Genomic DNA, 114641 nt, shown 5'->3' on the forward strand with positions numbered 1-114641 from the left:
CGCTGCTCGACCTGATCCAGGAGGGCAACGCCGGTCTGGTGCGGGCGGTCGAGAAGTTCGACTACCGCAAGGGCTTCAAGTTCTCCACGTACGCGACGTGGTGGATCCGTCAGGCCATCACCCGGTCGATAGCCGACCAGTCGCGCACCATCCGCCTGCCCGTCCACCTGGTGGAGGAGCTGGGCCGGATACGGCGCGTGCAGCGCGAGTACAACCGTGAGCACGGGCGGGACCCGGAGCCCGCGGAGATCGCGGCCGAGCTCGGCTCCACGCCGGAGCGCGTCACCGATGTGCTCGACTGGGCCCGTGACCCGGTCTCGCTGAACATGTCGGTGGACGACGAGGGCGAGACGCAGTTCGGGGACCTCCTGGAGGACACCTCGGCGGTGTCGCCGGAGCAGTCGGTGCTGACGCTGCTGCGCAGCGAGGAGCTGGACGACCTGATCGGCCGCCTCGACCAGCGCACGGCCTCCATCATCAAGATGCGCTACGGCATCGAGGACGGCCGTGAGCGCACGCTGACCGAGGTCGGAAAGGAGCACGGTCTGACGCGCGAGCGCATCCGCCAGATCGAGAAGCACGCGCTGCTCCAGCTGAAGAAGCTGGCGCGCGACACCGGTTTCGACGCGGCCGCGTGACGGCCGGCGGCGTCGCGCCGGGGTGGCGAGCGCGTCGGGCGCGTCGGCGTGTCCGACGCGGTGGCGTGAAGCCCCGGGTGCGTACGCCGGGTGGCGAAAGACCGCGCAGAATATGGCCGTTCCCCGCCGCTTCAACCCGCCGAGCCAGGGAACAAGCATTCAAGACCCAGGAGTTCGAGCCGCAGAGGCTTGATCCCTCGCCCCGTGAAAGCCACGTCCCGACGCACCACCCCCCCGGCGCCGGGACTTCCCAAGGCCGGGTTCGGCGCCCCTCCCCCCGGGCGCCGGGCCCGGCTCTCTCTTGCCCGTGCGGCGGAACCCGCATACCCGCGGGACGAGTTGCCGGCCCGGAACCGGTTGGCGGGTCACCCCGAACCTGAACCCCGGGGTGACCCGCCAGACGGCAGATTCTGCCACAGGGCCGGTGCCGTCCCCCGGGAGCGGGCCCGGCGCGGTGTCACGGCTCGGAACCCGCCGTTCCGCCCTCCGCCGCCCTGCTCATCCGGTCGCCCAACTCCCGCACCGCATCCACCAGTTCCCGCGGCGACCGCACGGTGAAGTCGTATCCCAGCATGGCCAGGCGCACCGCCATCCACTCCTTGCCGTCGCTCACCGTCGTCCGCAGCCGGCAGGACCCCTCGTCGAGCGGCTCGGGCGCGCCCATCCAGCCGGGCAGGCGGGCGGCGACGGTGGCGGCCGGTGCGGCGAAGGTGACGTCCAGTTCGTAGGACTGCTGCGCCCGGTGCATCGACCGGCGCAGGTACTCGGCCGCGCTCCCCGTCGGCAGCTCCCGAGGGGTGAACCGCGCCCCCGTGGCGAAGGGGTCGCTCACCCGGTCGACGCGGAACGTACGCCAGTCAGCGCGGTCGAGGTCGTATGCCACGAGGTACCAGCGCCGCCCGGTCGAGACCAGCCGGTACGGTTCCGTCACGCGCCGGGACTCGGTGCCGTCGGCCGCGCGGTAGGCGAACCGCAGCCGCTCGTGCCCGGCCACCGTGGAGGCCATGACGGTGAGCGTCTCCGGTGCGATCGTCGCGCCGTCGCCGCTGGTCAGCGGGGTGGTCGCGGCCTGGAGCGTGCTGACGCGGTGGCGCAGTCTGCCGGGCAGCACCTGTTCCAGTTTCGCCAGCGCCCGCACGGACGCCTCGTCCACGCCCTCCAGGGCGTGGCCCGCGCCGGCCCGCAGGCCGACCGCGATGGCCACCGCCTCCTCGTCGTCGAGGACCAGGGGCGGCAGCGCCTTGCCGGCGACGAGCCGGTAGCCGCCCTCCGCGCCGAGGGTCGCCTGCACCGGATAGCCGAGTTCGCGCAGCCGGTCGATGTCCCGCCGGACCGTGCGCCGGGAGACCCCGAGCCGTTCGGCCAGCTCGCCGCCGGGCCATTCACGGGGTGTCTGGAGGAGGGAGAGAAGGGTCAGGAGCCGGGCCGGTGTGTCCGTCGTCATGGAGTCGAGGATGCCCCGGAACTAGGACCTGATCTGACCTACATCGGGAATAGCTTACGGGACATGACCTTCACCGACACCCGGCATGCACCTCGGCCCGCAGCGGGCGACCGACGCCGCTGGTTCGCGCTCGCGATCGTGATGACCGCGGCCTTCATGGACCTCGTCGACGTCACGATCGTCAACATCGCGGTTCCCTCGATCCAGCGCGACGGGGGTGCCACGTTCAGCCAGATTCAGTGGATCACCGCGGGATACGCGCTGGCCTTCGCCGCGGGGCTCGTCACCGGCGGCCGGCTCGGCGACATCCACGGCCGCAAGCGGGTCTTCCTCCTCGGCATCGGCGGTTTCACCCTCGCGTCCGCGCTGTGCGGGCTCGCCGTGAACCCGGAGATGCTGGTCGCCTCCCGCATCCTGCAGGGCGCCATGGCGGCGCTGATGGTGCCGCAGGTGCTGTCGATCGTGCACGCCACCTTTCCGGCGCACGAACGCGGCAAGGTGTTCGGGCTGTTCGGCGCGATCGTCGGACTGGGCGCCGTGTCCGGACCGCTGCTCGGCGCGCTGCTGACCGAGTGGAACCTGTTCGGTCTGGAATGGCGGCCGATCTTCCTGATCAACCTCCCGGTCGGCGTCGCGGGCCTGATCCTCGGCGCCCGCTTCATCACCGAGTCCAAGGCGCCGCGTGCCCTGAAGCTGGACCTGGTGGGCGTCGCGCTGGTCACCCTGGCGCTGCTGATGCTGCTCTACCCGCTCACCCGGGGCCGCGAGCTCGGCTGGCCGGTGTGGGGGTACGTGTCGATGGCCGGCGCGCTGGTGGTGTTCGCCGCGCTGGTGGCGTACGAGCGGGCCAAGGGCGCGCGGGACGGCTCCCCGCTGATCGAGCTGTCGCTGTTCCGCGTGAAGAGCTTCGCGGCGGGCATCGCGGTGCAGACGGTGTTCGGCATCGGCCTCGGCATCTTCTTCCTGGTGTGGACGATGTACATGCAGGTCGGTCTCGGCTGGAGCGCGCTGCGGGCCGGGCTGACCGGGGTGCCGTTCTCCGTCGCCGTGTCGGTGGCGGCCGGGATGTCGGTGCAGCTGCTGGTCCCGCGCTTCGGGCGCAAGGTGCTCCAGGCGGGTGCCCTGGTCATGGCGGCGGGTGTGCTGATCTACCTGTGGGAGGCAGGGCGGTACGGCCAGTCCATCGCCTCCTGGCAGATGGCGCTGCCGCTGGTGGTCATGGGTGCGGGCATGGGGCTGATCGTGGCTCCGCTGACGGACGCGGTGCTCTCGGAGGTCCCGCGGGAGCACGCCGGGTCGGCGTCGGGGCTGATCAACACCGTGCAGCAGATGGGCAACGCGCTGGGGCTGGGCCTGGTGTCGGTGGTGTTCTTCGGGGTGATCGACGAGCCGCTCGCACCGGCCGAGGTGGGTCCGGCCTTCACGGACGGGTTCCAGCACGCGCTGGGCTGGGTGGCCGCGGTGATGGGCGTGATCTTCCTGCTGATGTTCGCCCTGCCGAAGCGCCCCGCCCAGCACGTGGAGGGCGCGGCGGACACGGAGGCGCAGACGGAGACGGAGGCCGGGAAGGAGCCGGTGCTCGTGCCCTGAGCGGACGGCCGACGCGCGCGGCGCACACCGGGAAGGGCCCGGCACTCACGGGGGTGCCGGGCCCTTCCCGTGCGCCTTGGCCCGAAGAACGGACACAATCGGAAGTCCACTCATGCCCGGTTGGGCCCTGTACCTGTTTACTTTCCGGACATCTCGACGTAGCCTCCGGACGTAACCACACGTTCGGACATGAACGGACCAGGAGGCAGCCGGCATGTACGCACCGGAACGCCAGCAGGAGATCCTGCGGCTCGCCCGCGACAGCGGCCGGGTGGACGTGGTCTCGCTGGCCGAGGAGTTCCAGGTGACGGCCGAGACCATCCGCCGGGACCTGAAGGCACTGGACCGCGCGGGACTGGTCCGCAGGGTGCACGGCGGGGCCATCCCCTCCGGGCGCCTCGACTTCGAACCCGACCTCGCCGAGCGGGAGACCACCGCGGCCGACGAGAAGGACCGCATCGCCCGGGCCGCCCTCGCGGAACTCCCGGCCGACGGCACCGTGATCGTCGACGCCGGCTCGACGGCCGCGCGGCTCGCCGGCTCCCTGCCGGTGGACCTCTCCCTCACCGTCGTCACCCACAGCCTGCCCATCGCGGCCCGCCTCGCCGACCACCCCGGCATCCAGCTCCACCTGGTCGGAGGGCGCGTGCGGCACCGTACGCGCGCCGCCGTGGACGCCTGGGCGCTGCGCGCGTACGGCGAGATCCGTGCGGACGTCCTGTTCGTGGCCGCCAACGGTTACTCCGCCGAGTACGGCCTCACCACCCCGGACCTCGCCGAGGCCGCCGTGAAACGCGCGGCCATGGCCGCCGCCCGGCGCGTGGTGCTGCTCGCCGACTCCTCCAAGCACGGCCAGGAACACTTCGCCCGCTTCGGCGACCTCGGCGACGTGGACCTGCTGATCACCGACACCGGGCTGAGCCCGCAGGACGCCACCGCCATCGAGCGCGGCGGTACGGAAGTAGTGCGCGCATGATCCTCACCGTCACCCCCAACCCGTCCCTCGACCGCACCTACGAGGTCCCCTCGCTGGACCGCGGTGAGGTCGTCCGGGCCACCGGCGAACGCGTCGACCCGGGCGGCAAGGGGGTCAACGTCTCGCGCGCCGTCACCGCGGCCGGCCGCCGCACGGTCGCGGTGCTGCCCCTGGGCGGCGCGTCCGGCGCCCTGATCGCCGACCTGCTGCACGCGCAGGGCATCGAGGTCGCCCCCGTCCCGGTCGCCGGAGCCACCCGCGCCAACATCTCCCTCGCCGAGGCCGACGGCGTACTGACGAAGATCAACGCGCCGGGGCCCGACCTGACGGCGGACGAGCGGGAACTGCTCCTGGAGACCGTGCGCCGGCAGGCGCCGGGCGCCGACTGGATCGCCTGCTGCGGCAGCCTGCCGGGCGGACTCGCCCCCTCCTGGTACGCCGACGTGGTCGCCCGGGTGCACGCCGCCGGCGTACGCATCGCCCTGGACACCTCGGGACCCGCGCTGCTCGCCGCCCTGCGGGAGCGGCCCGACGTGGTGAAGCCCAACGCGGCGGAACTCGCCGAGGCCGTCGGCCGCCCGCTGACCACCATCGGCGACGCGATGAAAGCGGCCGAGGAACTGCGCGCGGCGGGCGCCCGGGCCGTCCTCGCGAGCCTCGGCGCCGACGGACAGCTGCTCGTCGACGACGACGGCGCCTGGTTCGGCACCGCCCCCGTGGACGCCGTCCGCAGCAACGTGGGCGCGGGCGACTCCGCGCTCGCCGGGTTCCTGGCCGCCGGCGGACGCGGCCCCGGGGCGCTCGCCTCCGCCGTCGCCCACGGGGCGGCGGCCGTTCAGCTGCCCGGCAGCGTGATGCCCGTACCGGGCGACCTGGATCCGGCCGCGGTCACCGTCACGGCCGAGATCCCCGTCGACCGCGTCCTGGTCGACCCCGTCCTGAGGGAGCCGGCTTCATGAACCGCTCCCTACGTCCTCTCCTTTCCGTCCCTTCAGTCCCCACCTCCGCCCGCCCCGCAGTACGGGCGATACGCGTGCGAAGGAGCCCGCGATGAGTCACATGATCACCGCGGACCTGGTCGATCTCGACCTGTCCGCCGACACGAAGGACGCGGCGGCACGAGCCCTCGCCGAGCGCATGGCGGCCCAGGGCCGGGTGACCGACCTCGAGGGCTTCCTCGCCGACGTCGCCGCGCGTGAGGCGCAGATGCCGACCGGCCTCGAGGGCGGCATCGGCATCCCGCACTGCCGCAGCGAGCACGTCACCGAACCGACCCTGGCCTTCGGGCGCAGCTCCGCCGGGATCGACTTCGGCGCGGCGGACGGACCCGCCGACCTGGTCTTCCTGATCGCCGCCCCGGCCGGAGCGGACGACGCCCATCTGACGATCCTGTCGTCGCTGGCCCGGCAGCTGATGAACACCGAGTTCACCGACGCGCTGAGGTCGGTGGATGACGCGGCGGCCGCGGCGGCGCTGATCCGCGGCGACGACACCCCCTCCGAGGACTCCGTGGCGGCGCCGGCGGCGGCCTCCGCCGGCGCCGCCACGGGCACCACGGCCCCCGAGGAGGACCGCCCCTTCCGGATCGTCGCCGTCACCTCCTGCCCCACCGGCATCGCCCACACCTACATGGCGGCCGAGTCGCTGGAGAACGCCGGCCGGGACGCCGGTGTCGAGGTCGTCGTCGAGACCCAGGGCTCGGCGGGCTTCACCCGGCTCGACCCGGCCGTGATCGCGGCGGCGGACGCCGTGATCCTCGCCCATGACGTCCCCGTGCGGGAGAAGGACCGTTTCGCCGGAAAGCCCACCGTCGACACCGGCGTCAAGGCGGCCATCAACCGTCCCGCCGACCTGATCACCGAGGTCAGAGGCAAGGCGGAGCGCGGCGAGGTCACCGCCGCCGCGTCCGGCGCCACGCCCGTCGAGCGCGCCGGCGGCAGCGGCGAGGGCTACGGCACCAAGCTGCGCACCTGGCTGATGTCCGGCGTCAGCTACATGGTGCCGTTCGTCGCGGCGGGCGGCCTGCTCATCGCGCTCGGCTTCGCGATCGGCGGCTACGAGATCAACGGGGCGCCGTCGGTCATGGAACACTTCGTGTGGACCCAGGCCGACAGCTGGGGCGCCCTGCTCTTCCAGATCGGCGGCGTCGCCTTCGGCTTCCTCGTCCCGGTCCTGGCCGGTTACATCGCCTACGGCATGGCCGACCGGCCCGGCCTGGTGCCCGGCTTCGTGGGCGGCGCGATCGCGCTCACCGTCAACGCCGGCTTCCTCGGCGGCCTCGCGGCCGGTCTCATCGCCGGTGGTGTGGTGATGGCGATCCAGAAGGTGCGGATACCGGCCGGGATGCGCGGCATCATGCCGGTGGTGGTGATCCCGCTGATCTCCGCCGCGATCGTCGGCTTCCTGATGTTCGTCGTCATCGGCAAGCCCATCGCCGAGGCGCAGAAGGCCATGACCGACTGGCTGAACGGGCTCACCGGCACCAACGCCGTCCTGCTCGGCGCCCTGCTCGGCCTGATGATGTGCTTCGACCTCGGCGGCCCGGTCAACAAGGTCGCCTACACCTTCGCCACCGCCGGGATCGCCGTCGCGAGCCCCAGCGACTCCGCGATGAAGATCATGGCCGCGGTGATGGCCGCCGGCATGGTGCCGCCGCTGGCGATGGCGCTGGCCACCACCGTGCGCGGCAAGCTCTTCAACCGCGCCGAACGCGAGAACGGCAAGGCCGCCTGGGTGCTGGGCGCCTCGTTCATCTCCGAGGGCGCGATCCCGTTCGCGGCGGCCGACCCGCTGCGCGTGATCCCCGCCTCCATGGTGGGCGGCGCGGTCACCGGCTCCCTGTCGATGGCCTTCGACGCGACCCTGCGCGCCCCGCACGGCGGCATCTTCGTGGTCCCGCTGATCGGCAACCCGTTCCTCTACCTGGTCGCCATCGCCGCGGGCGTCTGTGTCACGACGGCCCTGGTGACCGTCCTCAAGGGGCTGAGCAAGCCGGTGCCGGGAGCCGCCGGCACGGGCACCGGCGAGGGCGCGGCGGAGACGGCGCGGAGCAAGGAGGCGGTGGCCGCGTAGCCGGGCGGACGATGCGTCCGTTTGGGTAGGTGTGTGCGGTTCATGCCTACTGCGATATAGATCACGATCACCACGGTCCGGGCCTAAAGTCCCGGACCGTGGTGTGTACTGGGCCGCATGCCTGAGTACAAGACGCTCTCGCGAACGACGGGTGCCACCGTCCTCACCCTGGTGGCCGTGGCCTGCGCGGCGGGCCTGGCCGACGTCCTGCGGCGCCGGCGCGGGCGGCGGATGCGTGCGTCCGGGGTTCTTGAAGCTCCTGGGGCTGCCGGGACGCCCGAGACCGGCGGGGAACACATCCCGCAGGGCACGGGGACCGTCCCGCGCCAGCGCCGTACGGGCCCCCGCGCGGAGTCGGTGCGGCTCACCCCGGCCGAGCGCGACGCCTTCGCCGTGCTGGTGCGGCGCCTCAGCGAGGAGGACTGAGCCTGACCGCGGGCGCGGCGGCGTCAGGGAACCTGTGCCGCCCGGCGCTCCATGGCGTCCCGCGCCGCGTCCTCGCTGCTGTACACCTCGCACATGTGCCGTCCGTCCGGCGTGACCGTGTGCTCGACCTCCCACAGGGAGAGCTCCATGCCGTCACTCAGCAGGAACGCGTGCTCGTAGAGCGAGAAGAACAGCCCGGAGCGTCCCGCGCGGGACGGGCGGCCGAAGGCCTGCGTGATCCGGTGCGCGCACGCCGTGGTCAGCAGAGCGGCCGTCTCCGGGTCCGGCCGGTCCGGGTTCTCCGCCCGGCGCAGTAAGCGGCGCGCGTGGTCCGGGGAATCGTCCGGAACATATACCTGTCGCAGCGCGGGAGCCGGTATCAGCGGCACCGTCACCGGCAGCTCGAAGTCCGGGGTGTCCGCCGGGAACGGCAGCCGGGCCGTGGCCGTGCGCAGCTCCTCCTCGTCCAGATAGATCTCGTGCTGCGGCTCCCCGCCCCGCGCGGTGTTGTGGACCAGCTCCCACAGCGTGACCGCCGACCCGTCGGCGAGCAGCCAGGTGTGCCGGTACGTCTCCCGGTGCAGGCCCGCACTGTGGTGCGCGGAGTGCAGCGAAGCGTCGTGCACGAGCGCGCAGTCCAGCTGCCGGATCGTCTCTTCCGGCAGCTCGAAGGAGTTCAGCGCGCGGCCGAGGAGCCGCGCGAGGTGCTCCTCCGGAGACTCGGGCGAGTCGGGTGGTTCGTACGCTGCCGTCTCGTACGGAACGCTCAAGGTTTCTCCCGGCGTTGCTGCATGTCACCTTGTGAGTGCATACCGTAGCCCCTCGGTCGGACATCATGTCCAGGAACCGAGAAAACGTGTGGCTGGAAAACGACCGGGACCCGCGAGAAATTCCCCGCCGGCCCCCCTGGACGGCAACTCTTCCTGCTCATACGTCACTTCAGCGCTCATCCGCCTCAACGGCCGTACAGCGACCCGTACGACGGCCACACACCGCCGGGACCGTCCACGGGCTCGGCGGCCCGCGCCGCCCGGACGATCGCCCGGGTCACCACGTCCGCGCCCGCCGCCAGTACCTCGTTCAGGGCGAGGGGGCCGGCCGCCAGGGGGCGGGCGCCCGTGGCGAGGGTGAAGACGGTGTCGCCGTCGTGGAGCAGATGCACCGGGCGTACGGCGCGCGCGATGCCGTCGTGGGAGGTGCCGGCCAGCTTCTGGGCCTGCGCCTTGGACAGGTCGGCGTCGGTGGCCACCACCGCGAGCGTGGTGTTGAGCGGGGGAGAGCCGTTCCGCCCGGCCGCCTCCGCCAGCCGTTTCCGGGCGGCCTCGTGCATCTCCGGCTCCGGGTGACGCACCCGGCCCTGGAAGAACTCCCCGTACAGCACCCCCGTCTCCGGCTCCACCGCCGAGCCCGCCGCGTTGGCCACCACCAGCGCGGCCACCGTGATCCCCGAGTCCAGCACGGTGCTCGCCGTGCCGACCCCGCCCTTCAACTGTCCCAGCACCGCGCCCGTTCCGGCGCCCACACTGCCCTGCGGAACGGGAGCGCCGGGCTCGCTCGCCGCCGCGGCCTCGACCGCGGCCCGGCCGGTGGCCGCGTCCGGACGGGCCCGGAAGTCGCCGCCCCGGCCCAGGTCGAAGACACAGGCGGCCGGCACCAGCGGCACCACGTGGGCGGGATCGGGCCCGACGCGCACCCCGCGTCCCCGCTCCTCCAGCCAGGCCATCACCCCGGAGGCCGCGTCGAGCCCGTACGCGCTGCCGCCGGTCAGCACGACCGCCTCGACCTTCTGCACCAGGTTCCGCGGATCGAGCGCGTCGGTCTCCTTCGTGCCGGGGCCGCCGCCGCGCACGTCCACCGCGGCCACGGCGCCGCCCTCGGGCGCGAGCACCACCGTGGTGCCGGTGAGCCAGCCGTCCCCGGTACGCGTCGCGTGCCCCACGCGCAGGCCGGTCACATCCGTCAGAGCGTCAGCTGTCATGAGGCAAGTCTTGCCCCGTCCCGCTCAGCCGTACCCTGGACGCATGAGTACCGCCCCCGATCCCCGCCCGAGTGAGCCCAAGCCCGCGCTGGTCTTCGACGACCCGCTGGACCAGCAGTCCTCGGACGACACGGACGGCGGGTGGGGCGAGCGCCCGTCCGGCGACAGCGCCGCCGATCTGAAGCGCTTCCTCGACGAGAAGCCGCCCCACCACATCTGACCCGGCCGGGCCTCTAGCGCTCGCCCTGTCCCGGTCCGCGCTGCGCGACGAGGGTGTCGCGGATCTCCTTGAGGACCTCCAGCTCGGTGACCTCCATCACCTCGTGCGTGCCCTCCTTCGCCTTGCGGCGGGCCTCCACCCGGGCCAGGTACTTCGCCATGGGCAGCACCATCAGGAAGTAGACGACCGCGGCGGTGATCAGGAACTGCAGCGTCGCGCCGAGCACCGAGCCCCACAGGATCCGGACGCCGGTCGCGGCGTCCCCGGTGCCCTCGCAGGGGCCCTTGATGCACGAGCTGTAGTGGTCCAGGTTCTTCGTGCCGAAGGCGCCCACCAGCGGGTTGATGACGCCCTTCACGACCGAGTTGACGATGTTGGTGAAGGCGGCACCGATGACCACCGCCACGGCCAGATCGACGACGTTGCCACGCGTCAGGAAGGCCTTGAAGCCCTCCCAGACACCCGCCTTGTTCCGGTCGCTCACGGCGAGGCCTCTTTTCCTGTGCGCAGGGGACGGAAGAAAACGCTCCGCAACCTACGGCACGCCGGTGCGGGCCTGTCCAATCACGGCGTTCGGACACGCTCACCACAGCGTCACCGCCAGCCGGGCCGTGGCGCTCGCGCCGGCCAGCTCGGCCGCGGTGTCACGGGGGACCGACAGCACGACCAGCGCCCCCGCGTCGACCGCTCCGTCCGATGGCCGCGGCACCTCCGTCACCCGCGCCCCGCGCGCGACCACACGGGCCTCGCCGCCGGACACGGTCTCCTCGGCGGCGATCACGTCCACCCGGTCGCCCGGCCGCAGCAGCCGCACCGTGGCCGCGTCGGCGATCCGCACCGGTGCCGTGACCGTCGTACGCGCGCGGCGCGGCCGTGCCGACCGGTCGCCCGGGGACGCGGCGGCGGGCCGGGCCGCATCGGCGTCCCCGGGGTGCCCGCGTGACCGGTCGGCGTCCCGCGGGCCCGCCGCGACGAGCGCCGCCGCGGTGACGGCCAGGCCGACCGCCACGGCCCGCCTCCGGTGCCGTACGAGCGCGCCCGGCAGCGGCAGACTGCCGCGCACCCGTACCGGCGCGAAGTGCGGCACCTCGCACGGCGCGGGGATGTCGGCGCCGGGCGGACGCGCGACGACGGGGGAGGGGGAGGAAGGGGAGGAGGGAGAGGAGGGAGAGCGGAGCGACGAAGACGAACGGGACACGGGAACCACCACCTACGACGAGGAACCGGCTTGCGGCTTCCACGATGCGCGGCCCGGGCGAAGGCCCGCTGCCCCCTGTGGACGCACCCCGCTCCTGTGGAGATCTCCCCCACCCGAACGAGCCGTTCCGTCCTCAGCCTCCCCCGGACCCCTCACCGCAGCGCGACCCCCCCCACGCCCCCCCTTACGGCAGCGCGATCCCATGCCCCCTCACCACAGCGCGACCCCCACGCCTCCTTACGGCAGCGCGAAGCCCGGATCCATCCCGCCCAGCGCCGACGTGCACACGCACTCCCGTTCCTCCGTCGCCGGCAGCGCGGCCACCGCCTCGAAGAGCACGCCCCGCAGCCGGTCCACGTTGGCGGCGAACACCCGCAGCACCTCGTCGTGGGAGACGCCCTCACCGGTCTCGGCCCCGGCGTCGAGGTCGGTGACCAGGGTCATCGAGGTGTAGCAGAGCTCCAGCTCCCGGGCGAGTGCCGCCTCGGGATGGCCCGTCATGCCCACCACCGACCAGCCCTGGGCCCGGTGGAACAACGATTCCGCGCGGGTGGAGAAGCGCGGCCCCTCCACCACGACCAGCGTGCCGCCGTCCACCGCCTCCCAGTCCCGTCCGCGCGCCGCCTTCAGCGCGGCCGCCCGTCCGGTGGGGCAGTAGGGGTCGGCCAGGGACACATGGACCACGTTCGGCACGGTGCCGTCGGGCAGCGGCAGCCCGTCGAAGTACGTGCCCTGCCGGGACTTCGTGCGGTCCACCAGCTGGTCCGGCACCAGCAGCGTGCCCGGCCCGTACTCGGGCCGCAGCCCGCCCACCGCGCACGGCCCCAGCACCTGGCGCACCCCGACCGAGCGGAGCGCCCACAGGTTGGCGCGGTAGTTGATGCGGTGCGGCGGCAGATGATGGCCGCGTCCGTGCCGGGGCAGGAAGGCGACCCGGCGGCCGGCCACCTCGCCGAGGAAGAGGGAGTCGCTCGGCGCCCCATAGGGGGTGTCGACCTGGATCTCGGTCACGTCGTCGAGGAAGGAGTAGATGCCGGAGCCGCCGATCACGCCGATGTCGGCCTTCGCGATGTTCGCCATGCTCCGCACCCTAACCGCCGCACTCCGACCGCCCCCTGGAGGAAGGAAGAGTGCCCGGAAAGGCAGAAGGCCCCCCTCGTCGGACGACGGGGGGCCTTCGCGGAGCGGAAGACCGAGCCTAGGCGGCGGTGGTGCCGGCGGAGCTGCCGGAGCCGGACGAACCGGACGACGAGCCCGAACCCGAACCCGAACCGGAGTCCGAGGAGGAGGACGAGGAAGTGGAGGCGGAAGCCGGTGCCTTCGACGACGCCGGCGAGCTGCTCGACGAGGAGCCGCGGCTGTCGTTGCGGTAGAAACCGGAACCCTTGAACACGATGCCGACCGCGGAGAACACCTTCTTCAGGCGGCCCTGGCAGTTGGGGCACTCGGTCAGGGCGTCGTCGGTGAACTTCTGCACCGCCTCGAGGCCCTCGCCGCACTCGGTGCACTGGTACTGGTAGGTCGGCACTGTCTTCCTCCTGGCACTCTCACTCGATGAGTGCTAACGACGGTCCATAGTGACGTATTCCGAGGGTTCAGTCCACTGCGACGGGCTCGCGGTGACCCACGCCACGCGCCACGGTGCGCCCGCGCGGGCTCCTCGTCAGCCGTGACCGCAGTGCCAGGAGGGTGGCCAGCGCGAGCACCGTACCGGCCATCGGCACCAGGAATCCGGCACCGTCCCAGAGGCGGTCCTCCAGTTGCCCGGCGACCGTGACGGCCGCGGCCTGGCCGAGCGCGACCGCGCCCGTCAGCCAGGTGAACGCCTCGGTGCGGGCCCCGGCCGGGACCAGACTCTCCACCAGCGTGTAGCCGGTGATCAGGGCCGGCGCGATGCACATGCCGACCAGGAGGCCGAGCCCGGCCAGCAGCAGCGCCGAATGGGTGGTCCACAGGGCCGACGCCGTCAGCGCGAGCGCCGTGTGGGCGAGCACCAGGCGCCGCTGCGGGGCGGTCCGCCAGGCGATCGCGCCGCAGGCGATACCGGCGAGCATGTTGCCCGCCGCGAAGACGCCGTAGAGGACGCCGTTCAGCCCGGGGTTGCCGATCGACTCGGTGAACGCGGCCAGCGCGACCTGCATGCCGCCGAAGACGGAACCGATGCCGAGGAACGTCACGATCAGCACCCGCACACCCGGCACGCGCAGCGCGGAACCGTGCTCCACGCGCGCGTGCTCCTCGCGGCCGGCCGGGGGCTGCGTGTTCTTCTGCGCGGCGAACAGCAGTCCGCCGATCAGGGTCAGCGAGGCCTCGGCGACCAGACCGGCGGCCGGGTCGACGGCCGTGCACAGGGCCGTGGCCAGCAGCGGCCCGACGACGAAGGTGAACTCGTCGGTGACGGACTCGAAGGCCGCCGCGGTCGCCATCAGCGGGGAGCCCTTGAGCCTGACGCCCCAGCGGGCGCGCACCATGGGCCCGATCTGCGGCACCGAGGCGCCCGTGGGAACGGCGGCGGCGAACAGCGCCCACAGGGGCGCGCCGGTCAGCGCCAGCGCGGTGAGGGCGAGCCCGGACACGGTGTGCACCAGGACGCCGGGCACCAGCACCGCGCGCTGCCCGTGCCGGTCGGCCAGGCGTCCGCTCCAGGGCGCGAAGAGGGCCATGGAGACGCCGGTGGCGGCGGCGACGGCGCCTGCCGCGCCGTACGAGCCGGTGGTGTGCTGCACCAACAGCACGATGGAGAGGGTGAGCATCGCGAACGGCTGGCGCGCCGCGAAGCCGGGGAGCAGGAACGTCCACGCGCCGCGCGTGCGCAGCAGCCGGCCGTAGCCCGGGCGGGAGGTGGCCGCCGAATCCTTGGACGTGGTGACCGTGGATGCCACGGCCCGTGCCTTTCTGCCACCTGGTAGCGCCCCGCGCGGGTCGTGCGGGTGCGCCGAGAGCTGTCCTCTTGCGCTGACTGCGGTGGATACCGGCGCCACAGCTCAGGGCGTCCCGGCCGCCATACGGTCGCGCCAGCTCTGCATCAGGCAGAGTTGGTTCGATCTGGGGTCGCTTGCATAATACAGGGATCAGGGGCTTGTGCGGCTGTGAAACCGAGCACCTCGTCAGCTTCCCGCCTGCGATCCATCGGTGCCGAGCCAGCCGGCCAGCTTGCCGCCCCGGCCGACCGCGCGCAGGCGGCGCTCGGTGGCGTCCCGCACCGGGTCGGTGGTGACGACGAGCAGCTCGTCCCCGTGGTGCAGCATCGTCGACGGCAGCGGGACGAACGACCTCCCCTCGCGCACGACGAGCGTGACGGCCGCCCCGGCCGGCAGCCGCAGTTCGCCGACCTCCACGCCGTGCATCCTCGAGCCTTCGGGGATGGCGACCGACAGCAGGTGCCCGCGCAGCCGCTCCAGGGGCGCCGACTCGATGCCGAGGTCGGCGGGGCCGGGTTCCTCGCCCAGGCGCAGCTTTCCGGCCAGCCAAGGGAGCGTCGGGCCCTGGACCAGGGTGTAGACGACGACCAGGACGAAGACGATGTTGAAGATCCGCTCGCTGCCCCTGACGCCCTGCACCATCGGGATCGTCGCCAGGATGATGGGCACGGCGCCGCGCAGCCCCGCCCAGGACATCAGCACCTGCTCCCGCCAGGGCACCCGGAACGGCGTCAGGCACACCACGACGCCCAGCGGGCGGGCCACCAGGGTGAGCGCCAGCCCGATGACCAGCGCGGGCACGAAGTCGTCGCCGAGCTCGTGCGGGGTGACCAGCAGGCCGAGCAGGACGAACATGCCGATCTGGGCGATCCAGCCGAGCCCCTCGGCAAAGCCCCGCGTGGCGGGCCAGTGCGGCAGCTTGGCGTTGCCCAGCACCATCGAGGCGAGGTAGACGGCGAGGAAGCCGCTGCCGTGGGCGGTCGCGCCGATCGCGTAGGCCGCGACGGCGATGGCCATGACCGCGATCGGGTAGAGGCCGGAGGCGGGCAGCGCCACGTGGCGCAGCCCCCAGGCGCCCAGCCAGCCCACCGCGATGCCGATGGCGGCGCCGATGGCCAGCTCCAGGAGGATCTCGCCGAGCAGCACGTACCAGTGCTCGACCGGCCCTGCGGCGGACAATGCGACGACCAGGATGACGACGGGCGCGTCGTTGAAACCGGACTCCGCCTCCAGGGTGCCCGTCACCCGCGAGGGCAGGGGGATCTTCCGCAGCACCGAGAAGACGGCCGCCGCGTCGGTCGAGGAGACCACCGCGCCGATGATGAGCGCCTGCCGCCACTCCAGCCCGACCAGGAAGTGCGCCGCGGACGCCGTGACCCCGACGCTCACCGCGACACCGACCAGGGCGAGCGCCGAGGCGCCGGACAGCGCCGGTCTCGCCTCGGCCCACTTGGTGCCCAGTCCGCCCTCGGCCAGGATCACGACCAGTGCCGCGTACCCGATGACCTGCGTCAGCGCGGCGTTGTCGTACGCGATGTGGCCGATGCCGTCCTGGCCGATGGCGATGCCTATGCCCATGTAGATGAGCAGGCTGGGGAGCCCGCTGCGCGAGGAGATACGGACCGCGACGACGGCCACGAGCAGTACGACCGAGCAGACGAGCAGAAGCTGGTTGAGGTGGTGGATGGTCAGCGGCTGTTCCCTTCCCTGGCTCGGGCGCACCCGTGCGCGAGCTCACGTGCATCGCATGCGATCCACCGCTTCCGCGGCAAACTACTTCGTTACCTTACCTAACTCTTGACGCGTTCTTGATGCTCCGAGGGGCAGGATCGAACGCTCGTCCGGGCCGGTTCCCCACACCGCGTCAAGGGGCGCGGGGCCCTGCGCATATCGTTGCTCCAGCGCTCAGTTAAAAGCACAGCCCGACCTGCCGCTCGCGTTAGGACAGCAAGGACAGCGATGCCCACCGACACCACCGCCTCTCCGGGTCAGCAGGCCACCGCCTCCCCGGGTCAGCAGGCCGGCAAGTCCGGCAGGAAGAAAGGGCGCAAGGGCCGTCTGCTCGTGCTCGTCCTGGTACTGGCCCTGATCGGCGGTCTCGCCTACGGGGGCTACTGGTCGGTCAGTACCGTGCGTGCCTCGTTCCCCCAGACCACGGGCTCGATCACGCTCCAGGGGCTGTCGGGACCCGTCGATGTCAAACGCGACGGCTACGGCATCCCGCAGATCTACGCCTCCTCCGACGAGGACCTGTTCATGGCGCAGGGCTACGTCCAGGCGCAGGACCGGTTCTACGAGATGGACGTGCGCCGGCACATGACCGCCGGGCGCCTGTCGGAGATGTTCGGCAAGGGCCAGGTCGACAACGACGCGTTCCTGCGCACCCTCGGCTGGGACCGGATCGCCAAGGAGGAGTACGACACCAAGCTCGCGCCCGCCACGAAGAAGTACCTCCAGGCGTACGCCAAGGGCGTCAACGCCTACCTGGAGGGCAAGGAGGGCGAGGAGATCTCCCTGGAGTACGCGGCGCTGGGCTTCAAGAACGACTACAAGCCCGGCCGGTGGACCCCGGTCGACTCCGTGGCCTGGCTGAAGGCGATGGCCTGGGACCTGCGCGGCAACATGCAGGACGAGATCGACCGGGCGCTGATGACCAGCCGCCTCGGCCCCAAGCAGATCGCCGACCTGTATCCGGCGTACCCCTACGGCCGGAACAAGCCGGTGATCCACGAGGGTCAGTACAACGAGCTCACCGGAGCGTACGAGCAGGGCGGCGAATCGGGGACGGGCAACGGCACGGGCAACGGCACGGGCAACGGCACCGGGACCGGCACGGGAACGGCGGGCTCGGGTACGGGAACGGGCACAGGCACCGAGACCGGTACGGGCACCGGCACAGGCACCGAGACCGGTACGGGCACCGGCGCGGGCACGGAGACCGGTACGGGCACCGGCACCTCCGGCTCCGCGCTGCAGAGCCAGCTGACCGGCCTCCAGGAGGTCCTGGCCGACCTGCCCACCGCCGTCGGCGTCAACGGCGACGGCATCGGCTCCAACTCCTGGGTCGTCTCGGGCGACCACACCATCACCGGCGAGCCGCTGCTCGCCAACGACCCGCACCTGTCGGCCTCGCTGCCGTCCGTCTGGTACCAGATGGGCCTGCACTGCCGCGAGGTCTCCGCCGAATGCCCCTACGACGTCACCGGCTACACCTTCGCGGGCATGCCCGGCGTGATAATCGGCCACAACCAGGACATCGCCTGGGGCCTGACCAACTCCGGCGTCGACGTCACCGACCTCTACCTCGAGAAGATCACCGGCGACGGCTACCAGTACGACGGCAAGGTGGTGCCGTTCGAGACCCGCGAGGAGACCATCAAGGTCGCCGGCGGCGAGTCGCGGAAGATCGTGATCCGCGAGACCAACAACGGCCCGCTGCTCTCCGACCGTTCCGACGAACTGGTGCGGACCGGCAGGAAGGCCGCCGTCGACAGCGCGGCCCCCGACCGGGGCGACGGCTACGGCGTCGCGCTGCGCTGGACCGCGCTGGACCCGGGCCGCACCATGGACTCCGTCTTCGCCATCAACCGCGCGAAGGACTGGGACGACTTCCGCGAGGCGGCCACGCTGTTCGAGGTGCCCTCGCAGAACCTGGTCTACGCGGACACCGAGGGCCACATCGGGTACACGCTGCCCGGGAAGATCCCCACCCGCGCGAAGAAGCACGACGGTTCCGTCCCCGCCCCGGGCTGGAACCCCGACTACCGGTGGACGGGCTGGATCGACCAGGAGGCGCTCCCCTTCGAGTTCGACCCCGAGCGCGGCTACATCGTCACCGCCAACCAGGCCGTCGTCGGCAAGGACTACCCGTACACGCTGACCACGGACTGGGGTTACGGCGCCCGCAGCCGGCGCATCACCGACCTGATCCAGTCGAAGATCAAGGACGGCGGCAAGATCTCCACCGACGACATGCGCCAGATGCAGCTCGACAACTCCAGCTCCATCGCCAAGCTGCTGGTGCCCGACCTGCTGAAGATCGACACCGGCGACGCGGACGTGCGCGAGGCGCAGAAGCTGCTGGAGGGCTGGGACTACACCCAGGACGCCGACTCGGCCGCCGCCGCCTACTTCAACGCCGTGTGGCGCAACATCCTCAAGCTCGCCTTCGGTCACAAGCTGCCCAGGGAGCTGCGGGTCAAGGGCCAGTGCCTGTGGGTCGACCCGGTCAACACCACCGGCCCCGCCGACGAGGTGGACAAGGTCCGCGAGTGCGGTCAGCGCGACGCCGACGCGGCGCAGCCGGACGGCGGCGACCGCTGGTTCGAGGTGGTCCGCAAGCTGAAGGACGACCCGGACAGCGAGTGGTGGACGACGCCCAAGAGGGGCACCCGTCCGGGCGCCGGCAACCGTGACGAACTGTTCAAGCGGGCCATGATCGACGCCCGCTGGGAGCTGACCGCCCGGCTGGGCAAGGACATCGACACCTGGAGCTGGGGTCGGCTGCACCGCCTGTTCCTGGAGAACCAGACGCTCGGCACCGAGGGCCCCGGCTTCCTGAAGTACGCCCTCAACCGGGGCCCGTGGAAGCTCGGCGGCGGTGAGGCGACGGTCAACGCCACGGGCTGGAACGCGGCCGGCGGCTATGAGGTCGTCTGGGTGCCGTCCATGCGGATGGTGGTCAACCTCGGCGACTTCGACAAGTCCCGCTGGATCAACCTCACCGGCGCCTCCGGGCACGCCTACAACGCCCACTACGTCGACCAGACGGACAAGTGGGCGGGCGGCGAGCTGCTGGAGTGGCCCTCCTCGGAGAAGGCGGTCGAGGAGAGCACGAGCGACACGCTGGAGCTCAAGCCCTGACCTCCACGGTCCCGCCCTCGTGAATCGGCCTCCACGCGCGCGTGGAGGCCGATGGTCGCGTCAGGGGCGCGCCGGACGCGTGCGATGGGGGATCCGCGTCAGGGGCGGGCGCCGAAGCGCCGTACGCCGGACGGCGTCACCACCGCGTCGACCGGCCGGTCGTGCGGCTCCTCGGGGACACGGACGACGACTTCGGCGTCGTACAGCAGCACCATCAGGGCCGGACGGGCGCCCGCGCGGTGCAGCCGGGCGAGCACACGGTCGTAGGAGCCGCCGCCGCGCCCCAGCCGCATCCCGCGTGCGTCGACGGCCAGTCCGGGCAGCAGGACGACGTCCGCCTCCGTCACGGCGTCCGGGCCGAGGCGGGCGCCGGCCGGCTCGAACAGGGCCATGCGTCCGCCGTGCCGCACCCGCGCGAGGGAGCTCTCCCCGGTGTAGGCGCCCCAGTCGAGGTCGTTGTCCGGAAGCAGCGCGGGCAGCAGGACGCGTACGCCCCGGGCGCGCAGGGCGTCCAGCAGCGCGAGTGTGCCGGGTTCGCTCCCCACGGAGACGTACGCCGCCACCGTGCGCGCGCGAGCGAGTTCGGGCAGCGCGAGCGCCTGCCGGGACAGCGCGGTCGCCGATTCCCGCACGTCGTCCGCCGTCAACCCGTTCCTCACCTGGAGGATTTGGCGTCGCAGCACCCGCTTGCCAGACTCGTCGGCGCGGTCGTTCTGTCTCAACTCTGTCCCCGTATCGTTCCAATACGCTCATATGAGCAGCAAATATTCGGAGCCGCCGATTCCCCGCAAAGGCAGCGGATATGGTGTCCGGCATGTCACAGTCACACCCTCGGATCAGCAAGGCTGTCATCCCCGCAGCCGGTCTCGGTACCCGGTTCCTGCCGGCCACCAAGGCCACTCCCAAGGAGATGCTGCCGGTCGTCGACAAGCCGGCGATCCAGTACGTGGTCGAAGAGGCCGTTTCCGCCGGTCTCGACGACGTCCTCATGGTGACGGGCCGCAACAAGCGCCCGCTGGAGGACCACTTCGACCGCAACTACGAACTCGAGTCCGCCCTCCAGAAGAAGGGCGACGCCGGCCGCCTCGCCAAGGTCCAGGAGTCCAGTGACCTGGCCACCATGCACTACGTCCGCCAGGGCGACCCCAAGGGACTCGGCCACGCCGTGCTGTGCGCCGCCCCGCACGTCGGGGACGAGCCGTTCGCCGTCCTCCTCGGCGACGACCTGATCGACCCGCGCGACCCCCTGCTCCAGCGCATGATCGACGTCCAGCAGCAGCACGGCGGCAGCGTCATCGCGCTCATGGAGGTGGCTCCCGAGCAGATCCACCTCTACGGCTGCGCGGCCGTCGAGACCACCGCGGACTCCGACGTCGTCAAGATCGGCGGCCTGGTCGAGAAGCCCGCCCCCGAGGACGCGCCCTCGAACTACGCCATCATCGGCCGCTATGTCCTCGACCCGGCCGTCTTCGACATACTCCGCAAGACCGAGCCGGGCCGCGGCGGCGAGATCCAGCTCACCGACGCCCTCCAGCAGCTCGTCACAGATGAGAAGGCCGGCGGCCCGGTGCACGGCGTCGTCTTCAAGGGCCGCCGCTATGACACCGGCGACCGCGGCGACTACCTGCGTGCCATTGTGCGGCTCGCGTGCGAACGTGAGGACCTGGGCCCGGACTTCCGGACCTGGCTCCGCCGTTACGTCACCGAGGAGATGCAGCAACGTTGAGCACCGCCGCGCCCCGCACCGCAGGCCCGGACCACCTCTGGTCGGTGGACGAGCACCTGGCCGACATCCTCGCGACCGTCCGGCCCCTCGAACCCATCGAGCTCCAGCTCCTCGACGCCCAGGGCTGCGTCCTGGTCGAGGACGTCACGGTTCCGGTGTCCCTGCCCCCGTTCGACAACAGCTCCATGGACGGATACGCGGTGCGGGTCGCGGACATCGAGGGCGCCACCGAGCAGTACCCGGCGTCCCTCGAGGTCATCGGGGACGTCGCCGCGGGCCAGGGGGACCTCCTGCACGTCGGCCCCGGCCAGGCCGCCCGCATCATGACCGGCGCCCCGCTCCCGCCCGGCGCCGAGACCGTCGTCCCCGTCGAGTGGACCGACGGCGGACTCGGCGAGGGACCGGCGGCCGGGATGCGCGCCCGCAGCCTGGCCCCCGAGGGCGCCGGCGGCCAGGTCGCGGTCCACCGCCCGGCCCCTGCCCGCGCGCACGTGCGCGCCCAGGGCAGCGACGTCAAGGCCGGCGACCGCGCGCTGGAGGCCAGCACCGTCCTCGGCCCGCCGCAGATCTCCCTGCTGGCCGCCATCGGCCGCGGCACGGTACGGGTGCGCCCGCGCCCCCGCGTGGTGGTGCTCTCCACCGGCAGCGAACTCGTCCAGCCCGACGAGGAACTGCGCCCCGGTCAGATCTACGACTCCAACAGCTTCGCCCTCACCGCCGCCGCGCGGGACGCCGGGGCGATCGCCTACCGCGTGGGCGCCGTCGCCGACGACGCCGCGACCCTGCGGGACACCATCGAGGACCAGCTGGTCCGCGCCGACCTGATGGTCACCTCCGGCGGTGTGAGCGTGGGGGCGTACGACGTCGTCAAGGAGGCGCTGTCGTACGCGGCCGACGAGGACGAGCCCGGCAGCGGCATCGACTTCCGCAGGCTCGCCATGCAGCCGGGAAAGCCCCAGGGCTTCGGCTCCATCGGCCCCGACCACACCCCGCTGCTCGCCCTGCCCGGCAACCCGGTCTCCTCCTACGTCTCCTTCGAGCTGTTCGTCCGCCCCGCCATCCGCACCCTGATGGGACTGCCGGACATCCACCGGCCGAGGGCCCGCGCCAAGCTCACCGCCGAGCGGCCCCTGACCTCGCCGAAGGGCCGCCGCCAGTTCCTGCGCGGCCGCTACGCCGACGGCACGGTGACGCCCGTCGGAGGCGCCGGCTCGCACCTCGTGGCCGCCCTGGCGCAGGCCGACGCGCTGATCGTCGTCCCCGAGGACGTCGAGTCGGTCGAGCCCGGCACCGAGGTCGAGGTGGTCCTGCTCGGCTGAGCGGAACCGGTTGGCGGTACCGTGTCGCGCACAGCAGGCCCGTGCGCCGCACCGCGCGGGACCAGGACCGGGAGCGCCACACGATCATGACCGAGCCTTCCCGGGGGGCGACCCCCGGATCCTCCGAGCAGCACCGGCTGACCCACATCGACGAGGCGGGCGCCGCCCGCATGGTCGATGTGTCCGCCAAGGACGTCACCGCGCGCACCGCGCGGGCGACCGGCCGCGTCCTCGTCTCCCCGCGCGTGATCGAGCTGCTGCGCGGCGAGGGCGTCCCCAAGGGCGACGCGCTGGCCACCGCGCGCATCGCGGGCATCATGGGCGCCAAACGCACCCCCGATCTGATCCCGCTGTGCCATCCGCTGGCGCTGTCCGGTGTGACACTGGACCTGTCGGTCGCGGACGACGCCGTGGAGATCGCGGCGACCGTACGGACGACGGACCGCACGGGTGTCGAGATGGAGGCGCTCACCGCGGTGTCCGTGGCCGCGCTCACCGTGATCGACATGGTCAAGGCGGTCGACAAGGAGGCGGTCATCACGGACGTGCGGGTGGAGGAGAAGACGGGCGGCAAGTCGGGCGACTGGAGCCGGTCATGAGCTACCGGGCGCTGGTGGTCACGGCATCCAACCGGGCCGCCGCCGGGGTCTACGAGGACAAAGGCGGTCCGCTGATCGCGGACGGCCTCAAGCGCTTGGGGTTCGCCGTCGACGGCCCCCAGGTGGTCCCCGACGGCGACCCCGTGGAGGCGGCCCTCCGCGCGGGTGCCGACGCCGGGTACGACGTCGTCGTCACCACCGGAGGCACCGGCATCTCGCCCACCGACCGCACCCCGGAGGCGACCCGCCGGGTGATCGACCGCGAGGTCCCCGGCATCGCGGAGGCCATCCGGGCGTACGGCCGGGAGAAGGTGCCCACGGCCGCCCTCTCCCGGGGCCTCGCCGGAGTCGCGGGCGGGACCCTGATCGTCAACCTGCCCGGGTCCTCCGGCGGGGTGAAGGACGGGCTCGCCGTGCTGGAGCCGCTGCTGAAGCACGCCGTGGACCAGCTGCGCGGCGGGGACCACCCGAGGCCGGACGCCGGCGGGGGTGCGAGCTGAACAGCCCACACTGGCCGGTGGAACTGGTGGACGGCGACATCGTCCTCCGGCCGATAAGGCTGCGCGACCAGAAGGCCTGGCGCGAGGTCAACCGCCGCAACCGCGACTGGCTGCGGCCCTGGGAGGCGACCATCCCGCCGCCCACGCCCAGCGGTCCGATCACCCATCGCCCCACCTACCGGCAGATGGTCCGCCACCTGCGCTCCGAGGCGAACGCGGGCCGGATGCTGCCCTTCGTCATCGAGTACCAGGGGCGCCTCGTCGGCCAGTTGACGGTGGCCGGGATCACCTGGGGCTCGATGTGCTCGGGTCACGTCGGCTACTGGGTCGACGAGGCCGTGGCCGGACGCGGAGTGGTGCCGACGGCCGTGGCGATGGCCGTGGACCACTGTTTCCGCACCGTCGGACTGCACCGTATCGAGGTCTGCATTCGCCCCGAGAACATGCCGAGCCGCAGGGTCGTGGAGAAACTCGGATTCCGTGAGGAAGGGCTGCGGCCCCGATATCTGCACATCGACGGCGCCTGGCGGGACCATCTCGTCTTCGCGCTCACGGCGGAAGAAGTCGCCGACGGTTTGCTCGCCCGGTGGCACCGGGCACGCTCTCAGCAGCGCTCCGGCTCCGAGCTGCCGGGACACGAGCTGCCGGGACACGAGCGGCACGGCCGAGGAATCGCGCATGGCCCCGGAAATTGAATAAATGTTCGAATTTGGCGGCGGACTGACCGTCTTCGAGCCGGGAATTCCGTTTCGGGAGGCCTCTTGAACGTGGCCGTCACAAAAAATGTTCGAAATATCAGCCAGATCGTGCGACACACCGGCCCAATTGGCGGATGGGCCGCGCCAAACCCCTCTACCGTGTGAGGCGTGAGCAGCAGCGGCCTCATCTACGCAGTCATCGTCGGGGCCTGGGCCGCCTACTTGGTGCCGATGTGGCTCCGTAGGCAGGACGAGCTGAACGAGGCCCGTCCGACGGAACGCTTCAGCACCGCCATCCGATTGCTGTCCGGACGGGCGGGCATGGAGCGCCGGTACGCCAAGGACCTGCGGGCGCGCTCCTCCGAGGAGGGGGAGCAGGGCGTCCACGACCCGGATGCGATCACCGACTCGGTGGACGTCCGGGCCTTCGCCGTGTCCCAGACCCGTCGCCACACCCGGGCGCCCCTTCCCTCCGCCCCCGAGGAGCAGCCGGCCCCGGCGCCCGCCCGGCCCCCGCGCGAACGCGCGGAACGGCGTACGTCGGAACCCGCCCCCGCGCGGGGACGCGTCCCGGCCGCCCGACGCCCCTCGGAGGCACGCGCGGCGCAGGCCGCGGCCGCGCGCGCCCGGCGCTCGAAGGTGCTGGCCCGCCGCCGGCGCACCACGACGATGCTCTTCGTCGCCTTCACGCTCGGCGCGGTCGTCGCGGCGGTGGGTGGACTGGCCTTCCTCTGGGCACCCGGTGTGCCGGCCCTGCTGCTGAGCGCGTACATCGCCTATCTCCGCTCCCAGGAGCGCCGCCGCTTCGCCTACCAGATGGACCGCCGCCAGGCCGAGGTCGCCGCGCAGCGGCTGCGCGAGCGCGAGCGCCAGCCGCGTCGCCGCCCGTCCGTCGACGACGCCGACCCCGACGAACCGGAGGGTCCGGAAGCCGGAGCCGTCGTCGACCCGGGCCTGACCGCGCTCGCCGCGGACCGGCGCGCGCTCGTCGAGCAGACCGACCACGCGGAGTGGGTCGACCAGCAGCGCGAGCGGCAGCGCCGCCCCGGCCAGGGCGGCGACAGCTGGGATCCCGTCCCGGTCCCGCTCCCCACGTACGTCACGGCCCCGGTCGCCCCGCGCGCCACCAGCGACGTGGACCTCGGCGCCCCGGACACCTGGAGCTCGGCCCGCTCCAGCGCGGTGCCGGCGGAGGAGACCGCCCAGGCCGAGGAAGCGGACCCGGACCCCGCCCCCGCCGACGAGCGCACCGACGCCCGCCGCGCGGCCTCCGCCCGCCGCTCCCGCGAGCGCGGCCGCACACCGCTCTTCGACCAGTACGAGGACGGCGACCGCCCCAAGGCCGCCAACGAGTGACCCCCGGATCCCACCGGCAACGGATTTCCGGGCACCCGGATCGGGATGCTAAAGTTTCACTCGTTGCAAGGGCCTGTGGCGCAGTCCGGTAGCGCACCTCGTTCGCATCGAGGGGGCCAGGGGTTCAAATCCCCTCAGGTCCACCGCAGCTGAGCCCCCGCCGAGAAATCGGCGGGGGCTTCTTCATGTTGTGGGAGTACCGTCACCCGCCGTCGGGTGTCCCGGCGGAGCCCTCCTCGGGCGTTGCGATGACGTAGGTGCCCTTCGCGGGCAGTGTTGCGACGAGGCCTCGCCTTCGCAACTCGACGATGGCGCGCCGTACGGTGCCGATGCTCACCCCGTACACCTCCGTCATGGCACGCTCACCCGGCAGCGCCGCTCCCTGGGGGATCTTGCCGGAGGCGATGTCAGCGGTGATGGAGTCCGCGAGCTTCACATACTCGTAGCGGGGCAGCTCAGTCATCCCTCTACGATCCCGGATCGCACAGCAGTGCGTAGAGGTAGGACGCTATCGGACGCGTTGGAACGCGGTAGGACGAAGAGGGGTGCAGGGGGACGCGGTTGTCGCTATGGTCGAGGACGACAAGACCCCGGCGAGGTGGCCAGACCTCCCGGGGCACGGTCAACGCTGAACTGGAGCGTCAACATGCACGACCCTATCCGCCGTGCCATCCGGTGGCTCGGCTTCCTCCTCGGTCCCGGTACCGGAGTCCACCGCGCGGGTCAGACCCCTCCCGCGCACATCACCGTCCGTCCCGCCGAGCTGGTCGGCCTCCCGGCTCACCGGTCCCCGTACTGCTCGCACATCCCCCTCGACGGAGTCGACTCCCGGCTCGTGCGCCCCTACGTCGTACCGGCCGCCGGCTTCGGAACCGGCCTGGACGAGAGCGTCGTCGGCGGCGCGGAAAGGGCGGCGGCATGACGCATCCATATGCCTCGCTCAGGCTTCTGCCCTGGTCCTCGCCGGACGGGAAGCCCTGCCTTCTCGCCAACGGCAGTGACGGATACGTCTCTCGGATGGCCGACGAGACGGAGGCACGGCAACTCGCCGACGGTATGGACGTACTCGAGCGCGCCCGGCGCGTGCTGGAGAACCCGATGTCACCGCACGTCCAGGTGCGGTACGGCGCCATCCGCCTGGCCGAGTGCCTCGCCGACGCACTGCGCATCGCGGAATCTCGCGGACGACGCCTGTCTCAGTCCGACGGTGAAGGCGACGACCACGTTGACACGACGCCCGGCGGGGAGCCCGAGGCAGCGCCCCGATCAGTCGGCCTCGAGACCGCTCCCGTCCCGAAGGAATGCCCCTGACCGACACCAGCACCCCCTCCCGCACACCGCCCTTCCCGTCCCGCCGAGTGGGCAGGACGGACGGGTTGTGCGCGGGGCGCGGGTGCCCGCCGGGCCGCCACGGTGTCGTAGCGGCCTTCTGTCGGCGCGGGCCGTTACGTCGCGGGGGACGAGGGAACGGATGTGGCTGCCGACCAGAATTCGGAGCGGACGTTGGGGTCCGGGATGGGAGTTCCCGTGTAATCGGGGCCGACGGTGTCCGTGGTGGGCGGCGACACGGAGGATTTGGTCACGCAAGGCGTGGCTACCTCGAAAAAGGCCTGGCCATTTGCGCCGAAGAGCAACCGTACATTGAAGTCATCGGGCGTCTTGAAATACGTGGCGGGACTTTTGCTGCTGCGGTTTACTCCGAGCTGCCGATATCCTTGCGACTTCCAATACCGTTCCACCACACCCAGAAAACTGCCTCGGCGTTCCGGGGAAATTATGGTCATTACCGCTCGGCGTCGTGATACGTCACAGTTGCCCTCGGTGGATTCACCATGGGTCCAGTGGATGGCTGGCTTGATGGCCGCGAAGGTGCCGTCAAGGATCTTGTCGGCTTGTTCGGCGGCTTCCTGCATGTTCATGTCTGTCCCATCCCCGGAGGATGAATCACCTGAAGCGCCGCAGCCGACCGCAAAAAGTATCGCCACGGTGGCGACTGCAACGGCGATGGCCCTCATCGTGGCTGCTCCAAAACGATTTCGTCGGCCCTCCCGGCCACGATTCTGGCAATGTTGTCGGCTGACATCTGGTCCTTGGTCGGAGTGAAATACTGTGAGTGCGCGTCAGTCCCACCCTCAACCAGGGTGGGACCATCGTCCACCATGAAGCGCGTGGCGCCGAACGCCTTGCTCGCGGGGTCGGTGCCGAACCAGATCTGGCTGGGGTCGGTCTGCTGGTCCTGGGCCGTGTAACCAGCAATGCCGCCGACGACGGAACCTGCCACACCGCCGACGAGCCCTCCTGGAGGGCCGGCGATGCCCAACCCCAGAACGAGCCCTGCCGACCCGCCGCCGGCGACTCCGGCCCCCATGCCACTGGCTTCCTGGTGATTGGGGAGTTTGGTCACGATGTCGTTGTCCGCTGCACCGACGTACACGTGACCTTCACCGACATTCAACTCGTCAGCGGTCTTCGCGCCGGTGCCGGGACTTCCGACGAGGATGATGTCGTCCGCTCCGGGAACTCCGCCCTTTTCCTGAGCAGCCAAGCCTACGGTGAGGGAGCCGTATGAGTGTCCGATTGCCGTGATGTGAGGGTCGGCGTTTTCGTTCGTTGCGGAGATTCCAGCCATGAAACTGTTGTAGGCAGGAGCTCCTGCCTCGGCGTTTTCTCTGAACATGACGTCGGTGTTGGCGGCCAGGTCCTGGGCGGAGAGTTGGGGTGCGTCGTAACCGAGCCAGACGATTGACGCGGTTGATGTGTGAGGATCTGCTTCGGCGGCGCCGAGGGCAGTGTCCTGGGCCCGCTTGAGCGTACCGTCGGCGAACTCCTTGTCCAGCCTGGTGCCAAGGCCCGGTACATAGGCTGAGACGTTACGTGCCGTGTCCGGATTCCCATAAGAAACGATGGCGCGACCGTTGCCTTCGTCTCCGATGCCCAGCAGGTACATGGGCGGTACGGTCGGAGCTTCCAACTTGCCGCGAATGTCCTTCAACCCGTCCAGTATGGTCTGGGACTTCTCGTCCTCCTGCCCGGAGAGCTTTCCGATCAGGAGCTGAATGTTGTCCCGATTGACCTCGTCCCGGACGATGGCCGGAATGCCGTCCAGGTTGCCGATCACGTCCGGGTATACGGCCAGGTACTGGTCTCGTTGCTCCTGCGTGAGTTGGTCCCACCAGGCCTTGCGATCGGCGGGGGACTTGTCGCGGGGGATGCCGGCTTCCAGGTGGTCCGCAGCGGCGCCGACCGCTTTGGTGTCGGCGGCGGCGTCGGCCCAGGTCTTCTCGTCGACACGGAGGCCCGGGGCGGCCTTGAGTTCGCTGAGCGCCGCTCTGTACCGCTCGTCGATCTCACGCGCCTCGCGTAGGGCGTGGGCGATGCGGTCGGCGATGTCCTGTGCCTTGGCGTGATGCGGATTTGGGTTGATCAGGCCTGGCGCCTCAGGTGTGTACAGTCCTTTGCCATTTGGTGGGTGCAGCCCTCGGTTGTCCGAGGTGAGCATGCCGTTGTTGCCCACGGCTGTTCCACCTGGGATCTCAGTGCCGGTCAGCTCGTTCTTGCCGCCGGAGGGATACCCGATGCTTCCGTCCGCGTACACCGTGTACGACAGGGCGGTGGCATCCTCCAACGCATCCTTCAGCCGCCGCCGAGGAACGGCGATCTCAGACGAGAGGCCGCTCACGGAGGCGCGGATCAGGCGGCATTCCGCATGGATGTAGTGGTAGTTACTGCTCAGCCGTTTCAGGCGTCGGACGGCTGCCTTCGCCGACTCGCTCTCCTGAGTCTTCGCCAGACGTCCGGACATCTCGGCGTCCACACGCTCGCCCGCGGCGTCCGCGTGGTGTGACACCTTCGCCCAGCCGTCCGCGGCGTCGTCCAGCTCCGGCAACGTGAGATCTCGCAGCTGCTGCCAGGTCAACGAGGAGGGCACTCTTCACGGCCTTCCGCAGGCACGTTCACGGCACGCACTGCGGCGACGATGGCCCCCTCGCGCTCGCCCATCTCCTTGGCGACGGCGCGCAGCTTGGGCCCCAGCGACTCGCACTCCCCGCGTACCGCCTCCAAGCGCTTCTCCCAGGAGGCGAGTACGGTCGTCAGCACCTCCACGCTCGCCAGGCCCTCCGCGCCCTTCGACACGCCTGTGTGTCCGGACTGCAGGTGCTTCTTCGTCGACTCGGTGCTGATTCTCAGGTCTTCCGCTGCGCCTGCCGCCCGGGTCCACGGCCCGCCAGAGTGCTTAAGAGTCCCTGAGCCGCCGGTGGCTCCGGTCTTGGCTCCGCCCGTGGGCGTGTCACCGCCCTGGTCAGCGGGCAGTTGGTTGAGCTGCATCCGCGCGGTGTGCCGATCGGCCGCTTCGGCCTTCAACTGTGCCCATTCGTCCCACGCCATGCGTGGACCCCCCTGCCGTGCGCCGCCGAGTTGATGTGAGCGCGTGGTCGTCGCGCCGTTGTGATCAGCACGGACGTTAGCGGACGATCTTCGTCTGCCTCATGCGCAGGGGCCACCAGAGCGTCTGAGTATGTGTACTCAGGCGGCATCCGGACGTCGGAATCCGGGCCATCGGCAGAGTGGCAGTCGTACCGCGGGCTTGCCCGGGCCACTCGGTTCGCTACAGCGTCTTCGCGTAGCAGCGGCTTTCCTCGTGGTGGCGGTAGTAGCCGAATTTTTCGCAGGGTTTGTAGCCGCTGGAGGTGTAGAGGGCTATGGCCTCCGGCTGCTGGGTGCCGGTTTCCAGGACCATGCGGGTGCGGGCGGCCGCGCGGGCGTCCTCCTCCAGGGCGGCCAGGATGCGGCGGGCGAGGCCCCGGCCGCGCATCTGCTCGATCACGTACATGCGCTTGAGCTCGGCGTCGCCGTCGCGGTTGCCCTCGCCGTTGGCGTTCTGGACGCGCCAGCCGCCGGAGGCCACGGGGACGCCGGCCTCGTCGTACGCGATGAGGTAGATGCCGTTGGGGGGTGTGAAGTCCGCCGGGTGCATGGGGGTGGAGTCGCCGCCGTCGCCGTAGCGGACGTGGTACTCGGCCTGGACCTCGGCGTCCAGCTTCACGGCGTCGGGGTGGTCGTAGGGGACCGGGCGGATTTCCATGCCGATTACCGTAAAACATGCGCGGACATGGAGTGTCGTATCGTGCCCTGATGCTTACTGTGACCTCCGTCAACGTCAATGGGCTGCGGGCCGCCGCCAAGAAGGGTTTCGTGCAGTGGCTGGCCGGGACCTCCGCCGATGTGATCTGCCTGCAGGAGGTGCGGGCGGAGGCGGAGCAGCTGCCGGAGCAGGTGCGGGAGCCCGAGGGGTGGCATGTCGTGCACGCGCCCGCCGCCGCGAAGGGGCGGGCCGGGGTGTCGCTGTACAGCCGGCGGGAGCCCGACCGGGTGCGGACCGGATTCGGGTCGGCGGAGTTCGACGGCAGCGGGCGGTACGTGGAAGTCGATCTGCCGGGTGTGACGGTCGCCTCGTTGTATCTGCCGTCCGGGGAGGTCGGGACCGAGCGGCAGGACGAGAAGGTGCGGTTCATGGGTGAGTTCTTCGCCCACTTGAAGGGGCTGCGTGAGCGGGCGGCCGCGGAGGGGCGCGAGGTCGTCGTCTGCGGGGACTGGAACATCGCCCATGAGAAGGCCGATCTGAGAAACTGGCGCGGGAACACGAAGAATTCCGGGTTCCTGCCGGAGGAGCGGGAGTGGCTGTCCCGGGTGCTCGACCCGGCGGACGGCGGGTACGTCGACGTCGTGCGGGTGCTGCATCCGGACGTCGACGGGCCGTACTCGTGGTGGTCGTACCGGGGGCGGGCGTTCGACAACGACACGGGGTGGAGGATCGACTATCAGATGGCGACGCCGGGGCTGGCCGAGCGCGCCGTCAAGGCGTATGTCGAGCGTGCCGCCACCCACGCCGAGCGATGGTCGGACCACGCCCCGGTGACCGTCGTCTACGAACGGGCGGCGGGCTGACGCGCCGCCCGTGAGCCCAGCCTCCCGTCACTGGTCCTGCTTGCGCTGGCGGCGGTCCAGGGCCAGGGAGAGTTCCGCGTCGACCACGCTGCGGGCCAGGGGGCGCAGGCGGTGGAGGGTCTCCTCCGGGGCGTGGCGGAGGATCAGGGTGGCGAAGAGGTCGGCCAGGGCGTCGGCGTGCGTGCGGACCTCCGCGCCGGTGCGCAGTACCTCCGCCAGCGGGATGCCCTCGCGGACCAGGGCCGACGACACGTCCAGCAGGCGGCGGCTGATGTGGACGATCTCCTCGCCGTCGACGCCGAGGTAGCCGAGGTCCAGCGCGGCGGCGAGGTTCTCCGGGGTGACCTCGCCCGCGAAGTGGTCGGCGAGTTCCTCGGGGGTGAGGCGGACCGGTGTCTCCTCGGTGGGGGTGTCCATGCCGAGGAGGTCGCCGACGTCGCGGCCGTGGTCGAAGGCCTCGGCGAGCTCGGCTATGCCGTTCAGCGTGTGGCCGCGTTCCAGCAGCGCCGTGATCGTGCGCAGCCGGGCCAGGTGCTGGTCGTCGTACCAGGCGATGCGGCCCTCGCGGCGCGGCGGCGGGATCAGCTTGCGTTCGCGGTAGAAGCGCAGCGTGCGCACCGTGATGCCGGCCAGTCTCGCCAGCTCCTCCATGCGGTACTCGCGCCGCTCACCGGGTCCTTCGCTGTCTGCCGCCACACCGGAAAGCCTAGGGCGTACCGGCGGTAAGTATCCGTGCGCACCCCCTACCCATCAGTACGGTGCTGCTCTACGCTCCCCATTGCGCCAGTGGTCACTGGCAGCTTTGCGAGCGACGCGTGGAGGCTTCGGGATGGCCGAGCACGAGCACGAACATGTACGGGTGGCGGTGGTCGGGTCCGGTTTCGGCGGTCTCGGGGCCGCCGTCCGGCTGAGGCGCGAGGGGATCACCGACTTCGTCGTGCTGGAGCGGGCGGGCACCGTCGGGGGCACCTGGCGCGACAACAGCTACCCCGGGTGTGCGTGCGATGTGCCCTCGCATCTGTACTCCTTCTCCTTCGCGCCCAATCCCGAGTGGCCCCGCTCCTTCTCCGGGCAGGAGCACATCCGCGCCTACCTGGAGCACGTCACCGACGTCTTCGGCCTGCGCCCGCACCTGCGCTTCGACTCGGAGGTGAAGCGGATGGCGTGGGACGCCGAGCGGCTGCGGTGGGACATCGAGACCAGCAGCGGCAACCTCAGCGCCGATGTGGTGGTCTCGGCCACCGGCGCGCTCTCCGAGCCCAGGCTGCCGGACGTCCCCGGGCTCGACACCTTCCCCGGCAAGGTGTTCCACTCCGCCCAGTGGGACCACGACTACGACCTGCGCGGCAAGCGGGTCGCCATGATCGGCACCGGCGCGTCCGCGATCCAGATCGTGCCCTCGATCCAGCCGCTCGTCTCCCGGCTCACCCTCTTCCAGCGCACGCCCGCCTGGGTCCTGCCCCGCGCCGACCGGCGGATCAGCGCCGCCGAGCGGGCCCTGCACCGCACCCTGCCGTTCACCACCAAGCTCCGCCGCGGACTGCTCTGGGGCATCCGGGAGCTGGAGATCCAGGCGTTCACCAAGCACACGGGCGAGCTCCGCCTCGTCGGTCAGCTGGCCAAGCGCAGCATGGCCCGCGCGGTCAAGGACCCGGCCCTGCGCGCCAAGCTCACCCCCGACTACCGCATCGGCTGCAAGCGGATCCTGCTGTCCAGCACGTACTACCCGGCGCTCGCGCGGCCCAACGTCGACGTCGTCGGCGCGCTGAGCGAGGTGCGCGGGTCGACCGTCGTCGCGGCCGACGGTACCGAGGCCGAGGTCGACGCGATCGTGTTCGGCACCGGGTTCCACGTCACCGACATGCCCATCGCCGAACGGGTCGTCGGCGCCGACGGCAGGACCCTCGCCGAGGCCTGGGCGGGCGGGATGCAGGCGCTGCGCGGCGCGTCCGCCGCCGGATTCCCCAACTGGATGACGGTCGTCGGGCCCAACACCGGCCTCGCCAACTCCTCCATGATCTACATGATCGAGTCCCAGCTGAACTACCTGGCCGACTACCTGCGCCAGCTGGACGTCCTGGGCGGCCGGGTCGCCCTCGACGCCCGCCCCAGCGCCGTACGCGCCTGGAACCACCGGATCCAGGAGCGGATGAAGCGCACGGTGTGGAACACCGGCGGCTGCACCAGCTGGTACCTCGACGCGAGCGGGCGCAACACCACCATCTGGCCGGGGACCACGGCCGAGTTCCGGCGCGAGACACGGCGCGTGGATCTCGCCGAGTACGCCGTTCTGCGCGCCGCCCCCGCCCGGCCGGAGCCCACCCGGGAGAACACCGGGGTGACCGCATGAGCCGCCGCACCCACGTCACCTCCGGGCCGTACGCCCCGCCCGTCGCCGCCCGTGAGCTGACCGCCGTCTGCGCCGACGGCACCCGGCTGCACGTCGAGGTGCACGGACCCGAAGCGGCCCCCGCGGTCGTGCTCGCCCACGGCTGGACCTGCTCGACCGCCTTCTGGGCGGCGCAGATCCGCGACCTGGCCGCCGGCCACCGGGTCATCGCCTACGACCAGCGCGGCCACGGACGCACACCCGCGAGCCCGGTGTGCAGCACCCGGGCGCTCGCCGACGACCTGGAGGCCGTGCTCACCGCCACCCTCGCCCCCGGGGAGCGGGCCGTGCTCGCCGGCCACTCCATGGGCGCGATGGCCGTGATCGCCGCCTCCGCCCGGCCCGCGCTGCGCGAGCACGCCGCCGCCGCGCTGCTGTGCAGCACCGGCACGTCGCGGCTGGTGCCCGAGTCGACGGTGGTGCCGATGCGGCCGGGGCGGGCGCGCACCTGGCTGACCGGCCGCCTCCTCGGCTCCCGGCTGCCGCTCGGACCGGTCACACCGATGGCCCGCCGCATCCTCAAGTACGGGACGATGGGGCCCGCTTCGGCGCCGCACATGGTCGAGGCCTGCGCCCGCATCGTGCACGCCTGCCCGCGCGGGGTGCGCCACGCCTGGTCGCACATCCTCGCCGAGCTCGATCTCGACCATGCCGCACGGGAGTTGCGCGTGCCCACCGAGGTCGTCGCGGGCGCGGCGGACCGGCTCACCCCGCCCGTGCACGCCCGCACACTGGCCGCCGCGCTGCCGCGGTGCCTCGGCCTCACCGAACTGCCGGGGGTCGGCCACATGACGCCCGTCGAGGCGCCCGGCCTCGTCACCGAGAAGATCCGGACACTGGCCGCCGCCCACCTTCCCGGCGCGGACCGTCCCGCCCAACCCGCCGTCGAGGAGAGCGCATGAGCAGGGTCAGTCTCGAAGGAAAGGTCGCCGTCGTCACCGGAGCGGCCCGCGGCGTAGGGGAGTTGCTCGCCCGCAAGCTCTCCGCGCGCGGCGTGAAGGTGGCGCTGGTCGGGCTGGAGCCGGACGCGCTCAAGGACGTCTCCGCGCGGCTGCACAGCGACAGCGACCACTGGTACGCGGACGTCACCGACCACGAGGCGATGGCCCGTGTCGCGGGCGAGGTGCGCGAGCGGTTCGGCCGGGTGGACATCGTGGTCGCCAACGCCGGTGTGGCCACGGGCGGTCCGTTCGCCGGCTCCGACCCGGAGTCCTGGCGGCGGGTGATCGAGGTCAACCTGATCGGATCGGCGGTCACCGCGCGGGCGTTCCTGCCGCTGCTCGCCGAGAGCCGGGGCTATCTGCTCCAGATAGCCTCCCTCGCCGCGATCACCCCCGCGCCGATGATGACGGCGTACTGCGCCTCCAAGTCCGGTGTGGAGGCGTACGCGCACAGTCTGCGCGCCGAAGTCGGGTACCGGGGCGTGAAGGTGGGCGTCGGCTATCTGTCGTGGACCGACACCGACATGGTGCGCGGGGCCGACCAGGACGACGTGATGCGGGAGTTGCGGCAGCGGCTGCCGTGGCCGTCCAACAAGACCTATCCGCTGGGGCCCGCCGTGGACCGGCTGGTGGCCGGGATCGAGCGGCGGTCGAGCCATGTGTACGGGCAGTGGTGGCTGCGCGGCATGCAGGGGGTGCGCGGGTATCTCCCGGCGGTCATCGGCACGGTGGGGCAGCGGGAGATGCGGCGGTTCGCCGGCCGGCTCGACGGGGTGCGCAAGGGGCTGGTCGGGGCGGGCGGAAACGCCGACGAACAGCACCGCGCTACCGTGCGTAAGTGATCGACATGCGCAGGGTGACCGCCCGTGTGAATCTGGTCGGGCAAGTTCCCCCACCCCACACGGGAGTGAACCCACATGGGTATGAAGGACCAGTTCCAGGAGAAGTCCGAGCAGTTCCAGCAGCAGGCCAAGCAGCGTGCCCAGCAGGGCAAGGAGCAGCTGCAGAACCGCGGCCGCCGGCGTGACGAGGACATGGACGAGCAGCGCCGTCAGCGCGAGTCCGAGGAGCGCTTCGACCAGGACTACGAGGTCTGACGCAGCGCGCCGACATACGGAGAAGGGGTGCCCCGGGCGAAGGGGGCGCCCCTTCTCACGTCGCGGCGCCCGCCTTCGCTCTCACGTCGTACCGCCCGCCTTCGCGTTCCTCGGCGGCAGCCTCGGCCGGGAGCGGTCGGGGACGTCGCGGTAAGTGGGGGGCGTGGCCGGGGGGTTGGCCGCCAGCAGCTCCAGGGCGATCCGCACCGCGTCGTCGAGCACCGCGTAACGGCCCTCGGCCCAGTCCAGCGGGGTGCGCAGCACCTCCAGGTCGGGTGCGACGCCCTTGTTCTCCACGGACCAGCCGTAGGCGTCGAACCAGGCCGCGTTCATCGGCACCGTGATCACCGTGCCGTCCCCGAGCCGGTGCCGGCCGGTCATTCCGACGACTCCGCCCCAGGTGCGCTGGCCCACCACCGGTCCCAGGCCCAGCAGTTTGAACGCGGCGGTGATCATGTCGCCGTCGGAGCTGGTCGCCTCGTCCGCCAGCGCCACCACCGGCCCGCGCGGGGCGTTGGAGGCGTACGACACCGGCTGGGCGTCGCGGGTGAGGTCCCAGCCGATGATGGTGCGGGTCAGCTTCTCGACGACGAGTTCGCTGATGTGCCCGCCGGCGTTGCCGCGCACGTCCACGATCAGGGCGGGCCGGGACATCTCCATGCGCACGTCGCGGTTGAACTGGGCCCAGCCGGAGCCGCCCATGTCGGGGATGTGCAGATAGCCGCAGCGGCCGCTGCTCAACTCCCGGACCACCGCACGGCGTTTGGCCACCCAGTCCTGGTAGCGCAGCGGCGTCTCGTCGATCAGCGGGACGACGGCGACCCTGCGGGGCGGGCCCTGGCCCGCGGAGTCAGAGGGGCCCGAAGGGCCTTCCGCAGAAGGGTGGTGGTGGGCGACGGGCGAGTCAGAGGGGCCCGAAGGGCCTTCCGCAGAAGGGTGGTGGTGGGCGACGGGCGAGTCAGAGGGGCCCGAAGGGCCTTCCGCAGAAGGGTGGTGGTGGGCGACGGGCGAGTCAGAGGGGCCCGAAGGGCCTTCCGCAGAAGGGTGGTGGTGGGCGACGGGCGGGCGGAAGGTCAGCTCCACCGTCGTGCCGCCCGCGCCGGCGAGCAGCGGGTAGGGGCCGGTGACCGGGTCCACGGGGCGGCCGTCGACATGGGTGAGGACCGCGCCCTCGCGGATGCCGGTGCCGGCCAGCGGGGAGCGGGCCCGGGAGTCGGAGGAGTCGCCGGGCAGGATCCGCCTGACCGTCCAGCCCTCCTCGCGGCGGACGAGGTTGGCGCCGAGGAGACCCTGGCGGCGCTGGTAGTGCGGCGGGCCCTCGTTGCGGCGGGCGGCGGTGACATAGGCGTGGGAGGTGCCGAGTTCGCCGAGCACCTCCCGCAGCAGGTCCGCGAACTCGTCGGGGGAGGCGACGCGTTCGACCAGCGGGCGGTACTGGTCCAGCACCGCCTCCCAGTCGATGCCGCACATGCCGGGCTCCCAGAAGTAGGCGCGGATCAGCCGCCCGGCCTCCGCGTACGCCTGGCGCCACTCGGCCGCCGGGTCGGCCTCGTGCAGGATGCGGCGGGCGTCGATCCACACCGTGGAGTCGCTGTCGCCGGGTTCGGTGGCCGGGACCGCGCGCAGTTCGCCCTCGTCGACCACGACCAGCCGGGTGCCGTCGCCGCTGACCGCGAAGAAGTCCAGGTCCGCGACGAGTTCGGACCGCTTCGCCTTGCCGATGTCGAAGTGCTCCAGGGCGGGCCGGCCGCTGGTGTCGTTCGGGTTGACGAAGGTCTCGCCGAGCGCGCCGGAGATCGGCCAGCGCAGCCACACCAGACCGCACCCCGCCACCGGGTACAGCCCCGAGTACTTGGATGCGGCCACCGGGAACGGCGTGACCCTGCTCTCCAGCCCCTCCGCCTCGACGGTCACCGTGCCGGACTCGGCGGCCTCCTCGGCGTCCTCGCGCTCGACCGGGTCTAGTCCGCCGGCGGCCGGGCGGCCCTCGGGGTTGAGGGCGAAGGGGGACGGGGTCGCCGACGACAGCGGCACCAGATAGGGGCGGCAGCCCAGCGGGAAGGACAGATCGCCGGTGTGCACGTCGTACACCGGGTCGAAGCCGCGCCAGGACAGGAAGGCGAGATAGCGGCCGTCCCGGGTGAAGACGGGGTTCTCGTCCTCGAAGCGGCCGCCTGTGACGTCGAGGACGAGCCGGTCGGCGATCCGGGCGAGTCTGATCTGCCGCAGCGAGCGTCCGATGACCGGGTGGGACCACGCCAGCCAGGCCCCGTCGGGGGAGAAGGCGAGATCGCGCACGGGGCCGTTGCCGGAGTGGACCAGCTCGGCGACCTCGCCCCCGTCCTCGTCACCGGTGCTCACCAGCAGCAGCCGTCCGTCGTGCGCGGCGACGGCCAGCCGCTCCCCCTCCGGGTCGGCCACCAGCTCCAGCACCCGGCCCAGCTTCCCCGCGGCCAGGCGCCGGGGCGCGCGCTGACCGGTCGCGCGGGGCAGCGAGGCGATCTCGATGGCGTCGTCGCTCTCGGCGTCCGTCACATACGCCACCTGGTCGCCGGCGCCGAGCATCTCCGGCAGCCGGACCCGTACGCCCGGGGTGTCGGTGAGGGTGCGGGCGGGGCCGTCGCGGTGGGTGAGCCAGTACAGGCTGCCCCGTACGACGACGGCGCTGGCCCGGCCGGTCTCGTCGACGGAGAGGCCGTCCAGGTGCCGGGCGGCCGGCACCTGGTAGGGGCGCCGCCCGGCCCGCGGCCCGCTCAGCCGGACGTCGAGCCGGCGCGGGACGGCATCGGGGGACAGGTCCTCCACGAGCCACAGGTCGCCGGCGCACTGGTAGACGACCCGGGTGCCGTCGCTGGCGGCGTGCCGGGCGTAGAAGGCGTCGTGGTCGGTGTGGCGGCGCAGGTCGGAGCCGTCGTACGCGCACGAGTAGAGGTTGCCGACGCCCTCGTGGTCGGAGAGGAAGGCGATGCGGCCGCCGACGAACATGGGGGAGTGCAGATGGCCGTCGAGGTCCTCGAGCAGCCGGTGCCCGTGCAGCCAGAGCCTGCCCGTGGCGCCGCCCCGGTAGCGCTTCCAGGAGGCGGGTTCGTGCGGCGGGGTGCCGGTGAGCAGCAGTGACTTGCGCTCCCCGGCGATGTCGGCGACCTGGATGTCGGACACCGGGCCCCAGGGCAGCTTGCGGCCGGGGCTGCCGTCGCAGGCGAGCTTGTAGGCCCAGGTGAAGTAGGAGAAGGGCTCGCCGTGGGAGGCGACGGCGAGGATCTCGGCGTGGCCGTCCTCGCCGGGGGGTGCCCAGCCGCAGACCCGGGTGTCGGAGCTGCCCCAGTAGGTGAGGCGCCGCCCGGGCCCGCCGTCCACGGGGACGAGGTGGACCTCGGGGTCGAGACTGCGCCAGCTGGTGTACGCGATGTGCCGGCCGTCGGGGGAGAAGCGGGGGTGGCCGAGCTTGGTGCGGTCGACGGTGAGCCGCCAGGCGCGGCCCGTGCCGTCGAGCGGGGCGAGCCAGAGGTCGTCCTCGGCGACGAAGCACAGCAGGTCGTCCTGGAGGTGCGGCAGACGCAGATAGGTCACCTTTCCCATGCTTTTCCGGGCGCGGGAGCACAGCAACTTATGCGGAACCGACAACCGTGACCCAGGACACGAACGGAACCGTTTCGTTTCGCTAGTGGGGTGGTGTACCTTCGTCGTGTACGAAACCGTGTCGTTCTCTTTGGCGCGGTGGGCGCCGAAGTGGAAGGGTGTGAGGCATGAGCGAAGTAGCGACGGCACGTCGCAGCCGGATCACCCCCGAGCGCGAGGCCGAGCTGTACCGGGCCGTGCTCGATCTGCTCCGCGAGGTCGGCTACGACGCCGTCACGATGGACGCCGTGGCCGCCCGCACCCGGTCCAGCAAGGCCACCCTCTACCGCCAGTGGGGCGGCAAGGCCGAGCTGGTGGTGAAGGCGATGCGCAGCCAGAAGCCAGGCAGCATCGCGGGCATCGACACCGGATCCCTGCGGGGCGACCTGCGCGCCATCATCGGCCGCGGGGACGACTGCGTCATGGAGCAGAACGTCGCCCTGATGCGGGCCCTGTCCATGGCGGCGCACCAGAACGACGATCTCCGCCAGGCGTTCAAGGAACTCCTGGTCGAACCGGAGATGAACGAGTTCAACCGGATCATCCGGCGCGCGGTCGACCGGGGCGAGATCAGCCCCGGCAACCCGGCGCTGGACTACCTGGTGCACATGCTCGTCGGCGCGTTCGCCACGCGGGCGCTGATCGACGATCTGCCGCCCACGCGGGAGTTCCTCCTCTCGTACATCGACGCCGTGGTCCTCCCCGCCCTCGGCGTACCCACCGGCTGACCGCCACCCGGGTCGGCCACCGCAAGTCAGCCACCACCTGACGTCACCGCTCACGTCGTCGGGCTGATCACCCCTGCCCAGAAGCAACCACGACCTGACCGGGAGAACGCCCTCGTGGCCACTTTCCTCTATCGACTCGGCCGTTTCGCCTTCCGGCGACGCCATGTCGTCGCCCTCTTCTGGGTGGCGTTGCTGGCACTCGTGGGGGTCGGCGCGGCCGGCGCCCCCGCGGCCGGCAACTCCTCCTTCTCCATCCCCGGCACCGAGGCCCAGAAGGCCTTCGACCTGCTGGAGGATCGTTTCTCCGGCTCCAGTGCCGACGGGGCGACCGCTCGCGTCGTCTTCAAGGCACCCGCCGGCGAGAAGATGACCGACGCCGAGCACAAGGCGACCGTCGGCGAGACCGTCGACGAACTCTCCGGCGGCTCCGAGGTCGCCGGCGTCACCGACCCGTACGAGGGCGGCGGCGTCAGCGAGGACGGCACCATCGCCTACGCCTCGGTGACCTACGACGTCTCCGGCATGGAACTCGAGGAGTCCACCCGCGAGGCCCTGGAAGCCGCCGCCGAGGACGCCCGCGAGGCCGGCCTGACCGTCGAGATCGGCGGCGACGCCCTCCAGGCCGTCCCGGAGACCGGCTCCGCGGAGATCATCGGCATCGCCGTCGCCGCGGTCGTCCTCGTCATCACCCTCGGCTCGCTGCTCGCCGCCGGGCTGCCGCTGCTCACCGCGCTCGTCGGTGTCGGCATCGGCGTCTCGAGCATCACCGCGCTGGCCAGCACCCTCGACCTGGGCTCCACCACCTCCATCCTGGCCTCGATGATCGGCCTGGCCGTCGGCATCGACTACGCGCTGTTCGTCGTCTCCCGCTACCGGTCCGAACTGGCCGAGGGCCGCACCCGCGAGGAGGCGGCCGGCCGGGCCGTCGGCACGGCGGGCTCCGCCGTGGTCTTCGCCGGTCTGACCGTCGTGATCGCCCTGGTGGGCCTGTCGGTCGTCAACATCCCGATGCTGACCAAGATGGGCATCGCCGCCGCCGGCACCGTCGCCCTCGCGGTCCTGATCGCCCTCACCCTGATCCCCGCCCTGCTCGGCTACGCCGGCCGCCGGGTCCGCCCCGCCGGCGAGAAGATCAGGCTGCTCGGCGGAGGCCGTGCCGCGAAGCGGCCGCAGCGCCCCAACATGGGCACCCGCTGGGCGAGCTTCGTCGTACGCCGTCCACTGGCCGTGCTGCTGCTCGGCGTGATCGGCCTCGGTGCCGCGGCCGTCCCGGCCGGCTCGCTCGAACTGGGCCTGCCCGACGACGGCTCGCAGCCGACGTCCACCACCCAGCGCCGCGCCTACGACCTGCTCTCCGAGGGCTTCGGCCCCGGCTTCAACGGCCCGCTGGTCGTCGTGGTCGACGCCAAGGACGCCGGTGACCCGGACGCGGTCTTCGACGGGGTCGGCGAGGACATCAAGGACCTCGACAACGTCGTGAACGTCGCCCCCGCGCAGCCCAACAAGGCCGGCGACACGGCGACGATCACCGTGATCCCCGACTCCAAGCCCTCCTCGGTGACCACCGAGGACCTGGTCCACGACATCCGCGACGCCGCCGGCTCCGACTTCGTCACCGACGGCGAGGCCGACGTCCTGGTCACCGGCGCCACGGCGATGAACATCGACGTCTCGCAGAAGCTCAACGACGCCCTGATCCCGTACCTGGTGCTGGTGGTCGGCCTGGCCTTCCTGCTGCTGATCGTCGTGTTCCGCTCGATCCTGGTCCCGCTGAAGGCGGCCCTCGGCTTCCTGCTCTCCGTGCTGGCGGCCCTCGGCGCGGTCGTCGCGGTCTACCAGTGGGGCTGGCTGTCCGGACTGATGGGCGTGGAGGAGACCGGCCCGATCATGTCGATGATGCCGATCTTCATGGTCGGCGTGGTCTTCGGACTGGCCATGGACTACGAGGTGTTCCTCGTGACCCGGATCCGGGAGGCCCACGTCCACGGCGAGCAGCCGGGCCAGGCGATCGTGACCGGCTTCAAGTACAGCGCCCGGGTGGTCACCGCCGCGGCGGTGATCATGATCGCGGTCTTCTCCGGCTTCATGGGCTCCAGCGACTCGATGGTCAAGATGATCGGCTTCGGACTCGCGATCGCCGTCCTGTTCGACGCGTTCGTCGTCCGCATGGCGATCGTCCCCGCGGTGCTGGCGCTGCTCGGCACCAGGGCCTGGTGGCTGCCGAATTGGCTGGACCGCGCCCTGCCCAACGTGGACGTCGAGGGCGAGGGGCTGGCCGCGCACGACGCGGGCAAGGACGAGGACGACAGCCGGGAACTCGTGAAGGCCTGACGGCCCGCGACCTTCCGGACCGGCCGGTGAGGGCTCCGTGGGGACGGGACGCCCTCGCCGGCATCCCCGCAGCCCCGGCCGGCTTCCCGGCCGGGGCTGCGGACACCGGAACGCCCCGCCGGTCACAGCGCACCCGGAATTCATTCGTGGGCCACGTATCCGGCGGTTAGCCTGCCGGGCATGACGTCCACGGAGAATCGCGCCCATCCCCGTTTCACCGAGGCCCTGCGTGAGCTCGGGCTGGTCGATCTGTATCCCCGGATCCGCCGGTTCCCCGACGCGACCCGTACCGCCGCCGAGGCCGCCGCCGCGATCGGGTGCGAGCTCAGCCAGATCTGCAAGTCGCTGATCTTCGCGGCGGACGGCGTGCCCGTGCTGGTCCTGATGGACGGCGCGTCCCGCGTCGACGCCGAGCGGGTCCGCGAGGAGCTGGGCGCCGCCGAGGTCACCCGGGCCGAGGCCGGCGTCGTACGCGAGACCACCGGGTACGCCATCGGCGGCGTGCCCCCCTTCGGGCACCGTACGCGCACGCGCGTGCTCGCCGACCGGTCGCTGCTGGAGCACGACGTGGTGTGGGCGGCCGCGGGCACTCCGCACGCCGTGTTCCCCATGGCGCCCAAGGACCTCGTCACCCACGCCGAAGCCACCGTCGTGGATGTGCGCGAGCGCGTTTCGTGACCCCGCTGGTCGCAGCGGCCGTGCTGGTCGCCGCGGTCACCCACGCCGGCTGGAACGCCATCGCGCACCGCATCACCGACAAGCTCGTCGGATTCGCCCTGATCTCCGGCGGCGGACTGCTGATCGGACTGGCCGCGATGCCGTTCGTGCCGGTCCCGGCGGCCGGCGCCTGGCCGTATCTGCTGAGCTCGGCGGCGATCCACATGGCGTACTACGCGCTGCTGATGAAGTCCTTCCGGCTGGGCGACTTCGGGCAGGCGTACCCCATCGCCCGGGGCAGCGCGCCGCTGGTCGTCACCGTGCTGGCCGCCGTCTTCGCGCACGAGGTGCCCGACGGCTGGGCCGCCGCCGGGATCGTCCTGTCCTGCGCCGGCCTGACCGGCGTCGCCCTGTGGGGCCTGCGCGGGCACCGGCCCGACTGGGCGGCGATCGGGGCGGCGCTGGCGACCGGCCTGACCATCGCCGTGTACACGGTCGTCGACGGCCTCGGCGTACGCGCCTCCGGCTCCTCGTTCGGGTACATCGCGTGGCTGATGGCCGTCCAGGGCACGGTCATCCCGCTCTACGCCTCGTGCCGCTGGGGCCGGGAGACGGGCGCCCGGCTGCGCCATCACGCCCGGCTCGGCCTGCTGGGCGCCGCGCTGTCCGTCGCCGCGTACGCCCTCGTGCTGTGGGCCCAGACCCGCGCGGCGCTCGCCCCCGTCGCGGCTTTGCGGGAGTCGTCGATCATCGTGGGCGCCGCCATCGGCGCCCTGTTCTTCAAGGAGCGGTTCGGCGCCCCGCGCATCGCGGCGGCCGGGCTGCTGGTCGTCGGCATAGGGCTGATGCTCCGGGCGGGATGACCGGCGGGATGCCCGGCGGCACGCACCGCACGGCCGGGTGCAGCGCACCGGTGCGAGGAGCACCCTGGAACTAGATATTCCGGAGGTGAACGTCATGATGCACACCGCAGTGGGATGGCACGTGGAGCTGGAGTTCACGGAGGACGACCAGCACACCCGTGCGGTCGCGATGGTGCGGCTGCCCGACGGGACCGAGGTAAGGGCGAACGGGCACGCCACGCGGCACTACACGGACGCGAATCAGCCGCGGGTCGGTGAGGAGATCGCCGGCGCGCGGGCCCTGAACGAGCTCGCCATGCAGATGCTGACCAAGGCGCACCGCGAGATCGACGAGGCGTCGGGGCGGACCTCGCACCCGATCCACGTCTGATCAGGCGTCCAGGGACCGCCGTACCGCCCGTATCAGCGCCTGGGCCCGGGGGTCCGCGGTCACCGTCCTGCGGAAGCCGTTGGTGACGTACCCGAAGGCGACGCCCGACTCCGGGTCGGCGAAGCCGAGGGAGCCGCCGCGGCCGGGGTGGCCGAAGGAGCCCGGGGCCAGGAAGGGGGAGGCGCTGCCGTGCAGCATGTAGCCGAGCCCGAAGCGGGTGCCGACGACCAGCACCCGGTCCGGGCCCGCCGACTCCTGCGCGCGGGCGCGTTCGACCGTGGCGCTCTCGAAGAGACGGACGCCGTCGACCGGGCCGATCAGTGACGCGTAGAAGCGGGCCAGTCCGTCCGCCGTCGCGATGCCGTTGGCGGCGGGCAGGGCCGCCGCGCGGAACGCCGGGTCGTTCTGGTCCGGGAAGGGGGTGATCGCGGCGAAGGCGCGGCGGGTGAGGGAGTCCGGGTCGGCGTAGGCCTCGGTGACCGAGCGCTTGGGGCGGGCGCGCAGCGCTCCCGACGGCTCGGGCCCCTCGATCCGGCCGACCGTGCCGACGCGGTGGGCCTGCGCGTCCGGCAGCCCCACCCACAGGCCGAGCCCCAGCGGACCGGCGATCTCCGCGGCGATCCACTCACCGGAGCCCCGGCCCGTGAGGCGCCGCACCAGTTCGTCGGCCAGCCAGCCGTAGGTCAGCGCGTGGTAGCCGTGGTCCGTGCCCGGCTCCCACACGGGGACCTGGGCGGCCACCGCCTCGGCGGCCCGCAAGGGGTCGGCCGCCTCCGCGGGGGTCAGCGGCCGGTCCAGGACCGGCAGTCCGGCGCGGTGGTTCAGCACGTGCCGGACCAGCAGCCGCTCCTTGCCGTGCGCCTTGAACTCCGGCCAGTACTGTCCGACCGGCGCGTCCAGGTCCAGCTCACCGCGCTGGTGCAGCAGCAGGAGTACGGCGGCGGCGACACCCTTGGTCGCCGAGCGCACGACCTGGGCGGTGTCCCGCGTCCACGGTTCGGTGCCGTCGACGTCCTTCACCCCGGCCCACAGGTCGGCGACCCTGCACCCGTCCCGGTACACGGCGACGGCCGCGCCCCGGTCCCCCAGCGTCTCGAAGTTCCGGGCGAACGCCTCCCGGACCGGCTCGAAGCCCTCGGCCACTGTGCCGTGCACGTCGACGTCCACGTCCTGTCGGTCCTTCCCGCTCGTTTTGCCCCACTCGCCTGTGACATGGGGTGCAACAGTGCCGGTGCGCCTGCGATTCCGGGGTGCGTCCGGCCGGTCACGATTGTTACGCAGGGCCGGTGTTACGCAGGGCCGGGTGCGGCCGGTACCGAGCGCGGATCGAAGCCGTACGGCAGCTCCAGCCGGTGCGCGCGCATCAGCGCGTCGTCGGCGAGGAGGTCCCGCGTGGCCCCGTCCGCCGCGATCACGCCGTCGCTGAGGATCAGTGAGCGCGGGCACAGCTCGAGGGCGTACGGCAGATCATGGGTGACCATCAGCACGGTGACGTCCAGGGAGCGCAGGATGTCGGCGAGTTCGCGCCGGGAGGCCGGGTCCAGGTTGGAGGACGGCTCGTCGAGCACCAGGATCTCCGGCTCCATCGCGAGCACGGTCGCCACGGCCACCCGGCGCCGCTGGCCGAAGGAGAGGTGGTGCGGCGGCCGGTCCTTGAACTCCGCCATGCCGACCAGGCCCAGCGCCCGGTCCACCCGCTCCTCCAGTTCGGGCCCCCTGAGCCCGGCCGCCGCCGGCCCGAACGCCACGTCCTCGCGCACGGTCGGCATGAAGAGCTGGTCGTCCGGGTCCTGGAAGACGATGCCGACCCGGCGCCGCACCTCGGCCATGTGCCGCGGGCCGACCTCGAGCCCGGCCACGGTGACCGTGCCGGTGCCGCCGGTCAGGATGCCGTTGAGGTGCAGCACGAGGGTGGTCTTGCCGGCGCCGTTCGGCCCGAGCAGCGCGACCCGCTCGCCGCGCGCGATGGAGAAGTCCACGCCGAACAGGGCCTGGTGTCCGTCGGGGTAGGCGAAGGCGAGGCCGGAGACCTCCAGGGAAGCGGTACTCACAGGGTCCATCCCAGCAGACTCACAGGGTCCATCCCAGCAGGCAGACGACGAGGGCGGCCGAAGGGAGGGCGAGGGCGTACGACCACTGCGCACGAGACGCGGTCACCTCGTCGATCACCGGCATGGAACCGGCGTAACCGCGGCTCACCATGGCCAGGTGCACCCGCTCGCCGCGTTCGTAGGAGCGGATGAACAGCGCGCCCGCCGACTTGGCGAGCACGCCCCAGTGCCGTATCCCGCGCGCCTCGAAGCCGCGGGACTCGCGGGCGATCCGCATCCGGCGCATCTCGTCGGTGATGACGTCGCCGTAGCGGACCATGAAGGAGGCGATCTGCACCAGCAGCGGCGGCAGCTTCAACCGCTGGAGGCCCAGAAGCAGTTCGCGCAGTTCGGTGGTGGCGGCCAGGAGCACCGAGGCGGCGACGCCCAGGGTGCCCTTGGCCAGGACGTTCCACGCGCCCCACAGTCCACCGACGCTCAGCGACATCCCGAGGACGTCGACGCGCTCGCCCTCCGCCACGAACGGCAGCAGCACGGCGAAGGCGACGAACGGGACCTCGATCAGCAGCCGTTTGAGCAGGAAGCCGGCCGGGACCCGGGCGGTGCGGGCGACGGCGGCGAGCAGCCCGGCGTACAGCGCGAACGCCCACATCGCCTCGCGCGGGGTGGACACCACCACGACGACGAAGGCGAAGACCGCGGCGAGTTTGGTGTGCGGCGGCAGGGCGTGCACGGGGGAGTGCCCGTGCCGGTAGAGCTTGTGCTCGGGACCCGCTCCCACGTCAGACGCTCGCGCGGCTGGGGTCGGCGGCCTCGGCCTCCTCGCCGGTGCGCCGCCTGCGGACCGCCCAGAACACTCCGCTGCCCGCGACGACCGTCACGCCGACGCCGATCACGCCCGCGAGGCCGCCGGAGAGGCGGTCGTCGTCGACGTCCTCGACGCCGTAGTCGGCCAGCGGGGAGCCGGCCAGGCCGTGCTCCTCGGCCTTCTCGTCGATGCCGTGGTCGGTGGCGACCTTCTCCAGGCCGTCGGGGTCGGCGGAGGCGTAGAAGCTGACGAAGCCGGCGAGGACCAGGGAGGTGACCAGGCCGGTGATCCAGAGCGTGCGCCGGGAGCGGGCGGCGACCGGGGCGGGGGCCGCCCCCGGGGCGTCCGGGGTGCCCGGCTCGGGGGCCCGGGGGGCGTCGACCAGTTCGCCGTTCACGCGCAGCTTGAGTTTCTGCTGGAGCCCGCGCGCCCCGTGCACCAGGTCCGGCCGCACGGCGACCACCGCGCCGACGGTCATCGCGGTGATCACGGCCTCGCCGAGGCCGATGAGGAGGTGCACGCCCACCATGGCGGTGGCGACCTTGCCGAGCGAGACGTCGGTGGTGCCGCCGACGGCGTAGAGCAGCGTGAAGACGACCGCGGAGGCCGGGACGGAGAGCAGCGCGGCGACGAAGGACGCGGCGGTCAGCGTGCGGCGGCCGCGGGGGAGCAGCTTCACCAGGCCGCGGAAGAGCGCGTAGGCGACGACCGTGGTGGTGATCGCCATGGTGGTGATGTTCACGCCGAGCGCGGTCAGTCCGCCGTCGGCGAAGAGGACGGCCTGCATCAGCAGGACGACGGAGACGCACAGGACACCGGTGTAGGGGCCGACGAGTATCGCGGCGAGGGCGCCGCCGAGCAGATGGCCGCTGGTCCCCGCGCCGACGGGGAAGTTCAGCATCTGCACGGCGAAGATGAACGCCGCGACGAGTCCGGCCAGCGGCGCCGTCCGCTCGTCGAGTTCGCGTCGCGCGCCGCGCAGGCTCACGGCGATCGCGCCGGCGGCGACGACTCCGGCCGCGGCGGAGACAGGGGCGTTGATGAATCCGTCAGGTGCGTGCACGGACTCGATGATGCGGCCTGTTGCAAAGCATTCGCAAGAGCGAGTGGCTCGTTTTACCTGGACCACACCTCATGTGTGATATTCGCCGCTCGGAAGCACGGATTCCGGATTGGGTGCACGATGGGACGCGGGGTGGGTATACGGCCTTACACGGCTTATACGCCATTCACGGCGATGGATCGCAGCGTAAGGGGCGCACCGATGTCCGTAGTCGAGCAGTACGCGCGAGCCCACATAGTCACCGACGTCCTGGAGGACGACCGCGGCGCGGTACCCGTGGTGCTGCGGTACGACCCCGAGGCAGACCCGCGATGCGTCCACATGGCCCTTCCGGGCGTTGCGCCCCGCGAATGGGCCGTCGCCCGGGAACTGCTGGAACAGGGTCTGCTCGCCCCCGCGGGCCGGGGCGAGATACGGGTGTGGCCGTGCGGCCGCGTCCAGACCGTCATCGAATTCCACACCGCGCAGGGCGTGTCGGTGGTCCAGCTCGAGACGAAGACCCTGGCCAGGTTCCTGCGGCGCACCTACGCGGCCACCGCGGAACCCGTCCCGCACTGACACCCTCGTTCGAGGCGTCGAGGCGTCGAGGCGTCGAGGCGTCGAGGCGTCGAGGCGTCGAGGTGTCGAGGCGTTCGAGTCGTTCGAGGCGGGTGCTAGCCGCCGGCGTTCAGCAGCGCCGCCACGATGGGGCCGGCCGTCGAGCCGCCGTGCCCGGCCGCCTGCACCACACCGGCGGCGGCCAGGTCGCCGCGGTAGGCGGTGAACCAGCCGTTGGGCTTCTTCTGCCCGTCGACCTCGGCCGACCCGGTCTTCGCGCCCCGCTCACCGCTCACCGAGGCCATCGCCTCCCCCGCCGTGCCGTAGGAGGCGGTGTACGACATCAGCTCCCGCAGCTGTGCGAGCGTGCCCGCGGACATCGTGCGCGAGGCCGTCGCCAGCTCGCGCCCGTCGACCTCCGGCGAGACCAGGTACGGCTGGTGGAAGACGCCCGCCTTGACCGTCGCCGACACCGACGCCATGTTCAGCGGGTTCATCCGCACCCCGCCCTGCCCGATCAGGGAGGCACCCATCGGCGCGTCCGCCTGCACCGGCACCGATCCGTCGAACGTCGGCACGCCGACCTTCCAGTCGTTCCGCCCGAGCCCGAACACCTCCTGGGCCTGCTTGGTCAGGTCGTCGTTCTTCAGCTCCGGCGCCTGGCTGATGAAGGCCGTGTTGCAGGAGCGGGCGAAGCTCGCCTTGAACGTGCCGTCCTTGATCTCGAACTTGTCGTCGTTCTGGAACTTCCAGCCGCCGTAGCTGAAGTACTTCGGGCACGGGTGCTTCTCGTCCATCGAGGCGAGCCCCTTCTCGATCAGCATCGAGGCGGTGATCACCTTCATCGTGGAGCCCGGGGCCAGCGAACCCTGGAACCCGACGTTGAAACCGTGCGAGGAGTTCGCCACCGCGAGTATCTCGCCCGTCGACGGCCGCAGCACCACCACCGACGCCTGCTTCTTCGCCGCCACCTGCTCCTCGGCCTCGGCCTGGAGTGACGGGTTCAGCGTGGTCCGCACCGTGCCGGGCGTGCCCTCGCTCAGCTCCAGCAGGGTCTTGTCGGACAGCTCCGCCGTCTTCGACTCCTCGCCGCGCACGATCCGCAGCTCGATGCCCGGCTCGCCGCCCGCCTTCTCGCCGTACTTCTCCCGCAGTCCGCCCAGCACCGTCCTGAGGGAGGGGTACTTCTTCGTGGTCAGCTCGCCGCCGTCCCGGTCGAGCGCCTTGACCGGCGGGGCGCCCGCCTCGCCGGTGACCAGCCTGTCGCCCTCCTTGAGCTCCGGGTGCACGACGGAGGGCTGCCAGTCGACCCGCGGCGCGCCGTCCCCGGTCCGGCGCACGACGGTCAGCGCGCTGTCGTACGTCAGCGGCTTGCCGGCCTCCTCGTACGCCACCGTGCCCTTGACGGAGAAGGGGACGTCGGCACCGGCGGGGGCGGCCGGGGTGAGGGCGAGGTTCTTGATCCGGGCGTCTTTGGCGTAGGCCTTGAGCAGGGCGGCCGCGGCCTCGGGGTCGTCGGTGGCGGCGGCGGCCTCCTCCACCTTGCCCGCGCCCCACGCGGTGAGGAACCGCTCGGCCGCGGTGGTGACCTCCTCGGCCGACAGCGGTCCCGTCTTCGCCGCCGCCGCCCGGGTGGAGGCCGAGCCGTCCTCGGCGGCGGCGCCGCCCCCGTACAGCGCGTAGGCGCCGAGTCCGGCACCGCCCACGACCACGGCGATCACCCCGCCGAGCACGGCGGGCCTGGTCTTCCGCCGCTCACCGGCGCGCGCTCTGTTCCCCACTGCTGTCCGTTCCTCCGCTGCCCGCCGGGCTCCCCGTGACCCGCGTGGCTCTCGTGGCACTTGTGGCCTTCCGGCGCGGGATGTGCGCCGCGCCGGCCACCACCCTAGAGCCCCGCCCGGCGCGCGAGGCGGTCAGCCTCCGGCTCGTAGCACGGCTGCGACAATCGGACCGGCCGCGTCGCCGCCGTGCCCGCCCTGCTGGGCCATCGCCGCTGCCGCGATGTCGTTGCGGAAGCCGGTGAACCAGCTGTCCGACGTCTCGTTGCCGTCGACCTCCGCCGACCCCGTCTTCGCGCCGATGTCACCGCCGAGGCCCGCCATGGCCTCCCGCGCGGTGCCCTGAGTGGCCGTCAGCCGCATCATCTGCTTCAGCTGCGCAGCGGTGCCCGACGGCAGCCCCTTGGCCTGCGCCAGCTGCCGGCCGTCGAGGTCCGGGGAGACCAGGTACGGCTGGCGGAAGGAGCCGGTGATGGCGGTGGCCGTCACCGAGGCCATGTTCAGCGGGTTCATCTGCACCTGGCCCTGGCCGATGGCGTTCGCCGCCTGGTCCGGGCCGTCGACGGCGGGGACACTGCCGTCGAAGGAGACGATGCCGGTCTTCCAGTCGTCCCGGCCGAGCCCGAACCGCTCCTGCGCCTCCTGGGTGAGGGACCGCGTGGTGAGCGGCTTCTCGTCGATGAGCTTGATGAAGGCCGTGTTGCAGGAGCGCAGGAAGCTGTTGGCGAGGGTGGCGCCCTCGTTCGGCTCCATGCCGGTGAGGTTCTTGAAGGTCTGGTTGCGCCATACGGCGTCGTCCGTACAGGGCGCCGGACCGTTCATCGACGTCACGCCGTTGTCGATGAGCATCGCGGCGGTGACGATCTTCATCGTGGAGCCGGGCGCGACCTTGCCCTGGAAGGCCGCGTTGAAGCCGTCCGCGCGGTGGTTGGCCACCGCCAGGACCTCGCCGGTGCTCGGCTTCACGGCCACCACCGACGACTCGGCGAACCCCTTCACCGCCTTCTCGGCCGCCGCCTGTACCCCGGCGCTCAGCGTGGTCCGCAGCCGGCCCGGCTCGCCCTCGGCGAGGGTCAGCAGCGGGGTGTCGGCGGCGGCCTCGCCCGAGGCGCCGTCCGCGTGGCGGACGACCAGCTCGACGCCGGGGGTGCCGCCCGCCTCGGCGCCGTACTTCTGGCGCAGGGTGTCCAGGATCGGGCCGAGGGAGGGGTACGTGTCCTTCGTCAGCACCGTGCCGTCGCGGTCCACCGCCTCGATGGGCGGCTGCGCCGACTCCTCGGTGACGAGCGTGTCGCCCTGCTTGAGGTCCGGGTGCACGACGGACGGCTTCCAGTCGACCAGCGCCCGTCCGGTGGTCTTCCCGCGGACGACGGTCAGTTCGCTCTTGTAGGTGAGCGGCTTCGACGTGCCGTCGTAGCTGACGGTCGCCTTCACGGTGAACGGGACGGTGGTGCCGGTGGCCGTGCCGGGGGTGATCCCGACGTCACCGATGTGCGCATCCTCGCCGTACCCGGACAGCAGCGCGCCGGCCTCCTGCGCGTTGTTCGTGTACGACGCCGCCTTGTCCGCCGCGCCCTTCTCCCAGGCCGCGAAGAACGCCTCGGTCGTCTCCTTGACCTCGTCCGCGTCGGGCGGCCCGGACTTCTTCTCCGCCGACGCGCCGCCCCCGCCGCTCACGGCCGACACGATGTTGTAGGCGCCGTATCCGGCTCCGCCCACCATCACCGCGAACACACCGCCGATGACGGCGGTCCTGACCCCCTTGCGCATCGGGCGATCTCCTCCCCAGTCGAGGCCCCACGTCTTCTGAACGTGTTCAGAAAGCCCGACGTGATGCACCCTATGCCGTGCGGGTGCCGACCGGTGCGGCCGTTTCCGTTTGTTGTCCGAACGGAGACCGTCCCCTCGCGAGTTGAGCGCTCCAAAAGCCCCGTGGGCGACCCGGGCCCGGCCGGAAGCACCGTCCGGCTACACCCACGTGTCCAGCCACATCCGGGAGCGCCAGTCGTCGATCGGGATCGGGGTGCCGGTGTGGAGGGGCCAGAAGTAGATGAAGTTCCAGGCGATCAGGAGGGTGAGGACGCCTGCTGCGGTGGCGCCGGCCACGCGGCGGGTGTCGGTGGAGCGGGGCGGGCCGACCAGGGCGCCCAGGAGCATCGCCACGGCCAGGCAGAGGAAGGGGAGGAAGACGATGGAGTAGAAGAAGAAGATCGTGCGTTCCTGGTAGAGGAACCAGGGGGCGTAGCCGGCCGCGATGCCGCAGGCGATGGCGCCCGCGCGCCAGTCACGGCGGAAGAGCCAGCGCCACAGGACGTAGAGCAGGGCGAAACAGCCCACCCACCACAGCAGGGGCGTGCCGATGGCCAGGACCTCCTGGGCGCACTTCTCGCCCGCGTCGGTCGGGCAGCCGTCCGCGCCGGGCGCCGGGGACTCGTAGAAGTACGACACCGGGCGGCCCGTGACGATCCAGCTCCACGGGTTGGACTCGTAGGGGTGCGGCGAGGACAGGCCGACGTGGAAGTCGTAGACCTGGTGCTCGTAGTGCCACAGGCTGCGCCACCAGTCCGGGAACAGCCACGACCAGTCGCTGTCGCGGCCGTCCCTGACCGCCCAGTCGCGGTAGTAGCCGCCGGTGCCGTCGGAGGGGGAGAGGATCCAGCCGATCCAGGAGGCGAAGTAGGTGACCACCGCCACCGGCACCGTGGACAGGAACGCCCACCCCAGGTCCCGCTTCAGCACCGCCGTCCGGGGTCGCAGCGCGCCCGCGACCCTGCGCATGCCGACGTCCCACAGCACCGCCATCACACAGAACGCCGCCATGATGTACAGCGCGTTCCACTTGGTGCCGATCGCCAGGCCCAGCATCAGGCCCGCCGCCAGCCGCCACGGCCGGAAGCCGATCCGGGTGTTCTCCGCGACGGACGCGTTCGGCCGGGGGAGACCGTCGGCGTCCACGGGCAGCGCGGCGGCCAGTTTCGCCCGCGCCCGGTCCCGGTCGATCAGCAGACAGCCGAACGCCGCGAGCACGAAGAACATCAGCACGCCGTCGAGCAGCGCGGTCCGGCTCATCACGAAGTGCAGCCCGTCCACCGCCATCAGCGCGCCCGCGAGACACCCCAGGAACGTGGACCGGAACAGCCGCCGCCCGATGCGGCACAGCATCAGCACCGACAGCGTGCCCAGCAGCGCCGTCATGAACCGCCAGCCGAACGGGTCGAAGCCGAAGAGCAACTCGCCCAGCCCGATGACGTACTTGCCGACCGGCGGATGCACCACGTACGCCGCGTCCGTGGGGATCGGGACGCTGCCGCCCGAGTCCAGGATCAGCTGGTTGGCCTCCTTGTCCCAGTTGACCTCGAACCCGCGGTGGACCAGCGCCCAGGCGTCCTTGGCGTAGTACGTCTCGTCGAATATCACCGCCTTGGGGCTGCCGAGGTTCCAGAACCGCAGCACCCCCGCCAGCAGCGCGACCAGCAGCGGCCCGCCCCACGCCGACCAGCGCGTGAGGCGCCGCGCGAGCCGCGGCGGCATGCCCAGCGTCGCCCACAGCCGGCCCGACGGCTCGGTGTACGGCGGGACCAGGCGGTCACGGACATCGTCTCTGGCGCCCGGCCCCCGGTAGCCGAAACGGCGCAGCCGCTGCTGCCACGTCTGCCGCTGCTCGAACGGCGACTGCTCCTGCCGGGTGTCCGTGGAGGACGCGGTACTGGTCACCGCGCCATCGTAGGGAACCGCGCTGTGTGAGTCCCGCGCATGGCCGGTATGCCCCGCCTCCGTCCGCTACTGGGAGGATGGGGGGCGTGACCGGAACCCTCGTACTCGCAGGCACCCCCATCGGCGACATCTCCGACGCCCCGCCCCGGCTCGCCGAGGAACTGGCCGGCGCCGACGTCGTCGCCGCCGAGGACACGCGCCGGCTGCGGCGGCTGACCCAGGCACTCGGCGTCACCCCCAAGGGGCGGGTCGTGTCGTACTTCGAGGGCAACGAGTCCGCCCGCACGCCCGAGCTGGTCGAGGAGCTGGCGGGCGGCGCCCGTGTGCTGCTGGTCACCGACGCCGGGATGCCGTCCGTGTCCGACCCCGGGTACCGGCTGGTCGCCGCGGCCGTCGAGCGGGACGTCAGGGTCACCGCGGTGCCCGGACCCTCCGCCGTGCTCACCGCGCTCGCCCTGTCGGGGCTGCCCGTGGACCGCTTCTGCTTCGAGGGGTTCCTGCCCCGCAAGGCCGGGGAACGGCGGTCCCGGCTGCGCGAGGCCGCCGGGGAGCGGCGCACCCTCGTCTACTTCGAGGCCCCGCACCGGCTCGACGACACCCTCGCCGCGATGGCCGAGGTCTTCGGGGCACAGCGGCGGGCCGCCGTCTGCCGGGAGCTCACCAAGACCTACGAGGAGGTCAGGCGCGGCCCGCTGGCCGAGCTGGCGGCGTGGGCGGCGCAGGGCGTGCGCGGGGAGATCACCGTGGTGGTCGAGGGGGCGCCGGAACAGGGGCCCGAGGAGGTCGACGCCGCGGAGCTGGTGCGCAGGGTGCGGGTGCGCGAGGAGGCGGGGGAGCGGCGCAAGGAGGCCATCGCCGCGGTCGCCGTGGAGGCGGGGCTGCCCAAGCGGCAGGTCTTCGACGCCGTGGTCGCCGCGAAGACGGCCGGTGACGCCGGGCTCCGGTAAAGGGTTTGGGGCAACTTGGCAATCCACGGCCAAATCGGCGCCCATTGTCGGTTACTCCTCGTGCGTTCACGGTCACCGAGGAGTCCACTGGAACGTGCGGGCGGGTTCGGGTCCGACGGATCCGGGTCCGTTGCGTCAGCTCATCGGTTTCGTCCAGTGGAGCGACGTCAGGAGCCGGCATGACGGAGATCAGCAGGCTGCGCGCGGGGGCCACCGCGGTGGTCGACGAGGCGTACGCGTTCGTCTGCATGCACTGCGGGCACGGCTGGGAACAGGCGTACGAGATAGAGCACCACACCGATGCCGACGGGCGCGCGTTCGTGGTGTACGTCGCGGACGGCCGGATCGTGCGGACCCGTACCCCCGTGCGGGTCACCCCTATCCTGAGAAGCGCTTCCTCCCGGCCGTAAACGGCCGGGGTTCCGCGCTAGATCAAGCTGAACCGGGCCACGTGCGCCGACTGCGGCTGTCATGCGGTGCGGATCCTGCGCCCGGGCCGGGTCGCCTCCGCCCGCGGGGGACAGGGGCCCGCCTCGCCGCTTCCGTAGGATCGGGGGCATGCCTGCGAACGCCCCCGGCAAGAACGCCGCACCGCCGCTGCCCGACCCCCTGCGGGTCCCGGTCGCGGACTCGCACACCCACCTCGACATGCAGTCCGGCACGGTGGAGGAGGCCCTCGCCAAGGCCGCGTCGGTGGGGGTGACGACGGTCGTGCAGGTCGGCTGCGACCTCAAGGGGTCCCGGTGGGCGGCGGACACTGCGGCGGCGTACGACGCGGTCCACGCGACGGTCGCGCTGCACCCCAACGAGGCGCCGCGGATCGTGCACGGCGACCCCGACGGCTGGTCCCGGCAGGGTGCCCGGGCGGCGGGCGGGGACGCCGCGCTGGACGAGGCCCTGGCCGAGATCGACCGGCTGGCCGCGCTGCCCCAGGTCAAGGGCGTCGGCGAGACGGGCCTGGATTACTTCCGCACCGGCGAGGAGGGCAAGGCGGCGCAGGAGCGGTCCTTCCGCGCCCACATAGAGATCGCCAAGCGGCACGGCAAGACCCTCGTGATCCACGACCGCGACGCCCACGCCGACGTCCTGCGCGTGCTCAAGGAGGAGGGCGCGCCTGAGCGCACCGTCTTCCACTGCTACTCGGGCGACGCCGGCATGGCGGAGATCTGCGCGGCCGCCGGCTACTACATGTCGTTCGCCGGCAACGTCACCTTCAAGAACGCGCAGAACCTGCGGGACGCGCTCGCCGTGGCCCCGCTGGAGCTGGTCCTCGTGGAGACCGACGCGCCCTTCCTGACCCCGGCGCCCCACCGCGGCCGCCCCAACGCCCCCTACCTGGTGCCGGTCACGGTGCGTGCCATGGCCGCCGTACGGGGCATCGACGAGGACGCCCTGGCCACGGCCCTCGGCGCCAACACCGCCCGCGCCTTCGGATACTGACGAGCGTCACGTGGTGCACGTTCCGTAGTCGTGTCGCTTGGGAGAGTGATCGGCGCTCGGCTAGGTTCTGGGAGCCCGATCGGGACCCCGCGGCCACCCTGGAGCGTGTCGGCGTGAGCACCACCCTGCGGTTCGAGACGTACGAGAAGACGTGCCCGTCCCATGACGTCTGCGGAGACCTGCACGAGCGGGAGACCGTTCCCGCCCTCCCGCGCCGCACGCCCGGCCCCGCACCGGCCCGGCGGCCCGCGCACCGGCGCCGCGGACGGTACGCCGAGCGGGCGGACGGCGTGCTCCGGCTGCTGCCGCGGGCGCTCGTCGTGGCGTTCCTCGCCGGCGGCACCAGCGCCTTCGTCGCCGAGGACAAGGCGGTCGAGCTGGACGTCGACGGCAGCACCCGCACCCTGCACACCTTCGCCGACGACGTCACCGAGCTGCTCGAGGAGGAAGGCGTACGCACCGGCCCGTACGACACCGTCACCCCCGCACCCGGCACGCCGATCGGCCACGACGACGGCGTCGAGGTGCGCCGTGCCCGCCCCGTGCTGCTGACCCTCGACGGCCGCCGGCGCGAGGTGTGGACCACCGCGCACACGGTGCGGGACATGCTCGGGGAGCTGGGGGTGCGCGTGACGGGCGCGTACGTGTCGGCCCCCCTCTCCCGGCGCATCCCGCGCGACGGGATCGCCCTGGACGTGCGCACCGAACGCGCGGTGACGGTCCTGGCGGACGGACGGGCCCGCACCGTCCGCACCGACGCGGCGACCGTGCGCGAGGCCGTCGCGCGGGCCGGGGTGACCCTGCGCGGCCGGGACACCACCTCCGTCGCCCCCGGCAGCTTCCCGCGCGACGGCCAGACCGTCACCGTGCTGCGGATCACCGACGGCCGGGAGGTGCGCGACGAGCTGATCCCGTTCGCCGAGGAGCGCGTCGAGGACCCTTCGCTGGCCCGGGGCGCGGAAGTCGTCGACCGGCCCGGGCAGCCGGGGCTGCGCCGCCTGACCTCCGCGCGGCGGACGATCAACGGGGTACGGCAGCGGCCGCGTCCGCTGCGCTCCGAGGTGGTGCGCGAGCCGCGCCCGCAGCGGGTGCGGGTCGGCACGGGGAGCGCCCCGGCGCCGGGCGTGGACGGGCTGAACTGGGAGGCGCTGGCGCGGTGCGAGTCCGGCGGCCGGCCCGACGCGGTGGACCCCTCGGGCACGTACGGCGGGCTGTACCAGTTCGACACCCCGACCTGGCGGAGCCTCGGCGGCAGCGGACGCCCCCAGGACGCGCCGGCGGCGGAACAGACGTACCGCGCGAAGACGCTGTACGTCCGCAGCGGCGCGGCCGCGTGGCCGCACTGCGGGGACAGCCTGCGGGGGTGACCTGGGCGGCCGGTGCGGCCCCGTACCCTTGTCCCGTGACCAGCCCCACCCCCGACGCCCTCCTGGGCCCCGCCGACATCCGTGAACTGGCGGCCGCTCTCGGCGTACGGCCCACCAAGCAGCGCGGCCAGAACTTCGTCATCGACGCCAACACCGTCCGCCGTATCGTCCGCACCGCCGAGGTGCGCCCCGACGACGTGGTCGTCGAGGTCGGCCCGGGGCTCGGCTCGCTCACCCTGGCGCTGCTGGAGGCCGCCGACCGGGTCACCGCCGTCGAGATCGACGACGTCCTCGCCGCCGCGCTGCCCGCGACCGTCGCCGCCCGGATGCCCTCCCGCGCCGACCGGTTCGCGCTGGTCCACTCCGACGCGATGCACGTCACCGAGCTGCCGGGCCCCGCACCGACCGCGCTCGTCGCGAACCTGCCCTACAACGTGGCCGTCCCGGTGCTGCTGCACATGCTCGAAACCTTCCCGAGCATCGAACGCACCCTCGTCATGGTCCAGTCCGAGGTCGCCGACCGGCTGGCCGCCGCGCCCGGCTCGAAGGTGTACGGCGTGCCCTCGGTCAAGGCCAACTGGTACGCACAGGTCAAGCGGGCGGGTGCCATCGGGCGCAACGTCTTCTGGCCCGCCCCGAACGTCGACAGCGGTCTGGTCTCGCTGGTGCGCCGCGCGGAGCCGCTGAAGACCGGCGCGTCGCGGCGCGAGGTGTTCGCCGTGGTGGACGCGGCCTTCGCCCAGCGCCGCAAGACCCTGCGGGCCGCCCTCGCCGGGTGGGCGGGCTCCGCGGCGGCGGCCGAGGCGGCGCTGGTCGCGGCCGGGGTGTCGCCGCGGGCGCGGGGCGAGTCGCTGACCGTCGAGGAGTTCGCGCGCATCGCCGAGCACGCCCCGCACGCCGAGCACGAGGAGCAGGGTCAGCAGTGAGCGTCACCGTCCGCGTCCCCGCCAAGGTCAACGTCCAGCTCGCGGTCGGCGCCGCCCGCCCCGACGGCTACCACGACCTGGCCAACGTCTTCCTGGCCGTCGGTCTCCACGACGAGGTCACCGCGACGCCCTCGCCCGGCGGCCCGCGCGTCACCTGCGAGGGCGCCGACGCCGCCCAGGTCCCGCTCGACCGCACCAACCTCGCCGCCCGCGCGGCCGAGACGCTCGCCGCGCGGTACGGCCGTACACCGGACGTGCATCTGCACATCGCCAAGGACATCCCGGTCGCCGGCGGCATGGCGGGCGGCAGCGCGGACGGCGCGGGCGCCCTGCTGGCCTGCGACACGCTCTGGGGCACGGGCGCCTCCCGAGAGGAACTCCTCGACATCTGCGCCGAGTTGGGCAGCGACGTGCCGTTCAGCCTGGTCGGCGGCGCGGCTCTCGGCACCGGGCGGGGCGAACGGCTGCGCGTCCTCGACGTCGGCGGCACCTTCCACTGGGTGTTCGCCATGGCCGGCCGGGGACTGTCCACGCCCGCCGTCTTCCGTGAGTTCGACCGGCTCGGCGAGGGCACCGACATCCCCGAGCCCGTCGCCTCCCGGCCGCTGCTCGACGCCCTCGCCAAGGGCGACGCCGACGCGCTCGCCGCCGAGGTCTCCAACGACCTGCAGCCCGCCGCGCTTTCGCTCTTCCCGGAACTCGCCGGCACCCTTGCCGCGGGCCGCGCCGCCGGTGCGCTCACCGCGCTGGTCTCCGGCTCGGGCCCGACGACGGCGTTCCTCGCCCGCGACGCCGGGTCCGCCGCGAAGGTGGCCGAGGCCCTGCGGACCTCCGGCACGTGCCGCGCGGTGCGCACGGCGTCCGGCCCGGTGCCCGGTGCCACGGTGGTACGGAACACCGGAGCGTGACTCCGTACTTACAAGTAGGGATTCTTCGCCCGATCTCCACATGGATGTACTGCGATTGCAGTACACGTGGGGCGGGTGGGGCCGTTAGTGTCGCTTGAGGTTTCAATTTTCGGGCCCTGTCGTGCCCGTGCGCGGTTTTTCACCGTCAAGTGCACTATGGAAGGGGACACTTCCGTGTCCGAATCCCCCACATCCGACCAGCCGTCCCACCGCAGGAAGCGCTCCCTGACGCGCCGCGGCGTGATAGCCGCGGGCGGCGCCGTGGCCGCCGGAGCGGCCCTCACCCCCGTGGTGTTCGCGACCACCGACTCCGGCGAGGGCGACAACTCCGCGTCCGGCTCCGGCGATTCCGGTACGACGCCGGAGAAGTTCCCCGCCACCCGGACCGAGGCCGCCACCGGCACCGGCGCGGCCACCACCGCCTTCGCCGCCTCCTACGTCGGGGTGCGCTGGTCCGGCGCCGGGACGGGCGCCGCCATCAAGCTCGCCGACGGCAGCTGGCAGAAGCTGACGAGCGGCTGCGCCGCGGTCGAGAACGGCGGCACGGCCCTGGTCGCGGCCGGCAACGCCACCGCGTACGAGGTGAAGGCCCCGAGCGACATCGACGGCGTGCGCTGCCTCGCCATCGACACCACCGACGGCCCGAACCGCACCGTCCGCGTGCCGCGCGAGCCCACGCGCGTGCGCGGCGTGCGCTACCTCTCCCGCGCCGCCTGGGGCGCCGACGAGTCCAAGCGCTTCAAGCCGGACGGCACGGTCAACTCGCCCGAGCAGTACTACCCGCTGCAGATCATCACCGTCCACCACACCGCGACGCCCAACGACGACCCCGACCCGGCCGCGACGGTCCGCGCGATCTACGAGTACCACGCGATCACCAACGACTGGGGCGACATCGGCTACCACTTCCTCATCGACGAGGACGGCAACGTCTACGAGGGCCGCTACTCCGGCGACGACGGCATCCCCGCCTTCAACAAGGACGGCGACCTCGTCACCGGCTTCCACTCCGTGGGCTTCAACTCCGGCGCCCTGGGCATCGCCCTGATCGGCAGCCTCGACCAGCAGGGCCCCACGGACGCGGCCAAGGCCTCCCTGATCCGCCTGATCAAGGTGATCAGCCGGTTCAAGGGCCTGGACCCGCAGGCGAAGGTCACGTACACCAACCCGGTCAACGGCACCCAGAAGGACACCGACACCATCGGCGGCCACCGCGACTACCTCGAGACCGAGTGCCCCGGCCAGGTGATGTACGACCTGCTCGGCGAGGTCCGCGCGGCGGCGGCCCGCCGCTGACGGCGCGCGCACGCCGACGAGACCGGGCGCACGCGGCGCTCGCGCCGGGCACGGCCGCGCCCCGGGGACACGGGGGGTCCTCGGGGCGCGGCCGTGCCCGGCCATCCCGCGTTTCGGGGCGGTCGGCGGGCGCGACTACCCTGGAGGGTCGATCGTTCCCCCGGGCAGGAGAGAAATGGCCGTCAACCTGGTCAATGTCGAGAACGTCAGCAAGGTGTACGGCACCCGTGCCCTGCTCGACGGCGTGTCGCTCGGAGTCTCCGAGGGCGACCGCATCGGCGTCGTCGGGCGCAACGGCGACGGCAAGACGACCCTGATCCGGATGCTGGCCAAGCTGGAGGAGGCCGACACCGGCCGGGTCACGCACTCCGGCGGACTGCGCCTCGGGGTGCTCACCCAGCACGACTCGCTCGACCCCGGGGCCACCGTCCGGCACGAGGTCATCGGCGACATGGCCGACCACGAGTGGGCCGGCAACGCCAAGGTCAGGGACGTCCTGACCGGGTTGTTCGGCGGACTGGACCTGCCCGGGTTCCCCAAGGGCCTCGACACCGTCATCGGACCGCTCTCCGGCGGCGAGCGGCGGCGCATCGCGCTCGCCAAACTGCTCATCGAGGAGCAGGACCTGATCGTCCTCGACGAGCCCACCAACCACCTCGACGTCGAGGGCATCGCCTGGCTCGCCCGCCATCTGCGGGCCCGCCGGTCCGCGCTCGTCTGCGTCACCCACGACCGCTGGTTCCTCGACCAGGTCTGCACCCGCATGTGGGACGTGCAGCGCGGCGACGTGTACGAGTACGAGGGCGGCTACTCCGACTACGTCTTCGCCCGCGCGGAGCGTGAGCGCATCGCCGCCACCGAGGAGGCCAAGCGGCAGAACCTCGTCCGCAAGGAACTGGCCTGGCTGCGGCGCGGGGCGCCCGCGCGCACGTCCAAGCCGCGGTTCCGCGTCGAGGCGGCCAACGAGCTCATCAAGGACGTACCGCCGCCGCGCGACAGCAGCGAGCTGATGAAGTTCGCCTCCTCACGGCTCGGCAAGACGGTGTTCGACCTGGAGGACGTCACCGTCCAGGCCGGGCCCAAGGTGCTGCTCAAGCACGTCACCTGGCAGCTCGGACCCGGCGACCGCATCGGCCTGGTCGGCGTCAACGGCGCGGGCAAGACGTCGCTGCTGCGGGCGCTGACGGAGGCGGCCCGCAGCGGGGGCGAGGTGCAGCCCGCCGGAGGCGGCATCCGGGTGGGCAAGACGGTCAGACTGGCCTATCTCTCCCAGGAGGTCGACGAGCTCGACGCCAGTTGGCGGGTGCTGGAGGCGGTGCAGGCCGTGCGCGAGCGGGTCGACCTCGGCAAGGGGCGCGAGATGACCGCCGGGCAGCTGTGCGAGACGTTCGGCTTCGGCAAGGAGAAGCAGTGGACGCCGGTCGGGGACCTGTCCGGCGGTGAGCGGCGGCGGCTCCAGCTGCTGCGCCTGCTGATGGACGAGCCCAACGTCCTCTTCCTCGACGAGCCCACCAACGACCTCGACATCGAGACCCTCACGCAGCTCGAGGACGTCCTCGACGGCTGGCCCGGCTCGATGATCGTCATCTCCCACGACCGGTTCTTCGTCGAGCGCACCACCGACCGGGTGTTCGCGCTCCTCGGCGACGGCGCCCTGCGGATGCTGCCGCGCGGCATCGACGAATACCTGGAGCGCCGCAAGCGGATGGAGGAGGCCGCCGCGGCCGCCGCTCCCGCCCCCGCGCCCCGGAGCGAGACGCCGGAGAGGAGCGCAGCCGACCAGCGCGCCGCCAAGAAGGAACTGCAGCGGATCGAGCGCCGGCTGGACAAGATCGGCGAGAGGGAGACCGCGCTCCACGCCGCCATCGCCGAGCACGCCACCGACTTCGCGAAGGTCGCCGAACTCGACGCCGAACTGCGGGAGCTGTCCGGTCAGCGGGAGGAACTGGAGCTGCGCTGGCTGGAACTGGCCGAGGACGCCTGACCCGTCCGCCCCGCCCGCCGCGCCCCGCGTGCGGGGGGCGCGGGTGGCGTGAAGAGGGCGTGAAGGCGCGTAACGAGGGCATCACGGGCCGGTCCTCCCTTGGGAACAGGGGGCGGCGTGGCCCGTCGTGCTGTCGGTGCCGGGTGATAGAAAGGCCTGGCCATGTAAGACGTATCCATACGACTCTGGGTTCATCGCACCTCAGGGCGTGGCTAAAAATCAGTGAGTAAGGGGGAGACGCGCTGATGGCTCAGCCGCCCAATCAGCCGCCGCAGGGCGGTTTCGGAGCGCCGCAGGATCCGCCGCCGGGAGGTGGCTTCGGAGCGCCGCAGACACCGCCGCCGGGAGGTGGCTTCGGGGCGCCGCAGACACCGCCGCCGGGAGGTGGCTTCGGGGCGCCGCAGACACCGCCGCCCCCGCAGACGCCGCCGTCCGGTGCGCCGCAGCCCGGGTACGGCTATCCGCAGCAGCCCGCCCAGCAGCCGGGGCCCTACGCCTCCGGCCCCTACGGCCAGCCGCAGCAGCCGGGACCCTACGGGCAGCCCGGGTACGGATACCCGCAGCCGCAGGTCCCCGGAGCGCCCGGCACGCCGCCCGGCGGCTCCGGCCCGGGCAACTTCTTCAAGGGCAAGCCCGCCCTCGTCATCGGCGCCGCCGTGGCCGCGCTGCTGGTGATCGGCGGCACCGTGTGGGCCGTCACCGGTGACGACGGCAAGAAGGAGAAGAAGCCGGTCGCCAAGCAGACCGACGACCCCAAGCCGGAGAAGTCCGGCGACGTCCCGGTCAACCCCGGGGACGGCAGCGGCGACGGCGGCGACGACCCGGAGAACCTCAACGAGGGCCGCCAGGCGGGCGAGTCCAAGGTGCTCTGGTACAAGGAGGCGCCCGACGCCCCCGGCTCCGGCGCCGACGCCCCCGGCATGTGGATCACCGACAAGGCCGCGGTGAAGGCCGCCTACAAGGAGCTCTCCGCCTTCAACGTCGGCGACGGCGCCCCGGCGTGGGAGACCATCACCTTCCCGCAGAAGATCTGCGCGGTCACGACGGAGAAGACGGCCGACGACAAGGTCGTCATCGCCTACATGAGCGGCAGCAGCGACCGCGCCAAGTGCAACCAGCTCCAGCTCGTCGACCTCGCCACCGGCGAGAAGGGCTGGAAGGCGAAGGTCGCCGACGGCGAACTGTTCGACTCCGCGCTCTCCATCGAGATGTCCCTCACCGGCAACACGCTGATGGTGGGCCGCTCGCAGTCCGGCACGGCCTACGACGTGCGCACCGGCAAGGAGATGTACGACGCCAAGAAGTACGGCGACTCCCCCTGCTTCCCCGCCGCCTTCGCGGGCGGTGAGCGGCTGATCCAGGTCGCGTCCTGCGGCGCCGGCGGCGACAACGCGCACGACGAGATCAGGGAGCTCGACCCGAAGACCGGCAAGGCCAAGTGGACCTACGCCTACGAGAAGGGCTGGAGGATCGAGCGGACCTTCTCCGTCGACCCGCTCGTCGTCTACGCGACCAAGGAGGAGGACGGCGACAAGAAGTCCTGGAACATCGCCGCCTTCACCGGCGCGGGCAAGCTGCGCTCCCAGGTCGCGGTCGACGAGAGCTTCGACCCCGGCTGCGGCTGGGCCATCCTCGCCCGCGACCTCCAGGGCTGCCAGGGCGTCACCGTCGACGGGGACACCCTCTACCTGCCCACCAAGGCGACCACCGGCGCCAACGAGATCGTCGCCATCAGCCTCGCCAACGGCAAGGAGCGGTGGCGCCAGTCCTCCCCCGCGGAGGAGTCGATGGTGCCGATGAAGGTCGAGAACGGCAAGCTCATCGCCTACGTCGAGCCCTCCTACGACGCCGGCGGCCAGGTCGTCGCGCTGCCCCTCAGCGGCAGCAGCCACAAGCCGGACAAGCTGATGCAGAACCCGCAGGGCGTCGCGGACATCGAGAACGGCTTCTTCAGCAAGGCCATCGACTGGGTGGACGGACGCTTCTACATCTCGACCACCCGGCTGACCGGAAATGACGAGTCGAAGGAGAAGTTGATGCTCGCCTACGGCAAGTGATGCGCGTGAGTTCCGCTCGCGTCGCTTTCCCGCCGCCCGTCGTCCCCTTCCCCGTTCCCGAGGTACTCACGTCATGACCCAGCCGCCTCCGCCGCCCAACCAACCGCCGCAGGATCCTTCGCAGCAGCCGTCCTCCGAGGGCGGGGCCGATCTCAACAAGGCTCCCGAGCCGGGGCCCGCGCCCGGGCCCGCGCCCGCGCCCGGATACGGGTATCCGCAGGCACCGGGCACTCCGCCCCAGGCGCCGCCGACTCCGCCGCAGGCACCGGGTACTCCGCCCCAGGCACCGGGCACGCCGCCCCAGGCACCGGGCACGCCGCCGCAGGGGGCTCCGACTCCTCCGCAGGGGCCCGGGTACGGGTATCCGCAGCAGCCGCCCGCCGGCGGCGGCTACGGCTATCCCGGGCAGCAGCCGGGACCGTACGGCCAGCCGCAGCAGCCGGCGCCGTACGGACAGCCCGGGTACGGATACCCGCAGCCGCCGACCATGCCGATGCAGCCGCAGCCGGCCGGCGGCGGGGGCCGGAAGATCAACGCGCAGATGGCGATCATCGTGTCCGCGGTCGCGGCCATCGCCCTGATCGTCGGCGGCGGGGTCTGGTACTCCCAGTCCGGCAAGGACGACGACAAGAAGACCACCGCAAAGGGCGGCGAGGGCAAGGACGGGAAGAACGGCGAGAGCAAGGGCGGATCCGGGGGCTCCCCCTCCGGTGGCGACGCCAAGGAGAAGGCGCCCGCCGACACCGGCTCCAAGGTGCTCTTCCAGGTGCCCGCGCCCAAGCTGCCCAAAGGTGTCTCGACCGTCGACATCGCCGGTTCCTGGCTGACCGACACGGTGTACGCCAAGAGCGGCATCGCCGAGATCGTCGGCTACGACCGGGCCAAGGGCACCGAGAAGTGGACCATCGACCTGCCCGGTCCGGTGTGCGCCGCGACCCGTCACGCCACCGACGACAACAAGACGGCGATCGTCCACAGGCCGGCGATGCCGACCAAGGGCAACCCGCAGCCCTGCACCCAGGTCGCGCTGATCGACCTCGAGGCGGGCAAGAAGCTGTGGTCGAAGACGGCCAAGGCCGGCACCACGGAGATCAGCTACAACAACGTCACCCTCAGCGGGAACACCATCGCCGCGGGCAGCACCAGCGGCGGCGCAGCCTGGGAGATCCCCTCCGGCAAGCAGCTCTGGGCGCCCAAGACGTCCGACTCCTGCTACGACGCCGGGTACGGCGGCGGTCCCAAGCTGGTCGCGGTCCGCAAGTGCGGTACGTACGAGCAGCGCCAGCTGCACATCCAGAACATCGACCCGAAGACCGGGAACGTCATCAGCGAGTACAAGATGTCCGAGGGCATCGAGTACGCCGCCGTCGTGTCCACCGACCCGCTGGTCGTGGCCGCCGACGTCGGTGAGAGCGCCGGTGACGGCAGCGGCATCTCGGACTTCTTCTCCATCGACAACAAGACCGGCGAGCTGCGCCAGCGCATCTCCGCTCCGGGTGACGACTTCGGGGCCCGGTGCGACGCCATCTACAAGATGGAGCAGTGCAGCGGGCTGGCGGTCGGCAACGACCGGCTGTACATCGCCACGGAGGAGCACGAGACCGGCGGGGACTCCTACGGCCAGACCAACGAGATCGTGGCCTTCGACCTCGCGACCGGCAAGCAGACCGGTCAGCGGGCCGACGCGGGGGACGACTACGAGATCACTCCGCTGCGGATGGACGGCGGCAACGTGATCGCGTACAAGAGCCCGCCCTACGACAAGGGCGGCCAGATCGTCAGCATCGACGGCGGGACCTTCGAGCAGACGGTGCTGCTGGAGAACCCGGCGACGAAGAGTGTGCGGGACGTCGAGGGGCGGATGCTGCCGACGTCCGCGGAGATCCTGTACTCGCAGGGGGGTCTGTACATGTCGAAGGTGTACGCGAGCGACTTCTCCTCGGGTGACAAGGAGTACGCGGTCATCGCGTTCGGTACGGGCTGATCGTCCGCGCGGGGTCCGCTGCGGCCCGTCCGATGTCACGGCCTCGTCCTCCTGGAGGACGAGGCCGTGCGCGTACCGCTCATCACGCGCTCATCGCCACCGAATGCGAGAATTTCGGTGATCCGGGGCGATTCTCGCCGGTAGGGGGAGCGCAACGTCGAACAAGCGTGTAGCTTCCGGGGGCATCCGGGGTCCGGGGGTGCGTTCTTATGGGGGGTTGGTTGTTCGATGGGTGTGCGGTTGATGGTGGTCGACGACCACCGACTGCTCGCCGAGGCGTTGGCCTCGGCGCTGAAGCTGCGGGGGCATCGGGTGCTGGCCGCGGCGGCGCCGTCGGTGGGGGCGGCGGATCTGGTCATCAGCAGGGCGCCGGAGGTGTGTCTGCTGGGGACGGCGGCGCCGGCGGAACCGGGGACGTTCGATCCCGTGGTGAAGATCAAGCGGGAGCGGCCGCACGTGGCGGTGGTCGTGCTGGGGCCGGTGCCGTCGCCGCGGGGGATCGCGGCGGCGTTCGCGGCGGGGGCGTCGGGGTACGTGCGGCACGACGAGCGGATCGAGGGGGTCGAGCGGGCGATCATGAAGGCGCGGGCGGGGGAGGCGGCGGTGGCGCCGCAGCTGCTGCAAAGTGCCTTCGGGGAGCTGCTGAATCCCGCGGCGCAGCCGGATGACGAGGGTCAGCGGCTGCTGCAGATGCTGACGCCCCGGGAGGTGGAGGTGCTGGTGCGGGTCGCGGACGGGGAGGATACGCGGCTGATCGCGGCGGGGATGGGCATCGCGCCGTCTACTGCGCGGACGCATGTGCAGCGGGTGCTGATGAAACTGGGCGTGGGATCGCGGCTGGAGGCGGCCGCCCTGGCAGCCCGCACGGGTCTCCTGGACCGCGCGGGTCCGGTCGACTGACGCGGCACCGCCTGCGGCGCAGCTGCGGGTGGGGAGGGGTGCGCGTAGCGCCCACGGTGGGTGGGTGGTGCGGGGCCGGGCCGGGGGTGTCCGTCCTCGGACTGGCGCGATTGAGCTTGTTGGTGGGGGTGGCCGGCGCGGACGCGCCAGCCACTGCGGGCGAACACCCCCGCCCCGCCCCCTCCCCGCCATCGGCGTTCCGCGGGCACGCCTCCGCGTTCCGCGACCCCCTGCCGCTACCGGCGCCACAGCTGGGCGGCTGCCTGCCGCGATCCGCGGGCAGTCGTGCCGCTGGGGCGGCACGGGTGGGCGCGACGGCACCCCGTTGGCGCCGGGCTGCGCGGACACCCCCCGGCCCGCACCCACGCAGGGCACCTGCAGAAGCGCCGGGTGCAACCCGCCCCGGCCCGCACCAGCGCCGGGTGCCTTGTCAGTCGCCGGCGCTGACGCAGTCACCCCGCGCTGACGCAGTCACCCCGCGCTGACGCAGTCACCCCGCGCTGACGCAGTCACCCCGCGCTGACGCAGTCACCCCGCGCTGACGCAGTCACCCCGCGCCGGAATCCTCCCGCTCGTCCGGCAGGACGTCCGGTGGCGGTGGAGCCGTGGGGCGGAGTTTGAGCCACAGCAGGAACAGCAGCCCCAGCACCAACATCCCCAACCCCGTCCAGAGGTTGATGTTGACCCCCTCCGCCTTGTCGATATCCGCGTCGGACGCCGCGAACCCCGCGATCGTGACGATGACGCCGTACACGACGAACAGCCCACCGATGATCCGCCGGATGTCGAACAACCGGGCAGCCGTCGCGGACTTCGTCTCCAGCTCGGTGATCTCCCGCTGAAGATCACGCTCGGTGAAGTGATCGGACATGGTCTCTCAATCCTCCCGCGTTCAGAACGAGAACGGGATGTAGCAGGCGGCCGCCAGGATCACCGCACCCCAGCCGAGCAGCGCCGGCTTGCGGTACCACGCGTCGTCGCCCTCCGCGGGCGGCTCCGCCATGCCGGGGGAGCGCGTGCCGTAGACCAGGCCCTGGAGCTCGTCGGCCGGCTTGGGCGCGGTGAACAGCGACACCGCGACCATCACGACCGCGCCCGCGACGAAGCCCGCGATCGCGGAGACGAAGTTGGCGCCCTGGTCGGTGGGGATGTCGATGATGCCCTGCTTGTAGATGACGAAGTAGTTGATCATCGCGGCGGTGGTGCCGGCGATCAGGCCCCAGAAGCCCGACTTCATCGACGCCCGCTTCCAGAACATGCCGATGATGAAGACCACGAACATCGGCACGTTGAAGAAGGAGAACAGCGTCTGGAGGTAGGCCATGATGTTGGAGAAGGAGCTGGCCAGGAACGCCGTGCCGATGGAGGCGAGGACGCCGATCGCGGTGATCAGGCGGCCGAAGCGGACGTAGTAGCTGTCCTCGCGGTCCTTGACCACGTACTTCTGCCAGATGTCGGCGGTGAAGACGGTGTTGAAGGACGAGACGTTGGCCGCCATGCCCGCCATGAACGCCGCCAGCAGACCGGTCACCGCGATGCCGAGCACGCCGTTGGGCAGGAGCTGTTGCATCAGGTACGGGATGGCGTCGTTGTACTGCAGGTCGGAGTCGCCGGTGCCGATCTGCGGGACCAGGACCGCGGCCACCAGGCCCGGGATCATCACCAGGAACACGATGAAGATCTTCGGGAACGCGGCGATGAGCGGGGTGCGCCGGGCCGCCGAGAGGTTCTTCGCGGACAGGGCGCGCTGCACCTCGGCGAAGTTGGTCGTCCAGTAGCCGAAGGACAGCACGAAGCCCAGGCCGAGGACGATGGTCAGCCAGTTGGCGCCGAGCGGGTTGTCGCTGCCGATGCCCGTGCCGCCCCAGGAGGTCATGAAGTTGGCGCCGCGTGACTCGCTCAGGGAGTCGGACAGGCCGTCCCAGCCGCCGACGCTCCTCAGGCCGAGCACGGTGATGGGGATCAGCGCGGCCAGGATGACGAAGAACTGCAGGACCTCGTTGTAGATGGCCGAGGACAGGCCGCCCAGGGTGATGTAGGCCAGGACGAAGAAGCCGGCGACGACGATGGCCACCCACTGCGGCCAGCCCAGGAGGGCCTCGACGACGATCGCCAGGGCGTAGAGGTTCACGCCGGCGATGAGGATCGCGGCCGCCGCGAAGAGGACCGAGCTGAGCAGGTGGGCCGACTTGTCGAAGCGCAGCAGCAGGAACTCGGGGACCGAGCGGACCTTGCTGCCGTAGTAGAACGGCATCATCACCAGGCCCAGGAAGACCATGGCGGGGATGGCACCGACCCAGTACCAGTGGGTCGTGTAGACGCCGTACTGGGCGCTGTTCGCCGCCATGCCGAGGATCTCGGTGGCGCCGAGGTTGGCCGCGATGAAGGCCAGGCCGGTGACCCAGGCGGGCAGCGAGCGGCCGGAGAGGAAGAAGTCGAGGCTGGTCTGGACCGAGCGGCGGGCGGCGAAGCCGATGCCCAGCACGACCACGAAGTAGATCCCGAGGATCGAGTAGTCCAGCCAGTTGGTGGGGAGTCGAAGCTCCGCGGCCAGATATGTGGGGGTTTGCATACACACTCGCTTCGTTCGCGAACTGATCCGGTGCGGAACCTACGCTTCCGTGTTGAATAACTGAACACTTCCTATCACGTTCTTTGTTTGATTGTGATGAGACCGGTTCGCTGATGGGTTGTGATGTGTTATGTTCGATTGTGTTGGGTGGTTGGCGGAAGGTGCAGAGGAGTGCGGCAGTGAAGAAGACCTCGACCCGGCTGGCCGACGGTCGCGAACTCATCTACTACGACCTCGCCGACGACACCGTCCGCGACGCCGTCGACCGCCGCCCGCTGGACGCCACGGTCACCACGTCCGAGATCCGCCGCGACGTCCTGCTGGGCGACTCCGTCGCCATCGCCTCCCACCGCCAGGGGCGCACCTACCACCCGCCGGCCGACCAGTGCCCGTTGTGCCCCTCGGAGGGGGAGCGGCTCAGCGAGATCCCTGACACGTCGTACGACGTGGTGGTCTTCGAGAACCGCTTTCCCTCGCTGGCCGGCGACTCGGGGCGGTGCGAGGTCGTCTGCTTCACCTCCGACCACCACGCGTCATTCGCCGGTCTGAGCGAGCGGCAGGCGCGGCTGGTGCTGGAGGCCTGGACCGACCGGACGTCCGAGCTGTCGCATCTGCCCTCCGTCAAACAGGTGTTCTGCTTCGAGAACCGGGGGGCCGAGATCGGCGTCACCCTCCAGCATCCGCACGGGCAGATCTACGCCTATCCCTTCACCACCCCCCGCACCGCCCTGATGCTGCGCCAAGTGGCCGCGCACCGGCAGGCGACCGGCGGGGAGAACCTGTTCGACGCCGTGGTGGAGCGGGAGGCGGCCGGCGAGCGGATCGTCCTGGAGGGTGAACACTGGGTGGCCTTCGTGCCGTACGCGGCGCACTGGCCCTACGAGGTGCACCTCTACCCCCGGCGCCGGGTGCCCGACCTGCTCGGTCTCGACGAGGCGGCGCGCGCGGAGTTCCCCGGGATGTACCTGGAGCTGCTGAAGCGCTTCGACCGGATCTTCGGCGAGGGCGAGCCCCCCACGCCGTACATCGCCGCCTGGCACCAGGCGCCGTTCGGCGCGCTGGAGGAGTTCGACGGCGTCACGCGTGACGACTTCGCGCTCCATCTGGAGCTTTTCACCATCCGCCGCACGTCCGGCAAGCTGAAGTTCCTCGCGGGCTCCGAGTCCGGCATGAACGTCTTCATCAACGACGTGCCGCCGGAGCGCGCGGCCGAGCGACTGCGGGAGGTAGCGAGTTCATGAGCGGGAAATACCTGGTCACCGGGGGCGCGGGGTATGTCGGCAGCGTCGTCGCGCAGCATCTGGTCGAGGCCGGTCACGAGGTCGTCGTGCTCGACAACCTCTCCACCGGGTTCCGCGAGGGCGTTCCCGCGGGCGCGTCGTTCGTCGAGGGTGACGTCCGCGATGCCGCCAAATGGCTGGACTCCTCCTTCGACGGGGTGCTCCACTTCGCCGCCTCCTCCCAGGTCGGCGAGTCGGTGGTGAAGCCGGAGAAGTACTGGGACAACAACGTCGGCGGCAGCATGGCCCTGCTCGGCGCGATGCGCGAGGCGGGCGTGCGCCGGCTGGTGTTCTCCTCCACGGCGGCGACGTACGGCGAACCGGAACAGGTGCCGATCCCCGAATCCGCCCCGGCCGCCCCCACCAGCCCCTACGGCGCCTCCAAGCTGGCCGTCGACCACATGATCACCGGCGAGGCGAAGGCCCACGGACTGGGCGCCGTCTCCCTGCGCTACTTCAACGTGGCCGGCGCCTACGGCCGCTACGGCGAGCGCCACGACCCCGAGTCGCACCTCATCCCGCTCGTCCTCCAGGTCGCCCTGGGCCGGCGCGAGTCGATCTCCGTGTACGGCGACGACTACCCGACGCCCGACGGCACCTGTGTGCGCGACTACATCCACGTCGCGGATCTGGCCGAGGCCCATCTGCTGGCGCTGCGGGCCGCCGTGCCCGGCGAGCACCTGATCTGCAACCTCGGCAACGGCAACGGCTTCTCGGTCCGCGAGGTCGTCGAGACGGTGCGCCGGGTCACCGGGCACCCGGTCCCCGAGGTGGTGGCCCCGCGCCGGGGCGGCGACCCGGCGGTCCTGGTGGCGTCCGCCGCCACGGCACGGGAGCGGCTCGGCTGGAACCCGACGCGCACCGACCTCGACGGGATCGTCGCGGACGCCTGGACGTTCGCGCAGCAGCAGGCCGACTAGAACGCAACGAAGGGGCAAGGGGCAGGGCATGAGCGAGACCAGCGGGTCCGTCGCCGAGCGGTTCGAGCAGTTGTACGGGTCCGCGCCGGAGGGGGTGTGGGCGGCGCCGGGCCGGGTCAACCTGATCGGCGAGCACACCGACTACAACGACGGCTTCGTCATGCCGTTCGCCCTGCCGCACACCGCCGTCGCCGCGGTGTCCCGGCGGGACGACGGCGTCCTGCGCCTGCACTCAGCCGATGTGCCGGGGCCGGTCGCCGAATTGAGGGTGGACGCGCTCGCCCCCCAGTCCGACAAGCGGTGGACCGCCTACCCGGCGGGCGTCGTCTGGGCGCTGCGCGAGGCCGGACACGCCGTCACCGGCGCGGACGTCCACCTCGCCTCGACCGTCCCGGCGGGCGCGGGCCTGTCGTCGTCCGCGGCCCTGGAGGTCGTGGTCGCGCTCGCCCTGAACGACCTGTTCGGGCTGGGACTGCGCGGCTGGCAGCTGGCCCGGCTGTGCCAGCGCGCGGAGAACGTCTACGTCGGCGCCCCCGTCGGCATCATGGACCAGACGGCCTCGGCCTGCTGCGAGAGCGGTCACGCCCTGTTCCTCGACACCCGCGACCTCTCCCAGCGCCAGATCCCCTTCGACCTGGCCGCCGAGGGCATGCGGCTGCTCGTTGTCGACACCCGGGTCAAGCACAGCCACAGCGAGGGCGAGTACGGCAAGCGCCGCGCGGGCTGCGAGAAGGGCGCCGCCCTGCTGGGCGTGGACGCGCTGCGCGACGTGCCGGCCGGGGAACTGGACGCGGCGCTGGAGCGGCTGGGCGACGAGGAGGAGGTGCGCCGGCTGGTCCGTCACGTGGTGACGGAGGACGCCCGGGTGGAGCGGGTGGTCCGGCTGCTGGAGTCGGGCGAGACGCGCGCCATCGGGCCGGTGCTGGTGGAGGGCCACGCCTCGCTGCGCGACGACTTCCGCATCTCCTGCCCGGAACTCGACCTGGTGGTGGACACCGCCCTGGCCGCCGGTGCCCTCGGCGCCCGGATGACCGGCGGCGGTTTCGGCGGTTCGGCCATCGTCCTGGTGGAGGAGGCCGACGTCGACGCCGTGACGAAGGCCGTCGAGGAGGCGTTCGCGGCGGCCGGCTTCGCCTCCCCGCGGGTCTTCGAGGCGGTGCCCTCGGCCGGGGCGCGGCGGGTGCGCTGAGTCTCAGGCCAGCCGCTTGGTCAGGGTGTACTCGGTGATCCCCGGCGGGTAGTCGGGGATCACGCAGACCACGTCGTAGCCCTGGCGCCGGTAGAAGTCCGGGGCCTGGAAGTCCCAGGTCTCCACGCGGGAGGCGGTGCAGGCGCGTTCGGCGGCGGCCACGCGTTCGGCCCGGGCCAGCAGGCGCGAGCCCAGGCCCCGTCCGCGGTGGCGGCCGTCGACCCACAGGTAGGTCACGTGCAGCCAGGCCGTCCAGGTGTGGCCGACCAGACCGCCCGCGAGATCGCCGTTCGCGTCCAACGCCCACACGTGCAAAGGCGCTTCCCGTTCGTCCGGGGTTCCGCGCAGGGCGCGCAGAACTGGTGACGCCGCCGTGTTGGTGTCCCTCAGCCGCCTGCGGAGCAGATCACGTCGGGCCCTGTCGACTTCTGTCTCAAGACGAAACATGCGGCTCACCATAAACGCGCAAGGCCGCCAGTTCTGCAAATTGCCTTCCGCTCCCGGCCTCCGCCCGTACGCTGATGAACAGCGCCGGTGGGGGCCGGCGCCGTTCAGGGGGCGAGACAGTCGGGTACGGCGTTCGAGGGGGGCGGCGGTTGCCGCGCGGCGGCGGCCGTGCGGTCGCGGTGGCCCGTTCCACGTCCGGTACGCAATCAGTGACAGGGGCTCGGCGCCGTACCCGCGCCGGTGTCGTCCTCCGACGATGGGGTAGTCCCCTGCTCTGAGAGGAGCTTGGGGAAGGGGGTTACGTGGTTCGCATTCGAGTCCTGGTCGTCGACGACCATCGCATCTTCGCCGAGTCACTCGCCGCGGCGCTGGCCGCAGAGCCCGACGTCGACGTGTCCGCGGCGGGCAGCGGCCCGGCCGCGCTGCGCTGCCTGGAGCGGGCGGCGTCCGAGGGACGGCGCTTCGACGTGCTGCTCGTCGACGCCGATCTGGGCGGCAAGGTGCCGGGCGGCCGGCCGGCCGTCCCTGTGCAGGCCGGTGACGAGGACGGGCTCGTCGACGGCATATCGCTGGTCACCGGCGTGCGTTCGGCACAGCCGCAGGTGCGCGTCGTCGTCCTCGCCGCGAAGGACGACCCGGCCCGGGCCGCGCTCGCCCTGCAGGCGGGAGCCTCCGGGTGGGTGGCCAAGGACTGCTCGCTGAACCGGCTGCTCACCGTCATCCGCGGGGTGCTGCGCGACGAGACGCATCTGCCGCCCGCGCTGCTGACGGGCGTGCTGCGGGAGCTGACCGCGGCCCGCCGCCACCGCACGGAGAGCGAACGGCTCGTGGAGTCCCTCACCCCGCGCGAGCGGGAGGTGCTCCGGTGCATGGTCGCGGGGCTGGGGCGCAAGGCCGTCGCCGAGCGCCTGTATCTGTCCCCGCACACCGTACGGACCCATATGCAGAACGTCCTCGGGAAACTGGGGGTGCACTCCACCCTGGCCGCGGTGGCCCTCGCCCGCCGGGCGGGCGTCGGACCCGTCGACCTAACCGGGGACGTTGTCGAACGGGGCGGTCAACTGGCGTAGCAGCCCGGCCAGTTCACCACGCTGGGCGCGGGAGAGCTCCGAGAGGATCGACCGCTCCTGCGCCAGCAGCCCGGCCAGCGCCTGGTCGGCGCGGTCCCGGCCCTCGTCGGTGAGCCGCACCAGGACACCGCGCCGGTCACTGGGGTCGGGCAGCCGCTCCACCAGGCCCTTCTTGGCGAGGCGGTCGATGCGGTTGGTCATCGTGCCCGAGGTGACGAGCGTCTGGGTGAGCAGCTGCCCCGGCGAGAGCTGATACGGGGTGCCCGCGCGGCGCAGCGCGGTCAGCACGTCGAACTCCCAGGACTCCAGGCCGTGCTCGGCGAACGCCAGGCGGCGCGCCCGGTCCAGGTGCCGGGCGAGCCTGCTCACGCGGCTGAGCACCTCGAGCGGTTCCACGTCGAGGTCCGGGCGCTCCCGGCGCCACGCCGCGACCAGCCGATCGACCTCGTCCTCCATACCGATCAGTGTAGTGGTTGTGTCGACATGAAGTCTCTTGATGTCGAGCATCTTGACGTCGAGATTACTGCGGGGTGACGCTGGGTACCCGATCCGCCGGCCGAACGGGAGGACCCATGTCCGCAGCGACCCCCCTGTGGGACCCCGCCCAGTACCTGCGCCACGCCGGTCACCGCACCCGGCCCTTCACCGACCTGCTCGCCCGCGTCCCGGACCTGCCCGGAGACCCGCCCCGCATCGCCGACCTCGGCTGCGGCGCCGGCAACGTCACCGCGCTCCTCGCCCACCGCCGGCCCGACGCCCGCATCACCGGCTACGACAACTCACCCGCGATGCTGGAGCGGGCCCGCGCCGAGCACGGGCGCAACGGACTCGACTTCGTCGAGGCCGACGTCCGCACCTGGACGCCGGACCGGCCGCACGATCTGATCGTCAGCAACGCCACCCTGCACTGGATCCCGGGGCACACGGACCGCTTCGCCGACTGGATCGCCGCCCTCACCCCCGGCGGCACCTTCGCCTTCCAGGTGCCGGGCAACTTCGACGCCCCCAGCCACGTGCTGCTGCGCGAACTGGCCGGCTCCGCGCGATGGCGCGACCGCCTCTCCGGCGTCCTGCACCACGAGGCCGTACTCCCTCCGGAGACCTACCTGGAGCAGCTCACCGCGCTCGGCTGTACGACCGACGCCTGGGAGACCACGTACGTGCACCTGCTGGAGGGGGAGGACCCCGTCCTCGACTGGGTCAAGGGCACCGGCCTGCGCCCCGTCCTCACCGCCCTCGCCGACGACCCCGAGGCACGGGACGCCTTCGTCGCCGAGTACCGCGCCGCCCTGCGCTCCGCCTACCCGGCGGGCCCCCACGGCACCCCGTTCCCCTTCCGCCGTCTCTTCGTGGTCGCCGTCAGAGGCGCGACGGGTGATCAGGTGTGCGGCCCAGGTGAGTGACGAGGATCCGGATCACGTCGTCGTCGATGACGTACAGGACTCGGTAGGCGCCGACGCGCAGACGTCGGATGTCCAGCCCGTACGGAACAGTCGCCGCTGGGCGAGGGTCATGGGCGAGCTTGTCGATGCTGTCGAGGACCATGGCAAGTCCCTCGGGATCCTCCTTGAGGAACCGGGCTGCGGCGTCGAGGGCGTGCGGCTCGAAGATGATCTCGTAGGTCACTGCTTCTCGAGCCCCAACTGCTTACGCACCTCGGCCATGGGAATGCCCGGTCCGAGCGTTCCCTCGGCCTTGCGGCGCTCGTAGTCGGCAACTGCCAACGCGTCTTCCAGATCTTCTATGACGTGGGGCGACACGAGAAGCGCCGCCACGTGCCCGTGATCTGTCAGCGCGATGGTCTCGCGGCTGTGGGCTGCGCGACGCACGAGGTCGCCGAGCTGGGCACGGGCTGCGCTGATCGTGATCTCAGTCATGGGAGAATGATTGCACAAGATTAGCCTTGTGTGCTGTTGGTTCAGCTCTTCCTGTGGCCTATCAGCCGCGGCTTCGGCTCCAGGCCGTCCAGGCCGTGCCAGGCCAGATTGACCAGGTGCGCCGCCACCTCCGCCTTCTTCGGCTTGCGCACGTCCAGCCACCACTGGCCCGTCAGGGCGACCATCCCCACCAGCGCCTGTGCGTACAGCGGCGCCAGCTTCGGGTCGAAACCGCGGCTCTTGAACTCGCGGCCCAGGATGTCCTCCACCTGGGTGGCGATGTCCGAGATCAGCGAGGCGAACGACCCCGTCGACTGCGGGATCGGCGAGTCACGCACCAGGATGCGGAAACCGTCCGTGTACTCCTCGATGTAGTCCAGAAGAGCGAACGCGGCCTGCTCGCACAGCTCCCGCGGATGACCCGCCGTCAGCGAACCGGTGACCATGTCCAGCAGCCGCCGCATCTCACGGTCCACCACCACCGCGTACAGGCCCTCCTTGCCGCCGAAGTGCTCGTACACCACCGGCTTGGAGACCCCGGCCTTCGCCGCGATCTCCTCCACAGAGGTGCCCTCGAACCCCTTCGTCGCGAACAGGGTGCGGCCGATCTCCAGCAACTGCTGGCGGCGCTCCGCACCGGTCATCCGGGTGCGGCGCGCACGCCGCGGCTTGTCATTGCTGGAGGTGCTGGAGTCGGTCGCCACGGCGACCATCATGCCGCCTCGACGGACTCCGTCCTCGGCCGGGAGCCGCCTTCCGCGGTGTTGCGCCGCGAATCGATACGGGAGCGTGACGGCCACCGCACGTCATACGCCCAGCCCAGCCGTTCGAACCAGCGGATCAGCCGGGCCGAGGAGTCCAACTGCCCCCGCTCCACACCGTGCCGCGCGGACGTCGGGTCGGCGTGGTGCAGGTTGTGCCAGGACTCGCCGCACGACAGCACCGCCAGCCACCACACGTTGCCGGAACGGTCCCGCGACTTGAACGGCCGCTTGCCGACCGCGTGACAGATCGAGTTGATCGACCACGTCACGTGGTGCAGCAAAGCCACCCGGACGAGGGACCCCCAGAAGAAGCCGGTGAACGCGCCCCACCAGGACAGCGTGACCAGACCGCCGATCAGCGCGGGCAGCAGCAGCGACAGCGCCGTCCACAGGATGAACTGCCGGGAGATCGTCCGCAGCGTCCGGTCCTTGATCAGATCCGGCGCGTACTTGTCCTGCGGGGTCTGCTCCTCGTCGAACATCCAGCCGATGTGCGCCCACCACAGGCCCTTGAGCAGCGCCGGAACCGTCTCCCCGTACCGCCACGGCGAATGCGGGTCGCCCTCGGCGTCGGAGAACCGGTGATGCTTGCGGTGGTCGGCCACCCACCGCACCAGGGGGCCCTCCACCGCCATCGACCCCGCGACCGCCAGCGCGATCTTCAAAGGCCGCTTCGCCTTGAACGAACCATGCGTGAAATGACGGTGGAAGCCGATCGTGATGCCGTGGCATCCCAGGAAGTAGAAGAAGACCAGCAGACCCAGGTCCAGCCAGCTCACCCCCCAGCCCCACGCCAGCGGCACCGCCGCCAGCAGCGCCAGGAACGGGACGGTGATGAACAGCAGCAGCGTGATCTGCTCGATGGACCGCTTGCGCTCCCCGCCCAGCGTGGCGGAGGGCGCGGCGTCGTCGGAACGTGATTGCTTCGGGGCTTCGTCGAGCACGTCGGATGGTGAGGTCATGCGTGTCCCCTGTGGGGTATGTGGAATGAGGGTGGTACCGCGGCCGCCGGAATCGCACGGTTTTCCTACGGTTCCGTAACCTACGGCAACGTAAGTATGGCAGTGCGTAGCCCCGCGGCAAGAGCCCGTCGGCCTGCGCGTCAGGGTCGGCACCTATCCTGGAGATCGGTCGGACAGCGCGGTCCGCTCTGATTTCTTCCCGGACGTCCGGCCCGTGAGCGGCGCACGCCGCGCGGAACGCCGCCCGGGTTCCCCTCCGGAGAGCTTCAACACTGCAAGGAGCCGCACCTGTGAGCAGTGCCGACGACCAGACCACCACGACGAGCAGCGAGCTGCGTGCCGACATCCGCCGGCTGGGTGACCTCCTGGGCGAGACCCTGGTCCGCCAGGAGGGCCCGGAACTGCTCGACCTCGTCGAAAAGGTGCGCCGACTCACCCGTGAGGACGGCGAGGCCGCCGCCGAGCTGCTGGGGGGCACCGAACTGCAGACCGCCGCCAAGCTGGTCCGCGCCTTCTCCACCTACTTCCACCTGGCCAACGTCACCGAGCAGGTGCACCGCGGCCGCGAACTGCGCGCCCGCCGCGCCGCCGAGGGCGGCCTGCTGTCCCGCACCGCCGACCGGCTGAAGGACGCCGACCCCGACCACGTGCGCGAGACCGTGCGCCACCTCAACGTGCGCCCCGTCTTCACCGCCCACCCCACCGAGGCCGCCCGCCGCTCCGTCCTCAACAAGCTCCGCCGGATCGCCGCCCTCCTCGAGGCCCCGGTCCTCGCCTCCGACCGGCGCCGCCTCGACACCCGCCTCGCCGAGAACATCGACCTCGTCTGGCAGACCGACGAACTGCGCGTGGTCCGCCCCGAACCCGCCGACGAGGCCCGCAACGCCATCTACTACCTCGACGAACTCCACGCCGGCGCCGTCGGCGACGTCCTGGAGGACCTCACCGCCGAACTCGAACGCGTCGGCGTCCACCTCCCCGACGACACCCGCCCCCTCACCTTCGGCACCTGGATCGGCGGCGACCGCGACGGCAACCCCAACGTCACCCCCCAGGTGACCTGGGACGTCCTCATCCTCCAGCACGAGCACGGCATCAACGACGCCCTGGAGACGATCGACGAACTGCGCGGCCTGCTCTCCAACTCCATCCGCTACACCGGCGCCACCGACGAGCTCCTCGCCTCCCTCCAGGCCGACCTCGACGCCCTCCCCGAGATCAGCCCCCGCTACAAGCGGCTCAACGCCGAGGAGCCCTACCGGCTCAAGGCCACCTGCATCCGCCAGAAGCTGGAGAACACCAAGCTCCGCCTCGCCAAGGGCACCCCCCACCAGCCCGGCCGCGACTACCTCGGCACCGCCGAACTCCTCACCGACCTGCGCACCATCCAGGCCTCCCTGCGCGAGTACCGCGGCGGCCTCTTCGCCGACGGCCGACTCGCCCGCACCATCCGCACCCTCGCCGCCTTCGGCCTCCAGCTCGCCACCATGGACGTCCGCGAACACGCCGACGCCCACCACCACGCCCTCGGCCAGCTGTTCGACCGGCTCGGCGAGGAATCGTGGCGCTACGCCGACATGCCCCGCGACTACCGCTCCAAGCTCCTCGCCAGGGAACTGCGCAGCAGAAGGCCCCTCGCCCCCACCCCGGCACCCGTCGACGCCGCCGGCGAGAAGACCCTCGGCGTCTTCCGGACGGTCAAGCGCGCCCTGGAAGTCTTCGGCCCCGAAGTCGTCGAGTCCTACATCATCTCCATGTGCCAGGGCGCCGACGACGTCTTCGCCGCCGCCGTCCTCGCCCGCGAAGCCGGACTCGTCGACCTGCACGCCGGCTGGGCGAAGATCGGCATCGTCCCCCTGCTGGAGACCACCGACGAACTCAAGGCCGCCGACACCATCCTCGAGGACATGCTCGCCGACCCCTCCTACCGGCGCCTCGTCGCCCTGCGCGGCGACGTCCAGGAGGTCATGCTCGGCTACTCCGACTCCTCCAAGTTCGGCGGCATCACCACCAGCCAGTGGGAGATCCACCGCGCCCAGCGCCGCCTGCGCGACGTCGCCCACCGCTACGGCGTCCGCCTGCGTCTCTTCCACGGCCGCGGCGGCACCGTCGGCCGCGGCGGCGGCCCCACCCACGACGCCATCCTCGCCCAGCCCTGGGGCACCCTCGAAGGCGAGATCAAGGTCACCGAACAGGGCGAGGTCATCTCCGACAAGTACCTCATCCCCTCCCTCGCCAGGGAGAACCTGGAACTGACCGTCGCGGCCACCCTCCAGGCCTCCGCCCTGCACACCGCGCCCCGCCAGTCCGACGAGGCCCTCGCCCGCTGGGACGCCGCCATGGACGTCGTCTCCGACGCCGCCCACACGGCCTACCGCCGGCTCGTCGAGGACCCCGACCTGCCGACGTACTTCCTGGCCTCCACACCCGTCGACCAGCTCGCCGAACTGCACCTGGGCTCACGGCCCTCCCGCCGCCCCGGATCCGGCGTCTCCCTCGACGGACTGCGCGCCATCCCCTGGGTCTTCGGCTGGACCCAGTCCCGGCAGATCGTCCCCGGCTGGTACGGCGTCGGCTCCGGCCTCAAGGCCCTGCGCGAAGCCGGCCTCGACACCGTGCTCGACGAGATGCACCAGCAGTGGCACTTCTTCCGCAACTTCATCTCCAACGTCGAGATGACCCTCGCCAAGACCGACCTGCGCATCGCCCAGCACTACGTCGACACTCTCGTCCCCGACGAGCTCAAGCACGTCTTCGACGCCATCAAGGCCGAACACGAGCTCACCGTCGCCGAGGTGCTCCGCGTCACCGGCGAGAAGGAACTCCTGGACGCCGACCCGGTCCTCAAGCAGACCTTCACCATCCGCGACGCCTACCTCGACCCCATCTCCTACCTCCAGGTCGCCCTCCTCAAGCGCCAGCGCGACGCCGCCGAGGCCGGCACCGAGCCCGACCCGCTGCTCTCCCGCGCCCTGCTGCTCACCGTCAACGGCGTGGCGGCCGGCCTGCGCAACACCGGCTGACCCCCGGCACACCACGACGGGTGCCCCCGGCCGCGTACGGCCGGGGGCACCCGCGCCTGTCACCTGTCCGGGGCTCACACCGCCAGGAAGGCCGCCGTGAGCAGCGAAGCCCCCGACAGCGCCAGCACCCACGCCACCCGCGTCCGCAGCAGCCCGCCCGCCACCACGACCGACGCCAGCAGCAGCGCACCGCCCAGCGGCACCCACGCGTACAGCACCCCGGCCGGACCCGAACGGACCGCCTCCCCGCCCCCCGGCTTCAGCACCACCGCGTACGTCCGGCCCTTCTCCACCGCCACCGAGTTCTCCAGCACCACCTTCGCCCGCGGCTGCGAACCCCGCGAGAGCGGCGTGTACGGCCCCGTACACGTCCGCGCCCCGCACCAGTTAACCGCGACCGTGCCGCGCTCACGCCCCTTCGTCAGCATCACGTGCTGCGCCGTCCCCCACGACGCCCACACCCCCGCGATCAGGATCAGCGCCGCGACCGTACCCATCGCCGCGAACCGCCCGAACCGCAGCGCCGAGGAGCCGTAGGAGGAGCGGACCGCTGAAGACATGGCGGAGATCCTTGGCCATGACCTCGCGGTCGGTCAACCTCGGCGGAAGGTGGAGTGACCTGTGCCCCGGGGAATCAGCGTGGTGTGAGGGCCAGCAACTTGGCGATCCACTCGTCGAAGTGGGGACAGGCGGCGCGTAAAGCCGCCAAGCCCAGGTCCATGACCGCTACCGGACCGTCCTGGGTCTTCACATACCTCGGATACAGCCTGAGGATGCGCTTGGACGGAGCGGTCTCGGGCCTGTCGTTCACCTTCTCGGGTCCTCCGGCCAGATCGGCCTGACGCTTGAGCTCATGGGCCAGGGCAGGCTCGTCGACCCAGTCTCCGAGTTGCTCCGCCGCGGCGAAGACCCAGCTTTCCGTCTCGTGCAGGACGACATGCGGAAGGAAGCGGGGATGGCCCACGTGTTCCGCGAGGCGCCGCTCGATATGGGTCACCTTGTCCACGGCCGAGCCCGCCGGCCGGTCCGACATCCCCGGACTGTCCTGAGGGAGGCCGTAGTAGTCAAGGAGAGTGGTGACCGCCGCCCAGTGAGTGGAGGCCAGCAGCTTGTGCAGGTCCCTCTCGATCTTCGCCCACTTGCTGACTCCGCCCTTGCCCGCGGGACCACCCGCCGGCGTCCGGGTCATCAGGATGGTCGGCACCAGGCAGATGCCGTACTCCGCCAGTTCGGGCGCGAGGAAGTCGTTGACCATGTTCTCCTCGGTCTGCCCCTCGCACAGCACCCCCACCATGATCATTCCGTGCGGCCCCGCAACGGCAGCTCCGGCGACGGCCTGCCACCCAGCACGTTCTTCTCCCACAGCTCCCCGAGGGAGTAGTCCTCCAGCCACCCCTGGAGCTCCTCGGGAGCCGGACGCCTCAGTTCCGTCGCCCCCTCCTCGCGCTCCACCACCACGATGTCGGCGAGCGAGAACTGGTTCAGAAGCGTCACGGACTGCGTGGCGATCACGATCTGGCTGCGCACGGCGGCCGACCTCAGCATGTCCGACAGCTGGACGATCGCGTAGGGGTGCAGCCCGAGTTCCGGCTCGTCGAGGGTGAAAAGGGCGGGCGGGTCGGGCTGGAGGAGCAGGACGCACAGGCAGATGTACCGCAAGGTGCCGTCCGAGAGTGCCTCTGCGGGAAACACCGCATCCACTCCCTCCTGCATCCAGCGCAGGCGGATCCTCCCGCCCGGTTCCTCCTTCAGCAGGAAGTCCCGGAAGAACGGCGCCACGGACTTGATCGCCCGCACGATCCGCCGGTAGGACTTCGGCTCGCCCTCGCGCAGTCGCAGCAGGAACGCCGCGAGGTTCGCCGCATCCGGCCGCAACGCCTCGTTGTCCGCCGCGTACCCGAACTGCTTGACCGGTGCCTCACGGCTGGTGTCCTGGAAATGGAAGACCCGGCAGCCCGCCAGGATGTGCCGCACCGGGCCCGCGAGGCGGGAGAGCTGCTCTTCCTCCTTCTGGCGCAGGAGTGACTCGCGGTGTCCGCGACCGAAGCTCTCCTCCATGGGCAGGCCGGGACCCGGCTCGTGGAAGTGCCCCTTCTCCTCGGCGAAGACGAAGCTGTCGTTCGCCGCGGAAACGAGGTGCGCCTCATAGCGGTAAGGAGGGGCGCTGACCTTCAGCCGAATGCCGCTCTCGGTGCCGCGCCCCGCGAACTGCAGCGCTTGTGCGCCCCCATGGATGCCCACCTGGAGCGCCAAGTCTCCGTCCGCCATCCACCCCAGCAGTTCGAGCGCGCCGACCACGTTGCTCTTGCCCGCCCCGTTGGCGCCCACCAGCACGGTCACGCCGTCGCCCAGCGTCAGGGTGCTGGACCGGATGGAGGCATACCCCTCGACGGTCACCTCTGAGAGCTTGTACGACAGCATGGCCCCAACCCTAGGCGAGGGCCCTTGCCCCATGCGGAGCAGAGAGCCAACAGATGATCTGTTGCGACCGTCTGTCCACAGGATGCCGGTGCACGCTTCTGGCCCGTCGGCCGGGGTCGATAGGCTGGACCACCTGCTGTGATCTGGCCACCGGCAGGAAACGGGCGAGACGACGAGATACGGAAAGGGGCGTCGCGGTCATGCGAGACGGCAGGTGGACGACTGTCACCGAGTCGCAGTTCCAGCACGAACGCAGCGGACTGCTGTATCTCAAGGAGAGGCTCCCGGACACCGAGCCCTACCGCGCCTGGTCGAACTTCACCTTCACCGCGCACAGCGGCCACGTCCGTGAGGTCGACCTGTTGGTCGCCGCCCCGGCCGGTCTCTTCCTGGTGGAACTGAAGAACTGGCAGGGCACGGTCACCTCCTCGGGAGCGAGCTGGGTGCAGACCCTCCCCGGCGACCGCACCCGCATTCACCGCAACCCCCGCCACCTCGCCAACCAGAAGGCGAAGGAGCTCAAGGGCCTGCTCAAGGACGCCCTGAGGAAGACGGACCCTCGGCGCCATGTCCCGTACATCCAGGAACTTGTCTTCTTCACCGACCCCGGCCTGCGTATCCGTCTCGCGCCCCACGACCTGGCAGGCGTCTTCGGTAAGGCCGGGCACAACGGGCTCGACGACGTCCTCGCAGAGCTCCAGCGCCCCGCGCGCGACATCAAGTCGGGCATCGACCGCGAGTTCTCCCGCAGACTCGGCAAGCTCCTGGGAGAGGTGGGCGTCGGCCGTTCCGACGCCGAGTTCCACGTCGGTACCTACCGCCTGGACCGCACTCCCTTCGACACCGGGCCGAACTGGGCCGACTACCTAGGCCGCCACGATTCCCTGAGCAAGACCCGCCGCGTACGCATCTACCTGCGCGAACGCGGAGCGGACCGGCAGGCCCGCGAGTCCATCAGCCACACCGCCGAGCGCGAGGCGCGAGCGTTGGAGGGCCTCAGGCATCCGGGTCTGGTCGCCCTGGAGAACTTCGACGAGAACGGCCACAGCGCCGGACCCGCCCTCCTGTACGCCTACGACCCGCGCACGCTCCGCCTCGACGACTACCTCCTCCAGTACGGTGCGAGGCTGGACGCCCAGGCGCGGGCCGCCCTCCTGCGCCGACTGGCGGAGACGGTCCACTACGCGCACCGGCACCTCCTCTTCCACCGCGCCCTGCACGCCCGCGCCATCCACGTCCTGCCCGGCCCGCGCACCGATTCCGGCAGCGAGGAGGACCGCTGGCTCAACCCGGTCCTCCAGATCGCCGAATGGCAGACGGCGGTCCGCCGCCCCCGCACCAAGGGCGCCGCGGGAGGCTCCGGCTCCAGCCTGAGCAGCGGCCACGAGATCATCCCCTCGAACAACCTCGCCGCGTACGTCTCCGAGGTCGCCGACCCCTACCTCGCCCCCGAGGTGACCGCCAAGTCCCCGGACCCCACCGCCCTCGACGTCTTTGGGCTCGGCGTACTCGGCTACCTGATCTTCACCGGCAAGCCGCCCGCGAGCAGCCAGGCCGAACTGGGCGCCAGGCTGGAACAGGGCCGCGGGCTCGTGCCCTCCGCCGTGGCCGACGGCCTGACCAAGGACGTCGACCAGATCATCCTGGACGCCACGGCCTTCGACCCGCACCGCCGCATCCGCACCGCTGCGGAGTTCCTGGAGTGGCTCGACGTCGTCGAACAGGGACTCAGGCCCGCGAGGCCCGAGCCGCAACCGTCCCTCGAAACCCAGGGCGAGGAGGGCGACCCGCTGGAGGCCGCCCCGGGCGACGTCGTCGGCCGCCGTTTCCGCATCAGGCGCAGCCTGGGCCAGGGCTCCACCTCCCGCGCCCTGCTCGCCGAGGACCTCGAACGCGACAAGGCGCCGGTCGTCCTCAAGATCGCCCGCAAGGACAAGTACGCCGAGGCGCTGCGCCGCGAGGCCGACGTCCTGTCCAAGCTGCGCAACGACTCCAAGGTCATCCACCCCGCCCTGTCCGAGCCGATCCGCATCGGCCCGCGCACCGTCCTCGTCCTCGACCACGCCGGCGACCGGACCGTCGCCCGCCAGCTGCGCGAGCGGGGCCCGCTCCTCACCGACCAGCTGGAGACCTACTCCACCTACCTCTTCGCCGCCGTCGACTTCCTCGACGGCGAAGGCGTGTGGCACCGCGACCTCAAGCCCGACAACATCGCCATCCGGGTCCGTCCCAACGGCACGCGGCAACTGGTCCTCTTCGACTTCTCCCTCGCCGGCCTCGACGTGGACGCCGTCCGGGCTGGCACCGAGGGCTACCTCGACCCGTTCGTCGAGAACATCACCCGGGGCCGCTACGACGCCCATGCCGAGTGGTACGCCCTGGCCGTCACCCTCCACGAGATGGCCTCCGGGGAACTGCCCCAGTGGGGCGACGGCTCCGTCCTCGCGCGCCAGACCGACCCCAAGAAGTGGCCCCACCCCAGGATCGCCTCCGAGGCGTTCGACTCGGCCCTCCGGGACGGTCTCACCGAGTTCTTCGAGCGTGCCTTGCACCGCGACCACCGCAAGCGGTTTCCCGACCTGAAGGAGATGCAGCGCGCCTGGCAGCGCGTCTTCGCCCTCGCCGACCTGCCGGTCCAGGGCCGCTCCGGTGGCCACCCCGAGGACACCACCTCCTCGGGCGCCGCCCTGCCCATCGGCGAGCTCCCGCCCCTCGATCCAGCGGCGGACGAAAACGCCCGGGAGGAGGCTGCGGCCAAGGCGGGCCGCGACACCGCACTCCTCGTGGCGGGACTGTCCCTCCGCGCGGTCTCCTTCCTCAACGGCCTGGACGTCCACACCGTCGGCGACCTCCTCGACTACTCGACCCGCCGACTCGTCAACCGCCCTGGCCTCGGCGCCCGCACCCGCGACGAGATCAACCGCCGCATCAAGCAGTGGCGCCTCGCCCTCGACGTCCGCCAGCCCTCCCCGCTCTCCCCGGCCGAGCGCGGCGACTCCGCGGAGGAGATCGCCGAGGCACGCTCCGAGCAGCGCGAAGAGGGCAGCGACCTCCCCCTGCGCCGTCTCTCCCTCGACGCCCTGGTCACCCTCATGGTGCCCAAACCGGCACCCCGGGGGCGCAACGCCACCGAGGTGGAGACGGTACGGCTGCTGCTGCGCCTCCCCGACGAGGAGGGACGGCTGCCGGAGGGGTTGCCCAGCTGGCCCCTGAACAAGTCGGTCGCCCCGCTCACCACCGACCAGGTCACCGAGGGCCGCATCGCCCAGATCGTCGGCGCCCGGCGCAAGAGCTGGTCCCGGGACCCGGCACTCGTCGCCCTGCGCGACGAGGTCGTCGAGATACTCACCACCCTGGGCCGGGTCGCTTCGGCGACGGAACTCGCCGAAGCCCTGATCGGCCGTCGCGGCACCTCCCAGTCCGACCCCGCGGTGCGGCGCGCCCTCGGTACGGCTGCCGTACGGGCCGCGTGGGAGGTCGACTGGGGGTTGACCCCGCGCCGTATGCGCAGCCGCCGCCACGGTGAGACCGGCGACAACCGGATGATGCTGGCTCTGGAGGTCGACGAGGACAGGGACGCCCCGGACACGCCCTCGGCCCCCGCCCTCCTCAACTACGCCGACCGGCTCGGCAAGGCGGCCGACGCCCTGGCCGCACGCGACACCCTCGCCGGCCCCGGCACCGTGCTGGAAGTGATCGTCGCCGCCGATGCCGCTTTCCGGGCCCGCTGGCCCGAGGCACAGATCACCATGGACGAGGCCCGTATGGTCACCCTGGCCGCCGCGGCCTCCCAGGACGCGGCCGCCAACGCCCGTCTGGAGATCTACGCCCGGTCCCTGGAACCGGTGCGCGCCCTCCGCCTCGCCCAGGCCGGCCTGCTGCTGCCGCTCGCGGGCAAGCCGGACGACGAGCAGGACGGCCTGACTGTCGAGCAGATCCACGACCGGGTCCGCGCCCGCTTCCCTGACCTGTCCGGCCGCCTCCCGGACGACCGCGTCCTGCTCGGCCGCCTGCTGCGGCAGGCCGGCTTCGAGCTGGAGTGGCGGACGAACCGGAAGCGCCCGCGCGGCTGGTTCGTCCCCCGGCGGGAGACCGGCGCCGGCGGTGACGTCACCTCGGTCGTCACCCAGCGCCGCCCGAGCCGGGTCAGCCGTACCGACCACTGGACGGCCCGGGACCCGGAGCAGCGCGCCCGGCTCAAGGCCAGGGCTCAGCTCCAGGAATCCGGCGGCCGGCCGGGCTTCCGGGTCCTCACCGTCCGCTTCGACGACCAGCGCCTCGCCCTGCGGACCCTCACCGAGCAGGGGCGCGAGTGGCAGGCCGAGCCCGTCGACGTCAGCGCACTCTTCCTGGCCAGCCTGCGCCGCCTCGTAGAGGCCCGCCCCCGGCCCACCTGGGAGACCATCCTGGAGGCGGACAACGCCGAACCGGGCTCGCGGGACGCGATGAAGTTCGGCGAGTACACGGCCGCCGCGTGGCGCGACGTGGAGAAGGACATCCTGGCCTCCCTGAAGGCCCCGGCGGGCCCCGGCACAGCGAGGGCGGGTGAGGACGGCGCAGGGGCGGGCCGCCGCCCGGTGCTCCTGCACGACGCCTATGTCATGGCCCGCTACGGCGGCATGGGCGTCCTCCAGCGGCTCGCCGACCTGGCGCGGCGGGGCGGCCCGGACGGACGTGGCCTCTGGCTGCTCAGCCCGCTCACGGACCCGACCCTCGGGCCGCGGCTGGACGACGTGACCGTGTCGATCGAGGACCGCGAGGAGTGGATCACCCTCAACCACGCATGGGTCGTCAACGACCCGGGGGAGGAGCAGGCGGCGTAACCGCCTGCTCCTGCCCGTGCCCTGAGTCAGCCCCGACCTGCAGGGTCGGGCGGAAGGGCCCGGCTTCGGGCGTTGGCGGCGGCCACGGAGGCGCGCAGCCGCTCGGCGGAGGAGGCGGCGCGGACCCGTGCCGGGAGCGCGTCCCACTCCCGGCCGCCGCCGACCGGCCGTAGCTGGAGGTAGGGACCGACGTGGTCCATGACCACCCCGGTCCGCCCCGTGCGCTCGTCGACGACGACCGTTCCGGCGGGCGGCGGCGGAGGCGGGGCGGCCGTGTTCGAGCCCGGGAAGGGGCCGGGTGGGGGTGCGGTCACCGGTCCGTGCCGCCGCCGGTTCCGTTGCCGTCGCCAGTGCTCGGGCGGGTCGCTGCCTTACGCGCGTCCGCCGCGTCGGTGAGTACGACGGTCAGGCGGTGGGCCGTGGACAGGTTCACCCGGCCCAGCTCCAGGAGCGGGCGGTGCACGGTGGACGTCGTGCAGGACGCCAGCTCCGGTCCCAGGGACGGCAGGGTGATGCCGTGCAGGGCGAGGGCGGCACTGAGCTCGTCGGAGACGGCGAGCGCGGAGGCGAGGGGGTTGTCCGGGAACGGATAGGCGAAGGGGACGGTCGGGAGGGGGTGTTCGGTCTGGGTGGGGAAGGGGTGATTGTTGCTGTTCATGCCTACAGCGTGCTGATGTGGGGCTACTCTCGGTAGAGGTCGCGTGCCAGCAACGGAGTTGCGGGCAGTGAGCGGCACTTGGCCCCGCGGAGTTGGCGGGCGCGCACAGGGAACACCGCAAGGGGGCACAGCCGATGGCCGGCCGACAGAACCGCAACCAGGACATGGACCCGTTCACCTCGCCGAGGACCTTCTTCGGCAGCGAACTCCGCCGGGCCCGCGAGGCCGCCGGCCTCTCCCAGGACCAGCTCGGCGAGCGGGTCTTCTGCTCCGGCACGTACATCGGCCAGTTCGAGTCGGCGACCAGGCGTCCACAACCGGACCTGTCCCGGCTCCTGGACGAGGTCCTCGGCACGGGCGAGCACTTCCAGCGCCTGTGCGAACTGGCCCGCAAGTCCAAGCACGCCGACTACTTCGCGGACGCGGCGGAGCTGGAGACACGGGCCAAGACGATCAGCGAGTACGCGCCGATGCTGGTGCCGGGGTTGTTGCAGACGGAGGGGTATGCGCGGGCGATCACGACGGCGACCATGCCGTACGCCACAGCGGAAGTGGTGGACGGATATGTGGGTGCGCGGCTTGAGCGGCAGAAAATCTTGGCTGATCCTGCAAGGCCGTTGTTGTGGGTTGTGCTGAACGAGACTGTGCTGAGGGTGCCGGTGGGAGGGCCTGCCGTGATGGCCTCACAGCTTCAGCACGTGCTTCAGATGGCTCAGGCACACACAGTTATGGTGCAAGTGCTGCCGTTCGTGCGTGCAGCTGAGGCATTCATGACCAGCATGGCTTCGATCATGACGTTCGCGGACGCTCCCCCCGCTGTCTACGTGGAAGCACCGTGGACGGGCCAACTGATCGAGGAACCGGCCCTCGTTGATCTCTACACGAGGTCGTACGATCTCGTCAGGGCCGCTGCGCTGTCGCCAGCGGAGTCTCTGACCGTGATCGAATCGTCAGCGAAGGACTACACCAACCATGAGCATCACACCTGATCTGAGCACGGTTGTCTGGCGCAAGTCGTCCTACAGTGATGGTTCGGGTGGTAGCTGCATCGAAGTCGTCGATGGGATGTTGGGAGTGGTTCCGGTGCGTGACAGCAAGGTTGCTAATGACGCTGTGCTTCTCATCTCGAGTGCTGGATGGTCGGCTTTCGTGAAATCCGTAAAGGACGGATCGATGACGCGAGCTTGATTGCCTTGCTGTATCCCGTAGAGCCCTGCCGCTCATGTGAGCGGCAGGGCTTGGGCATGGTGCAATAGGTGCCTGCGCGTCAGAGGCGCATTCCGTGACTAAACACCTCAACGGTTGGTGGGATCAGTGATTGACAGCGATCGCCTGCGTGACGATCTCCAGAAGCAACTCCTCGTAGTAGAGAAAGATCTTCAAGATCAGCTGGAGACACTTCCTGAAGTCAAGCGGATACTGCGTGATGAGTATCACGGCGCTCTGAAGGCGAAGAGAACCGCAGTTTCACAAACCGAATGGGTCGGTGAGCGCATCACGCAATCCGCCGTCGCTTGGCTGCTGGGCACAGTATTTGTGCGATTCTGTGAGGATAACCTAATCCTAATTGACCCGTATGTGGCTGGGTCAACAATTGCACGCCAGACGCATGCAGAGGAACGGCATGTCCAATTTATGACAGATGATCCCGCTCGAACGCATCGAGATTGGTTGCTCGAAGCATTCAAAGAGATTGGCTCATGGCAAGCCGGAAGATTGCTTTTCGATGAAGAGCATAACCCGCTTTTTCAAATCCCGATGTCGCATGAGGGTGCGAAAGGATTGATTGAGTTTTGGCGTAAACACGAAGAGGCGGAAGGCGGGACAAGGATCATCCACAATTTCCAGGACAGTGAGTGGGGTACTCGCTTCTTGGGGGACCTCTATCAAGATCTTTCATTGAGCGCCCGTGAAAAGTACGCGCTATTGCAGACGCCGGAATTTGTCGAAGAATTTATCCTTGAGAGGACCCTGGATCCCGCGCTAGGGGAATTTGATTATTCTGATATCAGAATGATCGACCCGACCTGTGGTTCGGGACACTTCGTCCTGGGGGCTTTCCATCGAATCCTGCAAGAATGGGAGATTAAGGCGCCTAGCGTTGATGTCCACGACCGAGTTCGCGGAGCATTGCGGTCGGTTCACGGTGTGGACGTTAATCCATTCGCGGTGGCGATTGCTAGATTTCGTCTAATCATCGCAGCGCTGCGAGCTGCGGGCGTAGCTGACATCAAGGAGGCTTTGAAGTATGAGTGGCCGCTCAATTTGGCTGTCGGCGACTCCCTAATTTACAATGCGGATGAGGTTATCGAAGGACTCAGGGAAGCCTCAGATGGAGAGCTCGCAGATTACCTATATTCTACCGAAGACTTGGATAGGTATCCGGAAATCCTCGACAGTGGAAGGTATCACGTTGTTGTAGGTAATCCCCCTTATATCGTACCGGGAAGCGACTCCCCTAAGAGCGCATATAAGAAGTTGTATAAGTCGTGTTCGGGGAAATATCAGCTGACCGTTCCGTTTGGTGAGCGGTTCTTTCTCCTGGCGATTCGATCGGTTGGTATGGCAACTTCTTCGGGTTATGTTGGCCAGATTACGGGAAGTGCTTTTACTAAGCGTGAATTTGGCGAAAAATTCATTCAGCATTACCTTGCAGTGGAGGTCGATCTTACTGAAGTTATCGACACCTCCGGGGCCTACGTGCCGGGTCACGGGACCCCCACTGTAATCCTTGTAGGACGCAATAGGCCTGCTCGGGATGGAGCAAGGACTGTGCGATCCGTGCGTAGGATCGAGGGTGAACCTAAAGTCCCTGACGTTCCAGCGGAAGGTAAAGTGTGGTGCGATATCACGAGCAGGATCGATGCTCCAGGGCGAAGCGTTGGCGATTGGGTTTCTGTCGATAATTTGGACCGCAAGCGGTACTTCAGCAAGCATCCTTGGATCCTCGATGACGGCGGACTTGAGACCGTTGAGGAGATCAATTCAGCTTCAGGGAAGATCCTTCGGAGCATTCTGTCGCGTGATATCGGATTTGCTAGCTTCCCTGGGCAAGATCCGGCATTCATTGGTACTCGCAGATCATTGAGTAGGCGAGATATCGAGTGTGTGCGCCCTCTGATTACTGGCGATATCGTCCGTGATTGGGATGCGCATTTCTCAGAAGCTGCTGTTGTTCCGTATGACCCTAAAATGAAGCCGCTAGCATACGATCATGCATCTCCGTGGGGTAGGTATTTGTGGCCTTCTCGGCAGGTGTTGCGCGCAACTCACGGATTTGAGAAGGTTACTGATAACCGGAACCTGACGCCTTGGTGGGGGTGGTATCGGTGGGTTAGTGATCGCTATCGCGGTAAGTACTCTATCGTGTGCGCCGAAGTGACCACCCATAATCAATTTATGCTGGATCGCGGTGGAAGTTGCTTCAAGCAGACTGTATCTATTGCCAAGCTTGGGGATGGTGCGTCAGTAGACGACTATCTTAGTTTGGTTGGGCTGCTTAACTCGTCTGTCGCCTGTTTTTGGTTGAAGCAGATGTGTCAAATCAAGCCGAGTAATGGTGTAGGGCGAGGGCTCGAAGCTGAAAAATGGACGGTCTGGTACCAGTTTAATGGTGCGAACGTTCAGGAATTCCCTCTTCCTGAGGAGTATCCGCTTACTCGCGCAACTGAACTAGACACCCTCGCCCAACAGCTCGCCGCCGTAACCCCCTCCACCGTCGCAGCCGACCCGGAGAAGCCGCCCACGGCTGAAGTGCTGGCGCACGCGGAGTCGGAATGGCACCGCATCCGTGCCCGGATGATTACTGTCCAGGAAGAACTGGACTGGGAGGTCTACGGAATCTACGGCCTGCACGACGACCTCACCGCGCCAGAAGACGCCCTTCCCGCTGATGGAATCGCCCTCGGACAGCGGGCCTTCGAGATCGACCTCGGCAAGCGTGTCAAGGAGCAGGGCGTCAAGACGGAATGGTTCCGGCGTCACAACTCCACCATGATCAGCGAGATTCCGGCCGAATGGCCCGAGGCCTACAAGGAGACGGTCCGCCGTCGGCTTGACGCCATGAAGAACTCCTCCGTGATCGGGCTCATCGAGCGCCCCGAATACAAGCGGCGCTGGCTCACCGACGGCTGGGACGTCCAGCAGCAGGCCGCGCTCAAGGAGTGGCTGCTTGCGCGCATGGAGCGCCGGGAGCTCTGGTACGAGACGGACTACGACGGGACGGAGCGCCTCCGTACCCGTTCCCTCCCCGAGCTGGTCGACGACCTCACCCGTGACCACGACTTCGTGGCCGTCGCCGAGCTCTACGCGCCCGGCGAGGAACTGTCCGTGATCGTGCCCAAGCTGGTCGAGGACCAGCACGTGCCGTTCCTGGCCGCCCTGCGCTACACGGAGGCGGCGCACAAGAAGAAGCGCGAGGTGTGGGAGCAGGTCTGGGAGCGGCAGCGTGAGGAGGACGCGGCCACCGCCGCCGGGGATCACCTGAAGGCGATGGAGATCAGGGACGGTACTCCCGTGCCGCCGAAGTACACGACGGCCGACTTCCGCAAGGCCTCCTACGCCGCCCAGCGCGGTGGTCTCGACGTGCCCAAGGAGCGGTTCATCTCCTACAGCCGCACCCTCAACCCGGCGATCGAGGTTCTGGGCTGGGGCGGCTGGGACCACCTGGAGCAGGCGACGGCCCTCACCGAGACCATCAACGCCCGTGCGGACTCCGGAAACTGGGAGCGGGAGGACTTCATCCCGTACCTCGCCGGTCTGCTGGAGCTGCTGCCGTGGCTCAAGCAGTGGCACCCCGAGGACGCCGGCATGTTCGAGGAGGCGCTGCTGGACTGGCAGCGGGAGGAGGAGTTCGCGGTCACCGACGAGGAGCTGCGCGCCTGGCGTCCCGCCCGTAAGGCGGCGAAGAAGGCCACCGCCAAGCCCGCCGGCGGGAAGGGCGCGAAAAAGAACACGCAGGCGAAGGAGTAGCCACCCCTTCGCAGGACCCCACCGAGCTCACCACCCCACCCGGACCCCGCCCACCCCCGCAAACCCGGCAGATCCGTGCTCCCCGCACGTTACGCTGAGGCGTTCGGGTGACGCGGGCCGGGCGGGTCCGGGGTCCGGTATGCCGTGCGCGGGTCGCGCGGCAGACAAGGGCGCCTGTCCAGTGGGCTGGGGCGCGCGGAATCCGAGGCAGGGGGCGGACGGCCCGGCGAGAGCGGCGGCAGTGCCGCTCGGGCCGGCGCTCGGACGGCCGAGCGGGCGACAACGGGACACACGAGGAGTACGCGATGGCACACCCCACCCAGCCACTGCTGCGTGAGGTCATCGACATCCCCACCGTCAGTCACGAGAGCTTCGTCCTGAAGCTCACCGAGGCGCTGGGCAGCGACGAGGAGCTTTCGAAGGCGCTGGACGCGTATGTCCTCACCGACAGCCTCGTGGAGCGGTTCGGGGAGGCCCTGTCGCTCATCGAGGCCGGGCTGACCAGCGGCAGCTCGAAGGCCGCCTACCTCCACGGTTCCTTCGGTTCCGGCAAGTCGCACTTCATGGCGGTGCTGGCCGCGCTGCTCGGCATCCAGGAGCGGGCGGCGCTCAGGGTGCGCGGTCTCGAGAAGTTCGCCGGGGCCATGCGCGAACACGCCTGGCTGCACAGTACGAAGTTCCTGCTGCTGCCCTTCCACATGCTCGACGGCAAGTCGCTGGAGCAGAAGGTGCTCGGCGGGTACGTCGAGCACATCCGCCGCCTCCACCCCGACGCCCCGATCCCGCAGGTCTACCGCACGGACGCCCTGTTCGAGAACATCCGCAGCCACCGGGAGCGGATGGGCGACGAGGCGTTCATCGACGGGCTGCCGGGCGGGGACGCCCAGGACAAGTGGGGCGACTCGGTCTTCTGGACCACCGAGAAGCTGGACACCGCGCTCGCCGCCGAGCAGGTGGACGAGGACACCCTCAACGAGGAGGACCCGCAGTGGCACCGTGAGCCCGTCACCGCCGGCGGGCTGCGCGCCAAGCTGGTCTCCGACGCCCTCTCCACCTGGTTCAAGGGGCTCTTTCAGGACGCCGCCGAGGACCGGCAGGCGTTCGTCTCCCTCGACCGGGGCCTCGGCATCATCGCCGCGCACGCGAAGTCCCTCGGGTACGACGCGCTGGTCCTCTTCCTCGACGAGCTGATCCTGTGGCTCGCCAACCACATCCGGGACGAGAAGTTCGTCTCCGAGCAGGCCGCGAAGATCACGAACTTCGTGGAGGGCAGCGATGCCCGCCGGGCCATCCCGGTGGTCTCCTTCATCGCCCGTCAGCGTGATCTGCGGGACCTGGTCGGCGACGAGGCCGTGCTCGGCTCGGCCGAGGTGTCCATCCAGGACACCCTCTCCCTGGCCGACGACCGGTTCCGCACGATCCCGCTGCCCGACAGCGACCTGCCGGCGATCGCGCACGCGCGGCTGCTGAAGCCCCGCGAGGACGTGCCCGACGCGCAGGCCCGCATCGACCAGGCCTTCGCCAACATCAAGCGCGTCAAGCCCGACGTGTGGGACGCGCTGCTGGGCGACAGCAAGGACATCACGACCGCGGACGAGGAGGCCTTCCGCCGGGCCTTCCCGTTCTCCCCGGCCTTCATGGACACCCTGGTACGGGTCGCCGAGGCGCTGTCCCGCTCCCGTACCGGCCTGAAGCTCATGGGCCAGATGCTGTTCGACCAGCGCGACACCCTCCGCCTGGGCCAGCTCGTCCCCCTCGGCGACCTCTACGAGGTGCTGTACCGGGGCGGCAGCGACCCCTTCACGCAGACCCTGCGGGAGCAGTTCCGGTCCGCGCAGGAGCTGTACAAGAACAAGCTCCAGCCCTACCTGCTGGGCCGGTACGAGCTCACCCTGGACGACACCGAGGCGTACCGGCGCGACCCGGACGGACTCGACCCCGCCGTACGCGGCCGGATGGAGTCGTTCATCGTCGACAACCGGCTCATGGGCACCCTGCTGCTGTCCGCCCTCGTGCCGTCCGTGCCCGCCTTCCAGAACCTCACCGTCAAGCGGCTCACCGCCCTCAACCACGGCATCGTCACCTCCCGGGTGCGCGGCTTCGAGGCCAAGGAGGTCGCGAAGAAGGCCAAGGAGTGGGCCGACGAGTTCGGTGAGATCAAGTACACCGAGGGACCCGACGCGGGGATCTCGCTGGAGCTCGTCGGGGTCGACTACGAGTCGATCGTCACCCGCGCCCAGACCAACAACAACCCGGCCAACCGCCGAGGTCTCCTCAAGCGCATGCTGTGGGAGGAGCTGGGGGTGAGCCAGGGCCAGTTCGACGAGCAGCTCAACCTGTCCTGGCGCGGCTCCCGGCGGTCCGCGGAAATCCTCTTCGGCAACCTCGCCGACGCCAACACCCTGGACGACGACAAGGTCAGGCCGCGCCAGCCGGGCAGCTGGCGGCTCATCGTCGACATGCCCTTCGACGACGTCTACGGCGAGGCCGAGGACCGCGACCGCATCATGCGGCTCAAGAACCTCCCCGACCACGACAAGATCCGCACCATCGGCTGGATCCCCGCACACTTCACACACGCCACGTACCTGAAGTTCCAGCGGCTGGTCATCATCGACTACGTCCTCAACGGCCAGCGCTTCGAGTCCTACGCCGGACACCTCAGCCCCAACGACCGGGAACGCGCCAAGGACGCCCTGCGCAACCAGCACCGCCGCCTGTCCAGCACCGTACGGAACGCCCTCAAGCAGGCCTACGGCCTCCTCCCGAAGGACCCGGCGGTCGTCGGCGGCTACGACGAGCACATCCTGCCCGTCCCCGACATGCAGACCGTCGTCCTGGAGTACAACCAGTCCCTGTACGACGCGGCACGGCGCATCATCTCCCACGCCCTGGCCCACCAGTACCCGGCCCACCCTGACTTCGACCCGCAGGGCGAGCAGCTGTCGGTGCGCACGGCCGACGTCAAGACCGTCTTCGGCTACCTGCGCACCGCCTCCGACGAAGGCACCGACGTCGTCGAGATCCGCCCCAAGGACCGGCCGCTGATGAAGCGCATCGCCGGACAGGAGGGCCTGAAGCTGGGCACCATGTTCGAGGCCCGCTTCCAGCTCGGCCGGCACTGGGAGGAACACTTCGGACAGAAGGCCGGCACCGCCTACGACGACCAGGACATCCCCGTCCGCACCCTCCTCGAGTGGATCGACGAGCCCCTCCCGTACGGCCTCGACCCGGTCCTCGCCCACCTGGTGCTGTGCGCCTACGCCGAGCGCACCGACCGGGTGTGGACCTACCACGACGGGCCCGTCGAGGTTGCCGACCCCACCGCCCTCAAGACCGTCTACAGCCTGCGGGCCCAGGAACGCCCCACCGAGGAGACGTGGAACGAGGCCGTCGAACGCGCGGCACTCATCTTCGGCGAAGCCCCGCTGTCGCCGATGCGCCGGGCCCGCATCATCGCCGAGTTCAGTGACCGCGTCCGGGCACGCGCCGCGCAGCTGCGCACCGCGGCCCGGAAGCTCGTCGACGAGCTGGAGACGCACGCCGGCTACCTCGGTCTGGACACCGACGACGACGAGGGCCGCCTCGGCACCGCGCGCCGCGCGGCCGTCCTCGTGGACGACCTCGCCGAGGCCGACCGGCACGACCCGCTCTCCGTCGTCAGCCTCCTCGCCGGTGCCGACACCGGCGACCGGGCCGGGCAGGAGCGGATCGGCAAGTCTCTTTCCAGCGCGCCCGCCGTCATCAGCGCGCTGGCCGGCGTGCCCTGGTCCAGCGTCTACGACATGGCCCGCGACGTGCGCGAACCGTACGCCACCGAGGCCCGCGCCGTACTCGACTCCCTGCACGGGACCGCACGGGCGGACGAGAACACGGCCGTCCTCGGCACCGCGCTGGAGAAGACGACCAGGGAACTCACCGCGATCCTGCGCCGCGCCAACGCCGCACAGAGCCCGCCGCCCGCGCCCCCCGCCACCACCCCGCCGCCCGGCCCGGCACCGGTCCCCGCCCCGAACCGGTTCCCCCTGGACGACCACGGCACCCCGGGCCGGGGCGGCAACGGCGTGTCCGCCACCGTCCCCGAGCAGCCGTACGGACAGTACGAAGCGGAGGCCGCGGACGCCGTCGACCGGCTGCGAACGGAACTCACCGACGTGGCCGAGGCCCACCCGCACGCCCGTATCCAGGTCACGTGGCAGGTGATCGACCAGCCGTGAGCACGCACAGCACCACCGCCCCGCCGCCCGGCCGCGACACCGGGCGGTCCCGGCCCAGGCCCGCGCACCCCGCCGCGGTCGTCCAGGTCCTAGAGGCCCGCTCCTTCACGGAGGGCGAGCCCCGCATCGTCCTCATCCGCGCCGAACCGCACTGGAACGGGCCCCGCCTGCTGCCGCTCGGCGGCGGCCGGACCGCGCACATCGCCACCGCCGTCTCACCGCTCGCCGTGCTGGACACGCTCACCGGATGGGAGCGGACCGACACCGGCGAGCGGGACGTGCTCGCCGTCCTCACCGACGTCGAGGAAGCCGACCTCGGCCCCGGCCTCCTCGCTCGGGTCTACCGCAACCGCGTCTACCCCATAGAGTCCTGGGCCGTCGTCCGCCGCCTCTTCGGCGCCGTGGACCTCGACCCCCGCCTGACCGCCGAGAGCTGGGCCGCCGAAGCCCTCATCGACGCCGCTGGCCAGGAGAAATGGCCCAAGACCCCTGGCACCGTCCTCTCCCGCGACACCGCCCTGTCCCGGCTCGCCGCCGGGCGGCTGTCCACCACCGCCCACCGGCTCGACCCCGACCGGCTCGACCTGCACGCCCTGATGGCCTGGTCCCTCGCCCCCGGCGCGGTCGAACGCGTCGCCTCGCTGCGTGACCAGGAACGGCGCGGACTCGCGTCCTGGCTCGCCGACCCCGACCGGGTGGGCCTACGAGCCCACCAGGCACTCACCGCCCTGTTCGGCCTCTTTGAGGCCGGCCACGGCGCCGACGCGGTCCCCATGGGACTGGTGTGCGCCGCCCTCTGGGGTGAGAAGGCACCGGCGGGCGTGGACCGTGCCCGTGGCCGTGCGGAACTGAAGTTCGGCGGCCGGCGACTCGACGACGACAGTTTCGCCGCCTTCGGCGCCGAGACCGAGGACTACGTCCGGGTCCTGCTGGCCACCCGCTCCGCGGACGTGACCGAGGACGAACCGGTGCTTCCGGGGCCCGACCCCCGCGCCCTCATGGCCCGCGCCGACGCCCTCATCCGCGAGATGGGAGCAGAGGACGCGGCCGCCGCCAGCGACCTGCTCGAAACCGGGCAACGGGCGCGCTACGGAGCCGTCGCCCGTGCCCTCACCGCCTGCGTCCCCTCCCGCCCGGACAAGGCGCCGGCCGAACGGCGCGTCCGCGACCTGAAGCGCGCCGTCGACCACCTGGCCGAGCACGAGCTGTCCCGGCTCGCGAGCCACCGCGCGACGATGACCCGGATCCGCATGGCGCAGCGGCTCGTGCACTGGCTCGGCCGGCCCCCGGTCACCGCGTTCACCACCGCGGCCGAGGCGGTGCAACAGCACATCACCACCTACGGATGGGTCGACCTCGCCCACGGCTGGATCACCGACGGCGACCACACCCACCCGGAACTGCCCGGCGCCCTCGCCGCACTGAGCACCGCCGTACGGGCCCGACGGCACGCCCTCGACGAGGCGTTCGCCGCCCGCCTCGCCGAGGAGACACGCACCGGTGCCGCACCGCGCGACGCCCTCGTCGTGGAGGACTTCGCCCGCCGCGTCCTCGCCCCGGTCGTCAAACCCGCCCGCTCGTCGAGCACCGGGAACCCGCCGCTCCTCCTCGTCGTCCTCGACGGAGCGAGTGCCGCCGTGGCCGCGGCCCTCGCCGAACAACTGCGCACGCGGTCCTGGGCGGAGTACGACCCCGTGGCCGACACCGCGGGAGACCGGCGACGGCGCGGCATGCTCGCCGCACTGCCCACGATCACCCGCACCTCCCGCGGCTCCCTCTTCGCCGGCGAACTCACCGAGATCGACCAGCAGGAGGAACGCAAGCGCTTCGCGGCACACCGCTTCTGGGGCGGAGCCGACGTCCGGCTCTTCCACAAGGCGGACCTGCGAGGAGACGCGGGACACGGCCTCGGCAGCGAACTGGCCGAGGCACTCGCCGACCCCGGCACCCACGTCGCCGTCGTCGTCAACACCATCGACGACCGCCTCGGTGAGGACCGGGCCGTGTCCCACTGGCAGCTGAACGAACTCCTCGGCATGGAACACCTGCTGGCCCAGGCCCGCACCACCGGCCGCGCCCTGGTCATCACCGCCGACCACGGACACGTCATCGACCACGGCACCGACAAGGAGAACGTCCCCGACGCCCTCTCCGCACGGCACCGCCGAGGCAGCACACCCGCAGGCCGCGGCGAAACCGTCCTCGCCGGACGGCGCGTCGTCGCCGAAGGACAGCGCATCACCGCCCTGTGGGACACCGGACTGCGCTACGGAAACCGGCAGGCCGGATACCACGGCGGCGTCGCCCTCGCCGAAGCCGCCATCCCCGTGCTGGCCTTCGCCCCCTACGGCGCACCCGTACCCAAGGGCTGGCGGGAACTCGGCCCCCAGCGGCCCTCCTGGTGGTCCCTGGAAGAGGACGCCGTCACCGGCACCGAGACCCCGGCCCCACAGACACCGGGCACCACGCCGCCGGCCAGGCGCACCCCCTCGGCCGCCGAACTGCGGAAGAAGGCGGAAGAACAGCAGGCCGCCGAGCACGAGACCGGCCAGGGAGCGCTGCTGTCCTTCGACGAGGTCAGCACAGCAGAGTCGACCGGGACGGCCGCGCCTCCCCAGCCCGCCCCCGCCTCGGCCGCCGAACAGCTCACCGAGGCGCTGCGCGCATCCGACATCATGAGCGCCCAGCTCGGCGCACTGCCGCGCCCCGAGGAATTCGACACCGTCGCGAAGGCCGTCCAGGCCCTCGTCGACGCGCACGGAATCCTGCCGGTCACCGTCGTCGCCGAACGCGCCGGGAAACGCGCCGCACGCGCCGCGGGCTTCGCCGCCACACTGCAACGCGTCCTCAACTACGACCAGGCGGAGGTCCTCACCCTCACCGACAACGGGCGCTCCCTCCGGCTCGACGTACCGCTGCTGCGACGACAGTTCCGCCTCGACACGACAGGCGGAGCACGGACGTGACACCCCAGGGCATCAGTCCCGAACGCCGCCTGCGACTGATTGACGCGCTGCGCCGGGGCGCCGTACCCGAGACCGGGCTCGGAGTCCTCGCGGTCGGCCTCGGCCGGTTCGAAACCGCGGTCGACGCGGAACTCGACGCGGTCGCCACCGGATCGGCCGTCTTCAAGGCCGTACGCGGCGAATACGGCTCGGGCAAGACCTTCTTCACCCGCTGGCTCGCCGAACGCGCCAAGCAGCGCAACTTCGCCGTCGCCGAAGTACAGGTCTCCGAGAACGAGACACCCCTGCACAAACTGGAGACGGTCTACCGGCGGCTCACCGAACGCCTCGCCACCAGCACCTTCCCGCCCAGCGCCTTCCGGTCGGTCGTCGACGCCTGGTTCTACGCCCTGGAGGAGGACGCCCTCGCCGCCGGCGCCACCGACGACGAACTGCCACAAGCCGTGGACGGCCTCCTCACCGCACGCCTCGCCGAGGTCTCCCGCGTCGCACCGGCCTTCGCCACCGCCCTGCGCGGCTACCGGCGCGCCCAGGACGCAGGCGACGACGCCACCGCCGACTCCGTCCTCGCCTGGCTCGGCGGACAGCCCCACGTCGCCGCGGCGGCCCGCAGAAGCGCCGGCGTCCGCGGCGACCTGGACCACTTCGGAGCCCTAGGTTTCCTCCAGGGCCTGCTGACCGTCCTCAAGGACTCCGGCCATCCCGGGCTGCTCCTCGTCCTCGACGAGGTCGAGACCCTGCAACGAGTCCGCTCGGACGCCCGGGACAAGGCACTCAACGCACTGCGCCAGCTCATCGACGAGGTGCACTCCGGGCGCTTCCCCGGCCTCTACCTCCTCATCACCGGCACACCCGCCTTCTTCGAAGGCCCCCAGGGCGTCCAGCGGCTGGCACCGCTCGCACAACGCCTGGCCACCGACTTCACCACCGACGCCCGGTTCGACAACCCGCGCGCCGTGCAGCTCAGGCTCTCGGGTTTCACCGTGGAATCCCTGACCGAACTCGGCGGCAGGGTCCGGGACATCTACGCCTCGGGCATCGAACGAGAAGCCGCAGAACGTCTGCGCGGCATCGTCGACGACTCCTACGTGACCGACCTCGCGCACGCCGTGGCGGGAAGTCTCGGAGGCAAGGTCGGCATCGCACCACGGCTCTTCCTCAAGAAGCTCGTGGGCGACGTCCTCGACCGCGTGGAACAGTTCGAGGACTTCGACCCGCGCAAGCACTACGCCCTCACGGTCAGGCAATCCGAGCTCACCGGCACCGAGAGGAACGCCGCGGCAGGCTCGGCCGACGACGTCGAACTGCCTCTGTGAAGCGCCCGTGACCACCGACGACACCCCGGACGCGGTCGACCGGCTCCACCCCGTCGTCCTGCACCACATCGCCAACACCCTCGGCTGGCCCGATCTGCGGCCCCTCCAGAAGGCCGCCGTCCACCCGCTCATGGACGGTACGGACGCGCTGCTCCTCGCCCCCACCGCCGGCGGCAAGACCGAAGCCGCAGCCTTCCCGCTGCTGTCGAAAATGGCCCAGGCACGGTGGACGGGTACCTCGATCCTCTACGTCTGTCCCCTCAAGGCGCTGCTCAACAACCTGCTGCCGCGCCTGGAGAGCTACACCTCGTGGCTCGGACGCTCCGCGGCCCTCTGGCACGGCGACGTCTCGCAGACCCGGCGCAAACGCATCCTGTGGGAACGCCCCGACATCCTGCTGACCACACCGGAATCGCTGGAAGCGATGCTGGTCAGCGCCAACGTCGACCATCGTGCCTTCTTCTCGGGACTGCGGGCGGTCCTCGTGGACGAGGTCCACGCCTTCGCAGGCGACGACCGGGGCTGGCACCTCCTGGCCGTGCTGGAGCGCCTGGAGCGGGTCGCCGGCCGTCCGGTGCAGCGGATCGGTCTCTCCGCGACCGTCGGCAATCCGCCACAGCTCCTGGCCTGGCTGCAAGGATCCGGTGCCGGGGAACGACCCGCGCACGTGGTCTCCGTCAGCGGCCCCGTGCCGACGGCCGACACCCCGCCGCCCGGAGACATCCAGCTCGACTACGTGGGCTCCCTGGAGAACGCCGCCACCGTCGTCGCCGCGCTCCATCGGGGAGAGAAACGCCTGGTCTTCTGCGAGACCAGGCGGCACGTCGAGAAGCTCGGCGAGTGCCTGCGCGCCAAGGGCGTGACCACCTTCCTCTCGCACGCCTCCCTCGCGGCCGAGGAGCGCCGACGTGCCGAGGAGGCGTTCAGCGAGGCGCGCGACTGCGTCATCGTCTCCACCAGCACCCTCGAACTCGGCATCGACGTCGGCGACCTCGATCGCGTCATCCAGATCGACGCCCCGCCCACCGTGGCGTCCTTCCTCCAACGCCTGGGGCGGACCGGCAGACGGCCCGGATCCTCGCGCAACTGCCTCTTTCTCACCCTCGACGAGGACGGTCTGCTCGCTGCCGCGGCCCTGCTCCTTCAGTGGTCACGAGGCTGGGTCGAACCAGTGGTGGCCCCGCCCGAGCCCCGGCACATCGTCGCCCAGCAGGTACTCGCCCTCTGCCTGCAGGAGAACACCGTCGGAGAACACCTCTGGCAGGAATGGTGGGGCGGGCTGGGTCCCTTCGGGCCCCCGGCCGAACCGATCGTGAAACACCTGATCGACGAGGGCTACCTCGAACGGGACGGCGGCATGCTGTTCATCGGCCCCGAAGCGGAGCAGCGCTTCGGCTACCGCCACTTCATGGACCTGACGGCGGTGTTCACCGCCGCACCGGAGTTCACCGTCCTCTTCGGCCGCAAGGAGATCGGATCCACCGATCCCGCCCTGCTGACCGAGAAAGTGGCCGGACCGCGACGGCTTCTGCTGGCGGGCCGCAGCTGGCAGGTCACCTACATCGACTGGTCCAGGCGCCGGTGCTTCGTCGAACCCGTGGAGAGTGGCGGCAAGGCACGGTGGGTCGGAGCGGGCTTCGCCAGGGGAGCCTCGTACGAACTCACACGCGGCGTACGCGAGGTCCTGCTCGGCACCGATCCGCCCGTGACACTGACACGGCGCGCACTCGATGCCATGGCCGCTGCCCGTGAACGTGCGGTGGAGCATGTGCACCCGGGTGGAACTGTCGTCGTTTGCGGCGGTCGCGACACCGGCGTGCGCTGGTGGACCTGGGCAGGGCAACGGGCGAACGCCACACTCGCGGCCACTCTCAGCGAGATCGCCGACCCTCTCCAGTACCCGACGGACGCCTGCATCCGCCTCCGTGAGGACCTGACCGCCACCGAATGGCAGCAGGCCAGGGCCCGGGCGGCGCAGCAGCTCAGCCTGCCCTCTGTGGACCCGCGTGCGGTGCGGGGACTGAAGTTCAGCGCCGCCCTGCCGGAACGCCTTGCGACGGCCACGCTGGCCGCCCGCCTGGCGGACCCGAACAAGGCCACCTCGGTGCTCGGAGAACCGGCCCGGTTCTCGACCCTGCCTATCTGATCCACGGGCCGGCGAGGGCGGCGGCAGGCGTCATGAGTTGTAGGTCCCCTGCGCCCGCTCCAGCCCCTCGGTCACCAGACACTCCACCGCGTCCGCCGCCCGGTCCACCAAGTAGTCCAGCTCCTTGCGCTCCGCCGACGAGAAGTCCCGCAGCACGAAATCCGCCACCTGCATCCGCCCCGGCGGCCTGCCGATCCCGAACCGCACCCGGTGATAATCCCGCCCGAACGCCTGCGTCAACGACTTCAGCCCGTTGTGACCGTTGTCCCCGCCGCCCCGCTTCAACCGCAGCGTCCCGTAATCGATGTCCAGCTCGTCATGCACGGCCACCACCCGCTCCACGGGAACCTTGTAGAACTCCCGCAGCGCGTTCACCGGCCCGCCAGACAGATTCATGTACGACATCGGCTTCACCAGCACCACCCGCCGGGCCGCCGGCCCCGGCGGCCCGATCCGGCCCTCCAGCACCTGCGCCTGCGCCTTGCCCGCCCGCTTGAACCGGCCGCCCATCCGCTCCGCCAGCAGATCCGCCACCATGAACCCCACGTTGTGACGGTTCATCGCATACCCCGGACCCGGATTGCCGAGCCCCACCACCAGCCACGGCCCCGCGACACCCGCCGCATCCGTCGTCACGCCCATGTCTCCTTCATACGCGTCGGCCGCTGCCCCGCACGGGAACAGCGGCCGACGACACGACGACTCCAGAAGAGGATCAGACCTCGGCGCCCTCTTCGTCCTCGGCACCCTCCGGCGCCTCCTCCGCCTGCGCGGCCAGCACCTGAAGGACCACCGCGTCCTCCTCGACGGCCAGCGACACACCGGAGGGCAGCGGGATGTCCTTGGCGAGAACAGCGGCACCGGCCGCCAGACCCTCGATGGACACGGTCACACCGTCCGGAATGTGCGTGGCCTCGGCCTCGACCGGCAGCGTCGGGATGACGTGCTCCAGCAGGTTGCCACCCGGGGCCAGCTCACCCTCGGTCTGCACGTAGATCTCGACCTGGACCTTCTCGCCGCGCTTCACCTTCAGCAGGTCCACGTGCTCCAGGAAACCCTTCAGCGGGTCGCGCTGCACGGCCTTCGGGATCGCCAGCTGGGTCTCCTTGCCGTCGATCTCCAGCGCGATCAGCACGTTCGGCGTACGCAGCGCCATCAGCAGCTCGTGGCCCGGGAACGTCAGGTGCAGCGGCTCGAGACCGTGCTCGTACACGACACCCGGAACCTTGTTGTCACGGCGGATACGGCGCGCGGCACCCTTGCCGAACTCGGTGCGCGTCGTCGCGGAGATCTTCACCTCGGACATGGTCACTCCTCGAAGTCAGAAACGGACGTGGTCACCCGGCCACGAACGGCCTGCTACGAAGAGCGCGTCGATAACGGACCGCCGTACCGACTCCGGAACGAAGCGGCACGGCCTCCCTCGCCGAGCAACTGCAGCAGTCTACTCGGACCGGGAGGCCGCACCCAAAACGATCAACGACACCCGCACGGATGCCCGACTGCAGAACCCTTACTGCAGAGCTCCGGCACGCCTACTGCTCATCGAACAGGCTCGTCACCGAACCGTCCTCGAACACCTCACGCGCCGCCCGCGCGATCGTCGGCGCGATCGACAACACCTTGATCTTGTCCAGGGTCTCGCTCAGCTCACCCGGCGTCGGCAGCGTGTTCGTGAACACGAACTCACTCACCTTCGAATTCTTCAACCGGTCCGCCGCCGGACCCGACAGCACACCATGCGTCGCCGTCACCATGACGTCCTCCGCACCATGCGCGAACAACGCGTCCGCCGCCGCACAGATCGTGCCACCCGTGTCGATCATGTCGTCCACCAGGACACACACGCGGCCCTTCACCTCACCGACCACCTCATGCACGGTGACCTGGTTCGCCACGTCCTTGTCCCGCCGCTTGTGCACGATCGCCAGCGGCGCACCCAGCCGGTCGCACCAACGGTCCGCCACCCGCACACGACCCGCGTCCGGAGACACCACCGTCAGCTTCGAACGGTCCACCTTCGCACCCACGTAATCCGCCAGCAGCGGCAGCGCGAACAGATGATCCACCGGACCGTCGAAGAAACCCTGGATCTGATCCGTGTGCAGATCCACCGCCAGCAGCCGCGTCGCACCCGCCGACTTCATCAGATCCGCGATCAGACGCGCCGAAATCGGTTCACGACCCCGGTGCTTCTTGTCCTGCCGCGCGTAACCGTAGAACGGCACGATGACGGTGATGGACCTCGCCGACGCACGCTTCAGCGCGTCAATCATGATCAACTGCTCCATGATCCACTTATTGATCGGAGCAGTATGGCTCTGAATCAGGAAGCAGTCGGCACCACGAGCCGACTCCTGATACCGCACATAGATCTCGCCATTGGCGAAGTCGAAGGCCTTCGTCGGGACGACCCCGACACCCAGCTGGTGGGCGACCTCCTCGGCAAGCTCGGGGTGTGCGCGGCCGGAGAAGAACATCATTTTCTTCTCCCCGGTCGTCTTGATCCCGGTCACAGCACTATCTCCTCAGAGGTGTCGCAGCAGGTGGGGGGTGCAGATATGCACTTATCACGGTACGCGGTGTTCGCAGCGGCCGAAGACGCTCACCCCTCCTCGACCGCCCCACGGGAAGCCTCCTCGGCCGCCTTCGCCGCCGCACTCCCCGGACGCTTACGAGCCACCCAGCCCTCGATATTCCGCTGCTGACCACGGGCCACGGCCAGCGAACCGGGCGGCACATCCTTCGTGATCACCGAGCCGGCAGCCGTATAAGCACCGTCCCCGACCGTGACAGGCGCCACAAACATGTTGTCCGAACCCGTCTTGCAGTGCGAGCCGACCGTCGTGTGGTGCTTACGCTCCCCGTCATAGTTGACGAACACACTCGCCGCACCGATGTTCGAAAACTCACCGATCGTCGCATCCCCCACATACGACAGATGCGGAACCTTCGACCCCTCACCGATCGACGCGTTCTTCGTCTCCACGAACGTCCCGATCTTCCCCCTGACCCCCAACCGCGTCCCCGGACGCAAATACGCGAACGGCCCCACCGACGCACCCTCACCCACCTCGGCCGACACCGCCACCGTGTTGTCCACCCGGGCACCCGCACCCACCCGCGTATCCGTCAACCGCGCATGCGGACCCACCTCACAGCCCTCCGCGAGATGCGTACCACCCAGCAACTGCGTCCCCGGATGCACCACCACATCCCGCTCGAACGACACCGTCGCATCCACCCACGTCGACGCCGGATCCACCACCGTCACCCCCGACAACATCGCCGCCGTCAGCAACCGGTCGTTCAGAATCCGCCGCGCCTCGGACAACTGCACACGGTTGTTGATCCCCGCGATCTCCCGGTGATCCCCCGCCACCGACGCACCCACCCGGTGCCCCGCCTCACGCAGAATCCCCAGCACATCCGTCAGGTACTCCTCACCCTGACTGTTGTCCGTCCGCACCTTCTTCAACGCATCCGCCAGCAGCGCACCGTCGAACGCGAACACACCCGAGTTGATCTCCCGGATCTCCCGCTCCGCCGCCGACGCGTCCTTGTGCTCCACGATCGCCGTCACGGCACCCGAGCCGTCCCGCACGATCCGCCCGTAACCCGTCGCATCCGGCACCTCCGCCGTCAGCACGGTCACCGCGTTGCCGTCCGCCACATGCGTGGCCGACAACTCCCGCAACGTCCCACCCGTCAGCAACGGCGTGTCACCGCACACGACCACCACGGTCCCGTCCACGGAACCGCCCAGCTCCTCCAGCCCCATCCGCACGGCATGACCCGTACCGTTCTGCTCCTCCTGCACCGCGGTGCGCACGGCGGGGGCGACCTCCGCGAGATGCGCGCTCACCTGCTCACGCGCGTGCCCCACGACCACGACCAGGTGCTCCGGGTCGAGCTCACCGGCCGCGGCGAGCACATGACCCACCAGGGAACGGCCACAGATGTCGTGCAGAACCTTCGGTGTGGCCGACTTCATACGGGTGCCCTCACCCGCTGCGAGTACGACGACGGCTGCCGGGCGAATGGCGCTCACGGGATGCCCTTCGGCTGTGTTGGGGGTGGGGGTGACATCCGCAGGATACCCAGGCGAGGGTGGGGGGACATGAGAGCGGGTCCTGACCGAGGCAGTCGCCTCCGGTCAGGACCCGAACCGAGCAGCTCCGCCAGCTGGATTCGAACCAGCACTACAGGGCTTCAAAGGCCCGCGGGCTACCAGTTACCCCATGGCGGATGGCTGCGTCAGACCTTACCTGAGGTGGGTGGTGTCGTGATCCCGGCGACCATTCCTGTCCACCAGCCTTCGATGCGTCGGTACAGGTCGGCACCCTGTGACACCCGGATGACCAGGCAACCACGATAGGTGTCGCCGACGTTCTTGCGGACGGTCGTCGGATTGTGCTTCTTGATCGTCGTCTTCTGGAACTGGGAGACGTCCACACCCGCCAGATCGGCCCAGTACCGTTTCGCCCCCTCCACGTCCGCCGTCATGTGAATCATGACGCGGTACCGCAGGCGTTCGCGCTCCACGCCGAGCAGGTCGAGCCAGGCGAGGTACAGCTTGATCACGCCGGGGTCACTGTTGACGAAGAGTACGTTCTCCCTCCGCGCGTACGGTTTGTCCTTCGCCCCCTCGGCCCAGTAGAGGGCCACTCCCGTCAGAAGCAGGTCACGGTCGGACATGCTGCCGATTTCCTCGGCAGCGGCGGCCTTGGTCCGTCCTCGCTGCTCCTCCCGTACCGCCAACTCGTGTTCCCAGCGCTTCCGGTTCGCCAGGCGCGCCTGTTCCGACGGGTCGCGGCGCTCCGGCTTCGGCAGGTCCCGTACCCACAGGGAGATCGAGCTCTTGGAGCAGCCCAGTTCGACCTGGATTCGGTCGTACGTCCAGCCCTGGAGCCGGAGCTCTCTCGCCTTCTCCCGAAGGTCGTCCTTGGCGTTCGGCCGTTTCGTCCATTCCGGGGCCGGCTCGCCCTGGAGGAGCCGGTTGAGGATGTCGTTGTTGTCGACGTGGAGCCGGTCGCGGATCTGGCGTCGGCTCAGTCCCGCGCGTCGCAGTGCCACCGCCTGTTCGCGGAGGGTTTCGAAGTCGGCGTATTTGCCTGGTGCATGTGTCACATGCATACCGTCCGGCCGGAATGGTCGGTTCCCCCTTCGAACAGTGACCGATTCAGCAGTTCGAGGGATTTCCGGGCGTACCGCGTCCGATCGGTCACCGTGTGTGGTGTGGGCCGGAGGTGGAAACTCGACGGATAAGGGGTGGGGGGCGCCCGTAGGCTGGAGGCATGACCACGACGGGGGAAGAGCATGTGACGGCCCGGGGCGGGCCGTGGTGGTGGGACAGGCGCCGCAGCGCGGTGTTCGACGGGGTGCTCGCGGTGCTGTCCGCGGTGGAGTGTGCGCTGGAGGGGATTCCGTTCGCGTGGCGGGCGGGGATGCCGGTGGCAGTGGGGGTGGTGTTCGGGCTGCTGGCGGGTTCGGTGCTGCTGGTGCGGCGGAAGTGGCCGATCGCCGTGGTGCTGGTGGTGATCGCGGTGACGCCGGCGTCGATGGGTCTGCTGATGGGTGTGGTGGGCCTGTATTCGCTGGCGGCGTCGGATCTGCCGCGGCGGATCATCGGTTCGCTGGCGGGGATGCAGTCGCTGGGTGTGCTGATCGTGATGTTCGTGCGGTTGCGGCAGGACGCGGCGCGGGACGAGCTGGATGTGGCGGACTGGATCGTGCCGTTCGCGTCGATCACGATGGCGCTGGGGGTGACGGCGCCGCCGTTGCTGCTGGGGCTGTATGTGGGGGCGCGGCGGCGGTTGATGGAGAGCTTGCGGGAGCGGGCGGACAGTCTGGAGCGGGAGCTTCAGTTGCTCGCGGAGCGTGCGGAGGAGCGTGCGGAGTGGGCGCGGGGTGAGGAGCGGACGCGGATCGCGCGTGAGATGCACGATGTGGTGGCGCACCGGGTGAGTCTGATGGTGGTGCATGCGGCGGCGTTGCAGGCGGTGGCGCGGAAGGATCCGGAGAAGGCGGTGCGCAATGCCGCGCTGGTGGGGGACATGGGGCGGCAGGCGTTGACGGAGTTGCGGGAGATGCTGGGGGTGCTGCGTTCGGGTGGGGACGGGGCGGTGCGGCAGGAGCGGGCCTCGGTGCCGTTGGCGGCGGTGGGGGCGGCTGCGGCGGCTGCGGCGTCGCGGGCGGTGGGTGAGGATCCGGGGGCGGGTGAGGGGCCGAGTCTGTCGGAGCTGGATGAGCTGGTGGGGCAGTCGGCGGCCGCGGGGATGGTGGTGGATCTGTCGGTGGAGGGGGAGGCGCGTGGGTATGCGCCGGAGGTGGAGTCGACGGCGTTTCGGGTGGTGCAGGAGGCGTTGACGAACGTGCACAAGCATGCGGCCGGTGCGAAGACGTATGTGCGGGTGGCGCACCGGGTGTCGGAGATCGCGATGCAGGTGGAGAACGAGCCGCCGTCGGGTGCGGTGTCGTCGGCGGGGTTGCCGTCGGGGGGCAATGGTCTGGTGGGGATGAAGGAGCGGGTGTCGGCGCTGGGCGGGGTGTTCGTGTCGGGGCCGACGGATGCGGGGGGTTTTCGGGTGTCGGCGGTGATTCCGGCGTCGTCGTAGGGCGTGCCGGGGGTCAGCCGGCGGTGAGGCGTGCGGGTTCGATGCCGGAGATGAGGGTGGTGAGGCCGTGGTCGATGGTGGGGCCGAGGTACCAGTCGCCGGTGTGGTCGAGGGCGTAGACGCGGCCTTGGGTGTCGATGGCGAGGAGGGCCTGGGTGTCGGTCTCGGTGCCGAGGGGGCAGACGTCGGTGCCGAGGGCGCGGCCGAGGTCGCCGAGGGTGCGGGCGAGGTGGAGGCCGTGGAGGGGGTCGAGGTGGAGGGTGGCGGGGGCGACTTGGCGGCCGGGTCCTGTGGGGGTGATGTGGAGGCCGCCGAATTCGGCCCAGGCTTCGACGGCCGCGGGGAAGACGGTGTGGCGGTGTCCGGCGGGTGAGGTGTGGTCGCGGAGGGTGTCGGCCCAGATTTCGGCTTGCTTGATGTCCCAGCGGCCGGGTTGCCATCCGGCGGCGCGCAGGGCGGCGTCGACGGGGACGGCGAAGCGGGATGGGGGTCCCCCCGGTCGAGCGGAGCCGAGACTGGGGGAGGAGGTGCGGTCGGTGTGCATCTGCTCTTCGTTCGTCGAGGTCGTGGGTGGGGGGTGCCTCAGCCGTCGGTGGTGGCGGCGGGTTCGACCATGCGGACGCCGAAGTGGGCGGTGAGGGCGGTGCAGGCGCGGCAGGGGGTGGCGTAGGCGCCGTGGAGGGGGTCGCCGTCCTCGCGGATGCGGCGGGTGGTGAGTTTGGCTTGTTTGAGTGCTTTGCGCGCTTCGCCGTTGGTCATGGGTTTTCGTTTGGCGCGTTTGCTGCGGGCGGCGTCGGCGGTGGTGAGGTGCCGGGAGATGAGGATGGTTTCGGCGCAGCGGCCGGTGAAGCGGTCGCGTTGGTCGCTGGTGAGGGCGTCGAGGAAGTCCTGGACGAGGGGGTGCAGGGCGGGGGGTGTGTCGCCGCGGGCGGCGGTGCCGGTGAGGGTTTCGCCGCGTACGGAGAGTGCGGCGGCGATGGTGGGGAGGATGCCGTCGCGGCGGTGGTGGAGGGTGGGTGCGGGGGTGGTGTCGGTGGCGCTCCAGCCGATGCGGGGGTCGCCGGAGCGGGGGTCGCCGGATGGGCCGGTGTGTGTCCCCGTCTGCGTCGCGTTCATGATCGTCATCCCCTCCACAGCATCCCCCCGAAGGTCACAGAGTGCCAAATGCGTGGGCTCATGGGGAAGCTGGGGCGGGGCGACACGCCCGGGTTTGGGCGGGCTGTCACGGGAGGGTGACGGCTGGTCACGGAAGTGGAGGGGGCGGGTGGCCGGTGCCGGTGACCGGTGGGGGCGTACCGCATAGGCTGTCGGCACCGCGATTCGCGCGGTGTTCCGCACGGCTGTGCGTGGGGGCGCCGTGGGGGTCGTGGCGGTACGTAGTCGAGACAGACGTGACAGTCGAATACGTTCCGTAACGGTCCGAAGGTGGGCGGTGCGGGGCGTAAGGAAGCCGCAGGGGGCAACCGCCATGACGACAGGTCGGCTCGGGCTGGGGGATCCTCCCGGCCGCCAGGCCGGGGGACAAGCCGCGCCGCCGAACGCGGCCTATGCCGGGCAGGTCGTGCACTTCCCGGATCCGGTGCGTGCGGCGCGTCACCCGAGAGGGGTACGGGTGGACGAGCGTGGTTTCCCCGATTTCTCGCCCTATGCGCGTGCGGCTGTGGAGATCGCGGATCCGCCGGAGGGGTTCGGGGTCGACGAGTTGCGTCTGACGGACTATGTGTCGGCGAACGCGGCGTTGGCGGCGAGCGGGCACGAGCTGTGGGACACGGTGCCGGCCGTGGCGACGCCGCATGGCTGGACGTGGCATCACGTGGCGGGTTCGCGGCGTCTTGAGCTGGTGCCGGTGGAGGTGAAGGCACTGCTGCGGCATCACGGTGGTGTGGCGACGGCGGCGGTGGATCACGGCAAGCGGGGGACGCGGCCGTTGCAGGAGACGCGGCCGGCGCATTTCGGGCTGCCGAAGTCGGGTGTGGCGGTGTCGGAGTCGCAGGTGCTGGGTGTGGAGGAGGAGCTGGGGTACCGGCTGCCGGGTGCGTTCCGGTCGTTCCTGAAGGCGGCGGGTGGCTGTGCGCCGGTGGGGACGGCTCTGGACGCGGAGCTGGGGCTGCTGGTGGATCAGCCGTTCTTCACGGTGCGGGACGAGGCGGCGGTCAATGATCTGGTCTATGTGAACAA

General features: G+C 70.9%; 97 protein-coding genes, 2 tRNA genes and 1 pseudogene (2 of these 100 only partly in view). 55 read left to right on the forward strand and 45 right to left on the reverse strand.

All coding sequences use genetic code 11. The features are described from left to right. On the forward strand, positions 1 to 638 hold the 3' portion of the coding sequence (locus AC5L3C_RS21855; RefSeq protein WP_493650437.1) for a sigma-70 family RNA polymerase sigma factor. The gene continues 361 nt to the left of window position 1, outside the view; 638 of the gene's 999 nt are visible here — the last part of the coding sequence; its start codon lies beyond the left edge, outside the window; the stop codon is at positions 636 to 638. A gap of 457 nt (positions 639 to 1095) precedes the next feature. On the opposite strand, the gene AC5L3C_RS21860 is transcribed toward AC5L3C_RS21855, so the two are convergent. Continuing rightward, positions 1096 to 2082, reverse strand: coding sequence for a helix-turn-helix transcriptional regulator (locus tag AC5L3C_RS21860; RefSeq protein ID WP_493650438.1), 987 nt, complete (start codon positions 2080 to 2082; stop codon positions 1096 to 1098). 63 nt (positions 2083 to 2145) lie between these two features. Here AC5L3C_RS21860 and AC5L3C_RS21865 point away from each other — a divergent pair, with 63 nt between their 5' ends. From AC5L3C_RS21865 to AC5L3C_RS21885, 5 genes are all read left to right on the forward strand, one after another. Then, positions 2146 to 3672: an MFS transporter gene (locus tag AC5L3C_RS21865; protein WP_493650440.1), complete on the forward strand. Its 1527-nt coding sequence runs from the start codon at positions 2146 to 2148 to the stop codon at positions 3670 to 3672. A 214-nt stretch (positions 3673 to 3886) separates the two neighbouring features. Then, positions 3887 to 4648, forward strand: coding sequence for a DeoR/GlpR family DNA-binding transcription regulator (locus AC5L3C_RS21870; protein WP_493650441.1), 762 nt, complete (start codon positions 3887 to 3889; stop codon positions 4646 to 4648). Continuing rightward, positions 4645 to 5607 carry a 1-phosphofructokinase gene (gene pfkB, locus AC5L3C_RS21875; RefSeq protein ID WP_125505926.1) on the forward strand — a complete coding sequence of 321 codons (963 nt, stop codon included), beginning with the start codon at positions 4645 to 4647 and terminating at the stop codon, positions 5605 to 5607. The genes AC5L3C_RS21870 and pfkB overlap by 4 nt, the downstream gene beginning before the upstream one ends. A gap of 91 nt (positions 5608 to 5698) precedes the next feature. Continuing rightward, positions 5699 to 7720, forward strand: a complete 2022-nt coding sequence (locus AC5L3C_RS21880) for a PTS fructose transporter subunit IIABC (RefSeq protein WP_493650442.1) — start codon at positions 5699 to 5701, stop codon at positions 7718 to 7720. 117 nt (positions 7721 to 7837) lie between these two features. Further along, positions 7838 to 8146, forward strand: coding sequence for a hypothetical protein (locus AC5L3C_RS21885; RefSeq protein WP_493650443.1), 309 nt, complete (start codon positions 7838 to 7840; stop codon positions 8144 to 8146). Positions 8147 to 8169: 23 nt separating this feature from the next. Here AC5L3C_RS21885 and AC5L3C_RS21890 read toward each other — a convergent pair whose 3' ends face one another. Both AC5L3C_RS21890 and AC5L3C_RS21895 read right to left on the reverse strand, forming a co-directional pair. Further along, positions 8170 to 8916 carry a DUF6227 family protein gene (locus tag AC5L3C_RS21890; RefSeq protein WP_493650444.1) on the reverse strand — a complete coding sequence of 249 codons (747 nt, stop codon included), beginning with the start codon at positions 8914 to 8916 and terminating at the stop codon, positions 8170 to 8172. 185 nt (positions 8917 to 9101) lie between these two features. Then, positions 9102 to 10124: a P1 family peptidase gene (locus AC5L3C_RS21895; protein WP_493650445.1), complete on the reverse strand. Its 1023-nt coding sequence runs from the start codon at positions 10122 to 10124 to the stop codon at positions 9102 to 9104. Between the two features lie 43 nt (positions 10125 to 10167). Between AC5L3C_RS21895 and AC5L3C_RS21900 the strand changes: the two genes are divergently transcribed. Continuing rightward, on the forward strand, positions 10168 to 10344 hold the full coding sequence (locus AC5L3C_RS21900) for a hypothetical protein (RefSeq protein WP_125505931.1): 177 nt from the start codon (positions 10168 to 10170) through the stop codon (positions 10342 to 10344). Between the two features lie 13 nt (positions 10345 to 10357). Here the strand turns inward: AC5L3C_RS21900 and mscL are convergent, their stop codons facing one another. The 6 genes from mscL to AC5L3C_RS21930 form a co-directional block, all read right to left on the reverse strand. Continuing rightward, the gene (gene mscL, locus AC5L3C_RS21905) at positions 10358 to 10828 is read right to left on the reverse strand and encodes a large conductance mechanosensitive channel protein MscL (protein WP_493650446.1); all 471 of its coding nucleotides are present in this window, start codon (positions 10826 to 10828) and stop codon (positions 10358 to 10360) included. A 99-nt stretch (positions 10829 to 10927) separates the two neighbouring features. Further along, on the reverse strand, positions 10928 to 11542 hold the full coding sequence (locus tag AC5L3C_RS21910) for a hypothetical protein (protein WP_493650447.1): 615 nt from the start codon (positions 11540 to 11542) through the stop codon (positions 10928 to 10930). A 237-nt stretch (positions 11543 to 11779) separates the two neighbouring features. Then, a complete protein-coding gene (locus AC5L3C_RS21915; RefSeq protein ID WP_493650448.1) occupies positions 11780 to 12622 on the reverse strand; it encodes an S-methyl-5'-thioadenosine phosphorylase in 843 nt (280 codons plus the stop codon). A gap of 118 nt (positions 12623 to 12740) precedes the next feature. Next, positions 12741 to 13070 (reverse strand): FmdB family zinc ribbon protein, encoded by a 330-nt coding sequence (locus AC5L3C_RS21920; protein ID WP_493650449.1) that lies wholly within the window; start codon positions 13068 to 13070, stop codon positions 12741 to 12743. 67 nt (positions 13071 to 13137) lie between these two features. Then, positions 13138 to 14424, reverse strand: a complete 1287-nt coding sequence (locus AC5L3C_RS21925) for an MFS transporter (RefSeq protein WP_493650451.1) — start codon at positions 14422 to 14424, stop codon at positions 13138 to 13140. A gap of 225 nt (positions 14425 to 14649) precedes the next feature. Beyond that, positions 14650 to 16185, reverse strand: coding sequence for a potassium/proton antiporter (locus AC5L3C_RS21930; protein WP_493650452.1), 1536 nt, complete (start codon positions 16183 to 16185; stop codon positions 14650 to 14652). Between the two features lie 237 nt (positions 16186 to 16422). Here AC5L3C_RS21930 and AC5L3C_RS21935 point away from each other — a divergent pair, with 237 nt between their 5' ends. Then, on the forward strand, positions 16423 to 19326 hold the full coding sequence (locus AC5L3C_RS21935) for a penicillin acylase family protein (protein ID WP_493650453.1): 2904 nt from the start codon (positions 16423 to 16425) through the stop codon (positions 19324 to 19326). A gap of 98 nt (positions 19327 to 19424) precedes the next feature. Here the strand turns inward: AC5L3C_RS21935 and AC5L3C_RS21940 are convergent, their stop codons facing one another. Next, entirely contained in the window at positions 19425 to 20048 is a 624-nt protein-coding gene (locus AC5L3C_RS21940) for a 5-formyltetrahydrofolate cyclo-ligase (protein ID WP_493650454.1), read from the reverse strand. Positions 20049 to 20140: 92 nt separating this feature from the next. Here AC5L3C_RS21940 and galU point away from each other — a divergent pair, with 92 nt between their 5' ends. From galU to AC5L3C_RS21975, 7 genes are all read left to right on the forward strand, one after another. Beyond that, the gene (gene galU, locus AC5L3C_RS21945) at positions 20141 to 21052 is read left to right on the forward strand and encodes a UTP--glucose-1-phosphate uridylyltransferase GalU (RefSeq protein ID WP_493650455.1); all 912 of its coding nucleotides are present in this window, start codon (positions 20141 to 20143) and stop codon (positions 21050 to 21052) included. Continuing rightward, positions 21049 to 22371: a molybdotransferase-like divisome protein Glp gene (glp, locus tag AC5L3C_RS21950; RefSeq protein ID WP_493650457.1), complete on the forward strand. Its 1323-nt coding sequence runs from the start codon at positions 21049 to 21051 to the stop codon at positions 22369 to 22371. The genes galU and glp overlap by 4 nt, the downstream gene beginning before the upstream one ends. A gap of 86 nt (positions 22372 to 22457) precedes the next feature. After that, a complete protein-coding gene (gene moaC / locus AC5L3C_RS21955; RefSeq protein WP_493650458.1) occupies positions 22458 to 22970 on the forward strand; it encodes a cyclic pyranopterin monophosphate synthase MoaC in 513 nt (170 codons plus the stop codon). After that, on the forward strand, positions 22967 to 23470 hold the full coding sequence (locus AC5L3C_RS21960) for a MogA/MoaB family molybdenum cofactor biosynthesis protein (RefSeq protein WP_493650459.1): 504 nt from the start codon (positions 22967 to 22969) through the stop codon (positions 23468 to 23470). The genes moaC and AC5L3C_RS21960 overlap by 4 nt, the downstream gene beginning before the upstream one ends. A gap of 26 nt (positions 23471 to 23496) precedes the next feature. Next, a complete protein-coding gene (locus tag AC5L3C_RS21965; protein WP_493653972.1) occupies positions 23497 to 24165 on the forward strand; it encodes a GNAT family N-acetyltransferase in 669 nt (222 codons plus the stop codon). A gap of 171 nt (positions 24166 to 24336) precedes the next feature. Further along, positions 24337 to 25524 carry a divisome protein SepX/GlpR gene (gene sepX, locus AC5L3C_RS21970; protein WP_493650460.1) on the forward strand — a complete coding sequence of 396 codons (1188 nt, stop codon included), beginning with the start codon at positions 24337 to 24339 and terminating at the stop codon, positions 25522 to 25524. A 69-nt stretch (positions 25525 to 25593) separates the two neighbouring features. After that, positions 25594 to 25667: transfer RNA gene (locus AC5L3C_RS21975), tRNA-Ala, on the forward strand. Between the two features lie 59 nt (positions 25668 to 25726). Here the strand turns inward: AC5L3C_RS21975 and AC5L3C_RS21980 are convergent. After that, positions 25727 to 25987 (reverse strand): winged helix-turn-helix domain-containing protein, encoded by a 261-nt coding sequence (locus tag AC5L3C_RS21980; RefSeq protein ID WP_493650461.1) that lies wholly within the window; start codon positions 25985 to 25987, stop codon positions 25727 to 25729. Between the two features lie 183 nt (positions 25988 to 26170). On the opposite strand from AC5L3C_RS21980, the gene AC5L3C_RS21985 reads away from it, so the two are divergent. Together AC5L3C_RS21985 and AC5L3C_RS21990 are read left to right on the forward strand one after the other, a co-directional pair. Beyond that, a complete protein-coding gene (locus tag AC5L3C_RS21985; protein ID WP_493650462.1) occupies positions 26171 to 26446 on the forward strand; it encodes a hypothetical protein in 276 nt (91 codons plus the stop codon). Continuing rightward, positions 26443 to 26835 (forward strand): hypothetical protein, encoded by a 393-nt coding sequence (locus AC5L3C_RS21990; RefSeq protein ID WP_493650463.1) that lies wholly within the window; start codon positions 26443 to 26445, stop codon positions 26833 to 26835. Before AC5L3C_RS21985 ends, AC5L3C_RS21990 begins: the two co-directional genes overlap by 4 nt. Before the next feature lie 134 nt (positions 26836 to 26969). On the opposite strand, the gene AC5L3C_RS21995 is transcribed toward AC5L3C_RS21990, so the two are convergent. The 4 genes from AC5L3C_RS21995 to AC5L3C_RS22010 all read right to left on the reverse strand — a co-directional run bounded on the left by AC5L3C_RS21995 (position 26970) and on the right by AC5L3C_RS22010 (position 30607). Then, positions 26970 to 27539, reverse strand: coding sequence for a hypothetical protein (locus AC5L3C_RS21995; RefSeq protein ID WP_493650464.1), 570 nt, complete (start codon positions 27537 to 27539; stop codon positions 26970 to 26972). Next, entirely contained in the window at positions 27536 to 29452 is a 1917-nt protein-coding gene (locus AC5L3C_RS22000) for an alpha/beta hydrolase (RefSeq protein WP_493650465.1), read from the reverse strand. Before AC5L3C_RS22000 ends, AC5L3C_RS21995 begins: the two co-directional genes overlap by 4 nt. Then, the gene (locus tag AC5L3C_RS22005; protein ID WP_493650466.1) at positions 29437 to 29910 is read right to left on the reverse strand and encodes an amino acid ABC transporter permease; all 474 of its coding nucleotides are present in this window, start codon (positions 29908 to 29910) and stop codon (positions 29437 to 29439) included. The genes AC5L3C_RS22000 and AC5L3C_RS22005 overlap by 16 nt, the downstream gene beginning before the upstream one ends. A gap of 220 nt (positions 29911 to 30130) precedes the next feature. Further along, complete coding sequence (locus tag AC5L3C_RS22010; RefSeq protein ID WP_493650467.1) at positions 30131 to 30607, reverse strand: GNAT family N-acetyltransferase; 477 nt, start codon at positions 30605 to 30607, stop codon at positions 30131 to 30133. 50 nt (positions 30608 to 30657) lie between these two features. On the opposite strand from AC5L3C_RS22010, the gene AC5L3C_RS22015 reads away from it, so the two are divergent. Then, a complete protein-coding gene (locus tag AC5L3C_RS22015; RefSeq protein WP_493650468.1) occupies positions 30658 to 31470 on the forward strand; it encodes an exodeoxyribonuclease III in 813 nt (270 codons plus the stop codon). Positions 31471 to 31497: 27 nt separating this feature from the next. Here AC5L3C_RS22015 and AC5L3C_RS22020 read toward each other — a convergent pair whose 3' ends face one another. Then, complete coding sequence (locus AC5L3C_RS22020) at positions 31498 to 32121, reverse strand: MerR family transcriptional regulator (protein WP_493653974.1); 624 nt, start codon at positions 32119 to 32121, stop codon at positions 31498 to 31500. Between the two features lie 178 nt (positions 32122 to 32299). On the opposite strand from AC5L3C_RS22020, the gene AC5L3C_RS22025 reads away from it, so the two are divergent. From AC5L3C_RS22025 to AC5L3C_RS22040, 4 genes are all read left to right on the forward strand, one after another. Then, a complete protein-coding gene (locus AC5L3C_RS22025; RefSeq protein WP_493650469.1) occupies positions 32300 to 33820 on the forward strand; it encodes a flavin-containing monooxygenase in 1521 nt (506 codons plus the stop codon). Beyond that, the gene (locus AC5L3C_RS22030; RefSeq protein WP_493650470.1) at positions 33817 to 34761 is read left to right on the forward strand and encodes an alpha/beta fold hydrolase; all 945 of its coding nucleotides are present in this window, start codon (positions 33817 to 33819) and stop codon (positions 34759 to 34761) included. The genes AC5L3C_RS22025 and AC5L3C_RS22030 overlap by 4 nt, the downstream gene beginning before the upstream one ends. Further along, positions 34758 to 35642 carry an SDR family oxidoreductase gene (locus AC5L3C_RS22035; protein WP_493650471.1) on the forward strand — a complete coding sequence of 295 codons (885 nt, stop codon included), beginning with the start codon at positions 34758 to 34760 and terminating at the stop codon, positions 35640 to 35642. The genes AC5L3C_RS22030 and AC5L3C_RS22035 overlap by 4 nt, the downstream gene beginning before the upstream one ends. A 75-nt stretch (positions 35643 to 35717) precedes the next feature. After that, positions 35718 to 35897 carry a hypothetical protein gene (locus AC5L3C_RS22040; protein WP_149548789.1) on the forward strand — a complete coding sequence of 60 codons (180 nt, stop codon included), beginning with the start codon at positions 35718 to 35720 and terminating at the stop codon, positions 35895 to 35897. A gap of 81 nt (positions 35898 to 35978) precedes the next feature. Here the strand turns inward: AC5L3C_RS22040 and AC5L3C_RS22045 are convergent, their stop codons facing one another. After that, positions 35979 to 39476: a S41 family peptidase gene (locus AC5L3C_RS22045; RefSeq protein WP_493650472.1), complete on the reverse strand. Its 3498-nt coding sequence runs from the start codon at positions 39474 to 39476 to the stop codon at positions 35979 to 35981. 167 nt (positions 39477 to 39643) lie between these two features. Here AC5L3C_RS22045 and AC5L3C_RS22050 point away from each other — a divergent pair, with 167 nt between their 5' ends. The 5 genes from AC5L3C_RS22050 (at position 39644) to AC5L3C_RS22070 (ending at position 44464) form a co-directional block, all read left to right on the forward strand. Next, positions 39644 to 40243 (forward strand): TetR/AcrR family transcriptional regulator, encoded by a 600-nt coding sequence (locus tag AC5L3C_RS22050; protein WP_493650473.1) that lies wholly within the window; start codon positions 39644 to 39646, stop codon positions 40241 to 40243. Between the two features lie 114 nt (positions 40244 to 40357). Further along, positions 40358 to 42574, forward strand: a complete 2217-nt coding sequence (locus AC5L3C_RS22055; protein WP_493650474.1) for an MMPL family transporter — start codon at positions 40358 to 40360, stop codon at positions 42572 to 42574. Between the two features lie 180 nt (positions 42575 to 42754). Further along, complete coding sequence (locus tag AC5L3C_RS22060; protein WP_493650475.1) at positions 42755 to 43252, forward strand: YbaK/EbsC family protein; 498 nt, start codon at positions 42755 to 42757, stop codon at positions 43250 to 43252. Next, positions 43249 to 44094: an EamA family transporter gene (locus AC5L3C_RS22065; RefSeq protein WP_493650476.1), complete on the forward strand. Its 846-nt coding sequence runs from the start codon at positions 43249 to 43251 to the stop codon at positions 44092 to 44094. Before AC5L3C_RS22060 ends, AC5L3C_RS22065 begins: the two co-directional genes overlap by 4 nt. 94 nt (positions 44095 to 44188) lie before the next feature. Next, complete coding sequence (locus tag AC5L3C_RS22070; RefSeq protein ID WP_493650477.1) at positions 44189 to 44464, forward strand: DUF1876 domain-containing protein; 276 nt, start codon at positions 44189 to 44191, stop codon at positions 44462 to 44464. Here the strand turns inward: AC5L3C_RS22070 and AC5L3C_RS22075 are convergent, their stop codons facing one another. From AC5L3C_RS22075 to AC5L3C_RS22090, 4 genes are all read right to left on the reverse strand, one after another. Continuing rightward, positions 44465 to 45631 carry a serine hydrolase domain-containing protein gene (locus AC5L3C_RS22075; protein WP_493650478.1) on the reverse strand — a complete coding sequence of 389 codons (1167 nt, stop codon included), beginning with the start codon at positions 45629 to 45631 and terminating at the stop codon, positions 44465 to 44467. Positions 45632 to 45753: 122 nt separating this feature from the next. Beyond that, positions 45754 to 46524, reverse strand: coding sequence for an energy-coupling factor ABC transporter ATP-binding protein (locus tag AC5L3C_RS22080; RefSeq protein WP_493650479.1), 771 nt, complete (start codon positions 46522 to 46524; stop codon positions 45754 to 45756). A gap of 10 nt (positions 46525 to 46534) precedes the next feature. Continuing rightward, the gene (gene cbiQ / locus AC5L3C_RS22085) at positions 46535 to 47296 is read right to left on the reverse strand and encodes a cobalt ECF transporter T component CbiQ (protein WP_125505961.1); all 762 of its coding nucleotides are present in this window, start codon (positions 47294 to 47296) and stop codon (positions 46535 to 46537) included. A 1-nt stretch (position 47297) separates the two neighbouring features. After that, positions 47298 to 48386 carry an energy-coupling factor ABC transporter permease gene (locus AC5L3C_RS22090; protein WP_493650480.1) on the reverse strand — a complete coding sequence of 363 codons (1089 nt, stop codon included), beginning with the start codon at positions 48384 to 48386 and terminating at the stop codon, positions 47298 to 47300. Positions 48387 to 48587: 201 nt separating this feature from the next. Here AC5L3C_RS22090 and AC5L3C_RS22095 point away from each other — a divergent pair, with 201 nt between their 5' ends. Next, positions 48588 to 48944 carry an SsgA family sporulation/cell division regulator gene (locus tag AC5L3C_RS22095; RefSeq protein ID WP_493650481.1) on the forward strand — a complete coding sequence of 119 codons (357 nt, stop codon included), beginning with the start codon at positions 48588 to 48590 and terminating at the stop codon, positions 48942 to 48944. Between the two features lie 95 nt (positions 48945 to 49039). Here the strand turns inward: AC5L3C_RS22095 and AC5L3C_RS22100 are convergent, their stop codons facing one another. The 3 genes from AC5L3C_RS22100 to AC5L3C_RS22110 form a co-directional block, all read right to left on the reverse strand. Continuing rightward, positions 49040 to 50704, reverse strand: coding sequence for a penicillin-binding transpeptidase domain-containing protein (locus tag AC5L3C_RS22100; RefSeq protein WP_493650482.1), 1665 nt, complete (start codon positions 50702 to 50704; stop codon positions 49040 to 49042). Positions 50705 to 50836: 132 nt separating this feature from the next. After that, the gene (locus tag AC5L3C_RS22105) at positions 50837 to 52471 is read right to left on the reverse strand and encodes a penicillin-binding transpeptidase domain-containing protein (protein WP_493650483.1); all 1635 of its coding nucleotides are present in this window, start codon (positions 52469 to 52471) and stop codon (positions 50837 to 50839) included. 198 nt (positions 52472 to 52669) lie between these two features. Continuing rightward, complete coding sequence (locus AC5L3C_RS22110; RefSeq protein ID WP_493650484.1) at positions 52670 to 54415, reverse strand: dolichyl-phosphate-mannose--protein mannosyltransferase; 1746 nt, start codon at positions 54413 to 54415, stop codon at positions 52670 to 52672. A gap of 86 nt (positions 54416 to 54501) precedes the next feature. Between AC5L3C_RS22110 and rsmI the strand changes: the two genes are divergently transcribed. The 11 genes and pseudogenes from rsmI to AC5L3C_RS22165 all read left to right on the forward strand — a co-directional run bounded on the left by rsmI (position 54502) and on the right by AC5L3C_RS22165 (position 68224). Then, positions 54502 to 55362, forward strand: a complete 861-nt coding sequence (gene rsmI, locus AC5L3C_RS22115) for a 16S rRNA (cytidine(1402)-2'-O)-methyltransferase (RefSeq protein ID WP_493650485.1) — start codon at positions 54502 to 54504, stop codon at positions 55360 to 55362. A gap of 179 nt (positions 55363 to 55541) precedes the next feature. Continuing rightward, a pseudogene (locus tag AC5L3C_RS22120) lies at positions 55542 to 55910 on the forward strand (hypothetical protein). A 10-nt stretch (positions 55911 to 55920) separates the two neighbouring features. Then, positions 55921 to 56802 (forward strand): TatD family hydrolase, encoded by an 882-nt coding sequence (locus AC5L3C_RS22125; RefSeq protein ID WP_493650486.1) that lies wholly within the window; start codon positions 55921 to 55923, stop codon positions 56800 to 56802. A gap of 113 nt (positions 56803 to 56915) precedes the next feature. Beyond that, positions 56916 to 58169 carry a resuscitation-promoting factor gene (locus AC5L3C_RS22130; RefSeq protein WP_493650487.1) on the forward strand — a complete coding sequence of 418 codons (1254 nt, stop codon included), beginning with the start codon at positions 56916 to 56918 and terminating at the stop codon, positions 58167 to 58169. 35 nt (positions 58170 to 58204) lie between these two features. Next, positions 58205 to 59095, forward strand: a complete 891-nt coding sequence (gene rsmA / locus AC5L3C_RS22135; protein WP_125505973.1) for a 16S rRNA (adenine(1518)-N(6)/adenine(1519)-N(6))-dimethyltransferase RsmA — start codon at positions 58205 to 58207, stop codon at positions 59093 to 59095. After that, entirely contained in the window at positions 59092 to 60003 is a 912-nt protein-coding gene (locus tag AC5L3C_RS22140; RefSeq protein ID WP_493650488.1) for a 4-(cytidine 5'-diphospho)-2-C-methyl-D-erythritol kinase, read from the forward strand. The genes rsmA and AC5L3C_RS22140 overlap by 4 nt, the downstream gene beginning before the upstream one ends. A gap of 174 nt (positions 60004 to 60177) precedes the next feature. Continuing rightward, a complete protein-coding gene (locus AC5L3C_RS22145; RefSeq protein ID WP_493650489.1) occupies positions 60178 to 61299 on the forward strand; it encodes a peptidoglycan recognition protein family protein in 1122 nt (373 codons plus the stop codon). 175 nt (positions 61300 to 61474) lie between these two features. Continuing rightward, positions 61475 to 63283, forward strand: coding sequence for an ABC-F family ATP-binding cassette domain-containing protein (locus AC5L3C_RS22150; RefSeq protein WP_493650490.1), 1809 nt, complete (start codon positions 61475 to 61477; stop codon positions 63281 to 63283). A 245-nt stretch (positions 63284 to 63528) separates the two neighbouring features. Continuing rightward, on the forward strand, positions 63529 to 65340 hold the full coding sequence (locus tag AC5L3C_RS22155) for an outer membrane protein assembly factor BamB family protein (RefSeq protein ID WP_493650491.1): 1812 nt from the start codon (positions 63529 to 63531) through the stop codon (positions 65338 to 65340). A gap of 73 nt (positions 65341 to 65413) precedes the next feature. Next, positions 65414 to 67324 (forward strand): outer membrane protein assembly factor BamB family protein, encoded by a 1911-nt coding sequence (locus AC5L3C_RS22160; RefSeq protein ID WP_493650492.1) that lies wholly within the window; start codon positions 65414 to 65416, stop codon positions 67322 to 67324. A gap of 228 nt (positions 67325 to 67552) precedes the next feature. Further along, positions 67553 to 68224: a helix-turn-helix transcriptional regulator gene (locus AC5L3C_RS22165; protein ID WP_493650493.1), complete on the forward strand. Its 672-nt coding sequence runs from the start codon at positions 67553 to 67555 to the stop codon at positions 68222 to 68224. A 547-nt stretch (positions 68225 to 68771) separates the two neighbouring features. Here the strand turns inward: AC5L3C_RS22165 and AC5L3C_RS22170 are convergent. Together AC5L3C_RS22170 and AC5L3C_RS22175 are read right to left on the reverse strand one after the other, a co-directional pair. Then, entirely contained in the window at positions 68772 to 69095 is a 324-nt protein-coding gene (locus tag AC5L3C_RS22170) for a hypothetical protein (RefSeq protein ID WP_493650494.1), read from the reverse strand. A 21-nt stretch (positions 69096 to 69116) separates the two neighbouring features. Next, on the reverse strand, positions 69117 to 70796 hold the full coding sequence (locus AC5L3C_RS22175; protein ID WP_493650495.1) for a sodium:solute symporter family protein: 1680 nt from the start codon (positions 70794 to 70796) through the stop codon (positions 69117 to 69119). A 179-nt stretch (positions 70797 to 70975) separates the two neighbouring features. Between AC5L3C_RS22175 and galT the strand changes: the two genes are divergently transcribed. From galT to galK, 3 genes are read left to right on the forward strand one after another with little or no spacing between them, the layout of a single operon-like run. Beyond that, positions 70976 to 72037 carry a galactose-1-phosphate uridylyltransferase gene (galT, locus tag AC5L3C_RS22180; RefSeq protein ID WP_493650496.1) on the forward strand — a complete coding sequence of 354 codons (1062 nt, stop codon included), beginning with the start codon at positions 70976 to 70978 and terminating at the stop codon, positions 72035 to 72037. After that, on the forward strand, positions 72034 to 72996 hold the full coding sequence (gene galE / locus AC5L3C_RS22185; RefSeq protein ID WP_493650497.1) for a UDP-glucose 4-epimerase GalE: 963 nt from the start codon (positions 72034 to 72036) through the stop codon (positions 72994 to 72996). Before galT ends, galE begins: the two co-directional genes overlap by 4 nt. Before the next feature lie 28 nt (positions 72997 to 73024). Next, positions 73025 to 74185, forward strand: coding sequence for a galactokinase (gene galK, locus AC5L3C_RS22190; protein ID WP_493650498.1), 1161 nt, complete (start codon positions 73025 to 73027; stop codon positions 74183 to 74185). 3 nt (positions 74186 to 74188) lie between these two features. Here galK and AC5L3C_RS22195 read toward each other — a convergent pair whose 3' ends face one another. After that, positions 74189 to 74644, reverse strand: coding sequence for a GNAT family N-acetyltransferase (locus AC5L3C_RS22195; protein ID WP_185930877.1), 456 nt, complete (start codon positions 74642 to 74644; stop codon positions 74189 to 74191). A gap of 290 nt (positions 74645 to 74934) precedes the next feature. Between AC5L3C_RS22195 and AC5L3C_RS22200 the strand changes: the two genes are divergently transcribed. Beyond that, positions 74935 to 75702, forward strand: coding sequence for a LuxR C-terminal-related transcriptional regulator (locus AC5L3C_RS22200; RefSeq protein ID WP_493650499.1), 768 nt, complete (start codon positions 74935 to 74937; stop codon positions 75700 to 75702). On the opposite strand, the gene tamR is transcribed toward AC5L3C_RS22200, so the two are convergent. After that, positions 75661 to 76158, reverse strand: a complete 498-nt coding sequence (gene tamR / locus AC5L3C_RS22205; protein ID WP_125505986.1) for a MarR family transcriptional regulator TamR — start codon at positions 76156 to 76158, stop codon at positions 75661 to 75663. The two genes, AC5L3C_RS22200 and tamR, sit on opposite strands and share 42 nt — an antisense overlap. A 116-nt stretch (positions 76159 to 76274) precedes the next feature. Between tamR and AC5L3C_RS22210 the strand changes: the two genes are divergently transcribed. After that, a complete protein-coding gene (locus AC5L3C_RS22210; protein WP_493650500.1) occupies positions 76275 to 77105 on the forward strand; it encodes a trans-aconitate 2-methyltransferase in 831 nt (276 codons plus the stop codon). On the opposite strand, the gene AC5L3C_RS22215 is transcribed toward AC5L3C_RS22210, so the two are convergent. From AC5L3C_RS22215 to AC5L3C_RS22230, 4 genes are read right to left on the reverse strand one after another with little or no spacing between them, the layout of a single operon-like run. Then, entirely contained in the window at positions 77062 to 77328 is a 267-nt protein-coding gene (locus AC5L3C_RS22215; RefSeq protein ID WP_493650501.1) for a type II toxin-antitoxin system RelE family toxin, read from the reverse strand. The two genes, AC5L3C_RS22210 and AC5L3C_RS22215, sit on opposite strands and share 44 nt — an antisense overlap. Then, positions 77325 to 77579, reverse strand: a complete 255-nt coding sequence (locus AC5L3C_RS22220; protein ID WP_493650502.1) for a type II toxin-antitoxin system Phd/YefM family antitoxin — start codon at positions 77577 to 77579, stop codon at positions 77325 to 77327. The genes AC5L3C_RS22215 and AC5L3C_RS22220 overlap by 4 nt, the downstream gene beginning before the upstream one ends. Positions 77580 to 77620: 41 nt before the next feature. Then, complete coding sequence (locus AC5L3C_RS22225; RefSeq protein WP_493650503.1) at positions 77621 to 78295, reverse strand: TetR/AcrR family transcriptional regulator; 675 nt, start codon at positions 78293 to 78295, stop codon at positions 77621 to 77623. Continuing rightward, positions 78292 to 79305, reverse strand: a complete 1014-nt coding sequence (locus AC5L3C_RS22230; RefSeq protein ID WP_493650504.1) for an acyl-CoA desaturase — start codon at positions 79303 to 79305, stop codon at positions 78292 to 78294. The genes AC5L3C_RS22225 and AC5L3C_RS22230 overlap by 4 nt, the downstream gene beginning before the upstream one ends. A 290-nt stretch (positions 79306 to 79595) precedes the next feature. Here AC5L3C_RS22230 and ppc point away from each other — a divergent pair, with 290 nt between their 5' ends. Further along, on the forward strand, positions 79596 to 82328 hold the full coding sequence (ppc, locus tag AC5L3C_RS22235) for a phosphoenolpyruvate carboxylase (protein WP_493650505.1): 2733 nt from the start codon (positions 79596 to 79598) through the stop codon (positions 82326 to 82328). A 74-nt stretch (positions 82329 to 82402) separates the two neighbouring features. Here the strand turns inward: ppc and AC5L3C_RS22240 are convergent, their stop codons facing one another. From AC5L3C_RS22240 to AC5L3C_RS22250, 3 genes are all read right to left on the reverse strand, one after another. Continuing rightward, positions 82403 to 82888 (reverse strand): hypothetical protein, encoded by a 486-nt coding sequence (locus AC5L3C_RS22240; RefSeq protein ID WP_493650506.1) that lies wholly within the window; start codon positions 82886 to 82888, stop codon positions 82403 to 82405. Positions 82889 to 82962: 74 nt separating this feature from the next. Beyond that, complete coding sequence (locus tag AC5L3C_RS22245) at positions 82963 to 83622, reverse strand: DUF4276 family protein (protein WP_493650507.1); 660 nt, start codon at positions 83620 to 83622, stop codon at positions 82963 to 82965. A gap of 2 nt (positions 83623 to 83624) precedes the next feature. Further along, positions 83625 to 84749: an AAA family ATPase gene (locus AC5L3C_RS22250; RefSeq protein ID WP_493650508.1), complete on the reverse strand. Its 1125-nt coding sequence runs from the start codon at positions 84747 to 84749 to the stop codon at positions 83625 to 83627. 200 nt (positions 84750 to 84949) lie between these two features. On the opposite strand from AC5L3C_RS22250, the gene pglW reads away from it, so the two are divergent. Continuing rightward, positions 84950 to 89572, forward strand: a complete 4623-nt coding sequence (pglW, locus tag AC5L3C_RS22255; RefSeq protein WP_493650509.1) for a BREX system serine/threonine kinase PglW — start codon at positions 84950 to 84952, stop codon at positions 89570 to 89572. A 26-nt stretch (positions 89573 to 89598) separates the two neighbouring features. Here pglW and AC5L3C_RS22260 read toward each other — a convergent pair whose 3' ends face one another. Both AC5L3C_RS22260 and AC5L3C_RS22265 read right to left on the reverse strand, forming a co-directional pair. Then, complete coding sequence (locus AC5L3C_RS22260; protein WP_493650510.1) at positions 89599 to 89886, reverse strand: hypothetical protein; 288 nt, start codon at positions 89884 to 89886, stop codon at positions 89599 to 89601. Beyond that, positions 89883 to 90230 carry a hypothetical protein gene (locus AC5L3C_RS22265; RefSeq protein WP_189233336.1) on the reverse strand — a complete coding sequence of 116 codons (348 nt, stop codon included), beginning with the start codon at positions 90228 to 90230 and terminating at the stop codon, positions 89883 to 89885. The genes AC5L3C_RS22260 and AC5L3C_RS22265 overlap by 4 nt, the downstream gene beginning before the upstream one ends. A 134-nt stretch (positions 90231 to 90364) precedes the next feature. Between AC5L3C_RS22265 and AC5L3C_RS22270 the strand changes: the two genes are divergently transcribed. From AC5L3C_RS22270 to AC5L3C_RS22300, 7 genes are all read left to right on the forward strand, one after another. Beyond that, complete coding sequence (locus AC5L3C_RS22270; RefSeq protein ID WP_493650511.1) at positions 90365 to 91219, forward strand: helix-turn-helix domain-containing protein; 855 nt, start codon at positions 90365 to 90367, stop codon at positions 91217 to 91219. Then, positions 91203 to 91418, forward strand: coding sequence for a DUF397 domain-containing protein (locus AC5L3C_RS22275; protein WP_493650512.1), 216 nt, complete (start codon positions 91203 to 91205; stop codon positions 91416 to 91418). Before AC5L3C_RS22270 ends, AC5L3C_RS22275 begins: the two co-directional genes overlap by 17 nt. Before the next feature lie 126 nt (positions 91419 to 91544). Then, a complete protein-coding gene (gene pglX, locus AC5L3C_RS22280; RefSeq protein ID WP_493650513.1) occupies positions 91545 to 95201 on the forward strand; it encodes a BREX-2 system adenine-specific DNA-methyltransferase PglX in 3657 nt (1218 codons plus the stop codon). A 305-nt stretch (positions 95202 to 95506) separates the two neighbouring features. Beyond that, on the forward strand, positions 95507 to 99418 hold the full coding sequence (locus AC5L3C_RS22285) for a DUF6079 family protein (RefSeq protein ID WP_493650514.1): 3912 nt from the start codon (positions 95507 to 95509) through the stop codon (positions 99416 to 99418). Then, positions 99415 to 102384 carry a BREX-2 system phosphatase PglZ gene (gene pglZ / locus AC5L3C_RS22290; protein ID WP_493650515.1) on the forward strand — a complete coding sequence of 990 codons (2970 nt, stop codon included), beginning with the start codon at positions 99415 to 99417 and terminating at the stop codon, positions 102382 to 102384. The genes AC5L3C_RS22285 and pglZ overlap by 4 nt, the downstream gene beginning before the upstream one ends. After that, a complete protein-coding gene (brxD, locus tag AC5L3C_RS22295; protein ID WP_493650516.1) occupies positions 102381 to 103700 on the forward strand; it encodes a BREX system ATP-binding protein BrxD in 1320 nt (439 codons plus the stop codon). The genes pglZ and brxD overlap by 4 nt, the downstream gene beginning before the upstream one ends. A 7-nt stretch (positions 103701 to 103707) precedes the next feature. Continuing rightward, positions 103708 to 105846, forward strand: a complete 2139-nt coding sequence (locus AC5L3C_RS22300) for a DEAD/DEAH box helicase (RefSeq protein ID WP_493650517.1) — start codon at positions 103708 to 103710, stop codon at positions 105844 to 105846. A gap of 30 nt (positions 105847 to 105876) precedes the next feature. Here AC5L3C_RS22300 and pth read toward each other — a convergent pair whose 3' ends face one another. The 6 genes from pth to AC5L3C_RS22330 all read right to left on the reverse strand — a co-directional run bounded on the left by pth (position 105877) and on the right by AC5L3C_RS22330 (position 110976). Further along, positions 105877 to 106488: an aminoacyl-tRNA hydrolase gene (gene pth, locus AC5L3C_RS22305; protein ID WP_493650518.1), complete on the reverse strand. Its 612-nt coding sequence runs from the start codon at positions 106486 to 106488 to the stop codon at positions 105877 to 105879. A gap of 73 nt (positions 106489 to 106561) precedes the next feature. Further along, positions 106562 to 107152: a 50S ribosomal protein L25/general stress protein Ctc gene (locus AC5L3C_RS22310; protein WP_493650519.1), complete on the reverse strand. Its 591-nt coding sequence runs from the start codon at positions 107150 to 107152 to the stop codon at positions 106562 to 106564. A 229-nt stretch (positions 107153 to 107381) separates the two neighbouring features. After that, positions 107382 to 108362: a ribose-phosphate diphosphokinase gene (locus tag AC5L3C_RS22315; RefSeq protein ID WP_493650520.1), complete on the reverse strand. Its 981-nt coding sequence runs from the start codon at positions 108360 to 108362 to the stop codon at positions 107382 to 107384. 89 nt (positions 108363 to 108451) lie between these two features. Beyond that, positions 108452 to 109897 carry a bifunctional UDP-N-acetylglucosamine diphosphorylase/glucosamine-1-phosphate N-acetyltransferase GlmU gene (gene glmU, locus AC5L3C_RS22320; RefSeq protein WP_125505997.1) on the reverse strand — a complete coding sequence of 482 codons (1446 nt, stop codon included), beginning with the start codon at positions 109895 to 109897 and terminating at the stop codon, positions 108452 to 108454. A gap of 125 nt (positions 109898 to 110022) precedes the next feature. Further along, positions 110023 to 110095, reverse strand: a tRNA-Gln gene (locus AC5L3C_RS22325). 8 nt (positions 110096 to 110103) lie between these two features. Then, positions 110104 to 110976 carry a hypothetical protein gene (locus tag AC5L3C_RS22330; RefSeq protein ID WP_125505998.1) on the reverse strand — a complete coding sequence of 291 codons (873 nt, stop codon included), beginning with the start codon at positions 110974 to 110976 and terminating at the stop codon, positions 110104 to 110106. Between the two features lie 167 nt (positions 110977 to 111143). Here AC5L3C_RS22330 and AC5L3C_RS22335 point away from each other — a divergent pair, with 167 nt between their 5' ends. After that, positions 111144 to 112463 (forward strand): sensor histidine kinase, encoded by a 1320-nt coding sequence (locus tag AC5L3C_RS22335; RefSeq protein WP_493650521.1) that lies wholly within the window; start codon positions 111144 to 111146, stop codon positions 112461 to 112463. A 13-nt stretch (positions 112464 to 112476) separates the two neighbouring features. On the opposite strand, the gene AC5L3C_RS22340 is transcribed toward AC5L3C_RS22335, so the two are convergent. Continuing rightward, positions 112477 to 113007 (reverse strand): SUKH-3 domain-containing protein, encoded by a 531-nt coding sequence (locus AC5L3C_RS22340; protein ID WP_493650522.1) that lies wholly within the window; start codon positions 113005 to 113007, stop codon positions 112477 to 112479. Between the two features lie 38 nt (positions 113008 to 113045). Next, entirely contained in the window at positions 113046 to 113579 is a 534-nt protein-coding gene (locus AC5L3C_RS22345) for a YwqJ-related putative deaminase (protein ID WP_493650523.1), read from the reverse strand. A gap of 352 nt (positions 113580 to 113931) precedes the next feature. Here AC5L3C_RS22345 and AC5L3C_RS22350 point away from each other — a divergent pair, with 352 nt between their 5' ends. Then, positions 113932 to 114641 carry the 5' portion of an SMI1/KNR4 family protein gene (locus AC5L3C_RS22350; protein WP_493650524.1) on the forward strand. 310 nt of this gene lie beyond the right edge of the window, so 710 of the gene's 1020 nt are visible here — the first part of the coding sequence; its start codon is at positions 113932 to 113934; its stop codon lies off the right edge, out of view.

It is taken from the genome of Streptomyces speibonae (assembly GCF_984686075.1).

What these genes read in the sequence shown, in the direction of transcription:
- AC5L3C_RS21860 (WP_493650438.1), bottom strand. Translation starts at nt 2,082, where the DNA reads ATGACGACGGACACACCGGCCCGGCTCCTGACCCTTCTCTCCCTCCTC.
- AC5L3C_RS21865 (WP_493650440.1), top strand. Translation starts at nt 2,146, where the DNA reads ATGACCTTCACCGACACCCGGCATGCACCTCGGCCCGCAGCGGGCGAC.
- AC5L3C_RS21870 (WP_493650441.1), top strand. Translation starts at nt 3,887, where the DNA reads ATGTACGCACCGGAACGCCAGCAGGAGATCCTGCGGCTCGCCCGCGAC.
- pfkB (WP_125505926.1), top strand. Translation starts at nt 4,645, where the DNA reads ATGATCCTCACCGTCACCCCCAACCCGTCCCTCGACCGCACCTACGAG.
- AC5L3C_RS21880 (WP_493650442.1), top strand. Translation starts at nt 5,699, where the DNA reads ATGAGTCACATGATCACCGCGGACCTGGTCGATCTCGACCTGTCCGCC.
- AC5L3C_RS21885 (WP_493650443.1), top strand. Translation starts at nt 7,838, where the DNA reads ATGCCTGAGTACAAGACGCTCTCGCGAACGACGGGTGCCACCGTCCTC.
- AC5L3C_RS21895 (WP_493650445.1), bottom strand. Translation starts at nt 10,124, where the DNA reads ATGACAGCTGACGCTCTGACGGATGTGACCGGCCTGCGCGTGGGGCAC.
- AC5L3C_RS21900 (WP_125505931.1), top strand. Translation starts at nt 10,168, where the DNA reads ATGAGTACCGCCCCCGATCCCCGCCCGAGTGAGCCCAAGCCCGCGCTG.
- AC5L3C_RS21915 (WP_493650448.1), bottom strand. Translation starts at nt 12,622, where the DNA reads ATGGCGAACATCGCGAAGGCCGACATCGGCGTGATCGGCGGCTCCGGC.
- AC5L3C_RS21935 (WP_493650453.1), top strand. Translation starts at nt 16,423, where the DNA reads ATGCCCACCGACACCACCGCCTCTCCGGGTCAGCAGGCCACCGCCTCC.
- galU (WP_493650455.1), top strand. Translation starts at nt 20,141, where the DNA reads ATGTCACAGTCACACCCTCGGATCAGCAAGGCTGTCATCCCCGCAGCC.
- moaC (WP_493650458.1), top strand. Translation starts at nt 22,458, where the DNA reads ATGACCGAGCCTTCCCGGGGGGCGACCCCCGGATCCTCCGAGCAGCAC.
- AC5L3C_RS21960 (WP_493650459.1), top strand. Translation starts at nt 22,967, where the DNA reads ATGAGCTACCGGGCGCTGGTGGTCACGGCATCCAACCGGGCCGCCGCC.
- AC5L3C_RS21980 (WP_493650461.1), bottom strand. Translation starts at nt 25,987, where the DNA reads ATGACTGAGCTGCCCCGCTACGAGTATGTGAAGCTCGCGGACTCCATC.
- AC5L3C_RS21985 (WP_493650462.1), top strand. Translation starts at nt 26,171, where the DNA reads ATGCACGACCCTATCCGCCGTGCCATCCGGTGGCTCGGCTTCCTCCTC.
- AC5L3C_RS21990 (WP_493650463.1), top strand. Translation starts at nt 26,443, where the DNA reads ATGACGCATCCATATGCCTCGCTCAGGCTTCTGCCCTGGTCCTCGCCG.
- AC5L3C_RS21995 (WP_493650464.1), bottom strand. Translation starts at nt 27,539, where the DNA reads ATGAGGGCCATCGCCGTTGCAGTCGCCACCGTGGCGATACTTTTTGCG.
- AC5L3C_RS22005 (WP_493650466.1), bottom strand. Translation starts at nt 29,910, where the DNA reads ATGGCGTGGGACGAATGGGCACAGTTGAAGGCCGAAGCGGCCGATCGG.
- AC5L3C_RS22010 (WP_493650467.1), bottom strand. Translation starts at nt 30,607, where the DNA reads ATGGAAATCCGCCCGGTCCCCTACGACCACCCCGACGCCGTGAAGCTG.
- AC5L3C_RS22015 (WP_493650468.1), top strand. Translation starts at nt 30,658, where the DNA reads ATGCTTACTGTGACCTCCGTCAACGTCAATGGGCTGCGGGCCGCCGCC.
- AC5L3C_RS22020 (WP_493653974.1), bottom strand. Translation starts at nt 32,121, where the DNA reads ATGGAGGAGCTGGCGAGACTGGCCGGCATCACGGTGCGCACGCTGCGC.
- AC5L3C_RS22025 (WP_493650469.1), top strand. Translation starts at nt 32,300, where the DNA reads ATGGCCGAGCACGAGCACGAACATGTACGGGTGGCGGTGGTCGGGTCC.
- AC5L3C_RS22030 (WP_493650470.1), top strand. Translation starts at nt 33,817, where the DNA reads ATGAGCCGCCGCACCCACGTCACCTCCGGGCCGTACGCCCCGCCCGTC.
- AC5L3C_RS22035 (WP_493650471.1), top strand. Translation starts at nt 34,758, where the DNA reads ATGAGCAGGGTCAGTCTCGAAGGAAAGGTCGCCGTCGTCACCGGAGCG.
- AC5L3C_RS22040 (WP_149548789.1), top strand. Translation starts at nt 35,718, where the DNA reads ATGGGTATGAAGGACCAGTTCCAGGAGAAGTCCGAGCAGTTCCAGCAG.
- AC5L3C_RS22045 (WP_493650472.1), bottom strand. Translation starts at nt 39,476, where the DNA reads ATGGGAAAGGTGACCTATCTGCGTCTGCCGCACCTCCAGGACGACCTG.
- AC5L3C_RS22050 (WP_493650473.1), top strand. Translation starts at nt 39,644, where the DNA reads ATGAGCGAAGTAGCGACGGCACGTCGCAGCCGGATCACCCCCGAGCGC.
- AC5L3C_RS22060 (WP_493650475.1), top strand. Translation starts at nt 42,755, where the DNA reads ATGACGTCCACGGAGAATCGCGCCCATCCCCGTTTCACCGAGGCCCTG.
- AC5L3C_RS22070 (WP_493650477.1), top strand. Translation starts at nt 44,189, where the DNA reads ATGATGCACACCGCAGTGGGATGGCACGTGGAGCTGGAGTTCACGGAG.
- AC5L3C_RS22080 (WP_493650479.1), bottom strand. Translation starts at nt 46,524, where the DNA reads ATGGACCCTGTGAGTACCGCTTCCCTGGAGGTCTCCGGCCTCGCCTTC.
- AC5L3C_RS22095 (WP_493650481.1), top strand. Translation starts at nt 48,588, where the DNA reads ATGTCCGTAGTCGAGCAGTACGCGCGAGCCCACATAGTCACCGACGTC.
- AC5L3C_RS22105 (WP_493650483.1), bottom strand. Translation starts at nt 52,471, where the DNA reads ATGCGCAAGGGGGTCAGGACCGCCGTCATCGGCGGTGTGTTCGCGGTG.
- AC5L3C_RS22125 (WP_493650486.1), top strand. Translation starts at nt 55,921, where the DNA reads ATGCCTGCGAACGCCCCCGGCAAGAACGCCGCACCGCCGCTGCCCGAC.
- AC5L3C_RS22150 (WP_493650490.1), top strand. Translation starts at nt 61,475, where the DNA reads ATGGCCGTCAACCTGGTCAATGTCGAGAACGTCAGCAAGGTGTACGGC.
- AC5L3C_RS22155 (WP_493650491.1), top strand. Translation starts at nt 63,529, where the DNA reads ATGGCTCAGCCGCCCAATCAGCCGCCGCAGGGCGGTTTCGGAGCGCCG.
- AC5L3C_RS22160 (WP_493650492.1), top strand. Translation starts at nt 65,414, where the DNA reads ATGACCCAGCCGCCTCCGCCGCCCAACCAACCGCCGCAGGATCCTTCG.
- AC5L3C_RS22165 (WP_493650493.1), top strand. Translation starts at nt 67,553, where the DNA reads ATGGGTGTGCGGTTGATGGTGGTCGACGACCACCGACTGCTCGCCGAG.
- AC5L3C_RS22170 (WP_493650494.1), bottom strand. Translation starts at nt 69,095, where the DNA reads ATGTCCGATCACTTCACCGAGCGTGATCTTCAGCGGGAGATCACCGAG.
- AC5L3C_RS22175 (WP_493650495.1), bottom strand. Translation starts at nt 70,796, where the DNA reads ATGCAAACCCCCACATATCTGGCCGCGGAGCTTCGACTCCCCACCAAC.
- galE (WP_493650497.1), top strand. Translation starts at nt 72,034, where the DNA reads ATGAGCGGGAAATACCTGGTCACCGGGGGCGCGGGGTATGTCGGCAGC.
- galK (WP_493650498.1), top strand. Translation starts at nt 73,025, where the DNA reads ATGAGCGAGACCAGCGGGTCCGTCGCCGAGCGGTTCGAGCAGTTGTAC.
- AC5L3C_RS22195 (WP_185930877.1), bottom strand. Translation starts at nt 74,644, where the DNA reads ATGGTGAGCCGCATGTTTCGTCTTGAGACAGAAGTCGACAGGGCCCGA.
- tamR (WP_125505986.1), bottom strand. Translation starts at nt 76,158, where the DNA reads ATGGAGGACGAGGTCGATCGGCTGGTCGCGGCGTGGCGCCGGGAGCGC.
- AC5L3C_RS22210 (WP_493650500.1), top strand. Translation starts at nt 76,275, where the DNA reads ATGTCCGCAGCGACCCCCCTGTGGGACCCCGCCCAGTACCTGCGCCAC.
- AC5L3C_RS22220 (WP_493650502.1), bottom strand. Translation starts at nt 77,579, where the DNA reads ATGACTGAGATCACGATCAGCGCAGCCCGTGCCCAGCTCGGCGACCTC.
- AC5L3C_RS22225 (WP_493650503.1), bottom strand. Translation starts at nt 78,295, where the DNA reads ATGATGGTCGCCGTGGCGACCGACTCCAGCACCTCCAGCAATGACAAG.
- AC5L3C_RS22230 (WP_493650504.1), bottom strand. Translation starts at nt 79,305, where the DNA reads ATGACCTCACCATCCGACGTGCTCGACGAAGCCCCGAAGCAATCACGT.
- AC5L3C_RS22240 (WP_493650506.1), bottom strand. Translation starts at nt 82,888, where the DNA reads ATGTCTTCAGCGGTCCGCTCCTCCTACGGCTCCTCGGCGCTGCGGTTC.
- AC5L3C_RS22245 (WP_493650507.1), bottom strand. Translation starts at nt 83,622, where the DNA reads ATGGTGGGGGTGCTGTGCGAGGGGCAGACCGAGGAGAACATGGTCAAC.
- AC5L3C_RS22250 (WP_493650508.1), bottom strand. Translation starts at nt 84,749, where the DNA reads ATGCTGTCGTACAAGCTCTCAGAGGTGACCGTCGAGGGGTATGCCTCC.
- pglW (WP_493650509.1), top strand. Translation starts at nt 84,950, where the DNA reads ATGCGAGACGGCAGGTGGACGACTGTCACCGAGTCGCAGTTCCAGCAC.
- AC5L3C_RS22265 (WP_189233336.1), bottom strand. Translation starts at nt 90,230, where the DNA reads ATGAACAGCAACAATCACCCCTTCCCCACCCAGACCGAACACCCCCTC.
- AC5L3C_RS22270 (WP_493650511.1), top strand. Translation starts at nt 90,365, where the DNA reads ATGGCCGGCCGACAGAACCGCAACCAGGACATGGACCCGTTCACCTCG.
- AC5L3C_RS22275 (WP_493650512.1), top strand. Translation starts at nt 91,203, where the DNA reads ATGAGCATCACACCTGATCTGAGCACGGTTGTCTGGCGCAAGTCGTCC.
- AC5L3C_RS22285 (WP_493650514.1), top strand. Translation starts at nt 95,507, where the DNA reads ATGGCACACCCCACCCAGCCACTGCTGCGTGAGGTCATCGACATCCCC.
- pth (WP_493650518.1), bottom strand. Translation starts at nt 106,488, where the DNA reads ATGGGCGTGACGACGGATGCGGCGGGTGTCGCGGGGCCGTGGCTGGTG.
- AC5L3C_RS22310 (WP_493650519.1), bottom strand. Translation starts at nt 107,152, where the DNA reads ATGTCCGAGGTGAAGATCTCCGCGACGACGCGCACCGAGTTCGGCAAG.
- AC5L3C_RS22335 (WP_493650521.1), top strand. Translation starts at nt 111,144, where the DNA reads ATGACCACGACGGGGGAAGAGCATGTGACGGCCCGGGGCGGGCCGTGG.
- AC5L3C_RS22340 (WP_493650522.1), bottom strand. Translation starts at nt 113,007, where the DNA reads ATGCACACCGACCGCACCTCCTCCCCCAGTCTCGGCTCCGCTCGACCG.
- AC5L3C_RS22345 (WP_493650523.1), bottom strand. Translation starts at nt 113,579, where the DNA reads ATGAACGCGACGCAGACGGGGACACACACCGGCCCATCCGGCGACCCC.